Annotated in this window: 121 protein-coding genes, 1 other RNA gene and 1 pseudogene (1 of these 123 running past the window's edge); 56 read left to right on the top strand and 67 right to left on the bottom strand. The window is 28.0% G+C overall.

Features of this window, described 5'->3' with window-relative positions; translation table 11 throughout:
* Both ABVS04_RS07155 and ABVS04_RS07150 read left to right on the top strand, forming a co-directional pair.
* Positions 1-397, top strand: partial view of an aminotransferase class V-fold PLP-dependent enzyme gene (locus ABVS04_RS07155; protein ID WP_368029989.1) — the 3' portion only. It extends 908 nt beyond the left edge of the window; only the last 397 of its 1305 coding nucleotides appear in the window; its start codon lies off the left edge, out of view; its stop codon occupies positions 395-397.
* Between the two features lie 141 nt (positions 398-538).
* The gene (locus ABVS04_RS07150; RefSeq protein ID WP_368029988.1) at positions 539-1660 is read left to right on the top strand and encodes a metallophosphoesterase; all 1122 of its coding nucleotides are present in this window, start codon (positions 539-541) and stop codon (positions 1658-1660) included.
* Between the two features lie 146 nt (positions 1661-1806).
* On the opposite strand, the gene ABVS04_RS07145 is transcribed toward ABVS04_RS07150, so the two are convergent.
* Complete coding sequence (locus ABVS04_RS07145; RefSeq protein WP_368029987.1) at positions 1807-2220, bottom strand: Hsp20/alpha crystallin family protein; 414 nt, start codon at positions 2218-2220, stop codon at positions 1807-1809.
* A 333-nt stretch (positions 2221-2553) separates the two neighbouring features.
* On the opposite strand from ABVS04_RS07145, the gene ABVS04_RS07140 reads away from it, so the two are divergent.
* The 3 genes from ABVS04_RS07140 to ABVS04_RS07130 are packed head-to-tail and all read left to right on the top strand — an operon-like array spanning position 2554 to position 9375.
* Positions 2554-5919, top strand: a complete 3366-nt coding sequence (locus tag ABVS04_RS07140; RefSeq protein WP_368029986.1) for a DUF2126 domain-containing protein — start codon at positions 2554-2556, stop codon at positions 5917-5919.
* Positions 5920-8409 (top strand): circularly permuted type 2 ATP-grasp protein, encoded by a 2490-nt coding sequence (locus tag ABVS04_RS07135; protein WP_368029985.1) that lies wholly within the window; start codon positions 5920-5922, stop codon positions 8407-8409.
* 3 nt (positions 8410-8412) lie between these two features.
* Positions 8413-9375: a transglutaminase N-terminal domain-containing protein gene (locus ABVS04_RS07130; protein ID WP_368029984.1), complete on the top strand. Its 963-nt coding sequence runs from the start codon at positions 8413-8415 to the stop codon at positions 9373-9375.
* Here ABVS04_RS07130 and ABVS04_RS07125 read toward each other — a convergent pair.
* The 5 genes from ABVS04_RS07125 to typA form a co-directional block, all read right to left on the bottom strand.
* A complete protein-coding gene (locus ABVS04_RS07125; RefSeq protein WP_368029983.1) occupies positions 9362-10294 on the bottom strand; it encodes a M14 family metallopeptidase in 933 nt (310 codons plus the stop codon). The genes ABVS04_RS07130 and ABVS04_RS07125 overlap by 14 nt on opposite strands.
* Positions 10281-11234: a M14 family metallopeptidase gene (locus ABVS04_RS07120; RefSeq protein ID WP_368029982.1), complete on the bottom strand. Its 954-nt coding sequence runs from the start codon at positions 11232-11234 to the stop codon at positions 10281-10283. Before ABVS04_RS07120 ends, ABVS04_RS07125 begins: the two co-directional genes overlap by 14 nt.
* 3 nt (positions 11235-11237) lie before the next feature.
* Positions 11238-11897 (bottom strand): alpha-E domain-containing protein, encoded by a 660-nt coding sequence (locus ABVS04_RS07115; protein WP_368029981.1) that lies wholly within the window; start codon positions 11895-11897, stop codon positions 11238-11240.
* A gap of 1 nt (position 11898) precedes the next feature.
* Entirely contained in the window at positions 11899-13266 is a 1368-nt protein-coding gene (locus tag ABVS04_RS07110) for a circularly permuted type 2 ATP-grasp protein (protein ID WP_368029980.1), read from the bottom strand.
* A gap of 226 nt (positions 13267-13492) precedes the next feature.
* The gene (typA, locus tag ABVS04_RS07105; protein ID WP_368029979.1) at positions 13493-15307 is read right to left on the bottom strand and encodes a translational GTPase TypA; all 1815 of its coding nucleotides are present in this window, start codon (positions 15305-15307) and stop codon (positions 13493-13495) included.
* Positions 15308-15483: 176 nt separating this feature from the next.
* Here typA and ABVS04_RS07100 point away from each other — a divergent pair, with 176 nt between their 5' ends.
* The 13 genes from ABVS04_RS07100 (at position 15484) to yedF (ending at position 26485) form a co-directional block, all read left to right on the top strand.
* Entirely contained in the window at positions 15484-17103 is a 1620-nt protein-coding gene (locus ABVS04_RS07100) for a phosphoethanolamine transferase (protein ID WP_368029978.1), read from the top strand.
* On the top strand, positions 17084-17773 hold the full coding sequence (locus ABVS04_RS07095) for a phosphatase PAP2 family protein (RefSeq protein ID WP_368029977.1): 690 nt from the start codon (positions 17084-17086) through the stop codon (positions 17771-17773). Before ABVS04_RS07100 ends, ABVS04_RS07095 begins: the two co-directional genes overlap by 20 nt.
* Complete coding sequence (locus ABVS04_RS07090; RefSeq protein ID WP_368029976.1) at positions 17770-18132, top strand: diacylglycerol kinase; 363 nt, start codon at positions 17770-17772, stop codon at positions 18130-18132. The genes ABVS04_RS07095 and ABVS04_RS07090 overlap by 4 nt, the downstream gene beginning before the upstream one ends.
* Before the next feature lie 94 nt (positions 18133-18226).
* Positions 18227-20437: a PhoX family phosphatase gene (locus ABVS04_RS07085; RefSeq protein ID WP_368029975.1), complete on the top strand. Its 2211-nt coding sequence runs from the start codon at positions 18227-18229 to the stop codon at positions 20435-20437.
* A 124-nt stretch (positions 20438-20561) separates the two neighbouring features.
* Positions 20562-20963, top strand: a complete 402-nt coding sequence (locus ABVS04_RS07080) for a DUF1924 domain-containing protein (RefSeq protein WP_368029974.1) — start codon at positions 20562-20564, stop codon at positions 20961-20963.
* Between the two features lie 10 nt (positions 20964-20973).
* Positions 20974-21486: a diheme cytochrome c gene (locus ABVS04_RS07075; protein ID WP_368029973.1), complete on the top strand. Its 513-nt coding sequence runs from the start codon at positions 20974-20976 to the stop codon at positions 21484-21486.
* An 11-nt stretch (positions 21487-21497) separates the two neighbouring features.
* Positions 21498-22274 (top strand): cytochrome b/b6 domain-containing protein, encoded by a 777-nt coding sequence (locus ABVS04_RS07070; RefSeq protein WP_368029972.1) that lies wholly within the window; start codon positions 21498-21500, stop codon positions 22272-22274.
* 19 nt (positions 22275-22293) lie between these two features.
* Complete coding sequence (locus ABVS04_RS07065; protein ID WP_368029971.1) at positions 22294-22617, top strand: cytochrome C; 324 nt, start codon at positions 22294-22296, stop codon at positions 22615-22617.
* Positions 22583-22978, top strand: a complete 396-nt coding sequence (locus ABVS04_RS07060) for a Spy/CpxP family protein refolding chaperone (RefSeq protein WP_368029970.1) — start codon at positions 22583-22585, stop codon at positions 22976-22978. Before ABVS04_RS07065 ends, ABVS04_RS07060 begins: the two co-directional genes overlap by 35 nt.
* Positions 22971-23636 carry a response regulator transcription factor gene (locus tag ABVS04_RS07055; protein ID WP_368029968.1) on the top strand — a complete coding sequence of 222 codons (666 nt, stop codon included), beginning with the start codon at positions 22971-22973 and terminating at the stop codon, positions 23634-23636. Before ABVS04_RS07060 ends, ABVS04_RS07055 begins: the two co-directional genes overlap by 8 nt.
* 3 nt (positions 23637-23639) lie before the next feature.
* On the top strand, positions 23640-24845 hold the full coding sequence (locus ABVS04_RS07050; protein WP_368029967.1) for an ArsS family sensor histidine kinase: 1206 nt from the start codon (positions 23640-23642) through the stop codon (positions 24843-24845).
* Between the two features lie 196 nt (positions 24846-25041).
* A complete protein-coding gene (gene yedE, locus ABVS04_RS07045) occupies positions 25042-26244 on the top strand; it encodes a selenium metabolism membrane protein YedE/FdhT (RefSeq protein WP_368029966.1) in 1203 nt (400 codons plus the stop codon).
* 16 nt (positions 26245-26260) lie between these two features.
* On the top strand, positions 26261-26485 hold the full coding sequence (yedF, locus tag ABVS04_RS07040; protein WP_368030003.1) for a sulfurtransferase-like selenium metabolism protein YedF: 225 nt from the start codon (positions 26261-26263) through the stop codon (positions 26483-26485).
* Between the two features lie 32 nt (positions 26486-26517).
* Here yedF and ABVS04_RS07035 read toward each other — a convergent pair whose 3' ends face one another.
* From ABVS04_RS07035 to ABVS04_RS07020, 4 genes are read right to left on the bottom strand one after another with little or no spacing between them, the layout of a single operon-like run.
* Positions 26518-28068: an HD domain-containing phosphohydrolase gene (locus tag ABVS04_RS07035; RefSeq protein ID WP_368029965.1), complete on the bottom strand. Its 1551-nt coding sequence runs from the start codon at positions 28066-28068 to the stop codon at positions 26518-26520.
* Positions 28062-29477, bottom strand: coding sequence for a GGDEF domain-containing protein (locus ABVS04_RS07030; RefSeq protein ID WP_368029964.1), 1416 nt, complete (start codon positions 29475-29477; stop codon positions 28062-28064). The genes ABVS04_RS07035 and ABVS04_RS07030 overlap by 7 nt, the downstream gene beginning before the upstream one ends.
* On the bottom strand, positions 29461-32175 hold the full coding sequence (locus ABVS04_RS07025) for a CheR family methyltransferase (protein WP_368029962.1): 2715 nt from the start codon (positions 32173-32175) through the stop codon (positions 29461-29463). The genes ABVS04_RS07030 and ABVS04_RS07025 overlap by 17 nt, the downstream gene beginning before the upstream one ends.
* Entirely contained in the window at positions 32141-32479 is a 339-nt protein-coding gene (locus ABVS04_RS07020; protein WP_368029961.1) for a chemotaxis protein CheB, read from the bottom strand. The genes ABVS04_RS07025 and ABVS04_RS07020 overlap by 35 nt, the downstream gene beginning before the upstream one ends.
* A 229-nt stretch (positions 32480-32708) precedes the next feature.
* Between ABVS04_RS07020 and ABVS04_RS07015 the strand changes: the two genes are divergently transcribed.
* The 3 genes from ABVS04_RS07015 (at position 32709) to ABVS04_RS07005 (ending at position 34833) form a co-directional block, all read left to right on the top strand.
* On the top strand, positions 32709-33626 hold the full coding sequence (locus tag ABVS04_RS07015; RefSeq protein WP_368029960.1) for a glutaminase: 918 nt from the start codon (positions 32709-32711) through the stop codon (positions 33624-33626).
* Positions 33627-33693: 67 nt separating this feature from the next.
* A complete protein-coding gene (locus tag ABVS04_RS07010) occupies positions 33694-34308 on the top strand; it encodes a trimeric intracellular cation channel family protein (protein WP_368029959.1) in 615 nt (204 codons plus the stop codon).
* Between the two features lie 69 nt (positions 34309-34377).
* Entirely contained in the window at positions 34378-34833 is a 456-nt protein-coding gene (locus ABVS04_RS07005) for a hypothetical protein (RefSeq protein ID WP_368029958.1), read from the top strand.
* 18 nt (positions 34834-34851) lie between these two features.
* On the opposite strand, the gene purN is transcribed toward ABVS04_RS07005, so the two are convergent.
* Together purN and ruvC are read right to left on the bottom strand one after the other, a co-directional pair.
* The gene (gene purN, locus ABVS04_RS07000) at positions 34852-35460 is read right to left on the bottom strand and encodes a phosphoribosylglycinamide formyltransferase (RefSeq protein WP_368029957.1); all 609 of its coding nucleotides are present in this window, start codon (positions 35458-35460) and stop codon (positions 34852-34854) included.
* Between the two features lie 51 nt (positions 35461-35511).
* Complete coding sequence (gene ruvC, locus ABVS04_RS06995) at positions 35512-35976, bottom strand: crossover junction endodeoxyribonuclease RuvC (RefSeq protein WP_368029956.1); 465 nt, start codon at positions 35974-35976, stop codon at positions 35512-35514.
* A gap of 229 nt (positions 35977-36205) precedes the next feature.
* Here ruvC and dnaA point away from each other — a divergent pair, with 229 nt between their 5' ends.
* The 3 genes from dnaA (at position 36206) to gyrB (ending at position 41121) form a co-directional block, all read left to right on the top strand.
* A complete protein-coding gene (gene dnaA, locus ABVS04_RS06990) occupies positions 36206-37522 on the top strand; it encodes a chromosomal replication initiator protein DnaA (protein WP_368029955.1) in 1317 nt (438 codons plus the stop codon).
* Positions 37523-37691: 169 nt separating this feature from the next.
* Complete coding sequence (dnaN, locus tag ABVS04_RS06985; protein ID WP_368029954.1) at positions 37692-38762, top strand: DNA polymerase III subunit beta; 1071 nt, start codon at positions 37692-37694, stop codon at positions 38760-38762.
* 37 nt (positions 38763-38799) lie between these two features.
* Positions 38800-41121, top strand: a complete 2322-nt coding sequence (gyrB, locus tag ABVS04_RS06980; RefSeq protein WP_368029953.1) for a DNA topoisomerase (ATP-hydrolyzing) subunit B — start codon at positions 38800-38802, stop codon at positions 41119-41121.
* A 44-nt stretch (positions 41122-41165) separates the two neighbouring features.
* Here the strand turns inward: gyrB and ABVS04_RS06975 are convergent, their stop codons facing one another.
* A complete protein-coding gene (locus tag ABVS04_RS06975) occupies positions 41166-42173 on the bottom strand; it encodes an NAD(P)-binding domain-containing protein (RefSeq protein WP_368029952.1) in 1008 nt (335 codons plus the stop codon).
* A 155-nt stretch (positions 42174-42328) separates the two neighbouring features.
* Here ABVS04_RS06975 and queF point away from each other — a divergent pair, with 155 nt between their 5' ends.
* Positions 42329-42706 carry a preQ(1) synthase gene (queF, locus tag ABVS04_RS06970; protein WP_368030002.1) on the top strand — a complete coding sequence of 126 codons (378 nt, stop codon included), beginning with the start codon at positions 42329-42331 and terminating at the stop codon, positions 42704-42706.
* Between the two features lie 11 nt (positions 42707-42717).
* A complete protein-coding gene (locus ABVS04_RS06965) occupies positions 42718-43350 on the top strand; it encodes a DNA-binding protein (RefSeq protein ID WP_368029951.1) in 633 nt (210 codons plus the stop codon).
* A gap of 29 nt (positions 43351-43379) precedes the next feature.
* Here ABVS04_RS06965 and ffs read toward each other — a convergent pair.
* An RNA gene (gene ffs / locus ABVS04_RS06960) (signal recognition particle sRNA small type) lies at positions 43380-43476 on the bottom strand.
* 147 nt (positions 43477-43623) lie between these two features.
* Between ffs and ABVS04_RS06955 the strand changes: the two genes are divergently transcribed.
* Entirely contained in the window at positions 43624-44529 is a 906-nt protein-coding gene (locus tag ABVS04_RS06955; RefSeq protein ID WP_368029950.1) for a DMT family transporter, read from the top strand.
* A gap of 1 nt (position 44530) precedes the next feature.
* On the top strand, positions 44531-44941 hold the full coding sequence (locus tag ABVS04_RS06950; RefSeq protein ID WP_368029949.1) for a YqaA family protein: 411 nt from the start codon (positions 44531-44533) through the stop codon (positions 44939-44941).
* Positions 44942-44969: 28 nt separating this feature from the next.
* Here the strand turns inward: ABVS04_RS06950 and ABVS04_RS06945 are convergent, their stop codons facing one another.
* The 23 genes from ABVS04_RS06945 to ABVS04_RS06835 all read right to left on the bottom strand — a co-directional run bounded on the left by ABVS04_RS06945 (position 44970) and on the right by ABVS04_RS06835 (position 69019).
* Positions 44970-45356 (bottom strand): 4Fe-4S dicluster domain-containing protein, encoded by a 387-nt coding sequence (locus tag ABVS04_RS06945; protein WP_368029948.1) that lies wholly within the window; start codon positions 45354-45356, stop codon positions 44970-44972.
* A 58-nt stretch (positions 45357-45414) separates the two neighbouring features.
* Positions 45415-46668, bottom strand: coding sequence for an ATP-dependent Clp protease ATP-binding subunit ClpX (clpX, locus tag ABVS04_RS06940; RefSeq protein ID WP_368029947.1), 1254 nt, complete (start codon positions 46666-46668; stop codon positions 45415-45417).
* Positions 46661-47485 carry an SIR2 family protein gene (locus tag ABVS04_RS06935; protein WP_368029946.1) on the bottom strand — a complete coding sequence of 275 codons (825 nt, stop codon included), beginning with the start codon at positions 47483-47485 and terminating at the stop codon, positions 46661-46663. Before ABVS04_RS06935 ends, clpX begins: the two co-directional genes overlap by 8 nt.
* Positions 47478-48002, bottom strand: coding sequence for a hypothetical protein (locus ABVS04_RS06930; RefSeq protein WP_368029945.1), 525 nt, complete (start codon positions 48000-48002; stop codon positions 47478-47480). The genes ABVS04_RS06935 and ABVS04_RS06930 overlap by 8 nt, the downstream gene beginning before the upstream one ends.
* Positions 47992-49524: a sigma 54-interacting transcriptional regulator gene (locus tag ABVS04_RS06925; protein ID WP_368029944.1), complete on the bottom strand. Its 1533-nt coding sequence runs from the start codon at positions 49522-49524 to the stop codon at positions 47992-47994. The genes ABVS04_RS06930 and ABVS04_RS06925 overlap by 11 nt, the downstream gene beginning before the upstream one ends.
* A gap of 93 nt (positions 49525-49617) precedes the next feature.
* Positions 49618-49827, bottom strand: a complete 210-nt coding sequence (nifT, locus tag ABVS04_RS06920) for a putative nitrogen fixation protein NifT (protein WP_368029942.1) — start codon at positions 49825-49827, stop codon at positions 49618-49620.
* Positions 49828-49830: 3 nt separating this feature from the next.
* Positions 49831-51477 carry an L-aspartate oxidase gene (locus ABVS04_RS06915; RefSeq protein WP_368029941.1) on the bottom strand — a complete coding sequence of 549 codons (1647 nt, stop codon included), beginning with the start codon at positions 51475-51477 and terminating at the stop codon, positions 49831-49833.
* A 1-nt stretch (position 51478) separates the two neighbouring features.
* Positions 51479-52585 carry an aldo/keto reductase gene (locus ABVS04_RS06910; RefSeq protein ID WP_368029940.1) on the bottom strand — a complete coding sequence of 369 codons (1107 nt, stop codon included), beginning with the start codon at positions 52583-52585 and terminating at the stop codon, positions 51479-51481.
* 224 nt (positions 52586-52809) lie between these two features.
* On the bottom strand, positions 52810-53664 hold the full coding sequence (locus ABVS04_RS06905) for an ABC transporter ATP-binding protein (RefSeq protein WP_368029938.1): 855 nt from the start codon (positions 53662-53664) through the stop codon (positions 52810-52812).
* Between the two features lie 6 nt (positions 53665-53670).
* Positions 53671-54222 (bottom strand): hypothetical protein, encoded by a 552-nt coding sequence (locus ABVS04_RS06900; RefSeq protein ID WP_368029937.1) that lies wholly within the window; start codon positions 54220-54222, stop codon positions 53671-53673.
* Positions 54223-54918: a molybdate ABC transporter permease subunit gene (modB, locus tag ABVS04_RS06895; RefSeq protein WP_368029936.1), complete on the bottom strand. Its 696-nt coding sequence runs from the start codon at positions 54916-54918 to the stop codon at positions 54223-54225.
* Positions 54911-55312: a molybdopterin-binding protein gene (locus ABVS04_RS06890; protein WP_368029935.1), complete on the bottom strand. Its 402-nt coding sequence runs from the start codon at positions 55310-55312 to the stop codon at positions 54911-54913. The genes modB and ABVS04_RS06890 overlap by 8 nt, the downstream gene beginning before the upstream one ends.
* Positions 55309-56055 (bottom strand): molybdate ABC transporter substrate-binding protein, encoded by a 747-nt coding sequence (gene modA / locus ABVS04_RS06885; protein WP_368029934.1) that lies wholly within the window; start codon positions 56053-56055, stop codon positions 55309-55311. The genes ABVS04_RS06890 and modA overlap by 4 nt, the downstream gene beginning before the upstream one ends.
* Positions 56056-56064: 9 nt before the next feature.
* A complete protein-coding gene (locus ABVS04_RS06880) occupies positions 56065-56847 on the bottom strand; it encodes a TOBE domain-containing protein (RefSeq protein ID WP_368029933.1) in 783 nt (260 codons plus the stop codon).
* Between the two features lie 121 nt (positions 56848-56968).
* A complete protein-coding gene (gene nifK, locus ABVS04_RS06875) occupies positions 56969-58513 on the bottom strand; it encodes a nitrogenase molybdenum-iron protein subunit beta (protein WP_368029932.1) in 1545 nt (514 codons plus the stop codon).
* A gap of 10 nt (positions 58514-58523) precedes the next feature.
* Positions 58524-59981 carry a nitrogenase molybdenum-iron protein alpha chain gene (nifD, locus tag ABVS04_RS06870; protein ID WP_368029931.1) on the bottom strand — a complete coding sequence of 486 codons (1458 nt, stop codon included), beginning with the start codon at positions 59979-59981 and terminating at the stop codon, positions 58524-58526.
* A gap of 30 nt (positions 59982-60011) precedes the next feature.
* A complete protein-coding gene (locus ABVS04_RS06865; RefSeq protein ID WP_368029930.1) occupies positions 60012-60374 on the bottom strand; it encodes a hypothetical protein in 363 nt (120 codons plus the stop codon).
* A gap of 37 nt (positions 60375-60411) precedes the next feature.
* Positions 60412-61326, bottom strand: coding sequence for a nitrogenase iron protein (gene nifH / locus ABVS04_RS06860; RefSeq protein ID WP_368029929.1), 915 nt, complete (start codon positions 61324-61326; stop codon positions 60412-60414).
* A gap of 684 nt (positions 61327-62010) precedes the next feature.
* Positions 62011-63690, bottom strand: a complete 1680-nt coding sequence (locus ABVS04_RS06855) for an ATP-binding protein (RefSeq protein ID WP_368029928.1) — start codon at positions 63688-63690, stop codon at positions 62011-62013.
* A 1-nt stretch (position 63691) separates the two neighbouring features.
* Positions 63692-65344: an ABC transporter substrate-binding protein gene (locus tag ABVS04_RS06850; protein WP_368029927.1), complete on the bottom strand. Its 1653-nt coding sequence runs from the start codon at positions 65342-65344 to the stop codon at positions 63692-63694.
* Entirely contained in the window at positions 65337-66023 is a 687-nt protein-coding gene (locus ABVS04_RS06845) for a response regulator transcription factor (protein WP_368029926.1), read from the bottom strand. The genes ABVS04_RS06850 and ABVS04_RS06845 overlap by 8 nt, the downstream gene beginning before the upstream one ends.
* A 34-nt stretch (positions 66024-66057) precedes the next feature.
* A complete protein-coding gene (locus tag ABVS04_RS06840) occupies positions 66058-66609 on the bottom strand; it encodes a hypothetical protein (protein WP_368029925.1) in 552 nt (183 codons plus the stop codon).
* 1 nt (position 66610) lies between these two features.
* Positions 66611-69019 carry a molybdopterin-dependent oxidoreductase gene (locus tag ABVS04_RS06835; RefSeq protein ID WP_368029924.1) on the bottom strand — a complete coding sequence of 803 codons (2409 nt, stop codon included), beginning with the start codon at positions 69017-69019 and terminating at the stop codon, positions 66611-66613.
* A 137-nt stretch (positions 69020-69156) separates the two neighbouring features.
* Between ABVS04_RS06835 and ABVS04_RS06830 the strand changes: the two genes are divergently transcribed.
* Positions 69157-70317 carry an Opr family porin gene (locus ABVS04_RS06830; protein ID WP_368029923.1) on the top strand — a complete coding sequence of 387 codons (1161 nt, stop codon included), beginning with the start codon at positions 69157-69159 and terminating at the stop codon, positions 70315-70317.
* 199 nt (positions 70318-70516) lie between these two features.
* Here the strand turns inward: ABVS04_RS06830 and ABVS04_RS06825 are convergent, their stop codons facing one another.
* The 5 genes from ABVS04_RS06825 to ABVS04_RS06805 all read right to left on the bottom strand — a co-directional run bounded on the left by ABVS04_RS06825 (position 70517) and on the right by ABVS04_RS06805 (position 73000).
* A complete protein-coding gene (locus tag ABVS04_RS06825; RefSeq protein ID WP_368029922.1) occupies positions 70517-70744 on the bottom strand; it encodes a hypothetical protein in 228 nt (75 codons plus the stop codon).
* Between the two features lie 5 nt (positions 70745-70749).
* On the bottom strand, positions 70750-71073 hold the full coding sequence (locus tag ABVS04_RS06820; protein ID WP_368029921.1) for an iron-containing alcohol dehydrogenase: 324 nt from the start codon (positions 71071-71073) through the stop codon (positions 70750-70752).
* A 92-nt stretch (positions 71074-71165) separates the two neighbouring features.
* A complete protein-coding gene (locus ABVS04_RS06815; RefSeq protein ID WP_368029920.1) occupies positions 71166-71309 on the bottom strand; it encodes a hypothetical protein in 144 nt (47 codons plus the stop codon).
* Between the two features lie 168 nt (positions 71310-71477).
* The gene (locus ABVS04_RS06810) at positions 71478-72365 is read right to left on the bottom strand and encodes a nucleotidyl transferase AbiEii/AbiGii toxin family protein (RefSeq protein WP_368029919.1); all 888 of its coding nucleotides are present in this window, start codon (positions 72363-72365) and stop codon (positions 71478-71480) included.
* Complete coding sequence (locus tag ABVS04_RS06805) at positions 72362-73000, bottom strand: hypothetical protein (protein WP_368029918.1); 639 nt, start codon at positions 72998-73000, stop codon at positions 72362-72364. The genes ABVS04_RS06810 and ABVS04_RS06805 overlap by 4 nt, the downstream gene beginning before the upstream one ends.
* 233 nt (positions 73001-73233) lie before the next feature.
* Here ABVS04_RS06805 and ABVS04_RS06800 point away from each other — a divergent pair, with 233 nt between their 5' ends.
* Positions 73234-73404, top strand: coding sequence for a hypothetical protein (locus ABVS04_RS06800; protein ID WP_368029917.1), 171 nt, complete (start codon positions 73234-73236; stop codon positions 73402-73404).
* A gap of 41 nt (positions 73405-73445) precedes the next feature.
* Here the strand turns inward: ABVS04_RS06800 and ABVS04_RS06795 are convergent, their stop codons facing one another.
* The 16 genes and pseudogenes from ABVS04_RS06795 to ABVS04_RS06720 form a co-directional block, all read right to left on the bottom strand.
* Positions 73446-74717, bottom strand: coding sequence for an RNA polymerase factor sigma-54 (locus ABVS04_RS06795; RefSeq protein ID WP_368029916.1), 1272 nt, complete (start codon positions 74715-74717; stop codon positions 73446-73448).
* A gap of 30 nt (positions 74718-74747) precedes the next feature.
* Positions 74748-75044: a 2Fe-2S iron-sulfur cluster-binding protein gene (locus ABVS04_RS06790; RefSeq protein WP_368029915.1), complete on the bottom strand. Its 297-nt coding sequence runs from the start codon at positions 75042-75044 to the stop codon at positions 74748-74750.
* A 9-nt stretch (positions 75045-75053) separates the two neighbouring features.
* Complete coding sequence (locus ABVS04_RS06785) at positions 75054-75398, bottom strand: hypothetical protein (protein ID WP_368029914.1); 345 nt, start codon at positions 75396-75398, stop codon at positions 75054-75056.
* A gap of 98 nt (positions 75399-75496) precedes the next feature.
* On the bottom strand, positions 75497-75889 hold the full coding sequence (locus ABVS04_RS06780) for a nitrogen fixation protein NifZ (protein WP_368029913.1): 393 nt from the start codon (positions 75887-75889) through the stop codon (positions 75497-75499).
* Entirely contained in the window at positions 75879-76220 is a 342-nt protein-coding gene (locus tag ABVS04_RS06775; RefSeq protein WP_368029912.1) for a nitrogenase-stabilizing/protective protein NifW, read from the bottom strand. The genes ABVS04_RS06780 and ABVS04_RS06775 overlap by 11 nt, the downstream gene beginning before the upstream one ends.
* Before the next feature lie 12 nt (positions 76221-76232).
* Entirely contained in the window at positions 76233-76748 is a 516-nt protein-coding gene (locus tag ABVS04_RS06770) for a flavodoxin (RefSeq protein WP_368029911.1), read from the bottom strand.
* 12 nt (positions 76749-76760) lie between these two features.
* Entirely contained in the window at positions 76761-77192 is a 432-nt protein-coding gene (locus ABVS04_RS06765; RefSeq protein ID WP_368029910.1) for a NifX-associated nitrogen fixation protein, read from the bottom strand.
* Positions 77192-77587: a nitrogen fixation protein NifX gene (gene nifX, locus ABVS04_RS06760; protein ID WP_368029908.1), complete on the bottom strand. Its 396-nt coding sequence runs from the start codon at positions 77585-77587 to the stop codon at positions 77192-77194. Before nifX ends, ABVS04_RS06765 begins: the two co-directional genes overlap by 1 nt.
* A 65-nt stretch (positions 77588-77652) precedes the next feature.
* Positions 77653-78906: a SagB family peptide dehydrogenase gene (locus ABVS04_RS06755; protein ID WP_368029907.1), complete on the bottom strand. Its 1254-nt coding sequence runs from the start codon at positions 78904-78906 to the stop codon at positions 77653-77655.
* Entirely contained in the window at positions 78890-79333 is a 444-nt protein-coding gene (locus tag ABVS04_RS06750) for an ankyrin repeat domain-containing protein (protein WP_368029906.1), read from the bottom strand. Before ABVS04_RS06750 ends, ABVS04_RS06755 begins: the two co-directional genes overlap by 17 nt.
* A 2-nt stretch (positions 79334-79335) precedes the next feature.
* Positions 79336-79857: a hypothetical protein gene (locus ABVS04_RS06745; RefSeq protein ID WP_368029905.1), complete on the bottom strand. Its 522-nt coding sequence runs from the start codon at positions 79855-79857 to the stop codon at positions 79336-79338.
* 1 nt (position 79858) lies between these two features.
* The gene (locus ABVS04_RS06740; protein WP_368029904.1) at positions 79859-80236 is read right to left on the bottom strand and encodes a hypothetical protein; all 378 of its coding nucleotides are present in this window, start codon (positions 80234-80236) and stop codon (positions 79859-79861) included.
* Positions 80226-81521, bottom strand: coding sequence for a nitrogenase iron-molybdenum cofactor biosynthesis protein NifN (nifN, locus tag ABVS04_RS06735; RefSeq protein WP_368029903.1), 1296 nt, complete (start codon positions 81519-81521; stop codon positions 80226-80228). The genes ABVS04_RS06740 and nifN overlap by 11 nt, the downstream gene beginning before the upstream one ends.
* Positions 81522-81582: 61 nt before the next feature.
* Positions 81583-82050 carry an FHA domain-containing protein gene (locus tag ABVS04_RS06730; protein WP_368029902.1) on the bottom strand — a complete coding sequence of 156 codons (468 nt, stop codon included), beginning with the start codon at positions 82048-82050 and terminating at the stop codon, positions 81583-81585.
* 88 nt (positions 82051-82138) lie between these two features.
* A pseudogene (cowN, locus tag ABVS04_RS06725) lies at positions 82139-82453 on the bottom strand (N(2)-fixation sustaining protein CowN).
* Positions 82441-83820: a nitrogenase component 1 gene (locus ABVS04_RS06720; protein WP_368029901.1), complete on the bottom strand. Its 1380-nt coding sequence runs from the start codon at positions 83818-83820 to the stop codon at positions 82441-82443. The pseudogene cowN and the gene ABVS04_RS06720 overlap by 13 nt, the downstream one beginning before the upstream one ends.
* A 90-nt stretch (positions 83821-83910) precedes the next feature.
* Between ABVS04_RS06720 and ABVS04_RS06715 the strand changes: the two genes are divergently transcribed.
* Genes ABVS04_RS06715 through ABVS04_RS06700 form a run of 4 tightly spaced genes read left to right on the top strand, consistent with a single transcriptional unit; the run spans position 83911 to position 86871 of the window.
* Positions 83911-84300, top strand: coding sequence for a NifB/NifX family molybdenum-iron cluster-binding protein (locus tag ABVS04_RS06715; protein WP_368029900.1), 390 nt, complete (start codon positions 83911-83913; stop codon positions 84298-84300).
* Between the two features lie 9 nt (positions 84301-84309).
* Positions 84310-85281 carry a NifU family protein gene (locus ABVS04_RS06710; protein ID WP_368029899.1) on the top strand — a complete coding sequence of 324 codons (972 nt, stop codon included), beginning with the start codon at positions 84310-84312 and terminating at the stop codon, positions 85279-85281.
* Positions 85278-85643 (top strand): NifB/NifX family molybdenum-iron cluster-binding protein, encoded by a 366-nt coding sequence (locus tag ABVS04_RS06705; RefSeq protein ID WP_368029898.1) that lies wholly within the window; start codon positions 85278-85280, stop codon positions 85641-85643. Before ABVS04_RS06710 ends, ABVS04_RS06705 begins: the two co-directional genes overlap by 4 nt.
* Positions 85633-86871 (top strand): FprA family A-type flavoprotein, encoded by a 1239-nt coding sequence (locus ABVS04_RS06700; RefSeq protein ID WP_368029897.1) that lies wholly within the window; start codon positions 85633-85635, stop codon positions 86869-86871. Before ABVS04_RS06705 ends, ABVS04_RS06700 begins: the two co-directional genes overlap by 11 nt.
* Before the next feature lie 72 nt (positions 86872-86943).
* On the opposite strand, the gene ABVS04_RS06695 is transcribed toward ABVS04_RS06700, so the two are convergent.
* Positions 86944-87771 (bottom strand): LysR family transcriptional regulator, encoded by an 828-nt coding sequence (locus tag ABVS04_RS06695; protein WP_368029896.1) that lies wholly within the window; start codon positions 87769-87771, stop codon positions 86944-86946.
* Between the two features lie 98 nt (positions 87772-87869).
* Here ABVS04_RS06695 and ABVS04_RS06690 point away from each other — a divergent pair, with 98 nt between their 5' ends.
* Positions 87870-89048, top strand: a complete 1179-nt coding sequence (locus ABVS04_RS06690) for a YbfB/YjiJ family MFS transporter (RefSeq protein WP_368029895.1) — start codon at positions 87870-87872, stop codon at positions 89046-89048.
* A gap of 9 nt (positions 89049-89057) precedes the next feature.
* Here ABVS04_RS06690 and ABVS04_RS06685 read toward each other — a convergent pair whose 3' ends face one another.
* On the bottom strand, positions 89058-89243 hold the full coding sequence (locus ABVS04_RS06685; protein WP_368029894.1) for a hypothetical protein: 186 nt from the start codon (positions 89241-89243) through the stop codon (positions 89058-89060).
* Positions 89244-89348: 105 nt separating this feature from the next.
* Here ABVS04_RS06685 and nifB point away from each other — a divergent pair, with 105 nt between their 5' ends.
* The 9 genes from nifB to ABVS04_RS06640 all read left to right on the top strand — a co-directional run bounded on the left by nifB (position 89349) and on the right by ABVS04_RS06640 (position 99070).
* Positions 89349-90797 carry a nitrogenase cofactor biosynthesis protein NifB gene (nifB, locus tag ABVS04_RS06680; protein ID WP_368029893.1) on the top strand — a complete coding sequence of 483 codons (1449 nt, stop codon included), beginning with the start codon at positions 89349-89351 and terminating at the stop codon, positions 90795-90797.
* A 233-nt stretch (positions 90798-91030) separates the two neighbouring features.
* A complete protein-coding gene (gene nifV, locus ABVS04_RS06675) occupies positions 91031-92143 on the top strand; it encodes a homocitrate synthase (RefSeq protein WP_368029892.1) in 1113 nt (370 codons plus the stop codon).
* Entirely contained in the window at positions 92125-92931 is an 807-nt protein-coding gene (locus ABVS04_RS06670) for a hypothetical protein (protein ID WP_368029891.1), read from the top strand. Before nifV ends, ABVS04_RS06670 begins: the two co-directional genes overlap by 19 nt.
* A gap of 11 nt (positions 92932-92942) precedes the next feature.
* Positions 92943-93149 (top strand): CCE_0567 family metalloprotein, encoded by a 207-nt coding sequence (locus ABVS04_RS06665; protein WP_368029890.1) that lies wholly within the window; start codon positions 92943-92945, stop codon positions 93147-93149.
* Positions 93150-93155: 6 nt separating this feature from the next.
* On the top strand, positions 93156-93404 hold the full coding sequence (locus ABVS04_RS06660; RefSeq protein WP_368029889.1) for a hypothetical protein: 249 nt from the start codon (positions 93156-93158) through the stop codon (positions 93402-93404).
* Positions 93405-93415: 11 nt separating this feature from the next.
* Positions 93416-94411 (top strand): leucine-rich repeat domain-containing protein, encoded by a 996-nt coding sequence (locus ABVS04_RS06655; protein ID WP_368029888.1) that lies wholly within the window; start codon positions 93416-93418, stop codon positions 94409-94411.
* Between the two features lie 9 nt (positions 94412-94420).
* Entirely contained in the window at positions 94421-94756 is a 336-nt protein-coding gene (locus ABVS04_RS06650) for a nitrogen fixation protein NifQ (RefSeq protein ID WP_368029887.1), read from the top strand.
* 223 nt (positions 94757-94979) lie between these two features.
* A complete protein-coding gene (locus ABVS04_RS06645; RefSeq protein ID WP_368029886.1) occupies positions 94980-97409 on the top strand; it encodes a hydrogenase small subunit in 2430 nt (809 codons plus the stop codon).
* On the top strand, positions 97409-99070 hold the full coding sequence (locus tag ABVS04_RS06640; protein WP_368029885.1) for a nickel-dependent hydrogenase large subunit: 1662 nt from the start codon (positions 97409-97411) through the stop codon (positions 99068-99070). The genes ABVS04_RS06645 and ABVS04_RS06640 overlap by 1 nt, the downstream gene beginning before the upstream one ends.
* On the opposite strand, the gene ABVS04_RS06635 is transcribed toward ABVS04_RS06640, so the two are convergent.
* The gene (locus ABVS04_RS06635) at positions 99051-99947 is read right to left on the bottom strand and encodes an RluA family pseudouridine synthase (RefSeq protein WP_368029884.1); all 897 of its coding nucleotides are present in this window, start codon (positions 99945-99947) and stop codon (positions 99051-99053) included. The genes ABVS04_RS06640 and ABVS04_RS06635 overlap by 20 nt on opposite strands.
* Before the next feature lie 135 nt (positions 99948-100082).
* Here ABVS04_RS06635 and purB point away from each other — a divergent pair, with 135 nt between their 5' ends.
* From purB to ABVS04_RS06605, 6 genes are all read left to right on the top strand, one after another.
* Positions 100083-101414, top strand: a complete 1332-nt coding sequence (purB, locus tag ABVS04_RS06630) for an adenylosuccinate lyase (RefSeq protein WP_368029883.1) — start codon at positions 100083-100085, stop codon at positions 101412-101414.
* A gap of 28 nt (positions 101415-101442) precedes the next feature.
* Positions 101443-103827, top strand: a complete 2385-nt coding sequence (locus ABVS04_RS06625) for a ribonucleoside-diphosphate reductase subunit alpha (RefSeq protein WP_368029882.1) — start codon at positions 101443-101445, stop codon at positions 103825-103827.
* 76 nt (positions 103828-103903) lie between these two features.
* Entirely contained in the window at positions 103904-104935 is a 1032-nt protein-coding gene (locus tag ABVS04_RS06620) for a ribonucleotide-diphosphate reductase subunit beta (protein WP_368029881.1), read from the top strand.
* Between the two features lie 449 nt (positions 104936-105384).
* Positions 105385-105756, top strand: a complete 372-nt coding sequence (locus ABVS04_RS06615) for a hypothetical protein (RefSeq protein ID WP_368029880.1) — start codon at positions 105385-105387, stop codon at positions 105754-105756.
* Between the two features lie 296 nt (positions 105757-106052).
* Positions 106053-106484, top strand: coding sequence for an acyl-CoA thioesterase (locus ABVS04_RS06610; RefSeq protein ID WP_368029879.1), 432 nt, complete (start codon positions 106053-106055; stop codon positions 106482-106484).
* Between the two features lie 18 nt (positions 106485-106502).
* On the top strand, positions 106503-106628 hold the full coding sequence (locus tag ABVS04_RS06605) for a hypothetical protein (protein ID WP_368029878.1): 126 nt from the start codon (positions 106503-106505) through the stop codon (positions 106626-106628).
* Positions 106629-106653: 25 nt separating this feature from the next.
* Here the strand turns inward: ABVS04_RS06605 and ABVS04_RS06600 are convergent, their stop codons facing one another.
* The 3 genes from ABVS04_RS06600 to ABVS04_RS06590 form a co-directional block, all read right to left on the bottom strand.
* Complete coding sequence (locus ABVS04_RS06600; RefSeq protein WP_368029876.1) at positions 106654-106893, bottom strand: hypothetical protein; 240 nt, start codon at positions 106891-106893, stop codon at positions 106654-106656.
* Positions 106894-107066: 173 nt separating this feature from the next.
* Positions 107067-107678: a hypothetical protein gene (locus ABVS04_RS06595; protein WP_368029875.1), complete on the bottom strand. Its 612-nt coding sequence runs from the start codon at positions 107676-107678 to the stop codon at positions 107067-107069.
* 202 nt (positions 107679-107880) lie between these two features.
* On the bottom strand, positions 107881-108369 hold the full coding sequence (locus ABVS04_RS06590) for a hypothetical protein (protein WP_368029874.1): 489 nt from the start codon (positions 108367-108369) through the stop codon (positions 107881-107883).
* Positions 108370-108455: 86 nt separating this feature from the next.
* Between ABVS04_RS06590 and ABVS04_RS06585 the strand changes: the two genes are divergently transcribed.
* The 3 genes from ABVS04_RS06585 to ABVS04_RS06575 are packed head-to-tail and all read left to right on the top strand — an operon-like array spanning position 108456 to position 110181.
* Positions 108456-108935, top strand: coding sequence for a CYTH domain-containing protein (locus tag ABVS04_RS06585; RefSeq protein WP_368029873.1), 480 nt, complete (start codon positions 108456-108458; stop codon positions 108933-108935).
* Positions 108936-108952: 17 nt separating this feature from the next.
* On the top strand, positions 108953-109198 hold the full coding sequence (locus ABVS04_RS06580) for a hypothetical protein (protein WP_368029872.1): 246 nt from the start codon (positions 108953-108955) through the stop codon (positions 109196-109198).
* A 56-nt stretch (positions 109199-109254) separates the two neighbouring features.
* The gene (locus tag ABVS04_RS06575) at positions 109255-110181 is read left to right on the top strand and encodes an AEC family transporter (protein WP_368029871.1); all 927 of its coding nucleotides are present in this window, start codon (positions 109255-109257) and stop codon (positions 110179-110181) included.
* Between the two features lie 73 nt (positions 110182-110254).
* Here the strand turns inward: ABVS04_RS06575 and ABVS04_RS06570 are convergent, their stop codons facing one another.
* A complete protein-coding gene (locus tag ABVS04_RS06570; RefSeq protein ID WP_368029870.1) occupies positions 110255-111472 on the bottom strand; it encodes an NAD(P)-dependent oxidoreductase in 1218 nt (405 codons plus the stop codon).
* Positions 111473-111654: 182 nt separating this feature from the next.
* Here ABVS04_RS06570 and ABVS04_RS06565 point away from each other — a divergent pair, with 182 nt between their 5' ends.
* Complete coding sequence (locus ABVS04_RS06565) at positions 111655-112722, top strand: OmpA family protein (RefSeq protein WP_368029869.1); 1068 nt, start codon at positions 111655-111657, stop codon at positions 112720-112722.
* A 4-nt stretch (positions 112723-112726) separates the two neighbouring features.
* Positions 112727-113221: a hypothetical protein gene (locus ABVS04_RS06560; RefSeq protein ID WP_368029868.1), complete on the top strand. Its 495-nt coding sequence runs from the start codon at positions 112727-112729 to the stop codon at positions 113219-113221.
* A gap of 22 nt (positions 113222-113243) precedes the next feature.
* Here the strand turns inward: ABVS04_RS06560 and ABVS04_RS06555 are convergent, their stop codons facing one another.
* Positions 113244-114230 carry a YhdH/YhfP family quinone oxidoreductase gene (locus ABVS04_RS06555; RefSeq protein WP_368029867.1) on the bottom strand — a complete coding sequence of 329 codons (987 nt, stop codon included), beginning with the start codon at positions 114228-114230 and terminating at the stop codon, positions 113244-113246.
* Positions 114231-114340: 110 nt separating this feature from the next.
* Between ABVS04_RS06555 and ABVS04_RS06550 the strand changes: the two genes are divergently transcribed.
* Positions 114341-114688 (top strand): winged helix-turn-helix transcriptional regulator, encoded by a 348-nt coding sequence (locus tag ABVS04_RS06550; RefSeq protein ID WP_368029866.1) that lies wholly within the window; start codon positions 114341-114343, stop codon positions 114686-114688.
* Here ABVS04_RS06550 and ABVS04_RS06545 read toward each other — a convergent pair.
* Positions 114681-115331 (bottom strand): ABC transporter permease, encoded by a 651-nt coding sequence (locus ABVS04_RS06545; RefSeq protein ID WP_368030001.1) that lies wholly within the window; start codon positions 115329-115331, stop codon positions 114681-114683. The genes ABVS04_RS06550 and ABVS04_RS06545 overlap by 8 nt on opposite strands.
* Positions 115332-115343: the final 12 nt, after the last annotated feature.

Here is a 115343-nt window from a genome sequence, read left to right as displayed (position 1 = left end):
AAGAGCATCTTTAGCCTATCAACTAAGAAATGAAATAGGTTTTGAATTTATAAAAAAACAAAAAGATGAGCTAAAAAAATATTTTATAAGTGAATTAAAAAAAATACCAAATTGTGAAATCTACGGAAATCAAGAAGCACAAAATATAGGAATAATCTCTTTTAATATAAAAGGTCTTAACCCTTATGAACTATGTTTTAGATTATCTATGCAAGACGGATTTCAAACAAGAGCAGGATGCTCATGTGCAGGACCATATGGACATGATTTACTAGGAATTGAACAACTAGATATTAATAATAAACCAGGATGGGTAAGAATCTCTATTCATTTTTCACAAACAAAAGAAGAGATTTTGAATTTAGTTGAAAGTATAAAAAAAATAGCTGTAATTTAGAATGTTTAGAATTAAAGTTTTAAACATTCTAAATGTAAATATCTCTGCTTTTTTCGAGTCAAATAAAGAGTAATTCTAACACTACACAAAAACTACATACTTCATTTAAAATTCATTAACCTAAAGAGTTTACAATCCCAAATGAGTTTTATAATATTTTTTTCAGCTTTTACAATTGTCTTTGCTTTTCAAACCTTGATAATAAAAAAGCGTCTTATAAATAAACTTGATTTTACTTATAAGACTAAAAAGTATCTTAGCCTAATTTTATATATAACTTTTTTAGGTGTACTTATGTATCCCGTGGCTAGATACTATCCCTTAGTGCCAAACTGGCTCTATTTTCTCCTTTCCCTTCCAATTGGGGTGATTTTCTTAACATTTATTATTACATTATTACATGAAATCATCTCTTTTGGTTTTTCTAAAACATCTTTTAGAAAAAATCGTAGAGATTTTTTTAAAAAAGGTTTAGATATTGGTGCTATTTCTGTTGTAGTTGCTACAAACGCAAAAGCCATTGACAATTCAAGAGATATAGAACTTGAAATTGTTGATGTAAAAATCAATAATTTAAAACAACCCTACTCTATAGTTCAATTAAGTGATATTCATATTGGTGGTTTAATTGATAAAGATTTTATAAAATCTTTAGTTGATAAGGTAAATATCTTAAATCCTGATGTGGTGGTAATCACAGGTGATTTAGTGGATACAAAACTACAGTTTGCAAAAGCTGCTCTTGATGAACTAAAAAACCTAAAATCAAAATTTGGAACATATTTTATAGTTGGAAATCATGAGTATTTTCATGGTGTTCAGCCTATTATTGATTATGTAAATTCCCTTGAAATAAAAACTTTAGAAAATGAAAATGTCTATATAGGCCCAAATGATAATGGTTTTTATTTATGTGGTGTTTATGATAGATTTGGGTTTAGATATGGTGCCTATAAACCTGATATTAATAAAGCTTTAGAAAATACAAATAATCATCCAACAATACTACTAGCCCATCAACCAAAATTTATTGAAGAAATTGAAAGTACAAAAGGAATTGATTTAATTCTTTGTGGACATACACATGGTGGACAAATTTTTCCATTCAACTTCTTGGTAAAACTTCAACAACCCTACGTAAGAGAATTAAATACTCACAATGAATTTACTCAAGTTTATGTAAACAAAGGTACAGGATTTTGGGGACCTCCTATGCGATTAGGGGCTAGTAGTGAGATAACTTTTTTAAAGTTATCTTCTTGATTTTTTTATTTAGTTACCAAAAAAAATGCTGTTAGAATAGATACGGTATAAATACTCATCAAAATTATATAATCGGTTTTATTTACTTTATTTTTTTCTAATTTATTCATTTAAACTCCTCTTTTATAAGAAGGAGATTCTCCTTCTTATTTTACTGTTATAGTTTTTTTATTATTATCTTCTTTTAATTTTGGAATAATTACTTCTAATACTCCATTATCACTACTTGCTTCTATATTTTCTATATCTGTATTCTCGGGTAAAGTAAAACTTCTTGAGAATTTTCCAAAATATGTTTCTACTTTATAATAATCTTCCTCTTTAATTTCATCTTTTACTTTTCTTTCACCACTGATTGTTAAAATTCCTTTATTTATATCAACTTTAATATCTTCTTTTTTTACACCTGGTAAATCAACATCAACATGGTAGGCAAATTCACCTTCTCTTGTATTAACCACTGGAACAAAGGCATTTACACCTTCATTTTTTGATTGGTTATATAAACCTTTTTCTATCTCTTTTATTTGTTTAAAAGGGTCAAATTTTGTTAATAGCATTTCAAACTCCTTGAAATAAAATATATACTTGATATATCATGTATCAAGTTAATGGAATATTAGCATAATTTTTAGCACTTGTCAATATATAGTGCTAAAAAAAAGACAAGTAATGTTTTTATAGAATTTATACTCTAGCACTTAAGCTATTTATTTGCTAATAATATATTATATATAGTAAACATCCTTTTCCATTTAAATCTTTTTCTTTATGCTATAAAGTTATACAATTTTATTTTTTAAATACATTTGTATTAGTTATATACAATATTTAAAGATAGTAATTCTTTTATTTATGTATAATGAAATTAATTTAAAATATAAGGATTAAATATGTCTTTAAAAGTAGTAATTTCTCACAGAACTGCATATAAATACGATAGAAACATTTCGTTATCTCCACATATAATAAGATTAAGACCAGCTCCTCACAGTAGAACTCCAATAGAAGCTTATTCATTAAAAATAAAGCCTGAAGGGCACTTCTTAAATTGGCAGCAAGATCCTTTTGGTAACTACATGGCAAGACTTGTTTTCCCTGAAAAAACAAAAGAGTTTTCAATTGATGTTGAAATTATTGCGGATTTAATTACATTAAATCCTTTTGATTTCTTTGTTGAAGAGAGTGCTACAAACTATCCTTTTGAATATAAAAAAGATTTAAAAAAAGAATTAAAACCCTATTTAAAAATAAATGAAGATGGAAAACTTTTAAAAGAATTCGTAAAAAGTATTGATAAAAGCGAAAAACCTATTATTGACTTTTTAGTTGAAGTTAATCAAAAAATCAATCAATATGTTAACTACACAGTAAGATTAGAAGCTGGTGTACAAACGTGCAAAACTACTTTAGGAAAAAAACTTGGTTCTTGTAGAGATTCTGCTTGGTTATTTGTTCAAGTATTAAGACATTTAGGACTTGCAGCTAGATTTGTATCTGGGTATTTAGTGCAGTTAACAGCTGATGTTAAATCTCTTGATGGACCAAGTGGTCCTGAAGCTGATTTTACAGATCTACATGCATGGACTGAGGTTTATATTCCAGGTGCTGGGTGGGTTGGACTTGATAGTACAAGTGGATTGTTTGCAGGAGAAGGTCATATTCCTCTTGCTTGTACTCCTCACTATAATAGTGCCCATGCAATTGAAGGATTTAGTGATAAATGTGAAACTGAGTTTGAATTTGAAAATAAAGTTACAAGAATTTTTGAATCTCCAAGGGTTACTAAACCATATAAAGAAGAACAATGGGATGCTATTTACAATCTTGGTTTTAAAGTTGATGAAGATTTAGTAAAAAACGATGTAAGACTTACTATGGGTGGTGAGCCTACTTTTGTATCTATTGATGATATGGAATCTGCTCAATGGAATAGTGAAGCTGATGGTGAACATAAAAGATTATTAGCAAATAATTTAGCAAGAAAACTTCTTGCATCAAATACTAATGGTGGATTATTACATCATGCTCAAGGTAAATGGTATCCAGGTGAGCCACTTCCAAGATGGCAAACAAGTATATATTGGAGAAAAGATGGAAAGGCTATTTGGGAAAATCCTGAATTACTAGCAGATATGAATAAAGCATATCCATACACAACAAATGATGCCAAAAAGTTCATATCAACTCTATCTTTAATTTTAGGAGTTAGTGATCAAAATGTAATTCCTGCATATGAAGATCCAATTTATTATATCATGAAAGAAGCTGAACTTCCTCTTGATGTTGATCCTTTAAAATTTGATTTAAAAGATCCACTTGAGAGACAAACAATAGCTAAAAAACTATCTCAAGGATTAAATAGTGAAGTTGGATATGTACTTCCAATAAACTTTGGTGCAACAAAATGGATTACTTCAAAATGGGAATTTAGACGTGGACATTTATTCCTAGGGGCTGGAAATTCTCCATTGGGACTAAGACTTCCTTTAGAATCACTAATTGTAAAACCTCAAGTAGAATTAGAACAAGAGTTTGAACATGATTTATTTGCTGCTTATCCTGTTCTTGGTGAGTATATTACAAGTGTACAAAAAAGAGCAAAGAAGATGAGTAAAAAAACTACTCCTAAAAATAAATATGAAGCATTTGTAAGAACTGCTCTTTCTGTAGAAATAAGAGATGAAAAACTTTGTATTTTCCTTCCTCCAATTGAAAAAACAGAAGTTTTCTTAGACCTAATTGCCTCAATTGAAGAAACTGCAAAAAGATTAAATATTGCAGTAATCATAGAAGGTTACGAACCTCCTCATGATTTAAGAACAGATAGAATTAAAGTTACTCCAGATCCAGGTGTTATTGAAGTAAATATTCAACCAACTAGTTCTTGGAAAGAGTTAAGTGATAATTTACTTTCTCTTTATGAAGACGCAAGACTTTGTAGACTTGGAACTGAAAAGTTTATGATTGATGGAAGACACACAGGAACAGGTGGAGGAAATCACGTAACAATCGGAGCAATGGAACCTGCTGATTCACCACTTTTAAGAAATCCTCAATTACTTAGAAGCTTAATCACATTTTGGCAACACCATCCAGGTTTATCTTATTTATTCTCAGGAGCATTTATAGGACCAACTTCACAAGCTCCAAGAGTTGATGAAGGAAGAATGGAAAATCTTTATGAATTAGAAATTGCCTTCTCTCAAATCCCAGAAAGTGGAGATGTTCCTTTTTGGTTAACTGATAGACTATTTAGACATATGTTAACAGATATTACTGGAAATACTCATAGAAGTGAGTTTTGTATAGATAAATTATATTCTCCTGATTCAAGTAGTGGAAGACTTGGTATCTTAGAGCTAAGAGCTTTTGATATGCCACCTCACTCTCAAATGGCACTTTTACAAATGCTATTAGTAAGAGCTTTAGTTTCTTGTTTCTGGAAAAAACCATATAAACATAACTTAGTTAGATGGGGAACAAGATTACATGATAAATTTTTACTTGAACATTATGTAAAAGAAGATTTAAGAAGTGTTGTTCAATATTTAAATGATGAAGGTTATGAATTCAAACTTGATTGGTTTGACCCATTCTTTGAATTTAGATTCCCATTATATGGTATGACATCAATTGAAGGAATGCCTGTTGAAATAAGATCAGCAATTGAACCTTGGAATGTATTAGGAGAAGAATCAGGAAGTCAAGGAACATCAAGATATGTTGATTCTTCTGTTGAAAGACTTCAAATAAAAATTGCAAATTTCAATGAAGAGAGATATGTAGTATCTTGTAATGGAGTTCAAGTACCTCTTTCTAAAACAGATATTGAAGGTGAATATGTAAGTGGTGTTAGATACAAAGCTTGGCAACCATGGTCAGCACTTCATCCTACAATTAAAGTAGATACTCCTCTAACTTTTGATATAATAGACAAATGGAATACTAGATCAATTGGTGGGTTTAATTATTTTGTTGCGCATCCAGGAGGAAGAAGTTATGATTCTTTCCCTGTAAATTCTTTTGAAGCTGAATCAAGAAGAATAAACAGATACTGGGATTTTAATCACTCTCAAGGAGAAGTTACTCCTTATGAGCCTAAAATAACAGGTGAAGCTAATACTATTTTTGCATATGAAGCAAAAAGAACATTAACTAACAAAAAAGGAACTAAAAAACTTTATTTCCATGAAATGCCAAAAAATAAAGAGTACCCACATACATTAGACTTAAGACAAAGGTGGATGAAAAATTAGATGTCGATTTTTAACAGTTGTAAATTAGAAGCACCTTTTGATGAAATGTTTGACAAAGAGTGTAATGTAAAGCCTCATTGGAAAGAAATATATGATAATTTAGAACGTGTAGGAATTAAACAGCTAGAACAAAAACAGACAGAAATTGACTGGAGACTAGAAGATAATGGGGTTACTTATAATATTTATAATGACCCTGAAGGAACAAATCGAAGATGGAATTTAGATCCAATTCCATTTGTTCTTGAAAATGAAGAATGGGAAGAAATTTCCAAAGGTTTAAAGCAAAGAGCAAAACTACTAAATCTTATTTTCAAAGATTTATATACAGAGCAAAGATTAATTAAAGAAGGAATTATTCCTGCTGAAATAATTTTTGGACATAAGGGTTTTATTCCTGAAGTATTTAACTTTGAAAATAAAGATTATTATTGTATGAAATACTATGCTGCTGATATTAGCAGAGGTCCCAATGGTAAATTTTGGGTTATTTCTGATAAAACTCAGTCCCCTTCAGGATTAGGCTATGCAATAGAGAATAGACTTACTATGAATTCAATTCTAGGTGACTTATATCCAAAAGTAGAAATTTTAAAGATTGCAAAATTTATTGAAGATTTTAAAATAATGCTAAAAGAAAATTCTTCAAAAAACAATGAAAATCCTTTGATTACCTTATTAACTCCCGGACCTCATAATGAAACATATTTTGAGCACTCTTACCTAAGTTCTTTTTTAAATTTAACTTTAGTTCAAGGAGAAGATTTATTAGAAAAAAATAATCAATTATGGTTAAAAAGTCTAAGTGGCTTAAAAAAAGTTGATGCAATGATAAGAAGAGTTGATTCAGCTTATTGTGATCCTTTAGAATTAAGATCGGATTCTCAATTAGGGGTTGCTGGTTTAGTAAATGTTGTTAGAAAAAATAATTTATCAATGATAAATCCTATTGGTGTTGGGATTTTAGAAAATATTGGATTAAATCCTTTTATGAAAAATATTGCTAAATTTTTATTAAATGAAGAGTTAATTCTTCCACAAATAGCTACATGGTGGTGTGGTCAAAAAGAAGAGCTTGATTTTGTTATCAAAAATATAAAAACACTAATGATAAAAAAAATCAATCGTACAGATGGCATTGAGATACATATTGGTAGTGATTTAAATGATGAAGAAATAGCAATTTTAGTAAAACAAATTCAAAAAAATCCGGGTTATTATGTAGGCCAAGAGATTATTGATTTTTCAACAATTCCATCTTTTAATAAAGGAAAAATTGAGCCAAGAAATGCAGTAATTAGATCATTTGCATATCTAGATAAAAATGAATTTAAAGTAATGCCTAGTGGATTAGTAAGGGTTTCAGCTTCTAAAGATTCCTTAGTTGTTTCTAATCAAAAAGGTGGAACAAGTAAAGATTTATGGATATTAGGTAACAATGAAGAATTTACAGGATTTAACATTTTTAAAAATAGAGAATCAATTGATTCTAGATTAGAAAATATATCTACAAAACGTGCAGAAAATCTTTTTTGGTTAGGACGATATTTAAATAGAGCTATTACAGTTGCTAGAATGATTAGGTTTAATTTAAAAAGCATGCTAAATATAAATAGATATGATGATAATACTAACGCAAAAAAAGCTACTAAAATTTTAAATATTTCACTTACTCATTTAACAATGTCTTATCCTGGTTTTTTATCAGAAAAAGAAACAAAACCAATTGTTGAGATTATTGATTTAATTCAAAATAGTTATAGATCAGGAACATTATCTTTTTCATTACTTATGCTTTCAAACATAAATACAAATGTAAAAAATTTACTTACGATGGAAGCATGGCGAATTTTTGAGAAAATGCAAAAAGAATGGACAGCATATAGTAAAAAACAAATAATTACAAATAGAGAGCACATAGATGAACTTGACAAGCTTCTAATTTATCTTATGGCATATAAAGAACTAATTGATGAAAGTATATTTAAAGAACAAGGATTAATACTTTACGATATAGGTTGTAAAATAGAAATTTCTCAACTCTTAATATCAAAATTAAGATCTTTATTAACAAATAAATTAGATATGCTATTAGAGTATGATGTATTAGACTCATTACTTAATTCTTATGAGAGTTATAATTCGTATAGAGCTTATTATAAATCATCTTTAGAAATGCAGAATGTATTAGAGTTTCTTTTATTTAATACCAAATACCCTAAATCTCTTATTTATATAATAGAAGAGCTATTATCAAATTTAAAAGATTTACCAAAAGAAATAAAAAATTCTCACCTTAGTAGTTTTGAAGAACCTATTTTCAAATCTTATTCAATGCTAAAGTTATCAAATACTAAAAAGCTTTTAGAGATACAAGATGATGAATTTACTTATAAAAAATTAGATGATTTTTTAGCAGAAATTTCTAATAATCTAGCTCAAACATCTGAAGAGCTAACAAAAACATATTTTTCACACTATAACGAGTAGACTATGATTTATGAAATATACCACGAAACAACATTTGAATACGGTGCTATTGTTACATTTAGTCATAATATAGCTAGGTTAAAACCAAAAACTTGTTTAACTCAAACATTAATAGAATATAAGTTAAGTATTTCTCCTACGCCTTATGAAACTAGTGAATTTGTTGATTATTTTGAAAATACAAACAATTTTATGTTAATAAGAGAATCACATAAATCATTAACTGTTACTGCTATTTCAAAAGTCGAAAGATTGAATATTACTATTGATGAAGAAATTAGAAAACTCAAAGAAGTAAAAATTACTTTTAAAGAAGCAAAAGATAGACTAGCTAAATTTAATAGTGAAGATGTATTTGCAAAACAATACCTATTTGAAACAGAATCAATTCCAACGGCTCCTGATGATATAAAAGCTTATGTATTAGAATCCTTTAATGATAACAAAAATTTATTTGAATCTATTAATGAATTTATGGGAAGAATTTTTAATGATTTTAAATTTGTATCTGGATTTAGTGATGTGACAACTCCTATTGAAACTATATTTAAAGAAAGAAAAGGGGTATGTCAAGATTTTGCTCAATTTGCTATTTCAGCACTCAGAAGTATTGGAATACCTACAAGATATGTAAGTGGTTATTTAGAAACTTTACCACCTGAAGGTAAAGAAAAACTTTTTGGAGCAGACGCTTCTCATGCATGGTTTTCAGTATATATCCCAGGATTTGGATGGGCTGATTTTGATCCTACAAATAATAAAATACCAAATGAAGAATATATTATACTCGGATATGGAAGAGATTATTTAGATATTGCACCATTAAAAGGTGTAGTTCAAAGTAGTGGCAATAGTATCTTGGGTGTTAAAGTAAATGTACAAAGACTAGAAGAAAAAAATATTAATGAAAGTCAACAGAATCAAGCTCAGCAAATTCAATTTCAGAGTCAAACTAACCAATTTTAGCGACTCTGAAAGCAACAGCATTTTCATAAATTAAAGAACTACTATAAACACAAGTAATCATTCCATTACAAGGTGAATGAAATTCATGTATCACATTTCCTTCTAGTGAATGAACAACTTCTCCTATAATCTGATCTTTTGTTACATAATTTCCTGGTAGTTCTTTTGCAATAAAAATACCACTTTTAAATGCTTTTATTACTTCTATTGTATCTCTATTTATAACAGTTGATTCATAACCATTAAAAATATGATAATCAATAATTCCACTCTTATCCATAAATCTCGTCATTGCTTGATTTATCTGACTAGCAACTCTTTTATCTATTTGAGTATCATTTGAACACATAATTGAAACTGCTTTTGTTCCCCAAAGCTGCCAATTGTATTGCAGAGTTACCGTATCAATTGATTTCATTTTTTTATGATGAAGAATTTTAAATCCAAATTTCTTTGCAGCTTTTAAATCTTCATACCCACTTTTATATAATTTTATATAAGGTAAACAAGTTGCAGGATCAGATCGTTTTTCTAGAATAATTCCATATGTATATCCACTAATTGCATCAAATACTTTTTTTGCAATTCTTTGTGTTGTTTCACCTAATTCATATCCAGGGAACATCATATTTAAATCAGTATTATCTAAAGGCCAAAATCTTTTACCAATATTTAAAGCATAATGATTAATAGATGGAATAATTAATACATTCCCTTTAATCTTCTCTTTTTCTATTTTATTTATAAAAAAATCTACCATAGTTGAAGCACAGTATAAAGGCAAGATTGTATCTCCACCCATTGCACCAATTATTGCAATACTAGGAGCTTTAGGATCACTTCCTTCAAATAAATATCCTTCAATTACTAATGGAGCTCTACTTAAAGATTCAATTCTTAAAATTTCAATTTTTTTCATCATTTTCTCCAAAAATTCTTGCAAGAAGTGAGCCTTCGTAAACAACGGGATATTCTCTTAAAGTAAATAGTATACCATCAGCAGGTGAAATTAGTTCACAATGAATTGTTCCAGTTAAAGGATCAACTATATCGCCAATTTTATCACCTTTTTTAATAATTGCACAGTGATCAAGAGCAGGTACAAATAAGCCACTTTTGGGAGCATTTAAATAAAACACTTCACCTACTTCTGAATTAAATGCTTCTCTTGTAATAAAATCATCTTTACACTCAATAATGCCCTCTTTTTTCATGAGATTCAAGATACCAATTAAAAGTTGATGACCATACTCTTTTGTAAGCCTCATACCTACACCCATTTCAACAACTAATGTTTTGGTACCCATTGAATTAAGAGTATGGGAGAAAGTGGATTCTAATACGGTTACAGCATCATGAATCCATATAAAATCACAATTAAGCATTTTAGCAAGAGGTAAAGTACTCTTAGAGTATTCTTTATTTATTCTAATCTGAGGAATTTCTCTCAAAAAAATATTACTTGAATGGATATCAATAGCAATATTACTTCCTTTAACATCCTGTGCAAGTGCATAAACAACTTGTCCAGGTAAAAATTCATTTGGACTACCTGGGAAAGCTCTATTTAAATCAACTTCATACATAGGAAAACCACGAGTAATAGTATCAACCCCTAAAGAGTTAACAGCTGGATATATATCTACTATACCTTTTAATTTTTGACTATTTTTATTTAACCAATCAGCTAATAAATATATCACTAATTGACCTTCTAGTTCATCCCCATGAATTCCACTTACTATTGAAATTCTCTTTTGTTTTTTTGAATTTACTATAGATGGTTCAAACCTAGTTCTTCTTATAGAAAGTTTTTCACCTACAGGTAAATCTGAACTAAAAATTTCAGTTGTTATCATTATTTACTCAATTATAATTTTATTTATCTTACTATTAATAGAATCTAATATCACCTCATAAGAATCATTCTCATCATGTGGTTTAAATACTGCATTTGGAGCTAAGACTTTCACCATTTTATCTATTTCATCCATAACAACTAATGAGAACTCTTTATTTTTTTCTAATCTTAGGTGAAAATCATCTTTTTCAACTAATTTTCCTAATCTAATAAAATAATCACTTGTGTTTCTTTTTTCTTTTCTTGCAAGCTCACCCCATATTTCACTAATTAAAGATAATATTGTATCAATAAATCTACAATCAACTTGGAAATGAGTACTTCCTTGTTTTACAAAATCTGATAATTCAATTACAGTACCAAATGCTGCAGTATTCATATCTGCTCTGCAAATAATTGCATTTTCTCTTGCATATTCCATTAAAGTATTTATATTAGATGAATGATCTCCAAAAAGAGCAACATTTAAGAAATCTTTAGATGATTCATACTCAATTTCTAATTCAAATTTACCAAAAAGCTTTTTACCAGCATCTGCATCTATATCTATTATATCATCAAAAGCTGTTACTACTTCTAATAAAGTTGATTCAACTCTTTCTAAATATCTTCCAAACCAATATAAACTTTTTCCAACGTTAGCAGTTAATATTTGCTCCATTTTATTCCTCCATAACCCAAGTATCTTTAAATCCTCCACCTTGAGAAGAATTAACTAAATAATTTCCTGCCTCCATAGCGTATCTTGTCAATCCACACTTCCAAACCGTTGGTTCTTCTGCCATTACTACATAGGCTCTAAAATCTGCTTTTCTTGGTACAATTTCATTATTTAAGAAACATTTCTCATCATAAAACTCTATTAATTCTTGAGCAATAAATCTTCTTGGATTTGCTTCAATAATTGTTTTTAAATCTTCTAATTGAATTTTCGTCATAGCATGTCCAAACATTACACCATAACCACCTGCTTCTGCAACATCTTTGATAACTAATTTTTCAATATTATCAAATACATATTTTTTATCTTCTTCAAAATATGGTAAATACGTTGGTGCATTTCTTAGTATTGGCTCTTCTCCTAAATAATATTTAATCATTTTAGGAACAAAGTAGTAAATACCTTTGTCATCAGCAACCCCATTTCCAGGAGCATTCATAAGTGCAACATTTCCGGCTAAATAAGCTTCCATTATTCCTGGAACTCCAATTAAACTCTCTTCATTAAAGAATTTTGGATCTAAAAACTCATCATCTAATCTTCTGTAAATAGAACCAACTCTAATATCTCTACCATCATAGTTCTTAAAATAAACTACTTTATTTTTAACAACTAATTCATTGTTTCTAACAAGGTGAGCACCCATTTTTTTAGCTAAATATGCATGTTCATAATATGCTGAGTTGTATCTTCCTGGTGTTAATACTACATTTATTCCACCGCAATTTACATAATCCATAGATTCTCTCAATATCGATGGATATTCTTTAATTGGCTTGATTTTAAGTTGTTCAAAGAATTCAGGATAAAGTTTTCTGTAAGTATCTCTAATTGATAGCGGATAACTAGCACCACTTGGAACTCTTAAATTATCTTCTAATATAACCCAATCATTTGTTACTGTATCTTTAACTAAATCAATCCCATTAATATGTGTTCTAATTTTTTTAGAGGGTGAAAAGCTATGAAGTTCTTTTAAATAACCTTTTGCTTGATAAATAAATTCTTCGGGAATAACATTATCTTTTACAATCTTTTTTGTAGTATATAAATCTTCTAAAAAAAGGTTAAGGGCTTTAATTCTTTGTGTTAAACCTCTATCTAAAATATCAAATTCTTTACTTTCGATGATTCTTGGAATCACATCAAAAGGAAGAGACCTTTCTATAAAATTTCCATCTTTATAAAGATTGAAATTGACCGCAAACTTATCCATATATTTTTGGAATTCATCTATTTTTTGTCTATCTTGCTTTGAAAATATTTCCCAAAATATATCGTTTACATTACTCTCATTTACGTTTACCAATTTACACCTCCTGAACTAATAAATTCTAGTCTTATTATTCTAAATAATATATAAATAATTTGTCTCATTTCTTAATTATCTATATAAAAAGTATACATTTTTTGCTAAATGTATATATTTTGAGAGAAAAAACACTTTTTTATCGTTTTGCATAAAAAAAGGGAAGATAGTTTTTACTATCTTCCCTTTTTATGGTAAGTTATATTAATTATAATAAAATTATATATTAGTTATATTTTTCTTTTTTTGCAGTTCTTTTTCTAACTGTTGGGTCTAATTCTCTTTTTCTAACTCTTACAGAAATCGGAGTAACTTCAACAGCCTCATCTTCTTCAATCCACTCTAAAGCATTTTCTAAAGACATAGTTCTTGGTGGAACTAATTTAATAGCTTCATCAGCACCTGAAGATCTAACATTTGATTGTTGTTTACCTTTAGTTGGGTTAACATCTAAATCGTTATCTTTTGCGTGTTGACCAATTACCATTCCAATATATACTTTATCTTGAGGTTTAACAAACATAATACCTCTATCTTGTAAGTTGAAAATTGAATACCCAACTGCTTCTCCTGCTTCCATAGAAACCAATGCTCCATATTTTCTAGATTCAACAGTTCCTGAGTATGGTCTAAATTCTAAGAATGAGTGATTCATAACACCCTCACCTTTAGTTTCAGTTAAGAACTCAGTTCTAATACCAATTAAACCTCGAGCAGGAATTTCAAACTCTAATCTTGTATAACCAGCACCCATTGGTACCATATTTGTCATATTTGCTTTTCTTTTTCCAAGTTTTTCAATAATTCCACCTGTATGCTCATCTGGTAAGTCAATTACTAAATGCTCAAATGGCTCCATTTTAACACCATCTTCAATTTTTGTAATAACTTCAGGTCTTCCAATACAGAATTCAAAACCTTCTCTTCTCATATTTTCAGCAAGAATACAAATTTGTAATTCCCCTCTTCCGTTAACTTTAAATTTACCTTCACCAATTTGCTCATAATTCATAGCAATGTTAGTATTCATTTCAGCAGATAATCTTTCATTGATTTTATTTGAAGTAACAAACTTACCTTCCGTTCCTGCTAAAGGAGAATCATTAACTGAGAATGTAACAGATAATGTAGGCTCTTCAATGTGCATTGGATCTAGTGGCATTGGATTAGCAGGATCACATAATGAATCTCCAACATCAATTGTTTCAAAACCAGCAACGGCAACGATATCACCAGTTCCTGCTGTTTTAATATCAAATCTATCCATACCTTTAAATCCGATAAGTTTAGTAACTCTTCCTTTTACTTTTTCACCATCAGCTTTAACTAAAAGTACAGTTTCACCCATTGAAATTGTACCATTGAAGATTCTAGCGATTCCAATTTTTCCAATGAAGTTATCATAATCAAGTGTAAATACTTGTAATTGTAAACCATTTTCATCACTACCTTTTGGTTTTGGAACTTCTTTTAGAATAGTTTGGAATAATGGAGTTAAATCTTTATTTTCATCATCTAATGATAATTTTGCATAACCATCACGTGCTGCTGCATAAACAACTGGGAATTCTAATTGCTCTTCTGTAGCATCCATATTAGCAAATAAGTCAAATACTTCATCAATAACTCTATCTGGATCTCCACCTGGTTTATCAATTTTGTTAATAACAACAATTGGTCTATGTCCTAAAGATAAAGCTTTTTTAACAACGAATTTTGTTTGAGGCATAACACCTTCTTGAGCATCAACAAGTAATAAAACAGAATCAACCATTTTTAAAACCCTTTCAACTTCTCCACCAAAGTCAGCGTGTCCTGGAGTGTCGATAATGTTAATTCTTACACCTTCGTAATCAATAGCTGTATTTTTAGAAAGGATAGTAATTCCTCTTTCTTTTTCGATAGCATTGCTATCCATTACTCTTTCATCTACATTTTGGTGCGAAGAAAAAGTACCTGATTGTTTTAATAACTCATCTACTAGTGTTGTTTTACCGTGGTCAACGTGTGCGATTACGGCTATATTTCTAATGTCTCTCATTGAATCTCTTTGATTTAAATTTTCGCGATTATACTAAAACCTAACTTATATATAGATATGTACAAGAAAAACCTTGTAATTTCTCTTAAAGAAATATGAACAAAAATTAATTTAATATTAATCCCTTATTAATTAAATATAGTTATTATTCGGATATTATTAAAAAAAGGATTTTTTTGAAAAAATTTTCTCAACTTAAACTTATTTTTATAAGTGCAATATTCTTTACACTATTTTTTAATTTTTCATTTTTAAAAAATATATTAAATACTTATTCATTTGAAGGATTAAATATTGTTTACATCTGTTCAGTTGCAATATTATTAATTTCAGCTCTTATTCTTTTATTTACACTATTTAGCTCAAGATATACAACTAAACCTATTTTAATTATTACTTTAATCATATCTTCTTTTACTGCATATTTTATGGACACTTACCACGTAGTTATAGATGATGGTATGATTAGAAATTCTATGCAAACAAATCTTAGTGAATCATCTGATTTATTTTCTTTAAAATTAGTTATTTATGTATGTTTACTTGGATTATTACCATCTTATATTGTATATAAGATGAAAATAGATTATAAACCTTTAAAAAAAGAACTTTTTTCTAAATTAAAAACAATTTTTTTATCTCTAATAGTTATTTTAATAATTATATTTTCATTTAGTAAATTTTATACCTCTTTTTTCAGAGAACATAAACCTCTTAGGTATCATGTAAACCCTATTTATTGGATTTATAGTATTGGGAAATACATGATTGCTAGTAATAGTGGCCCTATAATTGTAAAAACTGTAGGAGAAGATGCAAAAATCCAAAAAGAGGCTAGTGATAATGAAGTTGAAAAAACTGAATTAATTATTATGGTAGTAGGTGAAGCAGCACGAGCAAATAGATTCTCTTTAAATGGTTATGAAAAAGAGACAAATCCACTTCTAAAAAAAGAAGAAATTATTAACTTTCCAAATATGTATTCATGTGGTACATCAACTGCTGAATCTGTTCCTTGTATGTTTTCTATATTTGATAAAGCTGATTATGACTATAAAAAAGGAATATCAACTGAAAATGTTCTTGATGTATTAACACATACAAAGTATGTAAATGTTTTATGGAGAGACAATAATTCAGATTCAAAAGGTAATGCATTAAGAGTTGATTTTGAAGATTTTAGAACATCTAAATCAAACACAATATGTGAAGAGGATGGTGAGTGTAGAGATGAGGGAATGTTAGTAGGACTTGATGAATATATCAAAAAGCATAAGGGTGAAGATATTTTAATAGTTCTTCATCAAATGGGAAATCATGGACCTGCTTATTATAAAAGATATCCAAAAGAGTTTGAAAAATTTACACCTATATGTAAAACAAATCAACTAGAACAATGCACGCAAGAAGAAGTTAGTAATGCTTATGATAATGCCATTTTATATACAGATTATTTTTTATCAAAAGTTATTAATTTTCTAAAACCCTATTCAAATGATTATGAAACAGCAATGCTTTATATGAGTGATCATGGAGAAAGCTTAGGTGAAAATGGAATTTATTTACATGGACTTCCATATTTTATGGCGCCTGATGAACAAAAACATATTGGTGCACTTTTATGGGTTGGAGGAGAAATGAAAGAGGATATTGATCTTGCAAAGCTATCAACATATAAAGATAAAGAGTTTTCACAAGATAATTTATTTCACACTCTTCTAGGATTATTTGAAGTAGAAACAAAAGTTTATAAAAAAGAAATGGATATATTATTTGATGCAAGAAAACCTGAATAAACAAATAACAATCACAACTATTTTATTAGTAACTGTGATTGCCTTTTTTCAATTTAGCAATTTAGATATATTTGTACAAAACTTTTTTTACAATTTTGAATCAAAAGTATGGCTAATAGATAAAGATGAACCTATCTTAAAATTCTTTCTTTATGATGGAATGAAGGTTTTTCTTATTTTAATTGCTGTTGCAATTTTATTTTCTTTAGTTTTTTTAAGAAAAAAGAAACTAATTCAAGAGTATAAAAAAGGTTTAATTATAGTTTTATTGTCAGCTATTTTTATTCCTTTAATGATTGGTTCACTAAAAGCTATTTCAAATACTCCTTGTCCTTGTAATATTGTTAATTTCAATGGAGTTTATCCAGATATAAAAGTTTTTGATTCATATCCAAAAGATTTTGTTCAACCTTCAAAAGCAAAATGTTGGCCAGCAGGTCATGCAAGTGGTGGTTTTGCATTAATGGCACTATTTTTTTTATTTAAAACTCCCATAAATCAGAAAAAAGCATTAATAGGTGCTTTAATTGTAGGCTGGAGTATGGGTACTTATAAAATGCTTTTAGGAGATCATTTTTTAAGTCATACAATTATTACCATGATTATGGCTTGGCTTATTATATTAATGATAGTAAAATTCACACAAATTAAACAAAGGCAAGGAACTTGAGAAATCAACCAAAATATAATTTTTTTAAAAACACCTCTTATGCATTAAAAGGTTTAAAAGATTTGATAAAAACTGAATCATCTTTTAAAATAGAGTTAATTATTACTATTATTTTACTCCCAATAATTGTCTTTATTGATGCAAGCCTTACAAATAAAGCTTTGATGTTTATAACTTTGATGGGAATGCTATTAGCAGAGGCTACAAATAGTGCAATTGAAAGAGTTGTGGATTTAGTAACACTAGAACACCATCATATGGCAGGACGTGCAAAAGATATGGGTAGTGCAATAGTATTTTTAAGTATTTTTATATTTGTAATTACTTGGGCTATTGTTTTAATAGATATCTATAACTAATAAATTTTGTTACCCAATTGTAAATAAATATCTTTTGTAATTATCTTGTAATCTTTTCCTTTTAAGATAGCGCAAACAAAAAAAGGAAAAAATTATGAAAGATTTACTTACAAAAAATCATCCAATGTCGCCAAATGGTCAAGACTCAATCTCTAAAAATACTTCACATAATTTATCATTAGAAGAACTCATAGAAACAAGAGTTTCAAGAAGAACTGTAATTAAAGGAAGTTTAGCCATGGTTGCAGGAAGTTTCCTAGGATTGAACTTAAGTGGTTGTGGAAGCAACAGCAATAATAGCAATGCATTATCTCCTGTGACAGCTGCTGCATTATTAGATTTTGATGCTGTTGCAAAAAATATAGATGATATGGTAACAGTTCCAAATGGATATTCAGTACAAATTTTGTATAAATTAGGTGATCCTATTAATTCTTTTACTTCTGAGTATGCAAATGATGGAAGTGATAGTGATTTTAATTATAGAGCAGGAGATCACCATGATGGTATGTTCTATTTTGGTATGAATACAGCTGGAACTGCAAAAGATTTAACAAACTCTAGTAGGGGCTTATTATGTATGAATCATGAAAATATGACACAAATTTTTATGCATACATTAGCTCAAAATGCAGCCTATGACAAAACTTCAAGAGTTTCATCTGAAATTGATAAAGAAGTTTCAGCACATGGTGTTTCTATTATCGAAATCCAAAAAGGAAGTTCAGAATTTTCAATAAACAAAAATTCAATTTTCAACAAAAGAATTACAGCCCAAACACAAATGAATATTTATGGACCTGTAAAAAATCATGATTTAGTTAAAACAAAATATTCAACAACAGGAACAAAAACTAGAGGAACATTAAATAACTGTGCAAGTGGTTTGACTCCTTGGGGAACATATCTTACATGTGAAGAGAATTGGGCTGGGTATTTTAAAAGACCTGCAAGTAGTACATTAAGCGATACAAAAGCACAAGCTACACAAAATAGATATATGGGTTCAAGCGCAAGTGATGGTTCTTATGGTTGGGCTAACTCTACAACTAGTGATGATATTTATGATAGATGGAATATTACTCCAAATGGTGATACTAGCACAGATGATTATAGAAATGTTGCTAATACCTTTGGTTGGGTTGTAGAAATCGATCCATTTAATCCAACTTCAACTCCTAGAAAAAGAACAGCTCTTGGAAGAATGGGACATGAAGGTGCAATGCCTGGAATCATAACAAGTGGTAAGCCTTTAGTTTATTATATGGGTGATGATTCAAGGGGTGAATATATCTATAAATATGTATCAACTTTAAATTGGGATGAAACTGATTTAAATGGTGGATTAAATGCGGGAGATAAATATTTAGATGATGGAAAACTTTATGTTGCAAAATTTAATGATGATGGTTCAGGACAATGGTTAGAACTATCAATGAATAATGCAGATATTACTTCTTATTCATCTTATAGTTTTGCTGACTTAGGGGATATTTTAGTAAATACAAGACATGCTGCTGATGCAGTTAAAGCAACTCCTATGGATAGACCTGAATGGACAGGAGTTCATCCAAATACAGGTGATGTTTATATTACTTTAACAAATAACACAGATAGAGGAAAAGCAAGTGGTGCTAGTTCTGAACTTGATTCAGCAAATCCTAGATATTATACTGATGATAAAGATGGTAAAACTTCTAAGGGAAATGTAAATGGACATGTGATTAGAATGCAAGAAGTAGGAAATGATTCAAGTGCAACTGCATTTAACTGGGATATTTATCTATTTGGTGCTCAAGCTGATGCAGATGAAAATGTTAATATCTCAAAATTAACAGATGATAATGATTTTTCAAGTCCAGATGGTTTATATTTTAGTCAAGCATCAAAAGGTTTAATGTGGCTTCAAACTGATGATGGATATTACACTGATAAGACAAATTGTATGATGTTAGCAGCGCTTCCAGGAGCATATAACGATGGTAAATCTACTCAAATCATAAATAAATCTGTACCAAGTAATGCAAATGCAGATGAAACAATCACAACTTATGTGGGAGCTGAAGCTTCAACAACAAAACTAAAAAGATTTTTAGTGGGACCAAAAGGTTGTGAGATTACAGGAATTACTGAAACACCAGATGGAAAAGCTATATTTGTAAATATTCAACATCCAGGTGAAAATACAAGTGATTTAAATAATTCAGCTAATTTCGAGAGTCATTGGCCTGATAATGGAACTTCAAGACCAAGATCAGCTACTATTGTTATTACAAAAAATGATGGTGGAATTGTTGGTTCATAAAAAAGAAGAGTTCAATCTCTTCTTTTTTATTTCATATTTTGTAAAGAAATTGTCAAGAAAACTCACCCTTAAAATTTAAACTATTTATTTATACTTTTGTTATATAAAAACAGAGGTATAAAAAATGAAAATTCTACTAATTCCAGCCCTACTTTTAAACTTATCATTTGCTGCAGTGATTGATGATTATCTTGGTTCTTTAAAACAAGAAGTTATAAAAGAAAATCCAAACTTTCAAGGCTTTGATGCAAAACGTGGTGAAGAGATTTTTACATCTAAACATATTGGCAAAAAAGGTAAAGAGATTTCTTGTACTACTTGTCATACTTCAAATCTAAGTAATAGTGGTGAAAACACTTTCACAGGTAAAACCATAGAGCCACTTTCACCAAAAGCAAATTCAAAAAGATTTACAGATATAAAAGAAATTGAGAAATGGATGAAAAGAAACTTCAATGATGTTTATAATCGTGAAGGAACAGCTTTAGAAAAAGGTGATGTAACAACATACATCGTAAATCAATAAAGGATAATTTATGAGATATCTAATTTTTTTAACAATAATTTTAAACTCTTTATTTGCAGATTCTTACTCATCAGGTAAAACAGATGTAGCTCCTGTAAATAATCAACTTTATATAAAAGAGTGTGGTTCTTGTCATTTCCCATATCAACCTGGACTTCTTCCTAGTAATTCATGGAATAAAATCATGGCAAATTTAGATAAACACTTTGGGGTTGATGCATCATTATCTTCAGAAGACTTTCAAACATTATCAAAATATCTAAATGACAATAGTGCTGAAAAAAATCTTAATTACAAAAGATCTAATAAAATAGTTTCAAGTATTGGAAATGGTCAAATTCCTGATTCTATTTCTACAACACCATATATGGTTAAAAAACATAGAGAAATAAGAAAAGATTTAATAACTCAGCCTGAAGTAAAAGGTTTATTCAACTGTGTTGCTTGTCATACAACAGCAGATAAAGGTATTTACGCAGAAAGAGATATAAAAATTCCAAACTTTGGTCGATGGGAAGATTAAAAGGATAAATCATGCAAAAATCATATATTTGGTCATTACCAACTAGAGTTTTTCACGCTCTTTTTGTACTGTTTGTTCTATTGGCATTTTTAAGTGCAGATGAGGATAGATGGTTAAACTACCATGCAATTATTGGATATGGGGTTTTAATACTTCTTGTATTTAGAGCATTTTGGGGAATAATTGGACCTAAATACTCTTTATTTAAAGATTTTCCAATAGGAAAACAAAAAGTAAAAGAGTTTTTGAACAATGTATTTGAAGATCATCAAAAATATATAGGTCATAATCCTTTGGCTTCTTATGTGATGATTGCCATGTTAATAGTGGCATTTTTAGCTGTAATTACAGGTATTTTAGCCTTTGGTATTCAAGAGGGAAAAGGTATTTTATCTTCGTGGAATTCTCCTTTTTTTAAAAAGATGGAGATATTCAAAGGAATTCATGAAATCTTTTCAACACTATTTATAGTTTTAATTGTGGCTCATGTAAGTGGTGTTTTAAGTGATAGATTACTTCATAAAAAACACGAAACGCTAAACTCTATAATTACAGGTTATAAAGTAACAAATGAAAATGAAAGTATAAAACTAAATATTTTTCAAAAAATATTTGCTTTTTTTATGTTTATAATATTTATAGGATTCTTAGCTTTTAATATCTATCAACCAAACAATATTTTAGTCTCATCTATTTATAAAACAGTAGATTATCAAACACAAAACGAAGTTTTTGTAAACGAGTGTGCATCGTGTCATACTCTTTATCCCACCCAATCTTTTGCCTAAAAAATCATGGGAAATAATGATGAGTGATTTAAAAAATCACTTTGGGGATGATGCTTCAATTGATGAAGAGTCAAATAAAAACATATTGGCCTATTTAGTAAAAAACAGTGCTGAAAATTCAAGCATGGAATCAAGTTGGAATTTCTTGAATTCAATAGGTGATAAAGATATAATAGCCATGAGTGATACAATATTTTGGAAAGAAACCCATAAAGATATTCCAAAAGAGTTATATAATCACAAAAATATAAAAAATAAAGCAAATTGTAAAGCTTGTCATAGTGATATTGAAAAAGGATTAATTGAAGATGAAAATATTAAAAATCTTTCTGCTTTTAGGTAGTTTATTTCTATTTGTAAATGCAGATGACGATGATGGTCACCATAAATATAAACACTCATATAAGAACCTTGATTATTTAGAATTGAATAATGAACAAACCGCAAAAATAAAAGAGATTTTGATTGAGTTTAAAGAGCAATATAAAGAGTTCTATGAGTTTAAAGAAAAGCAAGAAGATAGATTAAAAGATATTTTAAAAGATGATACTTTAAATGAAAAAGAGTATTTAACTATTTTAAATGAAATCAAATCAAAAGCATCACTTTTAGAAGTAGAAAAAATGAGGAATATTCATAATATTTTAAATGAAAAACAAAGAAAAAAATTCTCAAAATATTTCAAGGAGTGGGAAGTTGAATAGAAATATTCTATTAATTGAAGATGACTTACAAATGCAAGAGTTTATAATAGAGTATCTAAAAGATTATAACTTTGATTGTACTGCATTTACCCATCCAAAAGATGCCTTAGAGAGCTTCAAAAATTCTAATGATTATGAAATCATCATTCTTGATTTAATGCTTCCTGATATGGATGGTTTTGATCTATTTAAAAAACTAAAACAAATCAAAAATATTCCTATTATTATCTCTTCTGCACGTGGTGATATAGGAAATAAAATCCATGGATTTGAACTAGGAGCTGATGATTATCTTGCAAAACCCTATGAACCAAGAGAATTAGTGTTAAGAATAGAGCATATTTTAAAAAAGAATATTTCAAATAAAATCAAAATTTGTAATTTTGAAATAGACAAAGATAATAGAACTGTAGTTTTAGATGATTTTCCAATAGAGTTTACAAAAATTGAGTTTGAGATTTTCATGTTTTTAATAAATAATCTAAATAAAATCTCATCAAGAGAGCAGATATTAAATGCTACATCATTAGATGAAAATACAAAAAATAGAAACATTGATATGCACATTTCAAATATTAGGCATAAAATTGGTGATGATTCAAAAAATCCAATATATATAAAATCTGTTTGGGGTATTGGTTATAAATTTGTAGGATGAGATATGTCAATTTTAAAAAAAATATCAATTTTATTTCTTATTAGTTTAACTCTTATGAGTATAATTGGCTTTTGGATTGATGAGATAAATTCAAAAAGAGTTGATAACCTAGTAAAAGAAAAATATATAAAAATTGCAAATGAGCTTTTTGAAAATATAGAAAACAAAAATCAACTAACAAACTTATTTAATAAATATGAATTAAAAGCTATAAACCCAGAAAACAAAGACAAAGAGCTAGAAATTTTGCATAATAATAGTTTTACCTTTGGATATATAAAAATTCTAAAAAAATCTTTTGATGATGAGTTTATAATAAAAATCAAATATTTAGATGAAGAATATATTTTAAGAACTGCCGATGAAGAGAATATTACAGATAAAATCATATTAAATATTTTAGTTTTTGTAGATATCTTTGTTTTGATTTTGATTTTTATGTATATATTAAAACTGCTTTCTCCTTTGAAAATAATCACAAAACAAATCACAAGCTTTGCAAATGGTGATTTATCAAGCCGAATAAATATTAAATCAAATGATGAAATAGGAGTTTTATCAAACTCTTTTAATAAAATGGCTTCAAATTTAGAAAACCTAATCAAAACAAGAGAAGAGCTTTTAAGAGATATAGGACATGAACTTCGAACTCCAATTGCAAAGGGTAAATTTGCCATTGAAAAAATAGATGATTTTTCACAAAAAGAGTTATTAAAAAAAATTTTCAAAGATTTAGAAGTTTTAACAAACGAATTAATAGAGCTTGAAAAACTAAACTCTACAAAACTAAATATTACTGTATTTAGTGCTGAAACTTTAATCATAGAATCTTTGGGAAAACTATATTTAGATGATGAATCAAAAATAGAAATAAATATAAATGAAGATTTTAAAATAAATGCTGACTTATATTATCTTTCAATTGTTTTAAAAAACCTAATTGACAATGCCTTAAAATACGCCACTTCATACCCAATACAAATAGATGTAAAATTAAATACAATTTCAGTGTCAAACAAAGGAAAAGAGTTATCAAAACAGCTTGAACACTATCTAAAACCATTTACACAAGAACTTTCCCAAAGAGATGGATTTGGTTTGGGTTTAAGTATTGTAAAAAAGATTATTGATAAACACGATTTTAGATTGGAATATTCTTATGAAAATGAGAGTAATATCTTTAAGATTTGTCTATTAAATATTCAATAAAATCATTTTAGTAAATTTTATTTTACCTTTTCAATAATAGTTAAGCTATTTTATATTAATATTTCTTCAGATTTGTGGCACAAATAGAGATATGTAAATACATTCCATCTCATCAATCAGGATTTTTATACTTTTAGACTCATAAAAGTTTTATCCTAAATTTCAAAATTAAAACATATTGTTAGGAGAACCTTGAATGGATTATTTCAAGCGATTTAAAGAGACCTATTTAATTGGGTTTTGGAAGCCAACACCTGCTGTTATTGCTTTAGGTGTTTTAGCTGCTTATTACTTTGGTATAACTGGAACGTATTGGGCGGTTACAGGTGAGTTCACACGATGGGGTGGTCATATATTACAATTTGCTGGTGTTGATATTAGCAATTGGGGTTATTATAAAATCATGAAAATGGAAGGTAATAGCTTTACAAGAATTGATGGTGTTATGATTATTGGTATGTTTGCTGGTTGTATTGCAGCTGCTTTTTGGGGAAACAATGTAAAACTAAGAATGCCAGCTAGTAATATTAGAATTGCACAAGCTTTAATAGGTGGAATTATTGCAGGATTTGGAGCAAGACTTGGTATGGGTTGTAACCTTGCTAGTTTATTTACAGGAATTCCTCAGTTTTCAGCACACGCATGGTTTTTTACTCTTGCTATGATTATTGGTGTTTATTTAGGTGTAAAAGTAACTGCTCTTTCTTTTTTTAAATCAAAGATTAAACTAGAAAAAGTATCTTGTAGTAAAGATTTACAAAAAGACAAACAACAAGTTAAGTCATTGTTTACTATTGGTTCTGCTGTATTTCTTGCTATGATTATTTGGACTTTATACTTAATATTCTTCGCAAATAGTATGAAACTTGGAATTGCTATGCTTTTTGGAGCAGCATTTGGTTTACTTATTGCAAAAGCACAAATTTGTTTTACCTCAGCATTTAGAGATATTTTCACAACAGGAAGAAGTGAACTTGCAGTTGCAATTGTAATTGGAATGGCTGTTTCTACTATTGGAGTTTTCTCTTATATTATGATTGGAAGTCCAGCAAAAATAATGTGGGCTGGACCAAACGCTATTATTGGTGGATTATTATTTGGATTTGGTATCGTTCTTGCAGGTGGTTGTGAATGTGGTTGGATGTATAGAGCAGTTGAAGGTCAAGTTCATTTTTGGATAGTTGGTATTGGAAATGTAATTGGTGCAACATTACTTGCATTTATGTGGGATAGTTTTTCAATTTCAATGGCTACATCTTGGCCAAAAATAAATTTTCTTGAATCATTTGGTCAATACGGCGGTTTATTTATGAACTATATTTTCTTGTTTTTACTATTTTTACTAATTCTAAAACTTGAAAAAAACTATCGATTAAAATTACAAACAAAAGGAAATTAAGATGGAAAAAGAAAATATAATTCCAAATTATAGACTTGATATGCAAGGAGAGCCTTGTCCTTATCCTGCTGTAAAAACACTAGAAGCTATGGAAAGTTTAGAAAAAGGTGAAATTCTAGAGATAATTAGTGATTGTCCACAAAGTATAAATAATATTCCAATTGATGCAAAAAATCATGGCTACAAAGTTTTAAGTATAGATAGTAGTGGTCCTACAATTCAATATCTAATACAAAAGTAAGAAAAAAAAGAGAATTACATAATTCTCTTTTTTTAAATTCCTAATTTATTAATATCTTTTAATGTATTAATATTCAAATCTACAACAAGATATGATTCTAATCTTATCTTAACTATGTCATCATCTAATATAGAAAAATTATTTAAATCTATTGTATTTTTGTTTTTTGTTAATATTACAAAATCATCCCCAAATACTCTAAAAATAAGATTATTTGATTCAAGCAATAAATCTTTTAAAATCGTTGCAACATTTTTTAAATATCTATCACCCTCAATCCATCCATACTTTTTATTATATTCAGAAAAGTTTTTAAGACTTAAAACATTAAAATAATCATACTCTTTAATGATGTTTTGATTAATAATAAAATCTAAATAATTAATATTATATAAATGTGTTAATTGGTCATTATAAAAATATGAGAATCTAGCACTTTCCATTTGTGATATTGGATTTTGAGATATATTTTCATTAATATCTTCTTTTGATAAAACTTCAATTGCAATATCTAATATATCACTATCATACATACTGTTTCTACAGGCATTTAACTCTTCTATAGCCTCTTCAGAAGTTTTTCTTTTAGTATATATTCTGTTTGTTGTCATTGTATCAAAACCATCTGCAATAGCTAGAATTTTTGATTCTATAGGAATATCCTCTACTTTTAAACCATCTGGATAACCAAGTCCATCTACTCTTTCATGGTGAAAGTGAATAATTTTTGCAATCTCTTTAAAATCACTAACTTTTGATAAAATTTCATATCCTATTGATGAGTGTTTTTTAATAAGCCCATACTCCACATCATTTAGTGTAGATGGTTTTAATAAAATAGAATCAGGAATAACAATTTTTCCAATATCATGCAAAATTCCAGCTTCATAAATCATATCACATTTTTGTTTTGTCAAATGCATTCTAGTAGCTATTTTTTTTGCATAAATAGCTACTCTTTTTGAATGACCAGCTGTATAAGGATCTCTTTTTTCTATCATATCTATCAAAGTATAAAGTATCTCTTTATAGTTTTCTATTTTCTGAAGTGCATATTGTTTCTCATTTTCTATATTTTCTAAAGATAATACAAACCACCCTTCTTTTAGTAAATAAGGTTTTACATCTAGTCTAAAACTAGTTATTCCACTATCACAAAGTAGATCTATTTCCAAATGTTTTTTAAGATATTCTTTTTTATCAATCCAATTAAAAAAAGATTTTATTCCATTTCTTGCAATTAAACTTATAAACATTTTATTTTTTTCGTTTAAAAATTTATATGCAAAATATGCTCTAGCTATAGTATTTATTTTTTGTATTTCTAATTTATCATCAAGTAAAATAAAAGCTATAGTAGAATCCATAAATAAACTCTCATACTCAAGTTGAGAATTTAATAACTTGTTTTCCTTATCTCTTAATTCATCATTTTGTGCTTCAAGTTCTGCTTGATAAACATCTAACTCATGAAGAAGAGTCTTTAAATCACTACTTTCGAATTTTGAAGAAAAATCATTACCTTTTCTTTTGATTATTTCATAAGCCTTATTTCTTAACTCTATATCATTTACAATTAGCATGAAACACAATTCCTACCATTATTTTTTGATTTATAAAGGAGTTCATCTACTCTTTTAAGAAATGTTTTAATACTATCATCTAAAAGCATTGCAGTAACTCCAAAACTACATGTTATTTTTATATCATTTACAAAAACAGCTTCTTGAATATTTGATCTTAAGTTTTGAGCAAAAGTGCAAGCATCTTCCTTAGTACATGCTTTTAACAATATAATAAACTCTTCTCCTCCCCACCTAGCAAAAATATCTGATTCTCTTAATCTAGTACTAACTATTTCAGATAAATACTTTAATACTTCATCTCCAATATCATGTCCATAATTATCATTTATATCTTTAAAGAAATCAATATCAAACATTACAATAGATAAATCTAATGATTGACGTTTAAAAAATGAAAATTCTGTATTTAAAAAATCATTAAATTTAGCACGATTATAAATTTGAGTTAATTCATCATAAAAAACTCTTTTTTCTAGTTTTCTTTTCTCTAAAGAAATATTAGTAACCTCAGATAAAGTACAAATAATATTATCTGTTTTACTTTTAGAAATTGAAACTATAAAAGCTTTTACATTATCTGTTTTTTTCTCATTTAAAAGTACTAAGTTATCTTTTTGTTCAGAATTAGTCATCATCTCTGTCCAATGAAGATTAGTTTTTGTATCAACATTAAAAAAACCTTCATTTTTAATAAAAGTACAATCAATTGATGAATATTTAATTTTAAAATCACTTATATCTTTTGTAGCATAAAATTCTAAAAATCTATCATTTACAAATATAAGATTATATTTATTATCATAAACTAAAATTAAATTTTCTTGATTTTGGTTTATTTCATTTAATAAAAGATTTTTTCTATTTAAATCTTCTGATAAGTCTTTTTCTTTTTGTACATCTTGAAGAGCTAATAAATATCCTTTTTTTTCTTCAGCATAATCTTTTAAATAAAGTCTGAATCTATTTGACCTCTTATGAAAATTCATTAAATCTAATTCTAAATAATTATTTCTATAGTTACCTGAAACAATCCAATCTAAGAAGAATTTCATTCCTCCATCTTTAATATAAGAGGAAAAATTTATAATTTCTCGTTTTGATTTAGAAAATTTAAAAAAATCTTGTGCCAAAAAATTTGCTTCTCTTACAGCCAAACTATTATCTAGATATAAATAAGAAAAAGGAGCTTCATCAAATAGTTTCTGGTTCTTTTCATTAGCTAAAATTAATTCATTCTCTTTTTTTCTCAATTCCTCATTTTGTGCTTCAAGTTCTGCTTGATAAACATCAAGTTCATGAAGAAGAGTTACAAGATCACTATTTTCAAACTTTTTTGAAAATACTTCACCTTTTCTTTTAATTAAATCATATGCTTTTTCTCTTAAGTCATCATTTCTTTTTGGCATTTTGAGCATCCTCTATGTCTAATGAATTCATAAGTTTATTCAACTCTTTTTTAATATTAGTTTCTGCATCTTCAAATTCACTAATATCTACAAATGAACCTATCATTTCTAAGGGCTTATTTTTATCATCAAATTTTAATATAGTATCTTTTGAGATAAGAGTTAAATATTTTCCATCTTTATTTTTAAATTTATATTTAATAGCAATTGTTTTTTTATTTGATTTTAATTTTTGAACTTTTTCTAAATGACTATGTATAGTTTTTACTTCATCGGGATGAAATAATTTCAAAAATTTATCACCATTCATTTTATTAAAATCTTCAAGTGTATAACCTGTTATTTTAGTATATTGTTCATTTATATAAGTATTACTCTTTTTTTCAAAATTATAAATATATACACCTGTTAAATTTGTTCCTAAAAGTGCATCAATCATCTCTTTTTTATTTTTTGCTTCTTCTTCTTGCATTTTTTCTTTAGTAATATCTTTTATTGTTCCAATAAATCTTAAAACATGAGAAGCATTATCTTTTATACCTATATAATAACATTGAAGCCAAATATATTCTTTATTTTTGTTTAGAAATCTAATATCTAAACTATATGATTCAATTTTTCCTAAAAGTAATTCTTCAATTTTTTCTTTTCTAATTTGAACATCATCTGGGTGAACCTGAGATTCATACCATTGCATAAAATCAACTTTGTTCATTAACTCTTCTAATTTATATCCCAAAATACTAGCAAAATTATTATCTATAAAATAATCACTTGTTTTACTTACATGATAATCAATTGTTCCTATTTTTATAACATTATTAATAGCATTTACTCTAAAGTTTATATCTTCTAAATCATTTTTTAGTTTTGTTGTTAATTTATTTTCTTCATCTCTTTCTTCATACATAGATCTCATCTCTGTATAGGCTGTTTGAAGCTCTTCATTTGTACTTTGAAGTTCTTCATTTTTAGTTTCAAGTTCTTCATTTGAACTTTGAAGCTCTTCATTTGAACTTTGAAGCTCTTCATTTGAAGTTTCTAACTCTTCAATAACTGTTTGAAGATGCTCTTTTGTTTTTGCAATTTCTAAATTTAATGCATCAACTTCACTAGTAAATTCTGTAGAGCTTAAAATACCTTGTTTTTCAAAAATTGATGGATCCTCTTCTTGAAAACAAATTAAATATAAATCTTTTGTAAATGAGTTATCTAAAGGAGATACTATCATTCTTACATAAATATCTTCTGTATTTATATTCACTTTAATATATGCACTTTTTATAATTTTTTTATCTTTTTTACAAGCATGTAAAGAAGCTCTTAATTCTAAAGTTAATGATTCATGAACATTTTTAAATATATTCTGAGTTATTTCACCCTCAGGATGAACCAAAAATTGATTTTTACCTTTTATATAAATCATCTCAAAACTATCATTTACAATTATACATTTAGGAATTATATGTCTTCTAATATGCTCTGTTATCATATCTGATATTGTTGGCTGAACTAGTGTTTCAGCTTCTTTATATTGATTTGCGATTTTTTCTTTTTCACTTGGTAGTTTTACAGGAAATGGTGGAGTTTTTGTACCTTGATATATGGCTTGATATATTTTCCATTTCTTATTAATTAGTTTAAATTGATAGTTGAATTTACCTATAGATTCAGATTTTCCTAAAAATAACAAGCCCGTATCATTTAAAGCATAATGAAACATAGGAAATATTTTATCTTGTAATTCAGTTGTAAAATATATAAGCATATTTCTACATGAAATTAAATCAAGTCTCATAAATGCAGGGTCTGATATAACATTATGTCTTGAAAATATACACATATCTCGAATTGGTTTTATAACTTCATACTCATCATTTTTTATAGTGAAATATTTTTTTACTATATTTCTATCTATATTTATAACAGCAGCTTCTGGATACCTAGCTTTTCTACATAAAGCAATAACAGAATCATCTAAATCTGTAGCAAAAATTTGTATTTTATAATCACTTATTTTATTTTCTAAAATTTCTGAGAGAATAATAGCAATAGAATAAGGCTCTTCTCCTGTACTACATCCAGGTATCCAAATTCTTATATTTTTATCTTTTTTCTCTTCAATTGTTTTTCTTAAAACCTCTTTTAATGAATCAAAAGCCTCTTCATCTCTAAAAAAAGAAGTTACATTTATTAAGAAATCTTGAAATAATAAGTCTATTTCTTCTAAATTATCTAAAAGATATTTATAATAATTGCTCATATTTACCATTTTTAATGCAGCCATTCTTCGTTCTATTCTTCTTTGAATAGTGGAATTTTTATATAAAGAAAAATCAACTTTTTTTACACTACTTACTCTTTTTATAATATTGTTATAAACTTGAAATTGATTTTGAATAGGATTTTTATTTACATTTTTTCCTCTAAAATTAAGTATTTCAATAATTTCAGTTATCATAACTTCAGGTTCCAAAATAAGGTCAATATTTCCAGTATTAATTGCAGAGTTTGGCATTCCATCATATTTTGCATTAATTGGCTGTTGTGCAATTGTAAAACCATCTTCAGATTTAATAGCTCTTATTCCCCTGCTTCCATCACTTCCTGTTCCTGAAAGAATAATTCCAATTGATTTATTTTTTTTAGCATTTGCTATTGATTCAAAAAAGTAAGTTAACAGATGGTTTTGGTCCATAACTTATCTCTTTTGTTTCAAGTAATAATATTTTATCTTCATCAACTACTATATTTTTATTTGGAGGACAAATATACATCGTATCCTCTTCAATAGTTTCACCATCTTCAGCTGCTTTTATTTTTATAGGTGCATCTTTTGATAATAATTCAACTAAAAGGCTTTTGTATGTGGGAGATAAATGTTGGGCAACAATATAGGCAAAATTTGTATTTGTAGGAATATGATTCACAAGATTTTGTAAAGCTTCTAAACCACCAGCACTTGCGCCAATACCAATATATATTAAATCATTCTTTTTCATTATAAAATCCATTTTTATTTATATTAAATAATATTCTACCCACATTGTTTCATAAATGCAAAAATTTTTAATCACTTTTTAGTATAATATTTATTTATATTTGTAAGAAAATAATAAAAACAATAAATAAATAATTTGTATTTAAAATATCCACTTATAAGCCACTCATAAAGTGTACAATATTTTGAAAATTTAATTATATACCAAATAAAAATGATTAGGGGACTACTTGAACTATCAAGCAATTTTAGAAGAAATAGAAAAAGAAATACAACCTCTTTTTTCACAAGGAAAAGTTGCAAATTATATACCCGCACTTGCAAAAGTAGATCCAAATCAGTTTATTATGTCTGTTCGTTTATTTGATGGTACATCTTATGGTGTGGGAGATGTTAATAGTAAATTTTCTATTCAAAGTATTTCAAAAGTTTTTACTTTTACTCTTGCTCTTCATCAATATGGAAGAGACCTTTATCAAAGGGTAGGACATGAGCCATCAGGTGATCCTTTTAACTCTTTAGTTCAACTTGAGTATGAAAATGGAATTCCAAGAAATCCATTTATAAACGCAGGTGCCATAGTAACCACTGATACTTTAGTTTCAATTCATAAAAAATATACTTTTAAATATATATTAGATTTTATAAAAAAAGTTGCAAATGATGACACAATCACATATGATAAAGACATTTATAAATCAGAACTAGAACATGGATTTAAAAATTTTGCTTTAATAAATATGATAAAAAGCTATGATAATATTCATAATAAAATTGATACAGTTATAAATACATATTTTAAACAATGTTCAATTATGATGAGTACATCTCAACTTGCTCAATCAATGTTATATATAGCAAATCACGGAATTGATCCTCTTACAAATGAAAGAATAATTAGTATATCAAAAGCAAAAAGAACAAGTTCTTTAATGCTAACTTGTGGTCACTATGATGCAAGTGGCGATTTTGCATATAAAGTTGGACTTCCAGGAAAAAGTGGTGTGGGAGGAGGAATTGTAGCTATTGTTCCTCAAAAAATGGCAATATGTGTATATTCACCTGAGTTAAATGCTCAAGGAAATTCTCTAATTGGAACAAAAGCTTTAGAACTATTTACTTCAAAAACAGGCTTATCAATCTTTTAACCCTGTTTTTAGTATAATTTTTAAATATACAAGGCTTGTATAATATTAATTTATAGGATTTAAAAAAATGAGTGCATTAGAAATAGCTGATATTATTGGAGTAATTTGTTTTGCTCTAAGTGGTTTTTTAATTGCAGTTCATTATAAACTTGATATCTTAGGCGTTTTTATATCATCATTTCTAACAGCCCTCGGAGGAGGAATGATTAGAGATGTCTTGGCTGATAAAACACCTTATGTTTTTACAAGTAATCTTCCAGTTATTTTAGTTGTTGCTACTGTCTTGATAGCCTTACTTTTTAAACTTCATAAAATCGATGATTTAGAAGGAAAAACTACTTTTATAATATCAGATGCTATAGGTTTAGTCTCTTTTTCAATTACAGGTTCAATTGTGGCAATTCAAAATGAATTTAATTTCTTAGGTGTTTTAATTTTAGCTTTTCTAACAGCAGTTGGAGGTGGCACAATAAGAGATATATTAATAAACAGAGTTCCATCTATTTTAGTTTCAGAGTTTTATGCAACAGTTGCTTTAATTATTGCTTCTGCTATGTTCGTCTTAGAAATATTTGAATTAAGAAACCTATTTAGTATTATGATTGTATTTATATGCGGAGTTATTTTAAGACTTCTTGCATACTATAAAAAGTGGCATTTACCAACTTTATCAAAAGAATAAATTATACTCCTTAACCTTTCGTTTACTATTTGTAGTTAGAATTTTGCATTTAAAAACCAAAGGAAAAAAATGATAAAAAAATTTCTGTTTACAATATTTTTAGGATTAAGTGCATTTGCAAACTCTTTAACAGTAGGAAGTAATCTTCCAACACTTACAATAAAAGATCAATTTGAAAAAGAATTCACAATTGATTCAAAAATAAAAACTGTAATTTTTTCTGCAACTAAAGAAGAAAGTAACACTATTAAAGAATTTTTAGCTTCTAAAGATAAAGATTATTTAACAAACAATAATATTGCATATGTTGCTGATATTACAGGAATGCCTAGTTTAATTTCTAAATGGGTTGCAATTCCAAAAATGAAAGATTATGCTTTTTCTATTCTTTTAATTGACGAAGATAATAAAGCATTATTTCCAGTACAAGAAGATAAAATATCTATTATAACTTTAGAAAATTCTAAAATTACAAGTATTAAATTTATTAAAACTGCTGATGAATTAGCAGCTACATTTAAATAAAAATTTAACTATTAGCTTTTAAGCTAATAGTTTTTCAAAAGCCTCAACAATAGCATCTTTTTCAAGCTCTTTTATTTTATTTTCCAAAGAATCAACAGTTTCATTAGCATCTAATTCTAATTCTTTTGTAAGAATTATTTCGCCTTCATCATAAACTTCATTTACATAATGAATTGTAACACCTGATTTTTTCTCACCATTTTTTATAATAGCCTCGTGAACAAATTTTCCATACATACCTTTACCACCATAAGCTGATGGTAAAAGTGCTGGATGAGTATTTATAATTTTATTTGGAAAGGTATTTAAAAGACTTGATTCAATTTTTTTCATAAAACCTGATAAAAATACATAATCACAATCAAAATCTTTTAGTAATCTTGCGCATTTATCATCTATATTTTGACCTGGATATCTTTTATCATTTATAATAAAATTTGGAATATCATAAGATTCTGCTTTTTGCAAAACTCCTGCATTTGTATTATTTGAAATTACTACTACTATTTTTGCATCAAGTTTTTTTTCACCAATAGCTTTTTGTATTGTTTCAAATCCACTACCATTATATGAAGCTAATATTCCAATTCTTTTACCTGTGAACAGGATTTCGCTTTCTTCTATCATTATATATCCTAATTTTTTTAAAATGGAAATTATATCTATTTTAAAATTAGTTTACAATCTTTGTGCATGGGTTAATGCTATTGCAATAGCATCTGTTATATCAAGAGGTTTAATTTCTTTTTTAATTCCTAATAATCTTTTTACCATAAAAGCCACTTGTTCTTTTGTAGCTTTTCCATTTCCTGTAACTGCTTGTTTTATTTGTAAAGGTGTATATTCAGCAAAATTTCCAAATTTTTGTAAAATTTTAAGAGAAATAGCACCTCTAAATTGCGCTAATTTTATAACTGTTTTTGGATTAAATGCATAAAACATATCTTCAATTGAAACTTGATTGATTTCATGCTTATCAAATATCAAATCAAAGCCCTCAGTCATCTCTACAATTTGCTCTTGTAATATTTTTGTTTTTATTTTTATTAACCCAGCTTCTATTAATTTTATACTATTTCCATTTTTTTCTACAATAGCATATCCACAGTTTCTAGTACCGGGGTCAATTCCTAATATTTTCACCTTTTCACTCTTTTCATTCTTTATTTATTCACATTACTCAACATGCGATATAATGGTATTTTTTTAATAAATACTTTCTTAAAGGAAAAAAACTATTCACTACTTATTCACTATGTGTATAACTTTTATTTCTTGTATAAATTTACTCTGTTTATATCACTTTGAAGCTATTTTATAAAATTTTTAGATATAATATCTACTAATTACGTATTAAAGAGTTTATAAATAGATGACAACCAAAGATTTCCAAACAATTATTCAAAAAGAATCAACAAAAACAGATTTTGAAAGATACTTAAAACAATTAGTTTATAAGAAAATATCTTCAGATGAAAAAATTGCAATTTTTGAAGTAAATAATAAATATATTGCTTCTTGGATAAAAAGTAAATTTACAGGATTAATACAACATTGCTTTGAAATTTACGATGGATCTAAACCTTCTATTGAAATAAAACTTGCCGGTGAAAAAAAATCTAAAAAAGAGATTTTAAAAGAACAAATACAAAATCAAACAGCAGAAAGTACCATACTAAATCCATCTTATACATTTGATTCATTTGTTGTAGGACCTTCTAATCAAATGGCCTATAATGCATCACTTGCAGTTTCAAGTAAACCTGGAATTCAATATAATCCATTGTTTATTTATGGTGGAACTGGACTTGGGAAAACCCACCTTTTACAAGCAGTTGGAAATCATGCAATCGAAAAAGGTAATACTGTTATTTATGTAACTATTGAGCAGTTTATGAATGATTTTACTTTTTCAATCAAAAATAAAAATATGGAACATTTTAGAAATAAATACAGAAAATGTGACGTTTTGTTAATCGATGATATTCAATTTTTATCTGGAAAAGAACAAACTCAAGAGGAATTTTTTCATACTTTTAATGAACTTCATAATGCAAAAAAACAAATAGTAATGACAAGTGATAGGCTCCCATCACAAATTGCTGGACTTGTTGATAGATTAAAATCAAGATTTGAATGGGGATTAACAGCAGACGTTCAAATTCCAGGACTTGAAACAAAAATTGCAATTATTGAAAAAAAATCTGATTTAAATGGAATTTCATTAAGTAGGGAAATTGTAAATTTCATTGCAACTACACTTGATAACTCAATTAGAGAAATAGAAGGTGTTTTAATAAGAATAAATGCGAGTGCATCACTTTTGAATCAAGAAATTACTCTTCCTATGGTTCAAAATCTATTAAAAGAGCAAATTAAAGAAACAAAAGAGAATATAAAACTTCCAGATGTTATAAATATTGTTGCAAATCAATTAAATATTAAACCAAGTGATATAAAATCTAAAAAAAGAACAGCAACAGTAGCAAATGCTAGAAGAATTGTGATTTATCTTACAAGAGAATTAACACATAACTCTATGCCAGATATTGCAAAATTCTTAGGAATGAAAGATCACAGTTCAATTTCTCATAATATTAAAAAAGCAAATGAGTTAATTGAAAAAGATGAAAACTTTAAATTAATTATAGAAAATTTAAAAAATAAAATCATAAATAAGGAGTGGTAAAAACTTTAAAACAAAATAAGTTTTAAAGACTTATGTGAAAAGGTGTGAATACAAAGACAATTTTAATCACTATATAAAAGTTCGGCTTTATAGTGTTTTAAAAGGTATTTTCATCTTTTCACATAAACTACTACTTCCACTAAATTAAATAAAAATATAGGAGAATAAAATGAGGTTTGTAATTACAAAAAATGTTATTGAAAATGTAATAGCTTCAATGCAACCTTTTTTAGAAAAAAAAGATTCTAGTTCAATTACATCACATATATATTTAGAAATAGATAATACTAAACTGATCATAAAAGCTACAGATTATGAAATAGGTTTAGAATCACATATTGATAATATAACTGATATGATAGATGGAAAAATTACTGTAAATGGTTCAAACTTATTAGGTATTATTAAAAGATTGAAAAATGAAGAAATTTTATTTGAAGTTACTAACAATAATTTAATAATTAAACAAAATAAATCAACATTTAAGTTACCAACTTATGATGCTAATGAATATCCAACATTAAACAGATCTGAAAATTTAAAAGAATTGTCAATTTCTACTATTAATTTTATTAATTCTATTAGAAAAATTACACCTGCAATTGATAATAATAATCCTAAATTTGAATTAAATGGTGCATTAGTAGATATTAAAAATCAAAAAATTAATTTTGTATCAACAGATACTAGAAGATTAGCAGTTTCTTATTTACAAAATATTACAAATGAAGAAGCACAATTTATTATTCCAAAAAAAGCTATAATTGAAATCCAAAAACTTTTTTTAGATGATGCAAAAATATCTTTTGATGATACAAATTTAGTAATATCAAATAGTAATAATAAATTCTTTACAAAATTAATAAATGGTAAATTTCCTGATTATGAAAGAATTATTCCTGGAACTTTAAAATACAATTTTCCACTTCCAAAAAATATGTTAGTTGAATCAATCAAATTAGTAACTTCTTTATTTTCAAATATAAAAATTACTTTTAATTCAACTTCAATTATATTTGAATCATTAGATGAAGATACAGAATCTAAAACTCAAATTGATATTGATTTAAATATTGAAAAAGAGTTCTATTTAGCTGTAAATGCAAAATATCTATTAGATTTTTTATCTATGTCACATAATGAAAAAATTAAAATAGGATTTAATGAATCAAACTTGCCATTTTATTTAGAAGATGATAAGTTTTTTACTATTGTAATGCCAATAGTTTTAGAAAAATAAAAATAAAAATTTAACCAATTAAAGAAGGAAATCTATAATGAGTCAACAAGAATACGGCGCTAGTAACATAAAAGTATTAAAAGGTCTTGAAGCTGTAAGAAAAAGACCAGGTATGTATATTGGTGATACAAATACAAATGGTCTACATCACTTAGTTTATGAAGTAGTAGATAATTCTATTGACGAAGCAATGGCAGGTTATTGTAAAAATATTAAAATTACAATGTCAAAAGATCATTGGATAAAAGTAGAAGATGATGGAAGAGGAATTCCAACTGCAATTCATGAAGGTGAAGGTATAAGTGCTGCTACTGTTGTTTTAACAGTACTTCATGCAGGTGGAAAATTTGATAAAGATACTTATAAAGTTTCTGGAGGACTTCATGGAGTTGGGGTTTCTGTAGTAAATGCTTTATCTAAACACTTAAAAATGACTGTTTACAGAGAAGGAAAAATTCATTATCAAGAATTTAAATGTGGTATTCCTCAAGGACCATTAGAAATTATTGGAGATAGTCCTAGAAAAACAGGAACTACAATTGAATTTTTAGCAGATGATACTATTTTTGAAGTAACTAAATATGAATTTGCTGTTCTTGCTAAAAGATTTAAAGAAGTTGCATATTTAAATTCATTTATTTCAATTACATTAGATAATGAAATTACAAAAACAAAAGAAGTTTACCATTTCGAAGGTGGATTAAAACAATTTGTTGAAGATATGAATAAAGATACAGCTGTTTGTGATGCAGTTGCATTTAATGATACTATCGATGGTGTTGAAGCTGATATTGCTGTTATGTATAATGATACTTATGTTGAAAAAACATTATCTTTTGTAAATAATATTAGAACAATAGATGGTGGAACTCATGAAGCTGGTTTTAAAGCAGGACTTACAAGATCAATTGTTAAATATTTAAATGAAAATGCAGCAGCACGTGAAAAAGATGTAAAAATTACAGGTGATGATGTAAGAGAAGGATTAATTGCAGTTATTTCTGTAAAAGTTCCAGAACCTCAATTTGAAGGTCAAACTAAAGGTAAATTAGGTTCATCTTATGTAAAAGCAATTACTCAAAAATTAACAGGTGATGCTTTAGATAAATACTTTGAAGAAAATCCACAACAAGCAAAAGCTATTATGGAAAAATCTTTAATGGCAGCACGAGGTAGAGAAGCTGCAAAAAAAGCTAGAGATTTAACTAGAAAAAAAGACTCAATGTCTGTAGGAACACTTCCTGGAAAATTAGCTGAATGTCAAAGTAAAGATCCAGCTATTAGAGAGTTATACCTTGTGGAAGGGGACTCAGCGGGAGGTTCTGCAAAACAAGGTAGAGATAGAGTTTTCCAAGCAATTTTACCATTAAAAGGTAAAATTCTAAATGTTGAAAAATCAAGACTTGATAAAATTTTAAAATCTGATGAAATTAGAAATGTTATTACAGCACTTGGTTGTGGAATTGGTGAAGATTTTGATAATGAAAAAATTAGATATCATAAAGTTATAATTATGACAGATGCTGATGTTGATGGAAGCCATATTCAAACACTTTTATTAACATTTTTCTTTAGATTTTTAAGACCAATTATAGAAAATGGTTACTTATATATTGCACAACCACCTCTTTATAGATATAAAAAAGGTAAAAATGAAATTTATTTAAAAGATGATACAGCATTATCTGCATTTTTAATTGAAAATGGTTTAGAATCATTTGCATTTGAAGGTTTAGGATATAATGATTTATTAGATTTATTCAAAATTGTTTCAAGATATAGAAGTATGTTAGGGCAACTTGGTAAAAGATATTCTTTACTTGAAGTATTAAAACATTTAATTGAAAATTCAGAACTTGTAAATCTTGATTTTACATCTTTATATGAAAAAGTTAGAGAATTTTTAGAAGCAAAAGGTTACAATATTTTATCAAAAACAGTTCTTGAAGATAGAATTCAACTTTTCGTACAAACAAATGAAGGTTTGGAAGAGCTTATAATTGATGAAGAGTTATTTGCATCTCCATATTTTAGTGAAGCAACATATATTTATAATAGATTAGTTGAAAGAGATTTATCAGTATTTGAAGGTAGAGATTTATTAGAAATATTAGAAGATATTGAAACTCTTGCTAAAAAAGGTGCTTATATCCAAAGATATAAAGGACTAGGAGAGATGAATCCTGAGCAATTATGGGAAACAACAATGATTCCAGATAATAGAAGACTATTAAGAGTTAAAATTGAAGATGCTGAAGTCGCATCTGATACATTTACTTTATTTATGGGTGATGAAGTTGAACCTAGAAGAAATTATATTGAAGAACACGCAAAAGACGTTGAACACTTAGACGTTTAATAAAAATCTTAACTAACAAAGAAATTTTCTTTGTTAGTTTAAAACTATTCTGACTTAGAAAATTTTTCTGTATGAGAAAAGATTTTTCCTCTTTTTCTTAGAATATTATTCAGAATATGATAACCATGATTTAAAGCAATTGCAATTGAACCACCTGATTTAAAGGCAATATCTCCTGCTACATAAATATCTTTTGCAGATGTTTCGTGATGTTCATCAAAAATTGGTTTTTCATCTTCATCAACTGTTATACCACATGATTTTAAGAAATCAACAGGTGTTGTTCCTCCTATTGCATAAATAATTCTGTCATATAAAACACTATAACCATCATTAAATTCTACTTTTACTTTATCTTCTTCATTTTCTAAAGATATAATATCAGTACTCATTCTAAGTCTTAATTTTTCTTCACCATTATATTTTTTTAGTAATTTTTCATTTGTTTCATTAAGTCTTGAAAACTCTGCTTTTCTATATACTAAAGTTACATTATTATTTTGATCAGCTAAATCATAAGCATATTCAGCAGCACTATTTCCACCACCTACAACTAATATTTTTTCATTTGATGAACATTTATCGAGGTTAAAATTCACTTGAGCTTTAATTGAAGGGGGTATTTTATAATCAGGTTTATTTGGTTTTCCCATTTTCCCAATAGCAACAATTGCATTTTTTGTTTGTATTAATCCAATTGAAGTATGAATTTCTAATAAATCAGTTTCATTATTTCTTACTATTTTTTCAACTTCAGTATTAAATCTTGCATCAATTTTTTCAGTATCAAGTAGATTATTAAAATAATCAAGTGTAGTCTCTTTTGTACCATCATAAAATTCAACATTACCTTGCAAAGTTGTAACTTGACCTTTATAATCTTTATCTACTCTTTTATTATCTTTATAAAATTTTCTAATAGTATTAGAATGGTTATCAGTTTTTTCTATTAATAATATTTCACCAATTTTATGTGCTGATGCTTCAATAGCTGAACCAATTCCTCCGGGTCCTCCACCAATAATTACAATATCATATATTTTATTTTTCATAATTCTCTCTTATATTTTATATTTTAATTAATTTTAATTTTATTAGAAAATTATACTTAAATTTATAGATTTTTTCAATCAGTAACACTTATAAGGGATTTTTGGATAAAATCAATAAAAATTATTATTAATAAAAGGTTATAAAAAATATGGAAATGAAATATGGTGAAAGAGAAATAAAAGAATTTGATATAAATAAAGAAGAAAATTTTTGGCCAAATGCCCATGAAAAAAATTATATTATAGATATTGAATTACCTGAATTTATGGCAAAATGTCCAAGAAGTGGATACCCTGATTTTGCAACTATTAAAATTCAATACACTCCAAATAAAAAAGTAATAGAATTAAAAGCTTTAAAAATTTATATAAATACATTTATGTTTAGAGAAGTATCTCACGAAAATTCTGCTAATGAAATATTTGATACTTTATATTCAAAGTTAGAACCAAAATGGTTAAAAGTTATTGCTGATTTTAAACCAAGAGGAAATGTGCATACTGTTATAGAAATAGATAGCGCAAAAATGTAAGGACTTAAACCTTGGAAAGATTAGTTACAACTTCAGAAGCTGCTCAAATATTGGGACTATCTTTACAAGGTATACATTATAGAATAAAAAAAGATCAATTAAAATCTATAAAAAAAGATGGTAAAACTTTTGTTTATGTAGATGTTGATCAAAAACAAGAACAAACTCCTGTTAAAACTAAAGTTGAAACTGTAGTAAATCAACAAATTATCCATGATAACTCACAAGCAATTATTGATGTTAAAAATGAACAAATAGAACTTCTTCAAAAATCTATGAAATGGATGAAAAAACAATATATTTCTGAAATTTTTAGATTAGAAAAAAATCAAAAAAGAATAATAGAAGTTTTTAACTCAGAAATAAAACTTTTACAAAGTGCATTTAATGAAATGCGTTCTATTTATAGACCTCAAATTCAACAAGAAATAAAAACAAAACCAAAAAGTGAAACTGAAAAGAAAAGTAATGATTTTATTATGGTAAAAGATTTTTTTGTTTTAATGAAAAGATATAATAAAACAGAACAAGATATAAGATTTATAATATTTAATGCTATAAAAAATGGTGATAAGAGATTTATTTATAATAAAACAGATAAAAAATTGTTGATTTTGAATTCAGACTTTATAGATTTAATCTAGAAATTACAAAAAAAAGAGTACCTAAGTACTCTTCTCCAGATACCCAAACACACCACTAAGTAAGGTGCCTTGCTATGTTCCCATCCTGGGGCGTTGTCTCAAATAATAATTGTAAGGGTCTAAAGAAGAGCATTCAAAATATCTAGATATTCTCAATGTTCTTCTTTTGAGATTGGGATTATACACTAAAAATCTTTAATTTATTATAAATTAATTTTCTTATGAACAATAATCTGTATAATACGTTTTTAGAAGAAAGTTGAGAATAAAAAATTGATCAGAGATTTTAGTTTTATTGGTATATTATCCCTAATATTTGCCATGTTTATATGGGCTAGTTCATTTATTGCATTAAAAGCTGCAATGGAAGATTTAGGGCCATTTACTGTTATATTTTTACGTATGTTTATAGCTTCATTGTGTTTTGTTTATTTTATAAAATCTTTTTTGAAATATAAATTTTCAAAAAAAGATATAAAATTTATTTTACTATTAGCACTATTTGAACCTTGTTTATACTTTATTTTTGAATCAAAAGCCTTACAATTAACTTCCGCATCACAAGCTGGAATGATAACTTCATTAATGCCTATTATCACTGCTATGGCAGCTGGATATTTTTTAAAAGAGATTATTACAAAACAGTTAATTTTAGGCTCTTTAATAGCTATGAGTGGTGCCATTTGGTTAAGTTTACAAGGAGCTACAACACTTAGTTCTCCAAATCCTCTTTTAGGAAATTTCTTAGAATTTCTTGCTATGATTTGTGGAGCTGGTTATACAATAACTGCAAGATATTTAAGTGATAAATATTCAGCACTTTTTATAACAGCAATTCAGGCTTTTATTGGAGCTATATTTTTCGCACCACTTTTTTTATATGAATATTTTACTATTCCTTTAAATATCACAATGAATTCTTTTCTTTGGGTTATTTATTTAGGTGTTGTAGTAACTTTAGCAGGGTATGGATTATATAATTATGCTTTAACAAAAATAAAAGCTTCAAAGGCTGCTGTTTTTGTATATTTAATTCCTGTATTCACATTGATATTAGCATATTTTGTTTTAAATGAAAAATTATCAATACTTGAGCTTATTGCTTGTTTTGTAATTTTATTTGGTGTATTTATTTCTGAAGTTTCCTCGTCTTGGTTTAAAAAGAAGAAATTTATTTAAAATGATTTATTTAATTTTATTTTTTAGTGCTTTAATATCAGCCACACTATTTCCCCTTGGAAGTGAAGCTTTATTAATTTATAATATTAAAGAGGGATATAATATTTATTTTTTAGTATTAGTAGCTACTATTGGAAATACTTTAGGTTCTGTAATAAACTATTTTTTAGGACTAAAAGGTGAAGAATATTTAGTAAGAAAAAATCTTTTAAAAGATAAATATATAATAAAAAGCAAATACTATTTTGATAAATATGGATCTATTTCTTTATTGTTTTCTTGGTTACCAATAATTGGTGATCCAATAACCTTTGTTGCTGGTATTTTAAAATTTGATTTTAAAAAGTTTTTACTATTAGTTTTTATAGCAAAACTATCAAGATATGTTTTTTTAGTTTGGTTAATCTCGTAAATACGCCAAAAGCGTATTTACAATCTATTTAAAAATCAGAAACGTTAGAATGAGCTTCTCTATCAGCCATTGTAATTTCAGGTTTAAATTTTTGAGATTTTACTTCAGGAAGCATTAGTCCCTTAGATTTATGTTCTCTAATTTTATAAATTCCATCACTGTTTCTAGTTGAATAATAAGTGTTAAAATCAATAGTATAAGGCATATCCCATACAATTGCACCTACTGTTGGACATGCTTCTGCACATCTTGGAGCATCTGCATGATCAACACATTCAACACATGATTCAGGTTTTACATAAAAAATTCCATCTTTTGGATTTTTATCATTTCCATCTTCTAAGATTGCGGCAACGGGACATTCAGGTGCACATGCCTCACAACTTATACACTCTTTCGTAATTTGAACTGCCATTTTCCATCCTTTTTATAAAATATAAAAAAGTATATGCAAGTCTTGTTCCTTTATAAAATTAATTCATAATTTTTTTATAAATAATCTCTTTTGTTGGCTCTTCATTATTATTTTCATTATAAATTAAGTCAACATCTTTTTCTTTATCTATGTACTCTTTTGTTATTATACATTTCTCTAAATTATTTTCAGATGGTACAATATATTGAAGAGGTAGCATTATATTTTCTATAATACCTCTAAGTCCCCTTGCTCCAACATCTTTTTCATATGCTATTTGAGCAATTCTTTCAAGGGCATTATCTGTAAATTCTAATTCAACTCCATCTAACTCAAATAAAACTTCATACTGTTTTGTAATGGCATTTTTAGGCTCTTTTAAAACTCTAATTAAATCCTCTTCAGATAGTTTATTTAGTTCTGCAATAACTGGAATTCTTCCTGTAAATTCTGGAATTAAACCAAATGATATAAGCTCTTTTGCTTCAATTGGTTTTCTTAAGTCTTCACTATCTTCTTTTTTTAAAAATCCCATTTTAGGAGCTTTTTTATTTTTTTTAGGACTATCTTCTTCCCTTAAACCAACAAAGGCACCACCACAAATAAATAAAACGTGAGTTGTATCAAATAGTACAGTTTCAGCAGATGAGTTTTTTCTACTTCCTTTTACAGGAACATAAACATCAGCACCTTCAAGAATTTTTAGTAAACCTTGTTGAACTCCCTCTCCACTTACATCTCTACCACTTGTTGCACTTTCACTCTTATTTGCAATTTTATCTATTTCATCAATATAAACGATACCTCTTTTTGCTTTTTCCAAATCATAATCAGCAGATGCAAGAAGTCTTGAAAGTATAGATTCTACATCTTCTCCCACATATCCAGCTTCTGTTAACGCAGTAGCATCAGCAACTGCAAAAGGTACATCCATAATTCTAGCAAGAGATTTTGCAAGAAGTGTTTTACCGCTTCCTGTAGGTCCTATTAACATAATATTTGATTTTTCAATTTCTATATTTTTAACAACTGGTTTATCAATTCTTTTATAATGATTATATAAAGCAACTGCTAAAATTTTTTTAGCATCAGTTTGTCCAATAACATATTCATCTAGGTGCTCTTTTATTTTAATAGGAACACTAAGACCTTTTTGGAACTCTTTTTTACTATCTTTTATTAACTCTTTTTCAAGAACTTTAGCGCACATAGTAACACACTCATCACAAATATGTGAAACTTCACTTGAGAATATTTTTTTTACTTCTGTTATCTCTTTTCCACAGAAATCGCAATTAAATTTTTCATTCATGGCTTTTTATAAACTCATCAATACTCATATTTAAATTATTTAAATTATGAGTTTTAATAAATTTATCCTCTTTTTTAGTTAGTTCTTCTTTATTTAATAAAGTAATTCCACCTTTTAAATCAATAGTTAATTCATTAGCTACCATTCTAAAAGTATCCCTTGAAAAATCAACACCTAAAAATAAATACTCTTTATCTTTTTTATACTCTTTTAGTAAATTAGGCATTGCATAACCACCCATAGCTTCAGTTAACCAATCAACAAAATCAGCATCAGAGATAATAAAATTCATTTCAGGTTTAGTTGAACCCATAGGTTTAAAAAGTATTGGTAAATCTAAAGTTAACTCTTCTTTTTCAATTCTTGTATATTTTTGCTCTTTAACATCAAAGAAATATACTAAAAATCTATCCCAATCAGCTGTTATTCTAGATACTCCTGTGATTAAAAAATGCTCTACATCACTATATATTTTCTGTAAACTATCATCCATATTTGTATCAATAATATATTTAGGTTTAATTGTTTGTAACCACTTATAAACTTCAGGTAATTCATACTCTTTTGAAGAATAGATATGATTAGTCATTTGTATTATAAATTCTCTACCTTTTCTTTGTTCTAAGCTCATAGCAGCTCGGCTGTACTCATACATGAGTCTATCACTCATGGCTCTCCCGTTATTTAGAGCCAAAATCATTGAGTCACTATCATAAGGAAGAATAGAACCATCCTTTGTTTTAGTATTTTCAAATACTCCCATTCCTAAAAAAGGAATAAGTTGACCAGCTTTTATCTTTTCTTTTATATCATCCATGACATCCAGCTCCTGTATATGACTGATATGCTCTGTTTAGAGCCAATCGGATTTTTTCTAGATCTAATTGATTTTCTAAATTTTCAGGCATATCTATATGATAGATGGCACCATCTTTACCTATTAAAAAAAGTGCTTTTGTTAATCTATTTTCTAGGGTACCACTTACAATTTTCGTTCCGTACATATTTCCAAACTCTTCATTTGTATCAAATACTGGAATTAATTTTTTGAATTTATATGAAATATTGGTTTCCTCATTAAAAATTACATAGGTGAAAATATCAATTTTTGCACCGTTTATAAATTCATCAAAGGCAATAATTTCTTCAGAAAATTCTTGAAAAGATGGAAAAGATAAAAATAATTGAATATTTCTATTTGGACTAGCTTTTTTTATTGTGATAGCTTTTTTATTTATATCAAGTGTATCAAAGTCATCAGCCATATAACCAATATCTACAAAATCATCAGTTAATTCTAATTGTTCATTTTTGTATCTTACTTTAGATTTCATATTTTTTTATTTTATACCCTATTTGTCTAAGAGTTATTCCTAACTCTAATGCTGCACTAGTATGATTAAAATCATTATTTTCAAGTGCTTCGATAATTGCTTCTTTTTCTAACTCTTCTAAAGTTAAATTGTTTTTGGAAATGGGCTTATAATCACTTTTTAATTTTTGGTCATTAAGCGCTGGCAGTAAAAGTAACATATCATATTTATTTATTCCTTCTTCATTTCCCATAAGCACAATGCGTTCAATTGTATTTTCAAGCTCCCTTACGTTTCCAGGCCATGGATAAGCACACAATGCTTCCATTGCTTCATCTGTAATACTAACCATCTTTTTATGATTCTTGATTGACCTTTCCAAAAAGAAATTAACTAGCTGTTTTATATCATCACCCCGTTCTCTAAGAGGTGGCAAATCTATAGGAATTACATTTAATCTATAATATAAATCCTCTCTGAATTTTCCATCTTTAACCATTTGTTCTAGATTTCGATTTGTTGCAGCAACTAGTCTTACATTTACTTTTATTGTTTTACTTCCACCAACTCTTTCAAATTCTCTTTCTTGTAATACCCTTAGAAGTTTAACTTGTGCAGAAGCACTAATATCACCTATTTCATCTAAAAATAAAGTACCTCCATCGGCTAACTCAAATCTTCCTTTTCTTGTTTCTCTAGCGTCCGTAAAAGCACCTTTTTCGTGACCAAAAAGTTCACTTTCAAGTAAGGTATCAGTAATTGCTGCGCAATTTAGTTTTATAAATGGTTCATCTTTTCTTTTACTTCTTTTATGAATAGCCGCAGCAACAAGTTCTTTTCCTGTTCCTGTTTCTCCTCGAACTAATACTGTAACATCTGATTGAGCTATTCTTTGTATTACTTTAAAAACTTGCTCCATTTTAGGACTATCACCAATAATATCTCCAAAATTATGAACCTTTGAATCCCACTCCATTTTATAATAGAGTTTCAACTCTTGTAAACGCTCTTTTTCTTTTTTATTTAATTGAAAAGAGTATATTGTTTGTGCAAAAAGTGAACTAACAATTGTTAAGATTCTTACTGTATCATCCATCTCAATTTCAGCTTTTTTTGTAATTACTGCACCTAAAACACCAATTATTTCATTATCTATTATCAAAGGAACTGCAACATAAGATTGTGCATTAAAATCTCTTTTTCCTGATTTATTTAAAAACAAAGAATCATTATGAATATTTTCTACAACAACGGGTTCTTTTGTATTTGCAACCATTCCAGTTACACCTTCACCAATTTTATAGGATGCCAGGTTTTTTTGAAATTTAGACAGTTCTATAGAAGCAAAAACATTTAGGATATCATCTTCTAAAATATGTACAACACAATTGTCTAAATTTAATGTATTTTTCAAAATTTTCATTGATTTTTCCAATGAAGTTTGTAAGTCATAATGATTAGATATAACTGAGGATATTTCATATAAAGTCATCAACTCTTTTATTGTTAGACAGCCCATACAAGCTGATTTATCAAAGATCATATTTTCCTCCTATTGATTTTAGATTTTTCCCTGATTATATCAATAATTTATCTTATAAATAAGTATTCATTTATATAATAAACATACAATTTTTTAATCTGAAATTTTTTTACAAACTTCTTCTTTTGGAAGTTTTTTAGTTCCAGGTTGTATCCACCAAATTTCACCATTTGATAGGGTTGCATTACCACCCCATTTTTCTTGAGTATCAAACTCAATTTCTTCAATTGTTTCTTCCATATCTTTTTTCGCAAAATAGAAAGATACAATTCCATCTACTTCTCTTAACATTACTTTTGCCATAATTTACTCCTTATTAATAAATATGTTTTTGATTCTTTTTAAAATTTCATTCTCTTTAAATGAGATTTTAAAAAATCCTTTTTTCAACTCTTTAACTACAAAACTTTTATCATACTTTTTAGAAGTTTTGGGATAATCTTCTCTATAATGAGCACCTCTACTTTCATGTCTTTTTTGGGCACTTAAAATAATTGCTTCCGCTATTTCAAGAGCATTTCTAAGTTCCAAAATAGCTGTTAATTCTACATTATTATTTTTTTCTTTATTGATGCAATGAAGTGTATATGAAATTTGTCGTAAGTATTTTATATAATCAAATGCAAGTGTTAAACTTTTTTCGTCTTTTACAATTCCAGCTTTTTCAAATAAGCATTTTCCTAAACTTATTCTTATTGCATTGAAATTTTTAGTACTATCTCCTGAAAAAATAAAATCTATCATTTCTATATCTTTTATTACTGTATTGTAATCTATTGGTGCATATTCAAACTCTTTTGAATAATCTTTTGCTTGTTTTCCTGCTAACTCACCAAAAACACAACCTTCAAGTAAAGAGTTACCACCTAAACGATTCGCACCATGAACTCCATTTGAAGCCATTTCTCCACAAATATATAAACCTTTTAAATCAGATTCAGTCATATTTACATCAACTCCACCCATTGTATAATGTGCAACTGGTTTTATCTCTAGTAATTCTTGTGATAAGTCAATACCACTTTGCATAAGTGCTGCATTGTATAAAGATGGTAATTTTTGTTGAATTTTTTCTAAACCTAAGTGTCTTAAATCAATAAATACTTTTTTGCCTTCAAGTTCTTCTTTTAATATAGCCCTTGCAACTTTATCTCTGGTTTCAAGTTCATTTATGAATCTGTTACCATCACTATTTATAAGATAACCACCTTCACCTCTTGCTGCCTCTGTTACTAGATAGTTTGTTTTTACAAAACCAGTTGGATGAAACTGTACAAATTCCATATCTTTTAAACAAAGACCTGCACGAAGTGCAACTGCTAATAAATCTCCTGTATAATCAGGAGCATTTGTCGAGTATCCTCTATAAATTCCTGCATATCCACCACCAGCTAAAACAACTGCTTTTGATGAATAAATCATAATCTGTGAATTTTCTTTATTTAATGAAACTACTCCACTTACTCTATTTTGGTATTTTGCTAAATTTAGAATAAAATTATTTGGTAAAAAAGTTATTCCTTTACTTTTTGCTTTTTTAATTAGATTTAAAGTAATAGCACTTCCAGTTTTATCTCCCACATAACAAGTTCTATTTGAACTTCCTCCTCCAAAAGGTCTTTGAAGTATTTTATTGTTTTCATCCCTATCAAAATCTACACCATATTCAACTAATTTTTCTATTATAGAAGATGCTTGTTTACACATATATGTAATAGCCTTTTTATTTCCAAGACCTTTTGCTGAATTAAAAGTATCTTGAATATGTTTATCTATTTCAGCTATGTTTTTTGTGTCTAAAACTGCATTTATTCCACCACTGGCCATTGAAGAATTGGATTTAAAAACATTTCCTTTTGAAATAAGTGCAACTTTGTTATTTTCATCTTTTGCTTCAATAGCTGCCATTAAACCAGCTATCCCACCTCCTACAACAATTACATCGTAAATCATTTTAGACTCTATACATTAAGTCGTATTTTATTTTTGATGTTGCTGGAACTTTTGTTATTTCTAAATTCTTTTTAATATGTACAGGAACTTTTGATGCAAATAATGAAGAAATAAGCCCAGGAGTTGAACGAACAAATTGAAGTGCTAATTGAATATCATTTTCTAAAATCATTTTAGAATCAAGTAGGTAACCAACTTTTTCATTAAAAGATTTTTTAAATAGATTCATTTGAAGTAATGAAGAGCTTGAGATAACTCCTATTTTTAATCTATGTGCTGCTTGAAGTAAAGTGCAATCTTCCCGTTTTACTTTTTGTGTGGGCATTGTATAAATAGAAGTTTTTGCCATATTAAAAGGTGTTTGAATATACTTGAAATTATGATTTTCCCCACCAACTTTTATAGCTATTTGAACTAAATCTTCTAAGTTAATGTGTTCTTTTGTACTTTCATCAATAAAACCATTCCACACAGCTACACCATAAGATTTAATTAAACCATTAGTAACCATTTTTTCAAATCTTTTAAAAATAGATTCAATTTTTTTTAGAAAAACTTTATATCCTAATTTACTAATTTGTATCTCAGGATTATGCAAAAAATAAATATCCAGAGCTTTAACACCCAGTTTTTCAAGTGATTGTTTACATGACCATTCTAAATAATCAGGAGTCATACAGTGTTGATCTAATTCAATATCTTCTAATTTTGCTAATGAATTATTAATTATATTCTCTTCAATCCAAGTATATGGATTTTTTGGAAAAGGAAATTCAAGTTGTATAAATCCTCCTTTTGAACATATAATCAATTCTTCTCTTTTAACAGCATTTTCTTCAAATAATTCTTTTAATGCAATTCCAATCTCTTTTTCACTTTGTCCATATCTGTAATTACTTGCAGTATCTATTAGATTTATTCCACTTTTTATAGCTTCTTTAACACCTTCAATATAATGAAAAACATAGTTTTCTTCTTTGTATGGTTCTTTATTGAAGGTTCCAAGTCCTAATTTTGAAAAAACTAAATCATTGTGTTTTATATAAAAATCTTTATAGTGTGAGAATTTTTTTGCAAAACTATAAGTTGCATCAAGTGTTGCTATCATGATTTTAGCTCTTTTTTATATTCATAAAAAACTACTGCACTTGTATAAAGTATTAAAATAATAGGTAAAACAAATTTTTCCATAGATTTTTCCTTGTAATACAAGAGCAAAATCAACTCTGCTCTTATATTTTATAATTTAAAGGTGTATCAATCTCTATGCAAAAAGTGTTCCGTAAGTTAGTATAAGATTTAATACTAAATTATTTATATAGATTAAATATTTTAAAGTCCTCTGACTATTGGATTAAAGGCTTTTGTACTTACACTTACACTTTGTCCAATTTGTAAGTTTTTAGATTCTTCTTTACTTATTACAATTTCAACTAGTTGTTGTCCTATCGCAATTACTGCAATATGGATTACATCTACTTTCATAATATCTAATAATTCTCCTTCAAATGAAAACTTTTGACTACCACTTGTTTTTAGAAGAATATCTTTTGGTGAGCCATCATTTATGATTTTTCCATAATTAAGAACAATAACTCTTGATGCTAATCTATATATCTCACTTGGGTCATGACTAACCATAATAGTTGTAGTATTAAACTCCTTATGTAAAGCTAATATTTCACTTTGAAGTTTTGTTCTCATAGCAGGATCTAAGGCTGATAATGGCTCATCCATAAGTAAAAGTTTTGGTTTGTTCATTAATGCTCTACATAAACTAACACGTTGTTTTTGACCACCACTTAGTGTTTGTGGAAGTCTATCTTTTAATTCACTCAGCTCGGTGATTTCTAATAGATGATTTGCTAGTTCTTTGTCTTTGTTCACATATAATAAATTATTTAAAACTGACAAATTTGTAAAAAGTGCATAGTCTTGAAATACAAATCCTATTTCTCTTTTTTGTGCTGCTAAATATACTTTCTCATCAAGCCATACAGAATCATCAATTTTTATTGTTCCATTTGCTTCTTCAAGTCCTGCTAGTATTCGTAAAAGTGTAGTTTTCCCACTTCCACTAAGTCCTGCAAGTGCTAAAAACTCACCTTGTTTTATCTCTAGATTTACATCTAAATCCATTTTTCCTGATGAGCCATGAAGTTGTTTATTTATATCTATTTTTATCATTTAATCCTACTTTTCATTCTCAAACTCTATTTTTGAATTAACTATTCTTTTAAAAAGTTTTAATTTTTTACTCAAAGGTAGCCATTTTATAAGTATTGTTGCCATAGCTTCCCACATAGAAACCCATCCTGCTATCATAAGACCTTCTGATATTATTCTGTATGTTAATTGTTGATTTACTTCTAGTAGGATTGATAATGTTATAAAAAAAATTCCAATTAACATAAAGATAAAAGAGTTCTTTACTTGCTCTCTCATCTTATTTTTTTCTAATTCTTCTAGATAATTAAAATAGCTTTCAAAACTTTTTTTTAGATGTATAATATTCTCTTGTTCTATTTTTTCTTTAAAATAAAATTTAATTATAAACTTTTCATTTGATATTTCACTTACACTTTCAATAACATAATCAACCAATTGTTGGCTCAAATCTTTTTTTAAAAAAGATGAACTCATATCAAAATTATCATACAAGTTTTCAAATCTATTTGTAAATATCTTTATTATGATTTCATTTTCTATTGTTTTGTCATATCTATCTAAAATATTTTTTTTCATTTACATTCCTACTGGGCTTCTTTTTTGTTTGCCATTAAAAATATACACTCCAAGAAGTGTAAGAAAACTGAGAATTATCATAAATATACTATAAATATGTGCATTTGTATAATCCATAATTTCAACAAATTCGTAAATAGCAACAGAAGCTACTTTTGTCTCTCCTGGAATACTTCCTCCTACCATTAAAACAACTCCAAACTCCCCTACTGTGTGAGCAAAAGTTACTATGATAGCTGTTAGAAGTGCTGGTTTCATATTTGGAAGAGCTATTTTAAATAAAGTTTCTATTTTGCCTTTACCGCTTATATAACTAGCTTCTAACATATTTTTATTTATACCTTCTAAGCCACTTTGCATAGGTTGAACCATAAAAGGTAAGCTATAAAAACAACTAGCAATTACTAAGCCATAAAAATTAAATACTAAGCTTACCCCAAAATATTCTTGAAAAAATGCTCCAATGGGTGAATTATAAGATAAAGCCCAAAGTATATAAAATCCTAATACAGAAGGAGGAAGAACCAAAGGTAAAGCAGTAATTGCTTCTAAAAAGGGTTTTATCTTTGATTTTGTTTGGGATAAATACCAAGCAAGAGGCAATGAAATAATAAATAGAATAATAGTTGTAATAGCAGCTAATTTAAAGGAAATTAGAAAAGGGCTAAATTCTATGTTTTTTAATAGTTCAATCATTTAAAATTTCCTCTATTGATAAATTACTTGCTTTTATTAAAACAGTTACAATATCATTTTCTTGCAGATTCATTCTTATTGATGAGTCCGCTGTGATGATACTTTCAATATAGGTGTCATTTATTTTTAAAATGATACTACTTAAAAGTATTCCATTCTCAATATTTTCAATTCTTGCAACAAGTTTATTTGAAAAGCTTAAATCTCCACTTAGATTTTTTGCTAATAGTACATTTGTAGATTTTACAGATAGAATTACTTTTTTACCAACTTGTACTTCTTTCCCTAAATCTAAACTCATCATTTTTAAAATTTCTCCATGGAAATCAAATTCTACAATATTTAGATTATCAACGGTGCTTATCTTTTTTATTGTTGCAAGTAACTTACTCATTTTACAATATATCCATAGTTTATAAATATCTCTTTTGCTTTTGCACTTAATATGAAATCATAAAATGCTTTTACTTCAGAATTATCTTTTGCATTATTAATTATAACTATACCTTGCTCAATTGATTTATATAGTTTAGTATCAAGACTTACCCAGTTTATGTTTTCTTTATATTTAGATAATTTATCATCATATAAAGATGACTTAGCAATAAATCCAATATCAGTTGCTGTTGTTGCATAAGTTACCACTTGTGATATTGATTCTGCATATACAAGTTTATCTTTAATAAACTCTTCTAATCCTGCATTTTTCATAACCTCAATAGCTGCTGTTCCATAAGGTGCAGTTTTAGGATTTGCAATAGCTATTTTTAATATTGAGCTATCTTTTATTAAATCAATTCCTTTTGAAAAATCCAACTCTTTTGAACTAAACATTGCAAGGGCACCTTCTGCATAAATTACAGGTTTTGTAATTGCAATACTTTCATCATATAAAGCTTGAGGAAAATCCATATTTGCTGACATAAAGATATTAAATGGAGCTCCATTTTTTATTTGAGCAACAAGTTTTCCAGAACTTCCAAGTGTTACTTGAATTTTTGTATCAGGATTTGTTTTATTAAACTCTTTAATAAGCTCTTCTATTGCATAACTCACATTTGCAGCAACTGCTATATTTATAGTTCCTGCAAACATACTTGAATATAATAATACTAATCCTAAAAATAGCTTTTTCATTTTTTCTCCTTATTTACCGATCATTACATCAGATGCTTTTATTATCGCACTAACTTGTGCACCTTTTTTTATATCTAATCTATCAATTGAATTTGAAGTTATGATAGATGCTACTTTGTCACCATTTCCAATATCTATTATTAATTCTGAATTAATCTCCCCTTGATTTATAGAGTCAACTACACCTTGTAATTTATTCCTAGCACTGATATTCAAACTTATATCAGTAGTAATTAAAACGGTATTTGATTTGAAAATTGCTACAACTTCATCATCTATTTTTAAATCCAAATTATTCACAGCAGTTTTTGTAATAACAGAAACTATTGTATATCCGCTTTTTAGTTTTATATAAACTTCTGCATTTACTGATCCATTTACTATTAGTTCTACAATACCGCTTATTTGGTTTCTAGCACTTATTTGCATTGATAATCTCCTTATATCTTTTAGAGTTCCTGTGTTTATATCTGTTCTTTTAGTTAAATTCTCAAGGAATTTTTTTTGTTCACTTCTTAAAACTTCATAGGTATTTATAAGATTTTCTCCATAAGGTGTGAGTTTGGTTCCACCACCACCTACTCCACCTGTTTCTCTTTGTACTATTGGTGTAGTAGAAAGATTGTTCATGGATTCAATCGCTTCCCATGCTGCTTTATAACTCATAGGAACTTCTTTTGCAGCTTTACTTATTGAGCCTGTTTTTTTAACTGCAATTAATAAATCTATTCTTTTTTCTAATAAAAAAGGTTGATTAAATATCTCTAAAGTTAAGTTTGATGAAATTTCCACATAAATCCTTTTGGTTGTATCATTTTATATACAACGCTTATTAAAAAAATATTACCATTATGTATCTTAAGATATAACGGTAATTTAAAAAAAACTAGAAGAAAGTCTTCTAGTTTTTGAATTATCTAACTGAATCGAAGAAATAATCTGTTTCTGCGATATTTTTAGTTTCTTCATCTAATTGATCTAAGATAGAGTTTGTAATCCATGTTAATAGATTTAATCCACCTTCATAACCACTAATTGAGTATCTATGTAAGTGATGTCTATCAAAAATTGGGAATCCAATTCTAATTAAAGGTATTTTTGTATCTCTATATAGTTCTTTTCCGTAAACATTTCCAATCATAAAATCAACAGGTTCTGTGAATAATAAAGATCTTAAATGCCATAGATCTTTTCCTGGCCAAATATTACATTCAGCAGCTCTTGCAGATTTAGAAAGAATAGCTTTCATATCATCTTCCCAACCTTTTCTTGGTGCATTGTTACACACAATGTGAGTTGGAATTGAACCCATTTCCACTAAGAATGAAACCATTCCCAATAAGAAGTCTGGATCTCCCCAGATTGCAATTTTTTTACCATGCATATATGGATAAGAATCTTGCATTGCATCAACGAGTCTTGCTCTTTGTTGTTTTAGTTCATTAGGTACATCTTTACCTGTTAATTCTGCTAATTTCATAACAAAAGCATCTGTTCCACTTAAACCAATTGGATTACAAGACTCATAAGTTTGTTTCCATTTGTTTTTTAATGTTTTAGCTGTAAGAATTGTTGAATACTTTTGTAAACTAATTGTCGCTTTTGCATTTATTGCTGTTTTTGCATCATCTAATTTTGTTCCACCAGCGTATAATTTATATTCACCAGCTCCTGTATCCCATTGTTCTTCATGGTCACCAATCATAACAATTTTATCACTGAACATTTTAGAGATTTTTTTAATCTCTTTTAATGAACCTAAGTATGGTTCAAATCCAGGAATTATATTAATTCTTTCTTCATCTACTTCTTTTGTAACACCTTCGCTTAATTGCTCTAATGTTGATTTCATCATATTATCATAACCTGTAATATGAGATCCAACAAATGAAGGAGTATGAGCATGAGTAATTAAAGTATTATCTAATTCACCCTCAGCTTCATTTCTAGCACCAAGTACGAATGCATTTAAATCATCTCCAATAACTTCTGCCATACAAGTAGTACTAACAGCAATCATTTCAGGCTTGTAAAGTGCATTACAGTTTCTTAAACCATCTTTCATATTAGCTAAACCACCAAATACAGCTGCACTTTCAGACATTGAATCTGAAACACATGGAGTTGGTTCTTTAAAGTGTCTAGTGAAATATGTTCTAAAATATGCAACACATCCATGTGATCCATGAACATAAGGCATTGTATTTTCAAACCCAAGAGCTACCATTACAGCACCTAAAGGTTGACAAGCTTTTGCAGGGTTAATCGTAATAGCTTCACGTGCTAGATTCTTTTCTCTATAATCCCAAGATTCAGTCCATTTTTGTATTTCTGCAACTTTTTCAGGAGCAACAGCACCAGCTGCACTCTCGAACTCTTTTTTATTTTTTAAAACTTCTTGATATTCTGGCTTTAAAAAAAGTTTTTGTCCATTTACTATATTATCTACGTCTTGCATACCGTTCTCCTTACGCTTCTTTTTCCCATGGAGCTTTTGTGTGGTTCCATACAGGTGAGTTGATCGCTAAATCCATATCTTTTGCAAAAATTGCAAAAGCATCATATCCATGATAAGGACCACTATAATCCCATGAGTGCATTTGTCTAAATGGTAATCCCATTTTTTGGAATACATATTTTTCTTTTACACCAGCTGCTACTAAGTCAGGTCTTAATTTTTTAACAAAAGCTTCTAATTCATACTCATTTGCATCATCATAAATAAGTGTAGATCTTTCGATTTCATCTTTTGTTCTTTTATAATCATCACCATGACCAAATTCATAACCAGTTCCAATTACTTCCATTCCTAAATCTTCATAAGCTCCAATAACGTGTCTTGGTCTTAATCCACCAACATAAAGCATAACTTTTTTACCCTCTAGCATTGGTCTATATTTAGCAATAACAGCATCAGTCATAACTGTATACTTAGCAATAACAGCTTCTGTTTTTTCTTGAATTGATTCATCAAAGAATGAAGCAATTTTTCTTAAAGACTCAGTTGTTTTTGTTGGTCCAAAGAAGTTATATTCCATCCAAGGTACATTAAATTCTTGTTCCATATGTCTTGCTATATAGTTCATAGATCTATAACAATGTAATAAGTTTAATTTTGATTTAGGAGCAATTGCTAACTCTTTATAAGTTGCATCCCCTGACCATTGAGCAATAACTCTTAAACCCATTTCTTCTAAAATAATTCTTGTTGACCACGCATCTCCACCGATGTTGTAATCTCCAATAATTGATACATCATAAGGAGTTGATTCGAAATCTTTTTTGTAAGAATGATCAGGCATAATATAATCTCTAATCATATCGTTTGCAATGTGGTGACCTAGTGATTGTGAAACCCCTCTAAATCCTTCACATGAAACTGCGATTGTTTGATGACCTGTCTCTTTTTTATGCATTTTTGCAACTGCATGAATATCATCTCCAATTAAACCAATTGGACACTCTGATTGAATTGAAATACCATTATTTAATGGAAATAATTCATCAATTTCATTTAGTGCTTTTTTAAGTTTTTTATCCCCACCAAATACAATATCTTTCTCATTAAAATCTGTAGAAAAATTCATAGTAACAAATGTATCAACACCTGTTGTACCTATATAATAATTTCTTCTACCACCTCTTGAATATTGTCCACATCCAATTGGTCCATGAGAGATATGAATCATATCTTTAATAGGTCCCCAAACAACCCCTTTTGAACCTGCGTACGCACATCCCCTTTGAGACATAACTCCAGGAACTGTTTGTTTATTACTTTTTGTTGTATCACAAGAACCTTTACCTGTTTCTGGTGAATCAATACCTAAATGTTTTGCTCTACTTTTTTTTACTTTGTCTGAATAAGAATCTAGCACTTCAGCAAGAGCTTCTTTTTGTAGACTTTCTAATGTTTCTGGTCCCATAGTTTTCTCCTTTTGAAGAGTAAAAGTAGCTTATGCTACTTTTACTCTATATAGATTCATGTCATCTAATTTTTTACAAATATCTTTAGTTGCATCACCATCAACAGATTTTGAGATTTCAGAAATTTGATACTTATTAGTGTAATAAACCATTTTGAAACCATCTTTTTCTGCACACTCAGTTTGAATATAATAATCAACAAAAGCAGTGTGAGCGAATGTTCCTTCTGGAACAGTTAATGTTTCTAAAATAGTTCCCTCTTTTGTTTCATTTGTTAATGTAACAGTTTTCCCAGTAACATCACCAGCACCTTTTTCTACTTTTTCTATAACTTTGTCAAAACTTACATCATTACCCATTTCAGCTGGGAAGTGGTATCCACATACAAACATAATATTCTCCTTCTTTTATTTTTTATTTATTTTATTATTAAGCTTCTTCAGCTCTTTTACCAACATTTTCAATATCAGCTTCTTCTTCTAAACCAAATTCCATTAATAGATTTTCTAAATCATCCATTTCAAGAGGTGTTGGAATAACTTTTAAATCATTAGCAATAATTTTTCTTGCTAATTCTTTATATTCCATAGCTTGATCATGTTTTGGTGAATATTCAACAACTGTCATTCTTCTTAACTCAGCTCTTTGAACGTGGTTAGATCTAGGAACAAAGTGAATCATTTGAGTACCAATTTGTTTAGCTAAGTGTTTAGCTAAGTCATACTCTTTATCTGTCATTCTAGCGTTACAAATAAGACCTGCAAGTCTTACTCCACCAGTATTTGCATATTTTAAAATACCCTTAGAAATGTTATTAGCAGCATACATAGCCATCATTTCACCTGACATTACGATATAAATTTCTTGTGCTTTACCTTCTCTAATAGGCATAGCAAATCCACCACAAACAACATCCCCAAGAACGTCATAAGAAACGAAATCTAATTCGTCTGTATAAGCACCCTCTTCTTCTAAGAAGTTAATAGCTGTAATAACTCCACGTCCAGCGCATCCAACACCTGGCTCAGGACCACCTGATTCAGTACAATTGATATAACCTTCAGTTATGTCATTATTATCAGGGTGAAACTCTCCAGCACCTGGTTTACATACATCTTCTAATTCTAAATCTTCTACAGTTCCAGCTTCACTAGCTAATTGCATAATTGTACATTGAGCTTTTTCATGTAAAATTAATCTAGTTGAATCTGCTTTTGGATCACAACCAACGATTAATATTTTTTGACCATAGTAGTGGCACATTGCCGCTAAAGTATTTTGAGAAGTAGTTGATTTACCAATTCCACCTTTTCCATAAAACGCTATTTGTCTTAATGCTGACATTTTATCTCCTTTGATTTATCTGTTTACAAAATAGATAATTGCACTTTGCGTTCCATTGAAAAGAAATTTTATAAATATTTATAAATATTTTTTAATATCCCTAAAAAACGAGCTTTGAGAAGTAAAGAAAATTTATAAATTTATTTTAAGACATTTTTTATCTCATTTTATTCATACAAATTTTGTAAATATTTTTGTAAAACCACTTACAAAAAAATCTAATATGTGTAGATTATAAGAATTATTTAGATGGTATAAGAACTATAAAATTAAAAAAAGTAGGCATTTTTTTATAAGCTTGTACTTAAAAGGGAGTGTTAAAAATTTCTCTCAAATGAAACAACAGTTCAATATGGGAGAAACATTAGAACTTATAAAACAAGGTAGCAGAATTGATTGTAAAGCTGGAGTCTAACACTTTTTTAATTGATTATATTTTTTGAAGGAAGATTGGATGAAATTTAAAATATATGATTTGAAAAGTCTCTTTATTTGTTCCTTAATTCCTTAATGTTTGTGGAACTTTGTAGTTTTTACTTTTTGAACACTTTGTGGAACACGGAAAACTAATATGAGTACTTTGTGTTCCAAATGTAAGAGTTTTTGGTGAATATGTCTACGTTATATATTTTTTTTTAGTTTTTATTCAGTAAAATTTCAGATAATTCTGCCTATTCAAGAGCCTTAATTTTTTATTTCTTTATCCACTTTAATCGTAAATAATGCACCATTTTCTACGTTTGAAACATTTATATATCCCTGCATATTTCTTTCTATGATATTTTTTGACATATAAAGACCTATTCCCGTACCTTGAGTTTGGTGTCTTGTAGTAAAATACGGTTCAAAGATTTTTTCAATTATTGACTTATCTACTCCTCCGGCATTATCTTTAATTTTTACTATTGCATAATTATTTCCATTTTTTATTTCTATATCTATTTTTGGGTTTTGGATATTTCTCTCAATTAAGATATCTTTTGCATTACTTAATATATTTAGTATTACTTGTGAATATTCATTTTTATATCCATGAATAATAGTATCTTCTGTGATATTGAAAGTTACATCTATCCCATGATATTTTAAAGATGATTCCAAAATAAAAAAAGCATCTCTACATGCTTTTTCTATGCTAAAATCTTCTTTTTCACCTTGGGGTTTAAAGAAATTTTGGAAATCTGAAATTGTCTGAGACATATATGAAGTCAATTTATTTGCCTCTTTTAGTTTCATTTCCATATACTCTTTTGTAAACTTATTAAAATCATAAGTAACCTTCATATTCATATGAATTGCTGATATTTGAGCCAAAGGCTGTCTCCATTGGTGGGCAATATTTCCTATCATTTCACCCATTGAAGCTAGTTTTGATTGCTGTATTAATATTTGCTCTTGTTCTAATCTTTTATTTATTTCTTCTTGTATTTTAAACTCAAGATTATCTATCATATTATTTATCATAAATTTTAGCTCATTTAGAGCTTCATTATTTGTATCTTTTGTAAGTCTTGTTCCTAAATTTCCTTGCTCAATATTTTCTAAAACTTTTGTTGCATTTTTAATAAATTCTTCATTTTGTTCAATATTATTTTGGGCAATAGATACATTTTGATTTATTCTTGTTGCCATTTGATAAAACTCATCTTTTGATACTATCTCTATTTTATTTACATTACTTCTTTTATGATTTAAGTAATCAAAGAAATCATTTAAACCATTTTGAACAGCATATATAGATTTGATAATATTATTTGAAATTAACAATCCAATAATAGTTGAAACAATTAAGATAAATAATATTGAAGTAAGTATTTCTATTTTTACATTCTTTGTTTCAATAACAGCATTATTATAAGCTAATGTAGAGTTATTTAAAGAGTTACTTTGGATATTTAAAAGTGCTTCTAAAAGTATATTAAACTGTTTCCTACTTGATGTTGTTTCATTTATATAAGCAGCCTCTTCAAATCCTTCATTCAAATCATTTTTTATTTCTTTAATCAAATCTTTATATGAATCCCACATCTCTATAATAATCTTTCTTTCATGATTAAATACTCCAAATTCTAAATCTATTTTTATTATTAGTTTATTTAAGTCATTTTCAATATCTACTCTTATTGCTCTATTAGGAGCCATTACAAGTGATTGCGTTAATTCTCGAGCTTTATACAAAGGGGTAATTATTTTATTTTGAAGTTCTAAAACTTCTTGGGATTTACTATGAACAACTTGTAAAGTATTTTTATTTTGTTCACTTATATTTATAGATTTAAATGCCAAAATCGCAATAGATAGACACAAAATAAGAAACAGAATTCCTAGTTTAAATTTTATATTTATATTATTTATTAATCTCATATTATTCTACTATTCTCAATGCTTTCATTGATTTCTTCAAATTCTCATCATACTCTTTTTTTTCTCTAATTGACCAATGATTATTTGTTATTTGAATTTCCCAAAGAGGGATAATTCCACCTTCATAAGGTATGTATAAAAGTTCTTTGTTTACTGCAATTACTTTATTTAAAGATGGAACTCTTAGTGTATATGCCATGTCTTTTGCTCTAAAAAGGATATCTTTAGTAACCTCTTCATATTCGCTACTTCCTAACTTTGATACAAAATATTTTTGTATATAATCTTGCATTAAATCATCTCTTCCAATAGTTGCCCAAGCTCCACTTGTTTCATAAATAAAAAATACTGTCCAAGGATTTTGATAGTACCAATCATCATCACCCCAAACTAGTAAATCCCAATTTTGTGTATTTTTATTTGTATTTGTACTTAAAAGTTGTTTATATATATCTTTCTCACTATTTGTAATTGTATAATTAAATACCACTCCATATTTTTTTAATTGGAATTCTATACCTTTTAATAAAAACATAAATCTATCTTGAGTAAAAATATTTAATGTTAATCCATTTAAAAGAGTAAAAATTTCTTCTTCAAGAATTTTTATCTCTTCAAATTTATATTCATTTGCTATTTTTTTAACTATAGGATAATTTATCGAAGCTGCAAAAGGTGAAATTTCACCTTCTCTTTTATAGACAAAATTTAATAAATTTTCTTGATTTAAAGCTTGATTTAAAGCTTGTCTTATTTTTTTATTTTGAAGATTTTTATTTCCATTTATAAGATTAAAAAATATTACGAAATTATCAGTTGATTTTGAAACAATTAATTTTGCATAATCAGAAAGTATAATGTCAAGTTTTTTATTAAAAGGAATTGGCATTAGATCAAGTTCACCTTCTTTACTGCTTATATCTTTTATTGCTTCATTTATATCCAATTGTGTATATACTGTAATTGATTTAATTTTGGGGAACTCTTTATTCCAATAATATGGATTTGCAACTAGTTCTAGCTTTTCAGTTTGCTTCTCACCTAAGGCAAAACCTTCTTTTAAAATATAAGGTCCCAAACCAAAAGCTCCTGCTTCTTTATTTGCAGTTCCTGTTTCTTGTCCTATAGGATTATATGTATCTAAATACTCTTTTGTATAAAAGTATACTCTTGCTAAATCTGTTAGAAACATTTCATATCTTTGTTTTAAAACTATTTTAAATTTATACTTATCAATTTTCATTACTTCAAAATCTATTTTGTCAATATTTGTATATAAAAGAGGATGTTTTTTAAAATAGTTTAAATTATAAATCACATCTTCCATAGTAAAATCAACACCATCTTGAAACTTTAGATTTTCTCTTAATTCAAAAATATATGTAAAATCATCTACTCTTTGGTGGGATTTTGCCAAATCATAAACCCAAGTTTGCTCATTATCATAAGATCTTATAAGAGCTGCATTTGTGGCTTTCGCTACATAAGAGTAAGGAATTGAAGGTAAAAAAATATTTATATGAGATTTTGGATGTAAAGCAGGGGCAATATTTTTATGATTTTCATCTTTTCTAAATTCGAATTTTGGAACAATATGACTTTCACAAAAAACAAAACTTACAAAACATAAAAGTAAAAAAAATACTTTATACAAAACGATAACCTATTCCTGAAAGATTAAATATTATATCTGTTGGAAGTTTTTTTCTGAGATTTCGAACCAATGAACGTAAAGCACTATCTGTCATAACATCATCTATCCAAACTTTATCTTGTAACTCTTCATAACTTACTATTCTATTTTGATTTTTTATTAATAACTCAAAGAAACTAATCTCTTTTTTATTTAAAAGTACTATTTCATTTTTATATTTTAGTTCTTTTTTATCATAATCATAAGCATAATTATTGTCTATTTCTAAAATGATTTTTTTATTAAATTCTATACTTTCAAGACACTTTTTAAATACTCCAAAAAGTACTTCCAATTCGATTGGTTTTACTATATATTTTTCCATTTTAAGTTCAACGGCTTCAAGTAAATACTCTTTATCAGTATGTGCGGTTATCATTATAATTGGAATTTTTTTATCTTCTTGTCTTACTTTTTTTACAAATTCAAGTCCATTTAAAATAGGCATATGAATATCACTTAGAATAATATCAGGCTTTCTTTGTGAATAAAGCTCAAAGGCATCTACTCCATTTGATGCTTCTATCACTTCTTTTACATAATAACTTAAACTATCAGCAATATTCTTTCTTATGCCTTCTTCATCTTCAGCATAAAGAAGAGTTAATCTTTGTAGTTTTTCAATTACATCTTTTGTCATACTCTTCTCCTTTTTTGCTTATTATACTCAATCTTTATTTTTTTTCAGGATAAAAACCATTATTTGCATTTGCTTTTAGATATCTACTTAAATACTCAGATTCATCTGTATAAAGTTGTGCAAATCCACTCATTGTTTGTAAAATAGCATCCCATTCAAGCATTGAATGTTCAGTTGGTTGGTGAGCAGCATGACATTGTGTACACGTTTCATAGAAGAATTCTTCATGCTCTTCCCAAACTTCACTTGGTACTTTTGTTAAATACCCTTTTTCAATTACTGCTTGAACTTTTTTTGCTTCACCTTTTGCACCAAGAGTGCTTTTTTCTACAGATGCCATTAAAAGTGATTTATCTTTATTTGAATAAAGTTTATCATCAAATGCTATCCCTGAAAATTCTACTAAGACATTTTTATCATCTACATTTTTTATTACATTTACAGGAGTTCCTATATAAAGAGTTCCTTTATTGTTATCTATTTTCACCTCAGCTGTTTGAAAAATAAACATCTCATCAGCACTTGCAAGAGAAAAACTTCCTGCTGCAAGTAATGTTATTAATAATTTTTGTAAAATTGTTTTCATATTATGCTCCTTGAATTTTTGGTGGGTTATATGCTACATTTGGACTAACTACATCCACTTTTTTTATAGACACCAAAGTTGAATTTACTGATGTTGCACTTGCCATTTGTGATGTTGGTCTTGATGATGTTAACACATTTACTTGACCTGAATTACATCTTGGTTTATTTAAAGATGTCTCTTCAGGAGAATACCAAGCTCCCTCTTCTATTGCTACAACACCATCTCTAATTGTATTAGTAACCACGACTCCTGCTAATAAACTTCCTCTATCATTATAAACTTCTACTATTTCTCCATCTATAACTCCAAATTTTTTCGCATCATTTGGTGAAATTCTAATAGGCTCACGCCCTTGTACTTTATGTACATTTTGCACCCAAGTATTATCCATTTGTGAATGAATTCTATATGTTGGATGAGGAGATACTAAATGAAGTGGATATTTTTTTATCAACTCTTTACTTCCTAGCCACTCTTTTGGTTCAAACCACATTGGATGACCTTTGAAATCTTCATAATTATAACTTGCAAATTTATCAGAAAAAATTTGAATTTTTCCAGTTTCTGTTTTAAGAGCATTTGCGATAGGATCTTTTCTAAATGCCTCATGTCTTACATATTTTCTTGCTTCATCTGGAATCTCGTAATGAACACTACCTTTTTCCCAGAATTCTTCAAAAGTTATATTCATTTCTCTTCTTGCATGTGATCTAGTGTACAGTTTTTGTAACCAATCCATTGGAGTTCTATCTCTTGTATATTTTTTATCTGTTCCAAATCTTTTTGATAAAAGCGTGAAAATTTCATAATCATCTTTAGACTCATATCTTGGTTTTACAATTTGTTTCATTGCATAAATTCTATCATTTGAATATGACATACCTGAAGCTATATCATCTCTTTCCATAGTTGTAGTTGCAGGGAATACAATATCAGCCATCTTAGCTGTTGGTGTCCACCAAGGCTCTAATACAACAATAGTATCAAGTTTTCTCATAGCTTCAATAAGTTCATTTACATTAGGTTGATGACCAATTGGTGAAGCTCCTGCACTTAACATAAATTCAACTTTTGGATAAGTAATCACTTTCCCTTTATATGTAACTGTTTGACCAGGTTTATTAATCAAATCACTCATTCTTGAAGCTGGTATAGTAAGATTTACAGCGCCACCTTTACCTTGACTCAATCCTCCAACAGTTCTTTTCCCAGAAGCAGCATCTCCACCACCTTCATAATGCATTGAGAATCCAAAACCACCACCAGGAAGTCCTATTTGTCCAAGCATTGAAGCTAAAGTTATAATTGTCCAATCAACTTGTTCACCATGATCAGCTCTTTGCATTGCCCAATTTCCAGCTATCATAGTTCTTTTTGAAATCATGATATCAGCTAAATCTTCAATAGTTTTTGCAGGTACTTCTGTTAATTTCTCAGCCCATTTAGCTGTTTTATCAATTCCATCAGTTTTCCCTAAAAGGTATGGTAAGAATTGATCAAATCCATGTGTATATTTTTCAATAAATGCTTTATCATATTTTCCAGTTTTATATAAATAGTTCATCATTGCCATCATCATTGCAACATCAGATCCAGGTCTTATTTTTATCCAATCAGCTTTGAATTCACTTGCACTTACTGTATATATTGGATCAATTGAAATAAACTTAATTCCTGCTTTTTTATACTCTTCGTATGCATCAAAACATCTATGATTTGGTACTGAATATCCAACTCTATTTGTTTTATATAAATCAGCTCCCCATAAAACCATCACTTCTGTATTTTGAATAATCTGTTCATGTGCAGTTTGAATAGAATAAACTTCCATATCACCAACAACTGTTGGATTAACAGGACCAGCAGCACCATTACTGTATTCACCAGCTGTTCCAATTGCTCCACCAATTTGATTAAAAAATCTCCCTGCTAAAACATTTGGCTTAAATGCACCAGGAAGTGACCATCCTCCATAAGAGGCATTATATATAGCTTCATTACCACCTTTTTTTTGTGCTTTTTTAATAGCATCAGCTGCTAAATCAAGAGCTTTATCCCATGATACTCTTACAAACTCTTCTTTTCCTCTTAAATCACCTCGACCTTTTCCTTCTAGGTAACTTTTTCTCACCATTGGATATTTTACTCTCGAATTTGAGCTATTTCTATCAGCTAATCCTTTTACTATAACAGTTGGATTTGCATCTGAATCTAACTGAGAAGTTATATCTACAATTTTATCATCTCTTACATGGGCATAAAATGCACCAAAGTGAGAAGCACTTGGAATTTTTACCGTTTTTGATTCTAGTATGCCAGCAGTTATAGTACTCATACTTCCACTTAAAGCAACAGCAGTTGTTCCCAAAGCACCTTTTTTTAGAAAATCTCTTCTTGAATTATTCATCTTATTCTCCTAATTCGATTTATTATAAAAGAATTGTAACAATAAAATAAGGCAAAAAAATCGAATAAATATATATTTTCATTCGATTTTTTTGCTTTATTTTTGAGTTAAGCTTTCAAACATAAAAAGGAGTTAACATGAAAAAAATTAGTTTAAGTTTAGTAGTTATCACTACTTTATCATTTTATTCTAGTGCAAATGCACAAAACTTTAAAGAAGCTTTAACAAATGGAGAAGTAAGTGGTGAAGTTGCGGCTACTTATGAAAATAGAAGTTTTGATAAAGATAAAGATGCATATTATAGAGATTCAGAATATGGAGTTGGTTCATTTGCACTAAAATATGAAACAGGTGCATGGAACAATTTAAGTTTAACGTCAAAATTTAGAGCATATGGAACAATTTTTGAAAAAGATGATAGTGCACAAACAGGTACGGGAACAGGTGATGCTACAGGAAGATTCTATGAAAAAAATGGAAGTAATCAAACTGCTGACCTTGAAGAGTTATTTTTAGCTTATAATTTAGAAAATATTTCAGTAAAAGCTGGGAGACAAGCTATTTCAACTGATTGGATTAATAAAACACATGATGCATTAAAAATTGATGCAATTTTTGGTAATACTTCAATTGAAGCTATTTGGTCAGAAAGACAAGGTAGAATTTACTCAAGAGATTATAGACCAATGAGTGATATCAACGGTGATAAAGGTGTTTATAAATTAGGACTGACACATAAGTTTGATGAAACTATCTCAGTAACTGGATATAGTTTAGTAATGCCTGATGTAAAAGATATTTATGGTGCTAGAACAAATTTAACATTTGGAGATACTGCACTTAGATTACATTATGCAATAAGTAATGACGATGATAGTTCAGAAGCTGATTCTAATATTATTGATTTGATGCTTAGTTCTTCAATAGCAGGATTTTCTCCATATATTGGATATGTAAAAGTTGATGATGATGCATTATTCCCAGGATATAATCAAGGTTCAGGTGAAATAATTGTTCCTTTTGAAGAAGGTGATTATGTTTATAGTAAAGGTGCAGAAACATTTTATGTAGGACTTGGTAAATCATTTGCTGATTTAACAGCATCACTTCTTTATGGTACTACGCAATATGATGCAGGAAGTGAAAGGCAAAGAGTACATGAAACATCTTTATGGTTGGGTTACCCAGTTATGAAAGATTTACAAGCTACTCTAGGATATACAGTAGTAGATGAAGATAGTAAGTCTAGTGTTTCTGATTACGATCAAATTAACTTTACACTTACATACTCATTTTGATAAATAAATTTTACTAATTCGATTTTTTTGCGATTTTCTTTAGTTAAAATTTATTCATAAAAGATTTAATTTTTTTTAAATACCCCCTAAGCGTTTTAACAAAACTCTTTCTCCTGAAATTTTTACTTAGGGGTATTTCTTTAAAATCTTTTGTTTTAAATCTAAGCCAATGACATTGTTAAAATTTGTTTAACTTTATCTAAAGTAAATTTTCTCTTTCACCAAATGCTGTCATTCCATGGGCTTCTAAAGCCTTTGTAATATTCTCTATAACTTTATCATCTGTTTTATATGCACTTAGTTTTGTTGGAACTCCAATACTTTGATACATATATTCGATTGCTTCAATTACCATTTCATAATTATGTGGCATATCAAAAACTTCTTTCCCCATTTGAGTTAATTTCTCTTGTTTATCTTCAATCATAACTCTTAAAAGATGTGGTTGTATGTTGCTAATCTTTGGGCATGGTCAAGTCCATAAAATGCAGTAATTTCATGTCCTATCATATGTGTTGCCCAATCTTGAGGAACACCTGAACCTATAAATCCATTTAATGCTTGATTTGCTAATAACATAAGATTTTCTTGCCATAAAGGTGTTTTTCTATTTTGCCAATCTTGTGCTAGTTTATGCAAACCTCTTAAGATAGTTTGAGCATAACCATCATGTAAAAGTGATGTATTTGGATATGTTAAATAATACTGTTCACATGTATGAACAAATGCGTCAACTAAGCCATGGAGCGGTAACATAAATTCATACTCAGAATTAAAAGGTTCTAAGTTAAAATAAAAAGTTCAACAACCTGTACCTTTTGGTAAATTTCGGGAAGAGTCCTTTAATCCTAATCACCCAAATCATTTTTTGGATTTTTTAAAGATTGTTTTATTTGTTCTTGAAAATCCCACCTTTTATCTTCTGAACAAATATCATTGATATATCCAACAGAATTATGTTTAGAGTTATTCAGACCAAAAATTTCTTGCAAATTTGATACTAAATCACGAAAACATTCAAACTCTTCTTTTTTACCATCATTGTAGTCATATTCAAATTCTTGAATTACAATTTTTTTTCAATGCTATCCTCATATTCTGACGGGATTGTTATAATATAACCATTGCTTGCAGTTTCAATTTCTGTTTTCATAACTTCTTTATCTAACTTTCATATTTTCAATTACAGCTATAAAAAACTCTTTTGACCAAAGTTCAATTTCTTTAATATCTTTTATAAAAGGCTTAACATCATTTTTTGCTTTTTCTACATCTAGGGCTTCTATTCTTTGTAACAATAATTCTTTTATGTTTTCTTTGCTAAGAGTATCAGGTATTTTTATATCATTAGATTCTAAGTATTTACAACTTTGAGATAATCTTGATTTCAAATGAATAGAATCAAGTTCTACATCATTTGCTATATACCAAATTAAGTCATACCAATCTCTTCCTTTTGGTCTTGTCGTCCATGCTCGACATAAAATCGCATGCATTTTACCTGCATATAAAGATGGTAATGTAAATGCATTTATAGAAAATGGTCTAGGTGTTAATCTAATAACATTTTGTGTTTCAAAATGTAATGGAGGATTTGTATCTACTTCTAATTTTATTTTTACTATTTTATCTTTATTAATAGCTCTAGTAATATCTTTTGTAGCATTTATATTAAGCAAATGTTCTATAGTATTTCCTTTTACAAATGCAGACGCTATTGCACTATTTGAATTCTTTTCTTTTATTTCTATTGTTATATCAAATCCAAATGATTTTAAAGTATCAACAATTGCATCTTGAAAAGGTTTCAAATCAAAACTTGGATTTGATTCAAGAAGTGAAAAATCTAAATCTTCAGAAAATCTAGGAAGCTTATGTAAAATTCGTAAAGCAGTTCCTTCATAAAAAGCAGCATGTTTAAAAAATCCAGCATCATAAAGTCCAAGCAATACAATTTCTTGAAGAATTTCTCTTAATGCATCAAAACTACTATTCGAGTTTGATAAATCGTATTTTTCTAACATTTTCAAAAGTGCTGGGTGAGTCATAATTTTCCTTTTTTTACTATTGTTGCCAATGTTTTTAGATTTCTTGATTTATATGCACTTGCAATTATTTCTATAAGTTCATAATTTAAAGGTGTAGTAATATCAATTCTTAAATCATATTTTAGATATTCAATCATTGAAGTTTGTGTTAAAGTACCAATACCTCTATCATATTTTATTTTATCACATAGTGCTTTTTCAGAAGTTGCAATAAATCTACCTCCATCAACATCATCATAAATCCAATCAATTCCTAAAGAATATGCTTCAAGGCTTACTTTTTTATAACTAAATCTTCCAATAGGAGTATCAAACAGTTTTTCATTCTTACTTGTAGCTGATGTTACTTCACTAACTCTTTCTGGTATCATTCCATAATAACTTAAAGCATAATCAAATGATACATAAGATGGAGAGTATAAAGTATTTGCAACACTAATTAAATTAATTGGTTTTGTTTGATAAGGTTTAGAAAAAGTATAAAATCCTTTTTTTAATCTTATTAATTCTTTATTTCTTACAAGATTTGATATTTTCTCATTTACATTACTAATTGATTTCTCAAGCAGTGAATATATCATTTCATGGGAAATGATACTTAATGGTAAAGCATTTTTTAATTCTATTGTTTTCATAAGAGTTATTCTAGCATAATATTTATTATATTATATAGATAATCCAGTTTATTGAGATTTATATTAAGAAATAATAGCTTTTTATTGTGTAATTAATATTAAATTTAGATTGTGGAGTGGCAACATTAATTCATACTTAGAATATCAAATATCTAAGTTAAAATAAAAAGTTCAATAAGCTTATAAAAAAAGGTAAAACTAGAGAGTTTCAATTAAAAGGTATAGGTCTTGATATGATTTCAATTGATAAATTTGAAGATGAGTCTTTTTCTATTCATCATATAGTTTTATCAAACAATATGGTAATTATAGGAAATCTAACAAATTTAGAAAACTCACCAAAAAGATTTAAATTCTATGCTTTACCTTTAAAACTTTTTGATTATAAATTTTCTACTTTGTAGAGTTTTTTTCTCAATCTAAAGCTTTCGCTTAAACTCTTTGATTATAGATTTTCTACCTTGTAGAGTTTTTTTCTCTCTTTTGAAGAGGGGATATCTAGCATTTTTCTGTATTTTGTTATGGTTCTTCTAACCATTTTTAGGCCGAACTTTGTTTCTATAAATTCTAAAATAGATTCATCAGTTAATGGAGTTTCTTTTTCTTCATATTCCACTAAACTTTTTATATAACTTTTTATTTGTGATGATGATAAATCCTTATCAACAGCATTTGAGAAGAAATATTTTAATGGAAATATTCCTAAATTACATTCTACATATTTATTAGCAACAGCTCTACTAATTGTAGATTCTGCAAAACCAAGTTCATTTGCAATTTCTTGCATAGAAAAAGGTTTTAATTCTCCTCCAACAAAAAATGATATTTGTTTTTCTACAATTATTAATACAATTTTGTAAAGGGTGGATTTTCTTAAACTTAATAAATTTACTAAATCTTTTGCTTCTTTTAGTTTTTCTTTTATATTCTCATTTTTAGTATTAAATGGATTTTTAACTTTTATATCAGGATAGTATGCATTATTAATTTTTATATCAATATCATCACCAATTTCAATAAAAAAATCAGGAATAACCTGAACATTATCATTAATATAATCAATAGCAGGCGGATTGTTAAAATATTTTATAATATCTTTTGCATCATTAAATCTATGATGTGCTGCATATTTATCAATATGTATAATATCTTTTATGATTTTTTTAGTGAAATTGTATAATTCGTCATCAATTTTTCTATCAAAGGTATCTAATTGAAATAAAAATGACTCTTCAAGGTCCAACGCTCCTACACCACTTGGTTCTAGTCTTGAAAATCTTTGTCTGATTGATTCAACATACTCTTTATATACATTGCAAGTTTGTGCAATTTTATCTATATCTCCATCAAAATAACCATTTTCATTTATATCACACAATATTTCAAGTGCAACTTTTTTTGAATTGGGTGTTGGAAAGAGTGTTTCATCTTCAATTTGATCACTTAGTTTATCATTTAGTGATGTAGAATATAAAGCTAAAGACTCAACAAATTCTCCACTTATTCCATTTGATGTGAAGTTTGTAAAAAAATCTTTTGATTTTTTTACTTCCAAAAATGGATTCTCATAAGATAAGTTTGTTAGGTACGATTCTAAATCTTGGATTGATGTTTGTAGCATTGGTAGCCACAACTTTAATGATAAATTTAAATTTTGCTTTTGAGCAGTTGATATTGAAAATGCTTGTGCCATGATTTTTATTTTGCCCAAATTCAAAAGAATTTGGACTTTCCTTTAGTATATTTTTTAATACTTAATTCTAATTACACCGTTAGGTTTAACTATCTTCATTTGACATGATAATCTTGATTTCTCAGTATTCATACCAGCCCCAGCTTCTGCGATAACTTTTTTCTCTTTATCATTGATATCTGAAATAAATTCCATACCTTGCTCAATTGACACAAGACAAGTTCCACATTGACCATCTCTACAACCAAATGGTAGTGCTGAACCTGATGCTTCAACTACATCTTGAATTGTACTTCCTGGTTTTACATTTATTGCTAAAAAGTCATTTACGATTTCTACTCTAGTTGTCATTTTTTTTCCTTATTTTAATTTAAATGGTTTAACTAAGATATCACCTTTGATTAACATCATTGGAGCTATTCTTATTTTTGGACTGATTGTAAATTGTTGACATTGTTCAGCTTCTTTAGAGCTAATTGCACCAAGTTTTACTAAAATATCTAACTCTTCATCTTCCATATAACTCGTTGGTTCTTCATTACTTAAGTTTTCAACACTAATCAAACACTTAGAATAATCACCATTTTCAGAAAATGGAATAGGTACATTTTTTTCCTTAGCTAATCGAACAATAGGTTCTCCTATCTTTGAATCATATACACCATCTGTTTGTGCATCAAAATGCATAAAAATTACTTTTGCCATATTTTCCTCCTACCTTTTTTATAGACTTGTGTTAACATAATTACCAAGCCAAGTGAGAGGATTCTTTAAAACCTTTCATTTGACTTGAGTAATTCATACTATTTTGAATAGTATTTCTCCCTATGTTTTCTCATAAACTCTAACTCTTCTTTTACTTCATCTCTATAATCTTCCATTGCAAGTAGTTCATGCTCCCTACAACCCACTACTTCAATCAATGCATTTAAATCTAAGAAATGAACTTCATAAACTCTAATTACTTGTAAAAATTCACCAATAGACTTGATGTATCCAATAGCACCTTTTTGAACCATTATGGTTCCAATTGGTGCATGGGGATATGTTCCATCATTTTTTATATCTTCAAGAAGTTGTACTTTTTGACCTATTCCAAATTTTGCTTCATCCTCATCTTTTCCTGATCTTGATGCTGTTACGCTATCGTGCAAAACTGTATCTGCATCTACTATTTCTTTATGATTAACACCCACAGCTTCCCCCTTGTGTTGTTCCTGTCGTTGCTGTACCGCAAGATGAACAACCCTCTAGTTTTCCTGTTTCATACATATTCCAAACATCTGCTGCACTTGGTGCATGACCTGTTTTATAATCGCCATAAACTCTAAGTAGTGAGAATTTTAGAAATTCTAAAAGTTTGTTTTCATCAGCAATTGATTCAAGCCCTTTTTTTATTAAAGTTCCATACTCTTTCATCATATGAAATCTTTTTATATTTATAAGTTTTTGGTCAAATTCAAGACCAAAAAAATCAAAGAAATCTTCTGTATCTCTTAATTTATAAAAATCATTTACTGTTTGCATTTTTTCTCCTTTTTATAGATTTAATTCATCTTTTAAAGAATCAATCCATTTTTCTATTCGTTCATCTGTTTTCTCTTTTTCATTGTGTTGATCAATTACCAATCCACAAAATTTATCACCTTGTTGTGCAAGGGAGGAATCATATTTGTATCCATCAATAGGGAAAAAACCAACAACTTCTGCATTTGCATTTTTAAAAGTTTTGTAAAGTTTTCCTAAGGCAGAACCAAAATGTTCCCCATGTTTTACGCAATCTCCTGCACCAAATAAAGCAATTGTTTTGCCTGAAAAATCAATATCATCTGATTCGATTTCTAAAACAACATCTACCCAAGAGTGATGTACATCACCTTGTCCCCAAGTTGAACTTCCTAAAAATAAAATGTCATAACTAAGAAGTTGGTCAATATCATCAAAATCTTCTTCCATATTTATTACTTCATCTACATCAAACTCTTTTGCTAATGCATCTGCTATAATCATAGATGTTCCACCTGCTGTTCCACAAAATATTCCTATATTTGCCATAAGCTATTCCTCTTATACGTTTTTATATTTGTTATAAGTTTCTTGGGCATTTAGAAGAAATTTCTCACCCTCTTCTTCAAGCTTTGAATATTCTCTAAAAGAGTATCTATGAGCATCTTTGAAGAATTTTTCACAAAGTACAATTTTCCCTGCAAATACAACAACTCTTCCAAATCCTTCATGACTCATTTCCATTACAACAGAAGCCATCACTCCTGTTATCTTTTCAAATGCCAAAGCAACTGCTTGAAAAATAAGTCTAATATCTTTGATTTGCATTTCATCAATATCATCAATAATAGGAATATTTTTCAAATCCTCTTTTGTTTTAATATATTTTTCAACTAATAACTCTTCATTACTTTTATTTGTCCAAGTTCCAAATTGATCTAAAGCTCTTACTTGACCAATAAGAGTTTGAATAAATAGTTCTTTTGCTTCCATTATGCAGCCTTTTTTTCAATTATTTTTTTAATAAAAGGAGGTGGATTTGTATTTAACATTACAGTTAATTTTTTGATTTCTTCTTCTATTGAAACTGTTTCTTTGTATTTAATAGGAAAAATTCCATTGTTTATGATTTTTGCAGCTGCAATTGCTCCAATATTTGTAAAATAAACAATATCAATACCTTTTAATAACTCAACAGTTAAATCAGTATCTTTTGTATCTATTTTAATAATCTCGCAAACAGTTGTAGCCTCCTTACTAATCTCATAAACAGCAAATTGTTTAGCACTTCCAAAATGTGAATCAATATTTTCTAAATCACTTGTTGCAAAAGCAACTCTTATATTCCCAGCTGTAGAACCGTTTGATTTTATTTTAATACTTTTCATGTTTTATCCTAAAAGTTTATATATATCTGTCTATATGCAATTAGTGTTCCACAAAAAAGAAAAAACTATTTTCCTATTGCAAAAAGATAAAAAATATTATTGGAAGTTTCAAAAAAATCTTTACAGCTATCATCAAAATATGCACCAATTCCACTTGCTGTTAGATTTAAAGTGCTAGTTCTTAAATATAAAATTTGTGAAATAAATCCACTTAAAATATATAAATAAAAATAATTTTTACTTTTAGAAGCAGTAAAAAAAAGAGTAAAAGCACTTTGTCCTGCTAGTTTTTGATTAAGTGCTAGTTTTGTTGCTGTATCTTTAAAATCACCCTCTTTTTGTAGCATTACATTTTTGTAAAGACCTTTTTTCATATTGTTAATATTGTTGTTAATAAAATATATTTCCAAATCATATTTACTAGCAAATTCAAAAATATCTTTTGTAATAAATAAAAAATCTTCTTTGTTTATTGCTTCATTTTTAAAAGCTCGAATTGATCTTCTTTTATTTATAGCTTCTTGAAGAGTATTTTTTTCTAAATCATTTAATAGATTTATATTTGAAATAATAGAAAAATCATCTTTTAAACTATTTTTATAAAACTCTTCAATAAACTCATCTTTTACTTGGTAGTCACAAGCGCATACATTTACTATGGGAGTTCTTAGTTTTTTTACTTCTATGCTCTTATACTCTTCACAAGAAACAGCCACATAAAAGCTCTCAAAGTTATCAAAAGAGAAATCACTATTTAAACTCTCTTTATCAAAATTAAAATCAATGTTAAAAGGTATATTATCAAGCTTTAAAGCAGCAAAAATAGAACCTAATAAATGACCTGTATCTAAAAGAAGATATCTTATTGCTCTTTTTTCATATTTCCAAGAAGATCTAAAATATGCATTTGACAATAGAAATATAAACTTTTTTTGATTTTTTTCTTTAAAATAGTATTCAAGACCATCATTACTTAGTTCATGGATTAAAGTAATTTTATTTTCAAGGGGCATATAGTGATAAATCCCAGATACCAATCCTTTTACACTTCTTAGTTGAATATATACTTCATTTGGATACAAACCTCCAGCACTGGGATTTGCTCTTAGATGAATTGATTCTTTTCCGTAGGTTTTAGTATCTGTGATTTTCCCAATATTACTAAGAAATCCCAACTCTTTATAATCTTCAATATTAAAAGATAAAAAGAAGTGAGGATATTTTTTATAGGCTCTTGGTTGAGTCCTATAATCTATAAAAGTTGAAGCAGTTAAATGTTTTTTTGCATTAATATCTGTTTTATCATGCAGCTTTTGCATTTTTTAATAACTTCACAATTTTTGGAGTAACTGCTAAATCTATTGCTTTAAAACCATCTAAACTCACTAGATTAGTTTCTGCATTATAATTTAAAAGAAGTTCTACAAAATCATCTTTTCCAGCACTTGCACAATACATTAGTGAAGTAACATTATTCACATTTTGTGAATCTATATCAATTCCTGCTTTTACAAGGGCTTCAAAACACTCATAAGAGTTCCCAAAACATGCATTCCATAAAGCAGAATTTCCATCTACATTTTTCACATTTAAATCAACATTTAAAGATATTAATTCATTAACAATAAAAATATTAGCTTCTCTACAGGCTTTCATAATTGCAGAATTTCCATATTTTCCAACACTATTTAAATCATCTTGTGAGTATTCATTTAAACTCAACCACTCTTTTAGTTGCAAAGTCATGTTTAAACTCCCATCCAATTTTCGTGTGTGTGACCCTTTGGTTTGAAGTTTACAACTTCATTTAAAGAAATACTAAATTGTTCAATATTGAAATCATCATCTAAATCTGCTGGAATTTCTTTATATTTTATAACACCCTCTTTATCTATTACAAAAATAGAATTTACAATCATTGAATCATTAATATTTACTCCAAATTTAAGAGAAAAATCTTTAAATTCATTTGATATAAAACCTTTATTTAAAGCGAGATTTTCTACTAAATCTTCTATTTGTTCATCATTGCTTGTTGTTATAATATATGCATAAATATTTCTTTTTGTAGAATTTATTACTTCATGTATTTTGCTTGAATACATGCTTATGTCATTTAAAGTAATCATTACTTGAATAGCAGGTGCCATTAATCCTATTACTTTTACCTCATTATTTGCCATTTTTATTCTAACAGCTGGTGCTTCAGTTTCAATTACTCTATCTTTTTTACCTAAAGTATAGCTAATGTTTTTATATGTAACTTGCATTTTATAAAATTTCCTTGTGTATTATTTGGCAATCTTTATTAATCATTATTAATGATTTGATTAGATTGTTTTGTTCATCTCTTAGATTAAATGTTTTTGCGAATGATTTAAAATCATTTGAAATTAAAGATGCACTTAAAGTATATTTATTTATGATTTTTTCTATATCTTCATGTTTGCTAGATGTAATAACAAAACTTTCAATTTCATTTTTAGAAATATTAATACTCTCTTTTAACTTATCATTAAATTCTAAAATATTTGGAAGAGTTATTATTACTTGACCTTTTAACTTTGGTAAACCTATTAATTTTGTTGATTCATTTAACATCTTGATTGTTGAAAAGGTTACCATTTGAAATGTTGGATTAATGCTCATGACTAGCTCCTAGTTTATGGTGATTTATCAAATTTGCCAATTCAAATAATAAATAAGAACTACCTTCATATAGAAGATCATTTTTAAGTTGATTTCCTAATCCTTCAAAATCAGGAAAACCTCTTAATAACAAGGCTTTTTTATGATTAATAGCAAGTCTTTCTGCATGAAAATTTGATATTACTATATCACTCTCATGCAAGAATGATTCCACATCTTCAAAATCACCAACTAAAAGATTTTCACACTCTATAGAATCTAATAAATCATTTCGATGAGTTGTTACAATTGCTTTAATAGTAGCGCCTGCTTCTATGATTGTGTGAGCAACACTTAAAGCTTGATCAGGTTCAAGTGCAATTACAACTTTTGAGCTTCCAATTGCAAAATGAGTATCAAGAAGAGCATCTTGTAATCTTTTTCTCCATCGTACAATTGAAGGATGTGGTTGAGAGATATTTTTTAAAGAACATAATCGTTTAAAAAACTTATCACTATCTTCTAATCCTCCTAAGCTATCAAAATGAAAAAGATTTATATTTGCATTTTTTTCAAGTATTTTATCTCCACATTTTTGAACACTTTTTCCAATAGTTATAACAAGTGAAGAGTTAGCAAGTTTTTTTATATCTTCAACGCTTATTCCACCACTTGTTAAAGCACCTTGTTTTAATCCTAAGTGACCATCAAGTGATTCGCTAATATCAGGAAGAGAAAATACTTCATAACCAAAAAGTGCAATGGTATCTTTGATTTTTTCTACTTCTATTGGTTTTATATTTACATTTGGAATTATTAAGGCTTTATTGGAATCAAGTTCACTTGAACGCTCAACTAGTTGTTCGATTATAGCTTCAACTGATTTTGCAAAACCACTTTCTATTGATCCTTCAAAATCAGGAGTATTTACATAAACCATTTGTTGAATATCTTTTACTAAAGAACTAGCCCCTTTTATGTCATCACCTTTTGTTTCTGTAAGTCCTGTAGTAAAAAGCCCTACTAAATCAGGTTTTACTTTTGCAGTAATATTTTTAATACTCTCACTAATAGCATAGTCACCACCATCAATAACAGCTGTAATATCATTTACAGCTGTGGTTTGAATAGCAATAGGATCATTAAAATGTCTAGTGAAGAATACTTTTGTAAAAGATGCACATCCTTGAGCACCATGCATTAAAGGCATACAATTTTTAATACCCAAAAAGCAAAGCATAGCTCCCATAGGTTGAGAAAGTTTTATAGGATTTAGTTGTAGGGGTTTTTTACTTATAGCTTCCATAGTATTTCCTAAAGTATTTTAGGAAACTATGCAAGAACTATTCCAAGCTGTTAAGTAATAGTTATTTGAGGATTAAAAATTGGAATTCATATTTAGAATCACTTGAGCCTATTTTTATAATATCTTTGTCCTCTAGGATATAAGATTTATTTGCATTATCTTTTCCTATTTCTTTATCATTTAGTTTTGTACCTAGGGTACTATTTCTATCTTTTATTAAATAAATATCATCTTTTTTTTCTATTTGGAAATGCTCTTTTGATATTTCTAAACTTTCAGTATTATTTACTAAATATATATCATTGTTTGGTTTTGAGACATTATTTAATATTCTTAACTTTACAAATAAACCTCTATCATTTTCAGACATCCTTGATTCTCTACCTACTTTAAATGGAAATTCAAACATAGGCACTAACTTGTTAATTGTTTGCATATCTAAAATACTTTTTTCAGCTTCAGATGTTATTGGTATTAATACCGCATTTGGAAGAAAAGATTTTATTAGTTCACTTCTTGACATAATCATTATATAACTCCACTTTTATTATTTATATATTATACTAAAATAATAAGAGAACATATTACATACAAAGTTGCATAAAGATTATTTTAAATTAACAACAATCATATTCAATATCTTCAAGTAGTTTAATACCTTTTTCAAACTCATATTCATCAAATAAATCTGAGATATAAAAAACATTTGAGCAAATATGATATAAAATATCTTTTTCATTTTCTTTTGCCAAAATCTCATGATAATTTTCTGGAATAAAAGAATCAAATCTCATCTAAAATTTATCTTTTGATTTGGGAATTTGCTCAAACAATTCATACATAGCATCCAACACATTTGCAGCATCTTTGTAACAATCTATATTTTCAAATGATATATATCTATCTCTTACTTGTTCTTCTAATTTCCCCATGGTTCAGGACTCCCTACTACTTTAAATACTTTATTATTAACTGCATTGCATACATCAATTGCTAGATTTACAAGTCCAGCATATGCACCATAGCTTACTTTCTTTTCTTGATTTACATCTACAAATGCTACTTTTTTCTTTATTGCTGTATATAAACTTCTTCCACCTGCAAGAAGAATATCAATATTGTGTTCATCTATTAGTTTTGATTGTTCGCTTGGATCTTCCATTAGTATTTTTACATATTGAGCGCAAATTTCTTTATCTTCTAATGTTGCTTTTTTTACAGAGGTGGCAACCACATCTATTCCAATATCTTGAAGTGCAGATGCTATTGACCAAGTTTTATTTCCACCTGTATTTAAGATAGCTTTTTTACCTTCTAATACTTTTTTATAAGGGATTAAAGCTAGTTCTAATTTTGCTTCTTCTTCTTGTATTAAAACTTCCGCTCTTTCACTTAAATCCTTATCTCCAAAGGCATTTACTATACTTCTTATTGCATTTGAAGTATCTCTTCTTCCATAAAATGAGATAGAAATATATGGTATCTCATACTCTTCTTGCATTTTTCTAGTTAAGCTTATAAGTGATTTTGCACAAACTATTACATTTAATTTTGCCCTATGAGCCATTTGAATATTTTCAATTCTTCCATCACCTGCTAGTGTTGAAATTATTTTTATTCCTATTTTTTCTAAAAGTGGTGTGTATTGCCACATATCTCCCGTTACATTATATTCTCCTATTAAATTTATTCCAAAAGGATGAATAGTTTCAGGCTCTTTTGTTCCAATTAATTGATGTAAAACTGATTCTCCACCAAGTCTTGAACCTAGATTTTTTCCACCTACAAAGCCAGGAGAGTGAATAATAACAATAGGAAGTTTGTGTTTTTCTTGCATTCTTGAGCAAACACTATCCATATCATCTCCAATCATTGCAGTTACACAAGTTTCATATACAAATATACCTTTTGGATTTTTATGTTCTATTATATATTCAATAGATTCTTCAAGTTTTTTATCTCCACCAAAAATTACATCATTTGTATTAACATCTGTTGTATATCCCATTACAGTGTTATTAACTCCTTGATAGGAAGTAAGAGTTTGCCTTGTTTCCCATGAAGCGCCAATACAAGTAGCAGGGGAATGAACCAAATGAATAACATCAGCAAAAGGGAAAAGTGCAATTTGAGCACCTTCAAAGGCACATCCTCCACTTGTTGCTCCTGGTTTTGGCTTATCACATGATGATTTCTTTGTTTTATTATGAGTACATGCACTTTCACTTAATAATTCACGAATTAGTTTTTTATTTACCATGACGAACTCTTTATTTTGGATTTTAAATATAACTTGCAATTTATGTTCCATAAACTTCTATGGAATAGTTTTTGCATTGTATTTTTCATTATAAATTATAGTTCTTAATGAATTTTTTAGGAGTTAAAAATGATAGCAATACCTCTTGCCAAAAATGAATCAACGGTTATTTCAGATTTATATGGTAACTCTCCATATTTTGCATTATTAAATGAAGAAACTGGAACTTTTAAAGTTGTTGAAAATAAGGGTTGTGGTGATGGTATAGAAACTGCAAAGTTTATTTCAGAGCAAAAAGTTGATAGTACAATTTTTTATCATATGGGAGAAGGTGTATATAATTTTTTACATGAAAATGGATTAAAAGTTTATAGTTGTGTTAAGAATTACTTGAGTATTGATGAAATTTATTTACAGTTTTTAGGAAATAGATATAAAGAAGTTACAAAATCAAATTGTTCAGCACTTTTAGATTCAGGAACTACAAGTATCAGTTGTTTTTGTAAAAAAATAAAATAGGTAAAAATTATGAATAAAGATTTGGATTATTATCTTAGTTTGGATTACCCAATAGAGATTTATTCTGGGGAAAATGAAATAGGAGATGCTTATTTGGTGCAATATATTGATTTTGATATAAAAGCATCAAGTGAAGATTATGATGAAGCTATTTTATTAGCTAAAGAGTATCTAAAAGAGTATATTAAAAAGCAACTAGAATTAAATAAACCACTTCCAAATCCAAAAGAAGGAATAAGATTTATGGAACATAGAGCGGCCCTTGAGGCATATAAAAATAAAGATTTTAAAAAAGCACATGATATTTGGCTAGAAGAAGCTAAAAGTAAAAATGATCAGGCAATGGCAAATTTAGGCTTAATGTACTTAAAAGGTGAAGGGGTAGAAAAAGATTATACAAAGGCAAAAGAGTGGTTTGAAAATGCAAGTTCTTATGATAATAATTCTGCAAATTTTAATCTAGCTTTAATGTATCAAACAAAAATTGGTGTTGAAGAGGATATTTCTAAGGCAATTGATTATTATAGACGAGCAGTAAATAAAAATCATATTCAAGCAGCTTTTAGATTGGCTTTGATTTTATTAAAAGATAGAACAAATCTTGATGGTGTTAAAGAAGGATTTTCTTGTATGTTGAAGGCTGCGCTTGGTGGTCATGTTATGGCTACTGTACAATTAACCGGAGTGGATAAACCTTTAATAGAAGATACCCAATTAAATATATCTTTTAGACAAAAAAGTTTTGAAGATCAACTTGAAATTATAAATGATGCCCTTGAAAGATTTATAAGACCTATTTTAAAAAAAGATGGTGGAAATTTACTTTTAATTGATTATGCAAATAGTCCTGAAATAGAGTTAAAACTTGCATATCAAGGTGCTTGTGTTGGCTGTTCTATTGCTTCAACTGGAACCTATGAAATGATTAGAAATACAATTGAGCAAGTAATAGATAAAAAAGTGAGGATTTATGTATTATGAAAATTGCATTTGCTTCAAAGGATAATATTTATGTAAATCAACACTTTGGATGGTGTAAAGAGTTTTATATTTATGAGATAATTGAAGATGATTACAATTTCGTGAAATCTGTTGATTCCTCTTTAGAAATTGATGATGAAATAGAAAAATTAACTTATAAAATAGAGTGTTTAGAAGATAGTGATATTTTATATGTTCAACAAATTGGTCCAAAAGCTTCACGAATGGTTCAATCTTGTAAAATATTTCCAATGCAATCAAGTAGGGAAAATGAAAAGATTGAGGATATTTTAAATCAATTGATAAAAATGAGATCTAATCCTCCAATTTGGATGAGAAGGTTACTTGAAAATGAATCATAATAAACCTATAGAAATTGTAGATAATATTTTTTTTATTGGGGCCTTTGATCCTGATATTAGAACTTTTGATATTATAATGAAAACAGCAAATGGTTCTTCATATAATGCATATTTAATTAAAACCACTGAAGGCGTGATTATTGTAGATACTGTAAAAGTAGAGTTTCAACAAGAATTTTTTTCAAAAATTGAACAACTTTGCTCCTATGATGAGATAAAATATGTATTATGTCACCACTTAGAACCAGATCATGCAGGTGCAATACCTGAATTAATCAAACGTGCTCCTCAAGCAAAAGTTTTAATTTCACCACAAGCAACACCTATGTTAAAAGCAATTACAGATAAAGATGATATTGACTTTGAATCTGTATGGACAAATAAAAGTCTAACTTTGGGTAATAAAACAATTAAGTTTTTAACAACTCCATATTTACACTGGCCTGAAACGATGAGCTCTTATGTGGTAGAAGATTCACTTTTATTTAGTGGAGATGTTTTTGGTAGCCATTATTATGATAAAAGATTATTTGATGATTTAGTTGGTGATTTCTCTTATGCCTTTAAATACTATTATGACCATATAATGAGACCTTTTAAATCTTATGTTTTAAGTGCTTTAAAACTCTATGACAAATTAGATATTTCTATAATTGCCACTTTACATGGACCTATTATTAGAGAAAAACCATATAAATATATTGAACTTTATAGAAAATGGAGTTTAGATAGACCTGATAATATTAGCTCAAATAATAAAATCATCTCTATTTTTTATCTAACTAGCTATAAAAATACACGAGATATGGCAGAAGCTATTTTTGATGGAGCTGAAAGTGTAAAGACAATTAGAGCTAGTCTTTATGACCTAGCTTCCATTGAAGAGCAAAATATGATAAATATTCTTGAAGAGAGTGATGGAATTCTAATAGGAACACCAACAATCAATGCAGATGCACCAAAACCAGTTTGGGATTTACTCTCTTGTATGATGTATTTAGAGAAAAAAGGTAAAACTGGTCACTCCTTTGGATCTTATGGTTGGAGTGGAGAAGCACCAAAAATGATACTTGATAGGATGAAATCGTTACATTTTAGAGTCCCTCCTATGGAATCTATGAAAATAAGACTCATTCCAACCAAGGATGAATTAAAAAACTGCTATAATTTCGGTAGAGAGTTTGCAGAAATTGTAAATGGTAAAATGATTGAAATTGATATGAATTAAAAAATTAATTACCGATGAGTATAAAACTTTTACAGGGGTTTAACTAAAACGGTACTCATCGCTTATTAATTTTTATAGTTCAAGTTTCTTCAAGTACTCAGAAATAGAAGGAATATAATCCTTTCTACAAACCAAACAAGTTGGGATATTCGCTTCTTTTTTATCTAAAACTGTAATCTTTATATCTTTATCATAACCCATTTTTTTAACTATACTCATAGGAAGCAATGTTTTTCCCATTCCTACTTTTACACAGGATAGAATAGTTTCTAAACTTCCAAAAGATAGACTCTTTTCTACATAAATACCTTTTTCTTCATAATAATCTTTTAAAAATTCATCATAAACGCAACCCTCTTTAAAAGTTAGAGTTACATTTGGAACATTTGAGATAGTTGGTTCTAGTATTGCTATTTCCTCTTCTATTTTTCTTAAAACCATTAGTTTATCACTTTTAGGCTCACCACTTATAAATGCAATATCAACTTGGTAATCCAAAATTTGTTCAGTTACACTTTTTGTAGTTCCTGTAAAAAGTTCAAGTTGCATTTGTGGAAAATCTTCATGAAGTTTTATTAAAAAAGGAGAAATTCTAACAACCGCATTACACTCTGTAGAACCTACTTTTAACTGCCCTATTTTCTCTTCATCTTTTAGCGAAAAAATAGCATCTTCCATTTTATGAATTATTTCTATGGCTTTTGGATAAAACCTCTCTCCATGTTCAGTTAAAATCACACCCTTTGGAACTCTGTGAAATAAGTTTAATTCCATTATTTTTTCAAGTTGTTTTATTCTTGAAGTTACATTTGATTGGGCACATTTTAGTTCATTTGAAGCAAGTGAAATACTTTTTTTATTTGCAACACTTACAAAAACTTTTAATAAATTTAAATCCATATCATCTTTCCTTATATCACATATCATTATTGGTTATTTGACACTTGATAACTATTAGTGATATTATAACGTAATTTAATTATAAAATAGGTTTTAGAATGAATAGATTATTTGATAGAAATGACAATTTAAGCATCATAATAGCAGGAATATTTGCAATTATTATAGGCCTTGGAGTTGCTAGATTTGCCTTTACTTCACTAATTCCAAGTATGTTAGTAAATCATTTAGATATTACCTTTGCAGGTATTCTTGCATCATTGAATTTTGCAGGTTACTTAAGTGGATCACTTTTATCTATATTCATAAAAGATATAAATCAAAAGGTGTTTTTATTTAGAATTGGTGTTGTTTTAGCAATATCTTCAACACTAGCATTAGCTTTAAATTCAAATGATACTGTTTGGATTATAGCTCGAATTCTCGCAGGATTTGCAGGTGCTATGACTTTTGTAGTTGGATCTGCTATTGTTATGACAAAATTACAAATGGAAAGCAAAACAAAAGCTATGGGTATCCACTTCTCTGGTATTGGTTTTTCTATTTTAACAACTGATTTAATAAATCGATATGTTTTAAGTTCAGGTGGTTCTTGGCAAGATTCATGGTTAGTTTTATCTATTTTTGCATTTGTATTATCACTTTATTCTGTTTATGTTTTGTCTTTTGATAAAAAAGTAAAACAAAATGTTGTAAAACATGGCTTTGATAAATCAATATTTACTTTTTTTGTTATATTACTTATTATGGTTTATTTCACAGAGGGTGTTGGCTTTGTTGTTCAAGGAACATTTTTACCTGATATTATCAATAAACTTCCTGGACTTGAAGGATTTGGAAATATAACTTGGACAATAGTTGGACTTGCAGGAATTCCTTCTTGTATTATTTGGATGAGATTAGCTCATAAATATGGAAGTGTAAATATTATTATAATTGCATTACTTATTCAAACAGTGGGAATTTTAATACCAACTATGACCAGCAATTTATATTTAAACCTACTAAGTGGTGTGTTTTTTGGAGGAACATTTGTGGGACTTGTTGCTCTTTTTATGAATCTTGGTGGGCAACTTGCAAAATCAAACCCAGTTGTTTTAATGGGAGCTTTGACAACTTCATATGGAATAGGACAAGTTATTGCTCCACTTTATAGTGTATATTTAATTGATAAATTTGGTAATTATGACTATGCATTATATTTAACAGCATTCATCGTTTTTGGCGGAGTTGTTCTACTTTTATTTGCTAAAAAGTTTGAAACACATAAAATATAAATATTTAGCCTAGGCTAAATCACTAAGACTTGAAACTTTATATATAACATCTTTTAGCTCATTTAGTTTTTTTATAACACCATCGTTGCAAGGTTTATCAAGCTTATACCTTGCATCTATGAAATCATAAATATTATCAATATTTCCATAAATTTCTTTTAATAACTCTTTTTTTATCTCTTCTTGAACTTTCATTTTATGATCCTTATTTTATATGAAGTTTCTTATGCATTTTTTATTCCTAGCTTTTGTATGGAACACATTGTGCATAAGTAATTGAAAATATATAAGGAGTTATCTATGAGTTGTTCGTGTACTTCAAGTAGTTCTCAAGAATCAATACAAGAAGAGGTAATGGCAAAGATTAATAATCATCCTTGTTATAGTGAAGGTGCTCACCAACACTATGCAAGAATCCATGTTGCTGTTGCTCCTGCTTGTAATATTCAGTGTAACTATTGTAATAGAAAATATGATTGTTCAAATGAGAGTCGTCCAGGTGTTACTAGTGGTAAATTAAAACCTGAAGAAGCAGTTAAGAAGATTTTATATGTTGGAGGGGAAATTCAACAATTAACAGTTGTTGGAATTGCTGGACCTGGAGATGCATTAGCAAATCCAGAAAAAACTTTTAAAACATTTAAAATGCTTTATGAAAAAGCACCTGATTTAAAAATGTGTTTATCTACAAATGGATTAATGCTACCAAAATATATAGATGAAATAGTTAAATACAATGTAGATCACGTTACAGTTACTATTAATACTGTTGATGAAACAGGAGAAATTGGTTCTCAAATATATCCTTGGGTTCATTGGGAACATAAAAAGATATTTGGTAAAGAAGCTGCAAAACTTCTATTAAGAAGACAACTTGAAGGTATCAAGATGTTAACGGATAGAGGGATTTTAGTAAAAGCAAACTCTGTTTTAATTCCTGGAATAAATGACAAAGATTTACCAAATGTTGCTAAAAAACTAAAAGAATTAGGTGTATTTTTACATAATATTATGCCACTTTTATCAAAAGAAGAGTTTGGAACAAAGTTTGGATTAGCAGGAACTCCAAGTGCAACAGATCAAGAAGTTATGGCAGCTCAAGAAGCATGTGGAATGGATATGAAACTTATGTCTCACTGTAGACAGTGTCGAGCTGATGCTGTTGGATTAATCGGTGAAGATAGAGGGGACGAATTTACAAAAGATAGTTTTGTAAAAATGGACTGGGATTCATTAACTAAAAAATACGATATTGCAGCACGTGCACAAAAACATCAAGTAATTGAAAACTGGAGAGCAGCTCTTGAAGTTGCAAATGAAAAAGTAAAAATTGCACAAGCTAGCAAAGAGCAATTGAGTTCAACAGGTGAGACTAAACTTGTAGCAGTTACAACAGCTGGTGAGGGAACTATTAACTTACACTTTGGTAATGCGAAAGAGTTCTTAATCTATGAAGCTGGTGATAAAGCAATCAAATTTGTAATGCATAGAAAAGTAGAAAATCCATATTGTAAAGGACCTGAGGATTGTGATGGTTCTTATCCAATTGAAGATATTAAAAACACTCTAAAAGATGTGGATTTATTATTAACTGAAAAAATCGGTGGATGCCCAATGGATGAATTAAAATCAATAAACTTGATTTGTGACGATTCTTACGCACTTGAACCAATTGAAAAATCAGTTTTTGCAGCTGTTAAAAAATATTTTTATTCAAATGAAGAGAAATCTGAAAAAGAGTTAGGGTAATCCTTAACTCTTTTTTCAGATTCTTTAATCCAAATTTCTTCAATATCTTTATCTAATTCATTTAAACTTTCAATTATTAAATATTTTTCTTGAAGTTTTAAATTTATAGCTTCTTATATAATTTATGTTACTCCATATTATAGATATATATTTTTTTTCTAAATTCTTTTCTTAAGCTCTCACTTCGGAACACTATTTGCATAAATACTAATATCAAGATTAAAGGTTAGTCTATGTCAATTATTAATGATACAACTTTACGAGATGGTGAACAAACACCATATGTAGCTTTTAACTTAAAAGAGAAGTTACAAATTGCACAACTTTTATATGAGGCTGGTGCCAATGAACTTGAAGTGGGAATTCCTGCCATGGGAAAAAAAGAGCAAGATGATTTAAAAGAGATTCTTGCACTTAATTTACCTATTCAAATAATGAGTTGGAATCGTGCAACTATGGGTGATTTAGAAGCTTCATTAAAGTGTGGATTAAAAGCAGTTGATTTATCTATTCCTGTATCTGATATTTTAATAGATATTAAATTTGGTGGAAATAAAACAAAACTTCTAAAACAATTAGAAGAAGTGATTTTACATGCTAAAAAAGAGAATCTATTTGTTTGCATCGGTGGTGAAGATTCAAGTCGCGCGAACAATGACTTTTTAAAAGAAGTTATGACATTGGGAAAAGAACTTGGTGCAAATAGATTTAGATATTGTGATACAGTGGGTATTTTAACTCCTCATAAAACATATGAGAATATCAAAGATTTAAGTTCTTTAAATCTTTTAGATATAGAAATGCACACACACAATGACTTTGGAATGGCTACTGCAAATGCAATTGCAGGATATGAAGCAGGTGCATTTAGTGCTAATACTACAGTTATTGGTATTGGAGAAAGAGCGGGAAATGCTTCTTTTGAACAGGTATTAATGTCTTTGAGATTACTAGGAAAAGATGTTCAAATAAATTCGAAAGCATTAAAATCACTTATTAAAAAAGTAAGTGCTGCTTCACATAGAAGAATTGGTACAAATTTTCCGATTATTGGTAGAGATATATTTTCCCATGAATCAGGAATTCATGTAAATGGAATGATGAAATCAAATCAAGCTTATGAGCCTTTTACTCCTGATGAAGTTGGATTGAAAAGAACTTTTCCTATTGGAAAACACTCAGGAAGTTCAACTCTGATTTATCATTTAAAAGCTGTTGGAATAGAACCTAATATAAATATTGTACAAAAAATTCTTCCACAAATCAGAGAGATTGTAACTAATAGGAAAAAAGTTTTAAGTACAAACGAATTAAGAGAGTTATACCTATGTTCATTGGATATTTAAAAAACGGTTTTGAAGATTGTTTAGATGAAATAGAAAGAAGTAATACTCTATTTGATTTTGAACTTTTAAAAAAAACATATCATGCTTTTCCGCAGTATTGTTTTGCAGCCTATAAAAACTCAAAAATAGTAGGAGTTATAAGTGCATATGCTTTTGATACACATGTATATATAAATGTATTAAATGTTGTTGATGATGGAAAAGATATTCTAAAAAGATTGGTATCTCTTTTATTAAAAAATATTTCAGGTGAAAATGTTTTGATTTTAATTGAAGAAAAATATTCAAAAGATTTAGAAGAATTATCTTTTCTTACTTATTGTGATATGTATAGATTTATGCATTCAGGACAAGCAGTTGCTTTTAATTTTTCAAATTCAACAGCAAAGCAAGTTAGTGGTGAACATTATGATGAAGTTTCAAGGAAGCTTGATAAGAAAGCTTTTTATTCAAATAGAGAAAGTTATTTAAAACAAGATTGTGTATTTTCAAATTCATTGAAATTATCAACAGATTATGGATTTCTACACTCTTATGTAGTAAATAAAAGATATATAAAAATATCTCCTTGGATTATGGCAAACGAAGCATTTTTGGATGCGGAAAAGCTTTTACGAGGTGTTTTATATTATAGAGGATTAAAAAAAATTTATGGCTTTGCACCTATACAAGAAAAAGAAATAGTAGATCTTTATCAAAGTTATAAGTTTGAAATCAATGGGGATTTTAAACTTATGTATTTGAATGAAAAACCTAATATTAGGCTTGAAAACCTATATGGGATATAAAGGAGTTAAAGATGGTATCACATGAAGAAGAAAAAGAGTTAAAAAAAGAGTTGGCAAAGTATAAAAGAAAAGTAGTTGAGTTAGCGGGTGTTGTTCATGATATTGTTGAAGATACTATTTGGACTGATTATGTGAAATTACCCAAATTAGGTGAAGATATAAACACTGCCATGAAAGAAGTTATTGCGTTTCAAGAGAAACATCCATATCTAAAGTAGTTTATCATGGAAAATTTAAAAGAAAAACAAATTTGCGAATGTGGTGAGGTAACTGTATCACAAGCAATTGAAATATTTAAAAAGACAGATTTGCCATACAAAAAAGCAAAAAAACTAGTAACCGGTTGTAATCAAACATGTTGTAGAAGGCCTTTGATGGCACTTTTTAATATGGTTGATTTTGGTGAAATAGATTATCAAGAAATAGCATTTTTAATTGATGCTAAAAATGATAGATTAAATGATAATGATTAAAAGGGTTTGTCATGAGTGCAGATATTGATAATTTTGTAAAATGGATTAGAGCAAATGGTTTAACACCAATTATGTCAGTTTTTGAAGATGATTTAGAATTATTAACTCATTTAGACTTATCAAAAAGAAATCTAAAAGACTTACCTGAATCAATAAGAGTAATGAAAAATCTAACAGTATTAAAACTATCAAATAATCGAATTAGAAAGTTACCAAAAGCTATTGGAGAGTTAAAAAAATTAAGAAATTTACAATGTGAAAATAATTTGATTGAAGATCTTCCTTCAACAATTGGAAATCTTTCAAATTTGATGATTTTAAACCTAAATGTAAATAGAATAAAGAAGTTACCAAAAGAGTTTTATAATTTAAAATCACTTACTAGGTTGACTATTGCAGCAAATAGAATTGAATATTTAGATGAAGACTTTAAAAATTTATCAAAACTTTTATATCTATCTTTAGAAACCAATGAATTAGATGAACTACCTGATGTTTTTGGTCAAATGCAACAGTTATATTATTTAGACTTATCTTTTAATCATTTAACTGAACTTCCACCTTCTTTATCTAAGATTAAAGAGTTACAAACGTTAATTTTAGAGGGAAATAGTTTAAGAGAATTACCATCTTTAGAATCACATGATATGCTTATTAAACTTGATTTGAGCGATAATTCACTTAAGTCTTTAGATTTTGATATCAGTAAATTAGAAGATTTAAAAATATTGTTTTTAGATAATAATCTTTTGATTGCTTTGCCTTCAGAGATTTGTGATTTAAAAAATCTGACTGATTTATCAGTTAGTTCTAATCATTTGGAATATTTACCTGAGTTAATTGGCAATTTATATAAATTACAAGAGTTAGATGTGGAAGATAATCAACTTGATTCTTTGCCTGATTCTATAGATAATTTAAAAAATTTAAAAAATCTATTTATAGCAAATAATAATGGTTTAAAAAGACCAAGTTCTCTTGCTCTTGATTTTTGTGATGTTAGATAGGAGATTATTATGAGAGATTTATCTGTAATGGAAAGTTTAGTTTTAAAACTACTCCAAGAACATGCTAATGATGATTTTTCAAAAAATCACTTAGCTCCCTTAATTGCAAAAACTTCTTTGCAATTGGGTCATTTATATTCTGATTTAGGTTTAAAAAGTAGAAAAGAGATGGGAGAGTTAATGAGTAAGCATTTCAGCTCTTTAGCAATATTAAAACCTGAAGCAATTAGATGGAAAAAATATCTTTATGATTGTATAGGAAAAACAGCTCCTGCTTGTGCTACTTGCTTAGACATTTCTAATTGCTTTAATTGTTCTTTAAATCCTCAAAGAAAGGAGTTGTAATGTTAAAAAGAAAAAAAGATCTAATTATTTTGCTCTCTTTTGAAGTACTTATTGTTTTATGTTCATTTGCATTAATAACTTTTAATTATTAATTTATTATCTAAAAATATTTTTCTTATTTATTATAAATTAATCAATATTGTTTCCAAATTATTTCAATTCTGTTATATAATGATTTAAAGGTAATTTTATTCATTATATAATATAAAAAAAGAGATTTATCATGAAATTAGTCATAATAGGTGGAGGAATTGCAGCTGTTTATTTTGCAAATAGTATATTAGCCAAAGATGAAAGTTGCGAAATTGTAATGCTTAGTAATGAAAACTATCCTCCTTACGATAGGGTTTATTTGTGTAATCTGATTGATGAAAAGGATAATCCTGATTCAATTAGTTTAGAATTAAATAGTCAAGTAAATTTACAATTAAGTCAAATAATACAATCAATTGATAAGAAGAAAAAAATAGTTTATACAAATAGTGAATTTTACAACTATGACAAATTAGTAATAGCAACAGGCTCAACTCCTGTGAGTTTTTTAGATACAAGTATAAAAAATGTAGCAGTATTTAGAAGTATAAGTGATTGTGAAAAGATAAAACAATATTATCATACAAATGAAATTGTTATCGTGGGAAGTGGACCAATAGCTTTAGAATTACTAGAAACTTTAAATGATATTGATTATATAAAATCAATTACACTATTAGTTAGAAATAAATATCTATATAGTAAATACCTATCTCAAAATGCAGTTAATATAATACAAAAAATTCTTTTAAAAAATAAAAAATTAAATATCTCATATGAAGATGAAATAGATATTGAAAATTGTTTAATTGAAGATAATGAAATAAAACTATTAAAAACTAAGAAATTAAATATAAAAAATCCTTTTGTTATATTTGGTATAGGAATAGAACCAAATGTAAAACTCTTTGAAAAATTTATAAATACCGATAAGGGAATATTGGTAAATGAATATATGCAAAGTAGTGATGAAAACATTTATGCAATTGGAGAGTGTGCCCAAGTTGAAAAATTCGATTTTATAGCTGGACATGTAAAAGAGTGTACAACTCAAAGTAATGTTGCAATTTCACATATATTACAAAATGATATTAAAAAATATGATTTAGAAGTTACTGTTGATATGTTAAAAACAAAAGGTTTTGAACTTGTAGAAATATCTTCTCCAGCTTTTTCTAAAAAATTTGAAAAAATAGTGATTGAGTCGGTTATTAATAATAGAATAGATGAATATTTTATAAAAGATGATGTTTTAGTAAAATTTCTTGGTCTTAATTCAAATATGGATACAGCATATATTGAAGAATTAGTATTAAATAAAAAAAATGTAGATATAAATTACTTATATGAAAATAGAGAACTAGGGAAAAAAGGAAGACTAATATGTGCTTGTGAACACACTTATCAGCAAGATTTAGTTGATTTAGTTGTTTCATGTCAGATTAATTCTTTTGCTCAATTAAAAGATTTTTCAAAAACTGGAAGAGTTTGTGGTAGATGTAAAAATGATGTTGTAAAAGTTATAGAGTCTTCACAACATTTAATAAATAATTCAATCCCTAAAAAAACATCAGAAGAAGTAAAAAGAGAAAATGAGATAGCTCAAGCCAGAAAAAGAATTGATAAATTTAAAAGATTGCATCCTAAAAATAAATTAGATGAGAATAATTTAGAAGCTGCTTTAAAAATGGTAGATATTGCAAAAAATGAAGTTAATAGTTGGATTTCAATGGTAACAGCAGATATGAAACTTCATCCTGCTTTTCAAGAGGTAGTTGAAGATGGAGTTAAAAATTTAAATAAAATACCAATAATATGGCTTGAACTTAGTGATTGTAGTGGAAATAGTGAAGCCTTTATCAAATCAGCAAATCCGGCAATAGAAGATTTGATATTTGATTATATCTCACTTGATTATCATGAATTATTAATGACAGCAAGTGGAGACTTTAGTGAAACTATCCTAGAAGATATTATAAAAAACAATAAAAATGAATATATCTTAATAGTTGAAGGTGCCGTACCTTTAGCAATGGATGGGAAATATCTTCGCATTGGACCAAAAGGGCAAACAGGACTGGAACTTCTTCAAAATTGTGCAAAAGATGCTGCTTTGGTTCTTGCTGTTGGAAGTTGTGCTTTTGATGGTGGTGTTGTTTCGGCAATTCCAAATCCTACAGGAGCAGTTGGAGTATCACAAGCGTTAAATAGAGATGATATTATAAATCTTCCAGGTTGTCCTACAAATCCTGTAAATATTGTGGGTACATTGCTATCTTATATGATGTTTGAAGAGTTACCATTACTTGATAAGTTTAATCGTCCATTATGGGCTTATGAACAAAGAGTTCATGATAATTGTGAAAGACGAGGACACTATGAATTAGGAGAGTTTGTTGAACAATGGGGAGATGAAGGAGCTAAAAATGGATGGTGTTTATTTCAAATGGGATGTAAAGGACCTTTTGCAAATGTAAACTGTCCAACAATGAAATTTAATCAAGGCACATCTTGGCCAGTTCAAGCAGGACATGGATGTATGGGATGTACAGAAGCTAAATTTTTCGATAAGTTTGCAAATGAAAGAGTTTATGTTCAAGAAAAAGAGGAAAAAAATTGATGAAAAAATTAGTAATTGATCCAGTTACAAGAATAGAAGGTCACTTGCGAGCTGAAGTTGAAATTGATGATAACGGAGTTGTACAAGAAGCGTATGTTAGTGGACAACTTTTTCGTGGAATTGAACTAATTTTACAAAATAGAGATCCAAGAGATGCAGGTTTACTTGCTGGGAGAATTTGTGGAGTTTGTACTAATTCACACTTTAGAGCATCAATTCAAGCAGTTGAAAATGCTTATGATATTACTATTCCTAAAAATGCACAAATTATTAGAGATTTAATGTCAATGGCCCTATTTATTCAAGATCATGTAGTACATTTTTATCAGTTGCACTTACTTGATTTTGTAGATGTTACAAAAGCTTTATCAGCTAATGCAGAAGAAACTACAATGGAAGCACATAAATATTGTGATAAGCCGTTTCGTAATTCGCTTAGTCATTATGAGAATACTTTAGAAAAATTAAAAAACTTTATAGATGCAGGAAGATTAGGCCCTTTTAATAGTAATTTTTTTGGGCATAGTGAATATAAATTAACGAGTGAACAAAATTTGATTTTACTTTCCCATTATTTCGAAGCTTTATCTTTTCAAACAAAAATATCAAAAGCGATTGCTATTTTTGGAGGGAAAACTCCCCATCCTCAATCAATAGTTGTAGGAGGAGTTACCAGTGTTATGGATATGTTAAATCCTCAAAGATTAAATGATTTTTTATTTGAGATAAAAGAAGCAAGTGATTTTATAAATCGAGCTTATATTCCAGATATGAAACTTTTGGCTAATGCATATAAAGACGAAATAAAAAGCAAGAGCGGTAAAACTCTTGGAAATTATTTGTGTGTTGGTGGATATGAAATAAATAAAAATATGAAACTTTTTTCAAGTGGAGTTATATATGATGGGAATTTTTCTTTTATAAAAGAGTTTGATAGTAGTGAAATTACAGAAGAAGTTCAAAGGGCTTGGTATAGTGATGATGAAGTTCAAGAGCCATTTTATACCGATTTAAATGACGATGGAACTTTAAAAACTGCAAAGAACAATGATAAATATTCTTGGATAAAAGCACCTAGATATGAAAATAAAACCATGGAAACAGGACCAATTGCAAGAATTTTTATAAGTTATTTAAAAAATGATACAGCTATAAATAGTTTTGTGGATAATTTTTTAAAAGATACTTTTTTAACTCTTGAAGATTTAAATTGTTCCGTAGGAAGAAATATTTGTAGAGCAATAGAGAGTCAATATGTTTGTGAATATATTTTTAAACTTATGTCAAATTTGATTCAAAATATAAAATATGATGATACAAATACTTTTACAAATTATAACTTTGCTGATATGAAAAAAAATTCTAAAGGAAGTAATTTTCTAGAAGTTCCACGGGGAGTTTTATTACACAGTTTAAATATAGAAAATGAAAAGATTAAGAATTATCAAGTAATAGCTCCAACAACATGGAATGCAACTCCCAAAAATCAGGATGGTTTAAGGGGTGCTTATGAAGAAGCATTAGTTGGAATCAAAATAAGCGATACTTCAAAACCTCTTGAAGTATTAAAAGTTTTACACTCTTTTGACCCTTGTTTAGCTTGTGCTGTGCATATTATTGATACCAAAGGTAAAAATTTGTTTAATTATAAAATTCGTTAAAAATATCTAAATTTTTAGAGAATACTTTATAAGTTACATCTTTATAAGTAAACTCTAAATAATTTGCATGAAGCCATAGTCTATGGGATTTTGTTATATCAAATCTATCTTCATCACTTAGGGTTTTATTTAAGTAGTTTTCCGCATTTTCATCATCTATTCCATAAATTGGATCACCCAATATTCGATGATTTTCCGAATATAAATGAACTCTAATTTGGTGTTGTCTTCCTGTTAGCGGTAATGCTTCAATTAATGTTAAATCTTTTTCTTTGTTGTAAGAAATAGGTTTTATAACTGTAAGAGATTCTTTACCATCATCACAAATTTTCATTCTTACACCAATAGCAAGTCCTTCTCTATCTAGTCCTTTATTAATTTCCATTTCTTCTTTTATGTGACCTTCAACAATTGCTAAATATGATTTATGATATTTTTTTTCTTGAAACATCTCTTTTAATTCTATTTCACTTTTTTTATTTTTACCAACAATTATGAGTCCTGAAGTTTCAGCATCAATTCTATGAATTAAATTTGCATCTTCTCCAAAATGAAATCTAATTTCATCAAGTAAAGAATAAGGAGTGCTTTTAGAAATTGGATGAACCATTAGGTGTGTTGGTTTATCAAAAATAGCGAAATCTTCGAACTCTAAAAGAGGCTTTAAGCCCCTTGAAACTCCTTCAAAAACTGCCATATAAATATAATCCGTAGGTATAGTATCATTTGGTGCTATTGTATTCATGTTTTCATCAAAAATTCTTCCTTTAGATGCGATTCTTTGGGCTAGTTTATGATCTATTTTTAGATTCTGAAGTAAAAAAAGACTTAGTTTTTTCTCTTTAATTGCTTCGTATTTTTTTAATATAAATGGCAAGTTTGCTTCCTATTTTTTTTTGGAAATCTATTTGTTTTCTATAGATTTTTTATTTTAAATTTTGTCTTTTTAGATACAATATCATACTAAAATAATCAAAAATACTTTATAAAAACGAAAACAAGGGACTTTAATATGGTTGAAAGATACGCAAGAGAAGAAATGAGTTCAAAGTGGACTCAGCAAGCAAGATATGCAGCATGGCTTGAAGTAGAAAAAGCAGCCGTAAAAGCTTGGAATAAACTTGGACTTATTCCAGATGAAGATTGTGAAAAAATAGTAAAAAATGCTACTTTTTCAGTAGAAAGAATTGAAGAAATCGAAGCTATTACAAAGCATGATTTAATAGCATTTAACACAAGTGTATCAGAATCATTAGGAGCAGAATCTAGATGGTTTCATTATGGAATGACATCTTCAGATGCTGTTGATACGGGTGTTGCAATTCAAATGAGAGACTCTTTAGAAATCATTATTGCAGATGTAAAAATGCTAATGGAATCTATTGAAAAAAGAGCACAAGAGCATAAATTTACATTAATGGTAGGAAGAAGTCACGGAATTCATGGTGAGCCTATTACTTTTGGTTTAACTTTAGCTGTTTGGTATGATGAAATGGCTAGACACTTATTAAATTTAGAACAAACTATGGAAGTTATTGCTGTTGGTCAAATCTCAGGAGCTATGGGTAACTTTGCACACGCGCCACTTGAGCTTGAAGAGTATGCAATGGCAGAATTAGGTTTAAAACCAGAACCTTGTTCAAATCAAGTTATTCATAGAGATAGATATGCAAGACTTGCAACAGCTTTAGCATTAATGGCATCAACTATCGAGAAATTTGCTGTTCAAGTAAGACATTTACAAAGAACAGAAGTTTATGAGTGTGAAGAGTATTTTGCAAAAGGTCAAAAAGGATCTTCAGCAATGCCTCACAAAAGAAATCCAATTCTAACAGAAAATATTACTGGACTTGCAAGAATGATTAGAGCATATGCAGTTCCAGCAATGGAAAATGTTGCATTATGGCACGAAAGGGATATATCTCACTCTTCAACAGAGAGATTTTGGTTACCAGATGCATTTATTACAAGTGATTTTATGTTACATAGAATGAACAGTGTAATTGCAAACTTAACTGTAATGCCTGAAAATATGATGAAAAATTTAAATCTAACCGGTGGGTTAGTATTTTCTCAACGAGTTTTATTAGAACTTCCATTACAAGGTGTAAGTAGAGAAGATGCATATAGAATCGTTCAAAGAAATGCTATGAAAGTTTGGGAAGAGATACAACAAGGTAAGCCAAGTACAAACGATAAAGGTGAATCCTTATATTTACAATATCTTTTAGCAGATGATGAATTAAGAGAATCTTTAAGTGAAGAGCAAATAAGAGAATGCTTCAATTTTGAATACTATACAAAAAATGTGGACAAGATTTTCAACAGAGTATTCAAGAAATAATATAAAATATTTAATGTAAGGCTAAATTATGGGAATTATGATAAAAAAAAGAAATGGTCGTAAAGAAGTTTTAGATATAACTAAAATTCAAAAAATGACTATAGATGCAACAGCTGATTTAGATGGCGTATCTCAAAGTGAATTAGAACTTGATGCACAGATTAAATTTATAGATGGAATGAGTTCATCTGATATTCAAGACGCATTAATAAAAACAGCTGTAGAAAAAATTGATATAGATGTTCCAAACTGGACATTTGTTGCCGCTCGTCTTTTTGTTTTTGATTTATATCATAGAGTCGGAAAATCAACTCATGGAATCAAAGGTGAGCCTTATTGTCATTTAAAAGATTATTTAAAATATGGAAAAGATGCAGGAAGATTAATTCCAAATTTGGGTGAAGGTTATGACTTAGATGATTTAAACTCTTATTTGAAACCTGAAAGAGATTTTCTTTTCAATTATTTAGGAATCAAAACTTTATATGATAGATATTTAATTAAAAATAATAAAGGTTTACCAATAGAGTTACCACAACATATGTTTATGGCAATTGCAATGTTTTTAGCTCAAGATGAAGAAAATAAACAACAAAGAGCAAAAGAGTTCTATGACGTAGTTTCTAAATTTGAAGTTATGCTTGCAACTCCAACATTATCAAATGCTAGAACAAATAGACATCAACTTTCATCTTGTTATATTGGAAGTTCTCCTGATAATATCGAGGGAATTTTTGATGGTTATAAAGAAATGGCACTATTGTCTAAATTTGGTGGAGGAATAGGATGGGATTGGAATCAAATCAGAGCTTTAGGTGGTGTTATTGATGATCACAAAAGTGCTGCTGGTGGTACTGTTCCATTCTTGAAAATCACAAATGATATTGCACTTGCAGTTGATCAATTGGGAACTAGAAAAGGTGCAATTGCAGTTTATTTAGAGCCTTGGCATATGGATATAGTTGACTTTATTGACTTAAAGAAAAACTCAGGAGAAGAAAGAAGAAGAGCTCATGACTTATTTCCAGCTTTATGGATAACAGACTTATTTATGGAAAGAGTTATGGAAGATGCTCATTGGACACTGTTTGATCCTTATGAAGTAAAAGATTTATCTGAGTGTTATGGTGATGAGTTTAAAGCTAAATATATTGCTTATGAAAGTGATGACTCTATTACAAAAAATACAATGAAAGCAAAAGATTTATGGAAAAAAGTGTTAACTTCTTACTTTGAATCTGGAAGTCCTTTCTTATGTTTCAAAGATACAGCAAATAGAGCTAATCCAAATCCACATGTTGGACATATTAGATCTTCAAATCTTTGTACTGAGATTTTTCAAAATACAAATCCAAACTATTATAAAATAAGACTTGAATTTGTAGATGGAACTGTTGAAACTTATGAAGAAGAAGATTTAATCATTGTTGATGGTGGAATTACAAAAAAAGCAAATAAAGTATCTGCACTTGATAGTGTAAATGGTAAAAGGGTATTTATTGTTGAAAAAGAGAAAATTGATGGAGATACAGCTGTTTGTAATTTAGCATCTGTAAACTTATCAAGAATCAACACAAAAGAAGACATTGAAAGAGTGGTTCCTATAGCTGTTAGAATGCTTGATAATGTAATTGATTTAAATTTCTATCCTTTAAGAAAAGTAAAGGCTACTAACTTAAAATCAAGAAGTATAGGTCTTGGAGTTATGGGTGAAGCTGAAATGGTGGCTGAATACAAACTTGTATGGGGTGAAAATGATCACTTCAAAAAAATTGATGAAGTTATGGAAGCAATTTCATATAATGCAATTAAATCAAGTTCTGATTTAGCAATTGAAAAAGGTGTTTACGCTACGTTTGAGGGGTCAAATTGGTCAAAAGGTATTATGCCTCATGATCATGCTCCACAAGCTGTAAATGCCCTTGTAGAGAAGGATTTATTTGATGCTTCTTATAACTGGGATGAGTTAAGAGCAAAAGTAAAAAAAGATGGTATGAGAAATGGTTACTTAATGGCAGTGGCACCTACTTCATCTATTTCTATTTTAGTTGGAACAACTCAAGCTATTGAACCTGTTTATAAAAGAAAATGGTTTGAAGAAAATTTATCTGGATTAATTCCAGTTGTTGTTCCAAAATTAAGTCCTGAAACTTGGAATTACTATACACCTGCTTTTGAAATCGATCAATTAAAAGTTATTAGAGCAGCTGCAATTAGACAAAAATGGATAGACCAAGGTCAATCTACAAATATTTTCATGAGCTTAGATAAGGCAAGTGGTAAATACTTACATGAAATCTATACATTAGCTTGGAAGCTAGGACTTAAATCAACTTATTATTTAAGAAGCCAATCTCCAGAAGCAAAAAATGATGTTGAAGATAGAAGTTTAGAGTGTAGTGGTTGTCAATAAGATAACCTTACATTCTTCACATACAAACAATTATAAATATACAATAAAATTTTAGAAAAAAACAAAGGACTTCCAGATGGAAAGAAAAACCATATATAACCCAGACTCAAAAGAGAGTTTAAATGATAGAAGAATTTTTGGTGGAAATAGTGATGGAATGATTAATTTTACTAAAATGAAATATCAGTGGGCACTTAATTTATGGGATACAATGGAAGCTAATACTTGGTTTCCAAAAGAAGTTCAAATGACAGGTGATGCTAAAGATTATAAGTTTTTAACACCTGCTGAAAAAAGAATGTATGATTTAGTTTTATCTCAACTTATCTTTATGGATTCTTTGCAAACAAATAACCTAATGGACAATATTAATCCATATATCACAGCACCTGAAATAAATGCTTGTTTATCAAGACAATCTTATGAAGAAGCAAATCATAGTAAATCTTATGCAGTTATGGTTGAATCAATTTCAGATAATACAGATCAAATCTACAATATGTGGAAAAATGATGTAAAACTAAGAGAAAAAAACAACTACATTGCAGATGTTTATAAAAACTTAACGGCAGGAGATGATGGTGAAATTACTGATAGAAAAATAGTATTAGCACTTTTTGCAAATCAAATTTTAGAAGGTTTATATTTTTACGCGGGATTTGCAGCTATGTATGCCCTTGGAAAATCAGGAAAAATGCTAGGAAGCTCTCAAATGATCAGATTCATTCAAAGAGATGAAGTTACTCACTTATTACTTTTCCAAAACATGATTAATAGTGTAAGAAAAGAAAGACCAGAACTATTCACAGCAGAACTAGAAGAAACTGTAAGAGGAATGTTTAGACGTGCAGTAGCTTTAGAATCATCTTGGGGATCATATATCACTCAAGGACAAATCCTAGGTTTCACAGATAAAATAATTGAACAATATATTCAATATCTAGCAGATAAAAGACTTGATGCAGTTGGATATAAACCAGAATATGGTGTAAAACACCCAATTCCATGGGTAGATGGATATGCATCTTTCAATGACCAAAGAACAAACTTCTTCGAAGGAAATGTAGTTAACTACTCAAAAGGTTCAATCGACTTCGACGATTTTTAATAGTTCTTTTACCCAATCTCTACGTTGGAGCAATTTTTTTACTCAGTCACATACTGACTGTATGCTCCCTCGCAAAAAAATAACTCCGCCTTGATTCTGAACAAAATATGAAATTCTATAATTATTTATGGTAAATTCTTTTTGAATATAATAGATCATCGACATAGGAAAAGTCGTTAAAACAGATTTTTAAAAAAGGAGTTTTTATGAATATACAGATAAAAATAGTAATTAAGAAGTAAACACACATTTAAAAGAATTTTTTGAAGTCTTTAAATATGCGTTAGTATACTCGTAGTAAAGAATACTAACATAACACTTTTAAATCTTCTTTAAATTCTCATTAATTAATAAATTGTTCCAATTTTTTAGTGATTAAGTATAGATATGTAACATCTACATTTTATATAAATATCAACAAATAATCCAATAATATAGGAGAATAAACTATGGATAGAAAAGTATCAATTCAAATCAGAAATGATGAAACAGATGTTTTAAAAATATTAACAAATTATGCAACAAAACAAGGAAGTAAAAATCCTGAAAAATTGTATTTGGTATATACGAAACTAGTATATAAAACACTAAATATTGAGAGTGGATTAAGAGGACAATTTAATTCTCATCAATTATCTATTATTGCTACAATTGAAATACTGATTGCACAAACAGTTATTGAATTAATAAAAGAAAATATTCAATATAAAAAGATATATCAAATTGTGAAACAAAAACTTCAAAGTTTTGTAGGATTGATTAGTGTTAAAGAAATTTACAGTACGGATATAGAACTTTATAATATTAAATTAGCTTCATAAATAAAAGCTAAAACTTCCATGAAATCCAGCCTTTGTTGAAGCTAAGGTTTGATTCTTTATTTTCGGTGAAAAGTGAGGACTGTTTGAGTGAAGAAAGGTACTAAATGTACCTTTTGTCGCGAGTTTCGCAACGCAGAAAATAAAGGAGCGAAATTTAGGAAGCTTTGCCTTCAACAACTTGGCTGGGAGTTTCTTTTTGCGTACTTTTTCTTACGGTTAAGAAAAAGTGCATTCCCATTTAAATAAATCCTAAACCAAATTTGTTAAACTATTCTCTTTTTAATTGGAGAAACTAAATGTTCACAGAACTAATAAAACCAAGATTTTTAGAAACAGATGCTCTTGGGCATATTAATAACAACACTTACGGTGTATGGTTTGAAGCTGCACGTGATGAAATATTTCGTATCTTTATGCCAACAGAAAACGTAAAAGAGTGGAATCTTATCATGGCTCATAGCTCTTTTGATTTCTTAAAAGAGGTATTTTGGGGTAAGGAAGTTATTGTAAAAACTGGTATCTCAAAACTTGGTAATTCTTCTATAGAATTGGCCCATGCAGTTTATCAAGATGGAAAACTTTGCACTACAGGAAAATGTGTACTTATTCACTATAATTTTGCAACAAAAATATCTGTAAGAATTCCTGATAAAATAAGAACAGAGTTAGAAACTCATATATTTACTGAGTCATGGCCTGCTTTATTGGATGAGTTAGAATTAGTATGAAAATTTAAAGAAAAAAATATGAGAAATGTTCTTATAATTAGAATAATTGTAATTTCTATGGGATATATGTTTTCGATTTTATTTGATAAATATAATGCAGCAGTAGAAACTCAAAATCAAAATAAACTAGAGCAAAAACAATAATAAAGAAGTTACGTTTCTAACTTCTTTATTTAAACTCATAAACAAAAACATCATCTGAATACCCATGAACTAAATCATGACCTTTAATAATCACTTTATTCACACCTTTTGGTATTTGTACACCTGATAAGCTTCTTGTAAAGGGTTGTTCGTCTACATGTGGATGATATAGTGTTCTTGTTGCTAGTAATTCGTTCTGTGGAGTGTATATCTCCCCTTTGTCTGCGTAATGTTCCCAACCTGTATCTTCGTGTTCTAGCGTCACATCAAAGCTACATATTTGGCTTAAGGAACAATTTGCTTTTACATCTAGTACTTTTACCTTATTTGCGAATAAACAAGTACTTAGTGCTATTAATGTTATAAAAAATATTTTTATCATTTTCTTATCCTATTTATATGATTTTAATATAAATAGTATAACAAATATACTTTATATTAGAATTTTTTCTCTATATAAAATGCATTATAATTTGAACCACCATGGTCAACATTATTAATAAGTCCTGCAATTCCTGAACGATGTTTTAATAAATATCCTAAATATGTCTCATGCATTGGTTTATAATCAATAAGTTTTCCCACATCAAAATCAACTGTAATATCTAAATAGTTTAAAAATCTAGCACTACTTGATATATCATTAGGGTCCTCATTAACCTCATCATATTCAACTTCAAGAATTCTCGAAGTATATGAGAAACCTTCCCCTGCTCCAATTCTAATTCTATTGTTTAAAAAATCAATATTATAATATGCTTTTATATAAGCAAGTACTTCATATGTATTCGTATTAACTTTTTCATTAAATACAGAAAAACCCCCTTTTGCATAAATATCAATAGGTAAATCTAAAAAATCTTTTTTTAATAAATACCCAGCATCAATAGAAACTACAGATAAATATTTATCTGTTGAATCAGGATTTCCAGTAATAATTTGACCTAGATCATTCTTTGAAGCAGTACCATAGGCAACTCTCATTAAGTATTTATCATCAGCATTTAATGAAAAGTTTAATAATAAAAGAAAGAGTAAAAATAATTTCATATTTAATGTCCTTTAATATTTAATTATTTGTTTATATTATATAAATAAATAAAAATTTTGGAATAATAGCTAAATAATACTGAGAATAATTTAGTAATTAAGAAAAAGTTTGCAGTTTTGTATTTTATGAGTATAAATAGTAAAACTCAAGTTTAAATTAATATATTTGAGTTTTGCTATTAGAGAAAATTATCTGAAATTTTTAAAATTTTGTTTCATCATGATAATATTCATTAATTCCATTAAAGCCTTCTAAAAAGTATAAAAAATGATTAACTTCTTCTATTTCTTCTTCTGTGATTTTACCTTTCATTGAAGGCATTACTTCAAAGTGTTTAATTACACCCTCAAGACAGATAGTTTTTGCTAAGTTAGGATTAAATAAATAGTCTTTTAAAAAGTCATTTGTTTGTATTAGATGAAACTCCATGTCATCTTTATGACCTACTTGTTGTTTAAGTCTAAAAGATATTTCATTTCCTGTTGGAGCTTTTAGTTTAAGTGTTTGATTATTCTCTTCTAAAAAGTTTTTCATTAAAAGTGGAATCGGCATTGATTTTACATGACATTCACTACATTTATTGTCAAATATCTTTTCACCATTAGTATAAATCTCTCTATCAAACTCTGATGGAAGAGTTGAAGCTATTGATATACTTACAAGAGCAAGGGTCATTATTAAAGTTTTCATTCTAACTCCTTTTTATTAATTCTATCACAAAAAATATAATATAATTAGTTTTTTTGCTAAAATTTATAAAATTGTAAAGAGGATTTATGGCTATAGAAATTGAAAGAAAATATCTAATTGATTTAGAAAAACTTGGAACTTTAAAAAATGGTAATAAAATTAAACAAGGATATATTACTACAAATAAAGATGCTGTTGTAAGAGTTAGAGTAAAAAATAATAAAGGATATTTGACAATAAAAGGCTCAAATATTGGAGTTTCAAGATTAGAATTTGAATATGAAATTCCCTTAGTTGAAGCAAATGAAATCTTAGATAAACTATGTCAAAAACCAATTATTGATAAAACTAGATATATTATTGATATACATAATCATATTTGGGAAGTAGATATTTTTCATGGCGATAATGAAGGTTTAGTAATAGCAGAAGTTGAACTTAAAGATGAAAATGAACACATAGAATTTCCATTATGGATAAAAGAAGAAGTAACAGGTGATATAAAATACTATAATTCAAATCTTATGAAATATCCTTATAGTCAATGGAAAAATAGTTATAAATAAAAAAAGGTAAAAAATAAATGCATAGAGTAAAAGATTTTATAGAAAAACAAATAATTGATTTAGAAGAATTCTCTTATAAAATAGAAGAAGAAAAAGAGTTCATATATGTTTTATTTTCTCAAATATTAGGAAAAAAGAAAGAAAAAGAGTTAACATTTAAGTTTTTTGATGGCATATTATTTTATCATTCATTAAATTATGGTTGGAAACCTGTAGAAAAAGTTATAAATAATAGATATTTTTGGATTGATTTATTATCTTAATTGTATTTCTTTAGAAAAAAATTGTAATATGTATTTTTTAAAAAAGGAATAATACAATGGCACTATCATTTATTTTATTAATGAAAATTTTCCCTATATATATTAATATTGTTTTAGGATATTTTTCTACAAAACTTTTAGATGTAAAACGAGAATCAATTGCAAGTATTTTGATATATATTTTAGGTCCTATTGTTGTGTTTTCAGCAACTTTAAGTGTTAAAATAAATATGTCTATACTTTTTTTACCAATATTTTTTTATATTTTCTGTTCAATAATAGCTTTTGCTTCTTTATATGCTTTTAGAAAAAGCTGGAATGACCCAACTGGAAATATTTTAGCATTTTGTGCAGGTACTGGAAATACTGGATATTTTGGTATTACTTTAGCAATTATTTTCTTTCCTCCTTATTTGGCTGATATTTATATTTTTACTGTTTTGGCATCATTTTTATATGAAAGTACAACAGGTTTTTATGTAACTGCAAAGGGAAATTTTACTGTTAAAGAAGCTTTTAACAAGATGTTAAAGCTTCCTATCTTGTATGCATTTATTTTAGGTATTGCACTAAACTTATTAGGTGTTGGAATACCTGATGTTGTAAGTTCTTATACTGCTCAGTTTAAAGGAGCTTATGGAATTTTAGGAATGATGATGGTTGGTATGGGATTAATGGGGCTTAAAAAAGGTAGCGATTTAGATATTAAATTTATATCAATTACATTTATTTTAAAATTCATATTTTGGCCCTTAGCAATTTTAGGAGTAATTTATATAGATAAAGAGTTCTATATGTTTTTAAATGAAGAGTTATATAAAGTTATGTTTTTATTTGCAATTGTTCCACTAGCTGGGAATACGGTAACTTATGCAGTTTTATTAAATGCAAAACCTGAAAAAGCAAGTTTTACAGTACTAATTAGCACTATAGTTTCTATAATATATATTCCAATAGTTTTAGCTTTATATGGTGGATTTTAACACTTAAGTGGATGTTTACAAAAGATTCTTTTTGTTAAGAACCTTTTGTGTTTAAGAGTTTATCAAATAAATTTTAAGAAACTTTATTTTTAGCAGGAAGGGTATTTATGTACTCTTCTATAGATTTTGCAACTCTTTTAGAAAATGCTACAGCTTCAACAACTGTTCTTGCACCTGTAACCACATCTCCTGATGCGAATACACCTTTTCTAGCAGTTACTCCATTTTCATCACTTTCAAGTAGTCCATTTTCTCCAAGACTTAGTCCAGTATTGTTTTTAACTATTAAGTCCCTTGCTGTTTGACTGATGGCTATTAAAATTGAATCTGCTTCTTCAAAGGCAATTGAATTATCATCTTCTTTTGTATTCTCATATTTTATTCCATTTTCCATAAATTCTAAAGGTGATTTAAAAAGATTGAATTTTACTCCATCTATCTTTGCATGTTCAATTTCTATTCGCTCAGCTGGCATATCTTCCTCTCCCTTTCTATACATAATAGAAACTTCATGGGCACCATTTCTAATCGCTGTTCTTGCAACATCCATAGCTACATTTCCAGCTCCTACAACTATTACTCTTTTCCCTAAATCATAGGCCTTTGGAGTTTTTAAATAATCTATCGCAAAATGAACATTTCCAAGGCTCTCACCTTTTATTCCAAGTTTTTTAGGTTGCCATACCCCTGTTCCTATAAATACAGCATCAAAGTCATCTCTGAACATATCATCAAGAGTGATATTTTTACCTATCATAATATTTTTTCTAATTTTTACACCAATTTTCTTTAGTTTTTCTTCAATGGTATCAAGAATTGTTCTATCAAGTCTAAAATCAGGAATACCATATCTAAGAACTCCACCAATTTTATCATTTGCTTCATACATAGTCATGTTATAGCCTTTTAGAGCCATCATCATAGCTAAACTGATACCTGCTGGCCCTGAACCAATAATTGCAATGTTTCTTCCATTTTGTTCAGGTTTTTCAAACTCCCTATAGTTCATATAGTATGTTGAAATATAGTTTTCAATTCCACCTACATTTACAGGAGTATGCTTTTTATTTAACACACAATGTCCTTCACAATGTTTTTCATGTGGACAAACAAGTGAACAAATGATTGATAAAGGATTGTTATCAAATACTTTTTGTCCTGCTTCTTTTATATTTCCACTTAGAAAAAGTCTTATCATTTCTGCTATTGGTGTTCCTACTGGACAACCAGTTTGACATTTTGGTTTTTTACAGTCTAGACATGTTTGTGCTGAATTTATTATGTGTTGCATTTTATTCTCTTTAAAAATATTTATAGAAAAATTATAACAAATTAATTAAATTTTTTAATTAATTTAGATCAATAAGTTATATTTATATTTATTTTCTAGGTTTATTAAGTATAATGCAAAAAAATTTAAACTATTTTAATAATTAGAAGTTATAATTAAACTAATTATGTTGAAGGATTGTAATGTCGTTGATTAAAAAATTGATTTTGTTGTTAATATTTTTTATTGTTCTTAATGTTTTTTCTATCTTTGAGTTTGATTATAAGAGTTATTTATCTGATAATGAGAGTTTAAGTACATTAACGAGTAAAAATGATGAAAAAGATTTCTTGGATCAATTAAATGAATTAAAAAATAAAGTTTTTAGTTCACTAGACGAAGAAAAGAAAGAAAGAAAAGCTCTTAATTTAGAACTTATAAAGAAAGATGCTCTTATTGAAATGAATGGCTCATTTTCAAATGAAAAAGATGCAAAAAAAATTGCAGATATTCTAAATGTTAATCGAGAAGGTATTTATGAATATGATGCTGTTAGTGCTATAGAAGAATCGTTATTGGATGATTTAGTTTTATTAGTTACTCCTTTAAAAGATTATTTTACTGATAATTCAAAATTAACAGTGCTTAATAATGAAGTTTTTTTGACAGGAGAATTAAAAGATTCAAGTTACAAAGATTTGTTAGATTCAATTCTTTTAAGAGTTAAAGTTAATTTAAAAACAAATATTACTCTTCCTCATGTAGAATTGAATGAAGTTGATAAAGTTATAAATAAAATGGAAAAAGTACTTGATAGTAAAGTTGTAAATGATGATAAAACAAATACAAATTTAAGTACTAATAACAAGCTTATTGCTAAACCTGCTAAGGCAGTATCAAAGAAAAATGATATACAGTCAACTATTAATAAACTTTTATCAAGTAAGAAAATAAACTTTGAAAGAAGAAGTTCAAAAATTACAGAAGATTCAAGTATTGTAGTTAAAGAAATTGCAAAAATCTTACAGGAGAATCCTGATTTTAAAATTGAAATTGCTGGGCATACTGATTCAAGAGGTAGTGATTCTTTAAATAAACAAATTTCTCAAGATAGAGCTTCAAGTGTTCGAGAAGTTTTAATCTCTTTAGGAATTGATAAAAATAGAGTTACAGCAGTTGGGTATGGTGAAGAATTCCCAATTGCCCAAGATGATGAAAATGGTTTATCAGAAATTAATAGAAGAGTTGAATTTAATATTTTAGGAGAATAGTTTGATGTTTGAAATCGCTTCATTAATTGTAGTTAATTTATTTGTTGCTGCAATTATTGGTTTTATTGCTGGGTATTTAATTGGAAGGCCTAAAAATGCCAAAATTGATTCTATTGAGAATCCTAATTACACTAATGCTAATGAGAGTAAATTAGATACAAAAGCAAAACCTGCTATTAATCCTGTTTTTAGGAAAAATGCACAACTTGACTATAAACCATTGGTTTTAAGTTCACCAAAACCAATTGGTAAAGATAATTTACAAAAAATTAAAGGAATTAATTCTGTAATTGAAAATAATCTAAATAATTTAGGTATTTATCATTTTGAACAAATAGCAAAATGGTCAAATAAAAATTGTGATTGGATTGAAGAGTTTTTACATTTTCCTGGTTGTGCAAAAAACAATCAATGGGTAGAACAAGCAAAAATATTGCAATTAGGGAAAGAGACTATTTATAGTCAAAAGATAGAAAATGGTGAATTAGAAGCAGATTAATTTAAATCTACTTCTAGCTTTTTTAATCTTTTATTTTTACTACATATCTTCCAACAGCTTTTCCAGCTAATAACAAGCTATATGCATCTTTTATTTCATTTAATGTAATTTCATTTGTGATACTACTTAATGTATCTATTTTCCATTTACTAGCTATTTTTTCCCAAGCTGCTTGTTTTTTCTCTAATTTACATTCAACTGAATCTATTCCAATTAATCTTACTCCTCTTAATATAAAAGGGAAAACATTTGTATTTAATTCATGAGATGAAGTAAGACCACAACAAGTTGCAACACCATCATATTTAATATATTTTAATGCATTTGCTAATACTTCTCCACCAACAGTGTCAACAACCCCTGCATATTTTTCACCCATCATTGGTTTTTTTGCTTCTTCATTAAATGTATCTCTTAATATTACTTCTTCAGCACCAATTCTTTTTAAGTAATCGACTTTTTCTTCTTTGCCTGAAATGGCAACAACTGAGAATCCAATTTTACTTAAAATTGACACCGCAATAGATCCAACTCCCCCTGTTGCTCCAGTAACTAAAATACTTCCAGATTCTGGTTTTACTCCATTATCAATTAATTCATTAATACTCAATGCTGCTGTTAATCCAGCTGTTCCAAAAGTCATTATCTCTTTATCTGTTATTGCATCAGGAATTCTAGCTACCCAAGAGGCAGGTATTTTTACAAATTGTGCATGACCACCATTTGTATTCATTCCCATATCATAACCTGTTACTAAAACTCTTTCCCCTACTTTAAATACTGTTGAAGTTGATTCATATACTGTTCCTGCAACATCAATTCCAGTAATATGAGGAAAATTTCTAGTAACTCCAGGATTTCCAACTGAACTTAATGCATCTTTATAGTTTAATGATGAATAAGTAACTTTTATTACAATCTCATTTTCACCACATTTTGGAATAGCTACTTCTTTTACATCAGCTACAAATTCTTTATCACCAGTTTTTTCTACTAAAAAAGCTTTCATATTTTTCCTTTATTATTTACTTATGATAAAACTTTAGCTAAAATATAAAAAAAGTGCAAGAACTATCTTTTAAGAAAGGTACTATCTAAAAAGATACTATGGAGTAAAATATGACAAAAAAAATAGATATTAAAAATAAAGAAGATATTATAAAGTGTCCTGTAGAAACAGCGATTGATGCACTTGCAGGGAAATGGAAGATTTTAATACTTTGGTATTTAAAAGATGAGAAAAAAAGATTTAATGAACTTCAAAAACTTCTTCCAAGAGCAACACAAAAAATGTTAATTCAAAAATTAAGAGAGTTAGAAGATGATGGATTAGTTCATAGAGAAGTTTATCCAATTGTTCCACCAAAAGTTGAGTATTCACTTACAACTTATGGACAAAGTTTAAAACCCATATTAAAACAATTATATATTTGGGGAGATGTTCATAAAAAAAATAAAACTATTTAATACTTCTTTCTTTTAGTATAAAATAAATTATCATACTTATTCCTGCACTTGAAAGTATTGTAGACATTACCATAATTTGATATCTAACTGCTATTAAAGGATCTACTCCTGATAATATTTGTCCTGTCATCATTCCTGGAAGTGAAACTAATCCAACTGCTAATAAAGAGTTTATTTGTGGAATTAAAGCTGATTTAAAAGCTGAATTCCTTGCAATCTCAAAAGTTTCATTTCTTGATATTTCTTTATCAAATCTCTCAATTGCTATTGATAATACATTCATAGAATTTGCAAGTATCATTCCAGCAATTGGAATTACATATTTTGGTTCATAAAATGTATCTAAATCTAAAATGAAATTTATTATTAATATAAGATGTAAAAAACTAGAGACACTAATAGTAAATGCAATTTTATAAAACTGGGCTAAAGATTTATCTTGTGAATTTCTAAGACTAATCCAAGATGAAACTAACATCATAAATATTAATATTAATGTACCAAGATATATATTTTTTTCATGAAAAAGATATATAAGTATATACCCTACTAATAAAAGTTGAACAATCATTCTAATGGGGAGCATTAGAAATTTCGTGTCAATCTGATAACATAATATTAAGGATTGACAATGGAACGACAAATAGAGTTTAAC

This window comes from Arcobacter sp. s6 (assembly GCF_040884245.1).
Classification (GTDB): Bacteria; Campylobacterota; Campylobacteria; order Campylobacterales; family Arcobacteraceae; genus Aliarcobacter.
Note: the sequence above shows the minus strand (reverse complement) of the source record. Positions and strands in the feature narration are given on the sequence as shown.

Excerpts from the sequence above, each read along its gene's own strand:
- ABVS04_RS06655 (WP_368029888.1), top strand. The coding sequence starts at position 93,416 with ATGAGTGCAGATATTGATAATTTTGTAAAATGGATTAGAGCAAATGGT.
- ABVS04_RS06550 (WP_368029866.1), top strand. The coding sequence starts at position 114,341 with ATGACAAAAAAAATAGATATTAAAAATAAAGAAGATATTATAAAGTGT.
- ABVS04_RS06715 (WP_368029900.1), top strand. The coding sequence starts at position 83,911 with ATGATAGCAATACCTCTTGCCAAAAATGAATCAACGGTTATTTCAGAT.
- ABVS04_RS07145 (WP_368029987.1), bottom strand. The coding sequence starts at position 2,220 with ATGCTATTAACAAAATTTGACCCTTTTAAACAAATAAAAGAGATAGAA.
- ABVS04_RS07005 (WP_368029958.1), top strand. The coding sequence starts at position 34,378 with ATGATAAAAAAATTTCTGTTTACAATATTTTTAGGATTAAGTGCATTT.
- ABVS04_RS06830 (WP_368029923.1), top strand. The coding sequence starts at position 69,157 with ATGAAAAAAATTAGTTTAAGTTTAGTAGTTATCACTACTTTATCATTT.
- ABVS04_RS06605 (WP_368029878.1), top strand. The coding sequence starts at position 106,503 with ATGAGAAATGTTCTTATAATTAGAATAATTGTAATTTCTATGGGATAT.
- ABVS04_RS06770 (WP_368029911.1), bottom strand. The coding sequence starts at position 76,748 with ATGGCAAATATAGGAATATTTTGTGGAACAGCAGGTGGAACATCTATG.
- ABVS04_RS06745 (WP_368029905.1), bottom strand. The coding sequence starts at position 79,857 with ATGCAAGTTACATATAAAAACATTAGCTATACTTTAGGTAAAAAAGAT.
- ABVS04_RS07025 (WP_368029962.1), bottom strand. The coding sequence starts at position 32,175 with ATGGACCAAAACCATCTGTTAACTTACTTTTTTGAATCAATAGCAAAT.
- nifX (WP_368029908.1), bottom strand. The coding sequence starts at position 77,587 with ATGAAAAGTATTAAAATAAAATCAAACGGTTCTACAGCTGGGAATATA.
- ABVS04_RS06755 (WP_368029907.1), bottom strand. The coding sequence starts at position 78,906 with ATGCAAAAGCTGCATGATAAAACAGATATTAATGCAAAAAAACATTTA.
- ABVS04_RS06785 (WP_368029914.1), bottom strand. The coding sequence starts at position 75,398 with ATGGCAAAAGTAATTTTTATGCATTTTGATGCACAAACAGATGGTGTA.
- ABVS04_RS07085 (WP_368029975.1), top strand. The coding sequence starts at position 18,227 with ATGAAAGATTTACTTACAAAAAATCATCCAATGTCGCCAAATGGTCAA.
- ABVS04_RS06740 (WP_368029904.1), bottom strand. The coding sequence starts at position 80,236 with ATGAGCATTAATCCAACATTTCAAATGGTAACCTTTTCAACAATCAAG.
- ABVS04_RS06730 (WP_368029902.1), bottom strand. The coding sequence starts at position 82,050 with ATGATTATGTCAAGAAGTGAACTAATAAAATCTTTTCTTCCAAATGCG.
- ABVS04_RS06855 (WP_368029928.1), bottom strand. The coding sequence starts at position 63,690 with ATGAGATTAATAAATAATATAAATATAAAATTTAAACTAGGAATTCTG.
- ABVS04_RS06840 (WP_368029925.1), bottom strand. The coding sequence starts at position 66,609 with ATGAAAACAATTTTACAAAAATTATTAATAACATTACTTGCAGCAGGA.
- ABVS04_RS06700 (WP_368029897.1), top strand. The coding sequence starts at position 85,633 with ATGAATCATAATAAACCTATAGAAATTGTAGATAATATTTTTTTTATT.
- ABVS04_RS06810 (WP_368029919.1), bottom strand. The coding sequence starts at position 72,365 with ATGACTCACCCAGCACTTTTGAAAATGTTAGAAAAATACGATTTATCA.
- purB (WP_368029883.1), top strand. The coding sequence starts at position 100,083 with ATGGTTGAAAGATACGCAAGAGAAGAAATGAGTTCAAAGTGGACTCAG.
- ABVS04_RS07065 (WP_368029971.1), top strand. The coding sequence starts at position 22,294 with ATGAGTGATTTAAAAAATCACTTTGGGGATGATGCTTCAATTGATGAA.
- ABVS04_RS06665 (WP_368029890.1), top strand. The coding sequence starts at position 92,943 with ATGGTATCACATGAAGAAGAAAAAGAGTTAAAAAAAGAGTTGGCAAAG.
- nifN (WP_368029903.1), bottom strand. The coding sequence starts at position 81,521 with ATGGAAGCTATAAGTAAAAAACCCCTACAACTAAATCCTATAAAACTT.
- ABVS04_RS07135 (WP_368029985.1), top strand. The coding sequence starts at position 5,920 with ATGTCGATTTTTAACAGTTGTAAATTAGAAGCACCTTTTGATGAAATG.
- ABVS04_RS06800 (WP_368029917.1), top strand. The coding sequence starts at position 73,234 with ATGATTTCAATTGATAAATTTGAAGATGAGTCTTTTTCTATTCATCAT.
- ABVS04_RS06650 (WP_368029887.1), top strand. The coding sequence starts at position 94,421 with ATGAGAGATTTATCTGTAATGGAAAGTTTAGTTTTAAAACTACTCCAA.
- nifT (WP_368029942.1), bottom strand. The coding sequence starts at position 49,827 with ATGGCAAAAGTAATGTTAAGAGAAGTAGATGGAATTGTATCTTTCTAT.
- ABVS04_RS06620 (WP_368029881.1), top strand. The coding sequence starts at position 103,904 with ATGGAAAGAAAAACCATATATAACCCAGACTCAAAAGAGAGTTTAAAT.
- ABVS04_RS06790 (WP_368029915.1), bottom strand. The coding sequence starts at position 75,044 with ATGACAACTAGAGTAGAAATCGTAAATGACTTTTTAGCAATAAATGTA.
- ABVS04_RS06910 (WP_368029940.1), bottom strand. The coding sequence starts at position 52,585 with ATGATAGCAACACTTGATGCAACTTATAGTTTTGCAAAAAAATTCTCA.
- ABVS04_RS06590 (WP_368029874.1), bottom strand. The coding sequence starts at position 108,369 with ATGAAAACTTTAATAATGACCCTTGCTCTTGTAAGTATATCAATAGCT.
- ABVS04_RS07050 (WP_368029967.1), top strand. The coding sequence starts at position 23,640 with ATGTCAATTTTAAAAAAAATATCAATTTTATTTCTTATTAGTTTAACT.
- purN (WP_368029957.1), bottom strand. The coding sequence starts at position 35,460 with ATGATAGAAGAAAGCGAAATCCTGTTCACAGGTAAAAGAATTGGAATA.
- ABVS04_RS07075 (WP_368029973.1), top strand. The coding sequence starts at position 20,974 with ATGAGATATCTAATTTTTTTAACAATAATTTTAAACTCTTTATTTGCA.
- ABVS04_RS06775 (WP_368029912.1), bottom strand. The coding sequence starts at position 76,220 with ATGCAAACAGTAAATGATTTTTATAAATTAAGAGATACAGAAGATTTC.
- ABVS04_RS06935 (WP_368029946.1), bottom strand. The coding sequence starts at position 47,485 with ATGGATGATATAAAAGAAAAGATAAAAGCTGGTCAACTTATTCCTTTT.
- ABVS04_RS06820 (WP_368029921.1), bottom strand. The coding sequence starts at position 71,073 with ATGTTACCGCTCCATGGCTTAGTTGACGCATTTGTTCATACATGTGAA.
- dnaN (WP_368029954.1), top strand. The coding sequence starts at position 37,692 with ATGAGGTTTGTAATTACAAAAAATGTTATTGAAAATGTAATAGCTTCA.
- ABVS04_RS06625 (WP_368029882.1), top strand. The coding sequence starts at position 101,443 with ATGGGAATTATGATAAAAAAAAGAAATGGTCGTAAAGAAGTTTTAGAT.
- ABVS04_RS06695 (WP_368029896.1), bottom strand. The coding sequence starts at position 87,771 with ATGGATTTAAATTTATTAAAAGTTTTTGTAAGTGTTGCAAATAAAAAA.
- ABVS04_RS06705 (WP_368029898.1), top strand. The coding sequence starts at position 85,278 with ATGAAAATTGCATTTGCTTCAAAGGATAATATTTATGTAAATCAACAC.
- ABVS04_RS06845 (WP_368029926.1), bottom strand. The coding sequence starts at position 66,023 with ATGACAAAAGATGTAATTGAAAAACTACAAAGATTAACTCTTCTTTAT.
- clpX (WP_368029947.1), bottom strand. The coding sequence starts at position 46,668 with ATGAATGAAAAATTTAATTGCGATTTCTGTGGAAAAGAGATAACAGAA.
- ABVS04_RS06555 (WP_368029867.1), bottom strand. The coding sequence starts at position 114,230 with ATGAAAGCTTTTTTAGTAGAAAAAACTGGTGATAAAGAATTTGTAGCT.
- queF (WP_368030002.1), top strand. The coding sequence starts at position 42,329 with ATGAAATATGGTGAAAGAGAAATAAAAGAATTTGATATAAATAAAGAA.
- ABVS04_RS06690 (WP_368029895.1), top strand. The coding sequence starts at position 87,870 with ATGAATAGATTATTTGATAGAAATGACAATTTAAGCATCATAATAGCA.
- gyrB (WP_368029953.1), top strand. The coding sequence starts at position 38,800 with ATGAGTCAACAAGAATACGGCGCTAGTAACATAAAAGTATTAAAAGGT.
- ABVS04_RS06890 (WP_368029935.1), bottom strand. The coding sequence starts at position 55,312 with ATGAGTAAGTTACTTGCAACAATAAAAAAGATAAGCACCGTTGATAAT.
- nifD (WP_368029931.1), bottom strand. The coding sequence starts at position 59,981 with ATGGGACCAGAAACATTAGAAAGTCTACAAAAAGAAGCTCTTGCTGAA.
- typA (WP_368029979.1), bottom strand. The coding sequence starts at position 15,307 with ATGAGAGACATTAGAAATATAGCCGTAATCGCACACGTTGACCACGGT.
- ABVS04_RS07120 (WP_368029982.1), bottom strand. The coding sequence starts at position 11,234 with ATGATAACAACTGAAATTTTTAGTTCAGATTTACCTGTAGGTGAAAAA.
- ABVS04_RS07010 (WP_368029959.1), top strand. The coding sequence starts at position 33,694 with ATGAGTGCATTAGAAATAGCTGATATTATTGGAGTAATTTGTTTTGCT.
- ABVS04_RS06585 (WP_368029873.1), top strand. The coding sequence starts at position 108,456 with ATGGCTATAGAAATTGAAAGAAAATATCTAATTGATTTAGAAAAACTT.
- nifK (WP_368029932.1), bottom strand. The coding sequence starts at position 58,513 with ATGCAAGACGTAGATAATATAGTAAATGGACAAAAACTTTTTTTAAAG.
- ABVS04_RS07115 (WP_368029981.1), bottom strand. The coding sequence starts at position 11,897 with ATGGAGCAAATATTAACTGCTAACGTTGGAAAAAGTTTATATTGGTTT.
- ABVS04_RS07030 (WP_368029964.1), bottom strand. The coding sequence starts at position 29,477 with ATGCCAAAAAGAAATGATGACTTAAGAGAAAAAGCATATGATTTAATT.
- ABVS04_RS06925 (WP_368029944.1), bottom strand. The coding sequence starts at position 49,524 with ATGATCTTTGATAAATCAGCTTGTATGGGCTGTCTAACAATAAAAGAG.
- ABVS04_RS07095 (WP_368029977.1), top strand. The coding sequence starts at position 17,084 with ATGCAAGAAAACCTGAATAAACAAATAACAATCACAACTATTTTATTA.
- ABVS04_RS06945 (WP_368029948.1), bottom strand. The coding sequence starts at position 45,356 with ATGGCAGTTCAAATTACGAAAGAGTGTATAAGTTGTGAGGCATGTGCA.
- ABVS04_RS06900 (WP_368029937.1), bottom strand. The coding sequence starts at position 54,222 with ATGAAAAAAAATATTTTAGATAGATATGACAAAACAATAGAAAATGAA.
- nifH (WP_368029929.1), bottom strand. The coding sequence starts at position 61,326 with ATGTCAGCATTAAGACAAATAGCGTTTTATGGAAAAGGTGGAATTGGT.
- ABVS04_RS06905 (WP_368029938.1), bottom strand. The coding sequence starts at position 53,664 with ATGATAAAAATAGATATAAATAAACAACTTCATGGCTCATCAGGAAAA.
- ABVS04_RS06825 (WP_368029922.1), bottom strand. The coding sequence starts at position 70,744 with ATGATTGAAGATAAACAAGAGAAATTAACTCAAATGGGGAAAGAAGTT.
- ABVS04_RS06575 (WP_368029871.1), top strand. The coding sequence starts at position 109,255 with ATGGCACTATCATTTATTTTATTAATGAAAATTTTCCCTATATATATT.
- ABVS04_RS06640 (WP_368029885.1), top strand. The coding sequence starts at position 97,409 with ATGAAAAAATTAGTAATTGATCCAGTTACAAGAATAGAAGGTCACTTG.
- ABVS04_RS06580 (WP_368029872.1), top strand. The coding sequence starts at position 108,953 with ATGCATAGAGTAAAAGATTTTATAGAAAAACAAATAATTGATTTAGAA.
- ABVS04_RS06865 (WP_368029930.1), bottom strand. The coding sequence starts at position 60,374 with ATGTTTGTATGTGGATACCACTTCCCAGCTGAAATGGGTAATGATGTA.
- ABVS04_RS06610 (WP_368029879.1), top strand. The coding sequence starts at position 106,053 with ATGTTCACAGAACTAATAAAACCAAGATTTTTAGAAACAGATGCTCTT.
- ABVS04_RS06930 (WP_368029945.1), bottom strand. The coding sequence starts at position 48,002 with ATGAAATCTAAAGTAAGATACAAAAATGAACAATTAGAATTAACTGAT.
- ABVS04_RS06975 (WP_368029952.1), bottom strand. The coding sequence starts at position 42,173 with ATGAAAAATAAAATATATGATATTGTAATTATTGGTGGAGGACCCGGA.
- ABVS04_RS06595 (WP_368029875.1), bottom strand. The coding sequence starts at position 107,678 with ATGAAATTATTTTTACTCTTTCTTTTATTATTAAACTTTTCATTAAAT.
- modB (WP_368029936.1), bottom strand. The coding sequence starts at position 54,918 with ATGATTGAACTATTAAAAAACATAGAATTTAGCCCTTTTCTAATTTCC.
- ABVS04_RS07070 (WP_368029972.1), top strand. The coding sequence starts at position 21,498 with ATGCAAAAATCATATATTTGGTCATTACCAACTAGAGTTTTTCACGCT.
- nifV (WP_368029892.1), top strand. The coding sequence starts at position 91,031 with ATGTCAATTATTAATGATACAACTTTACGAGATGGTGAACAAACACCA.
- ABVS04_RS06765 (WP_368029910.1), bottom strand. The coding sequence starts at position 77,192 with ATGGAAGCAAAAGAACTATTTATTCAAACTCTTATTGGTCAAGTAAGA.
- ABVS04_RS06835 (WP_368029924.1), bottom strand. The coding sequence starts at position 69,019 with ATGAATAATTCAAGAAGAGATTTTCTAAAAAAAGGTGCTTTGGGAACA.
- ABVS04_RS07080 (WP_368029974.1), top strand. The coding sequence starts at position 20,562 with ATGAAAATTCTACTAATTCCAGCCCTACTTTTAAACTTATCATTTGCT.
- ABVS04_RS07035 (WP_368029965.1), bottom strand. The coding sequence starts at position 28,068 with ATGCTAATTGTAAATGATATAGAGTTAAGAAATAAGGCTTATGAAATA.
- ABVS04_RS06565 (WP_368029869.1), top strand. The coding sequence starts at position 111,655 with ATGTCGTTGATTAAAAAATTGATTTTGTTGTTAATATTTTTTATTGTT.
- dnaA (WP_368029955.1), top strand. The coding sequence starts at position 36,206 with ATGACAACCAAAGATTTCCAAACAATTATTCAAAAAGAATCAACAAAA.
- ABVS04_RS06615 (WP_368029880.1), top strand. The coding sequence starts at position 105,385 with ATGGATAGAAAAGTATCAATTCAAATCAGAAATGATGAAACAGATGTT.
- ABVS04_RS07150 (WP_368029988.1), top strand. The coding sequence starts at position 539 with ATGAGTTTTATAATATTTTTTTCAGCTTTTACAATTGTCTTTGCTTTT.
- ABVS04_RS07020 (WP_368029961.1), bottom strand. The coding sequence starts at position 32,479 with ATGAAAAAGAATGATTTAATATATATTGGTATTGGCGCAAGTGCTGGT.
- ABVS04_RS06685 (WP_368029894.1), bottom strand. The coding sequence starts at position 89,243 with ATGAAAGTTCAAGAAGAGATAAAAAAAGAGTTATTAAAAGAAATTTAT.
- ABVS04_RS06710 (WP_368029899.1), top strand. The coding sequence starts at position 84,310 with ATGAATAAAGATTTGGATTATTATCTTAGTTTGGATTACCCAATAGAG.
- ABVS04_RS07130 (WP_368029984.1), top strand. The coding sequence starts at position 8,413 with ATGATTTATGAAATATACCACGAAACAACATTTGAATACGGTGCTATT.
- ABVS04_RS06645 (WP_368029886.1), top strand. The coding sequence starts at position 94,980 with ATGAAATTAGTCATAATAGGTGGAGGAATTGCAGCTGTTTATTTTGCA.
- ABVS04_RS06915 (WP_368029941.1), bottom strand. The coding sequence starts at position 51,477 with ATGATTTACGATGTAATTGTTGTAGGAGGTGGGATAGCTGGTTTAATG.
- ABVS04_RS06950 (WP_368029949.1), top strand. The coding sequence starts at position 44,531 with ATGATTTATTTAATTTTATTTTTTAGTGCTTTAATATCAGCCACACTA.
- ABVS04_RS07140 (WP_368029986.1), top strand. The coding sequence starts at position 2,554 with ATGTCTTTAAAAGTAGTAATTTCTCACAGAACTGCATATAAATACGAT.
- ABVS04_RS06805 (WP_368029918.1), bottom strand. The coding sequence starts at position 73,000 with ATGAAAACAATAGAATTAAAAAATGCTTTACCATTAAGTATCATTTCC.
- ABVS04_RS06660 (WP_368029889.1), top strand. The coding sequence starts at position 93,156 with ATGGAAAATTTAAAAGAAAAACAAATTTGCGAATGTGGTGAGGTAACT.
- nifB (WP_368029893.1), top strand. The coding sequence starts at position 89,349 with ATGAGTTGTTCGTGTACTTCAAGTAGTTCTCAAGAATCAATACAAGAA.
- ABVS04_RS06670 (WP_368029891.1), top strand. The coding sequence starts at position 92,125 with ATGTTCATTGGATATTTAAAAAACGGTTTTGAAGATTGTTTAGATGAA.
- yedE (WP_368029966.1), top strand. The coding sequence starts at position 25,042 with ATGGATTATTTCAAGCGATTTAAAGAGACCTATTTAATTGGGTTTTGG.
- ABVS04_RS07125 (WP_368029983.1), bottom strand. The coding sequence starts at position 10,294 with ATGAAAAAAATTGAAATTTTAAGAATTGAATCTTTAAGTAGAGCTCCA.
- ABVS04_RS07060 (WP_368029970.1), top strand. The coding sequence starts at position 22,583 with ATGAAAATATTAAAAATCTTTCTGCTTTTAGGTAGTTTATTTCTATTT.
- ABVS04_RS06560 (WP_368029868.1), top strand. The coding sequence starts at position 112,727 with ATGTTTGAAATCGCTTCATTAATTGTAGTTAATTTATTTGTTGCTGCA.
- ABVS04_RS06750 (WP_368029906.1), bottom strand. The coding sequence starts at position 79,333 with ATGACTTTGCAACTAAAAGAGTGGTTGAGTTTAAATGAATACTCACAA.
- ABVS04_RS06570 (WP_368029870.1), bottom strand. The coding sequence starts at position 111,472 with ATGCAACACATAATAAATTCAGCACAAACATGTCTAGACTGTAAAAAA.
- modA (WP_368029934.1), bottom strand. The coding sequence starts at position 56,055 with ATGAAAAAGCTATTTTTAGGATTAGTATTATTATATTCAAGTATGTTT.